At 42.5% G+C, this 115,343-nt stretch carries 87 protein-coding genes and 1 tRNA gene (2 of these 88 cut by a window edge); 52 read left to right on the forward strand and 36 right to left on the reverse strand.

The genetic code is table 11. The annotated features are described in order from the left end of the window. From DD657_RS06630 to DD657_RS06645, 4 genes are all read right to left on the reverse strand, one after another. Nucleotides 1-695: the 5' portion of a CPBP family intramembrane glutamic endopeptidase gene (locus tag DD657_RS06630; protein ID WP_021988324.1), read on the reverse strand. It extends 208 nt beyond the left edge of the window; only the first 695 of its 903 coding nucleotides appear in the window; it begins with the start codon at nucleotides 693-695; its stop codon lies beyond the left edge, outside the window. 14 nt (nucleotides 696-709) lie between these two features. Beyond that, the gene (locus tag DD657_RS06635; RefSeq protein ID WP_068690110.1) at nucleotides 710-3,283 is read right to left on the reverse strand and encodes an FtsK/SpoIIIE family DNA translocase; all 2,574 of its coding nucleotides are present in this window, start codon (nucleotides 3,281-3,283) and stop codon (nucleotides 710-712) included. A 368-nt stretch (nucleotides 3,284-3,651) separates the two neighbouring features. After that, complete coding sequence (locus DD657_RS06640; RefSeq protein ID WP_287049133.1) at nucleotides 3,652-5,298, reverse strand: AMP-binding protein; 1,647 nt, start codon at nucleotides 5,296-5,298, stop codon at nucleotides 3,652-3,654. Nucleotides 5,299-5,438: 140 nt separating this feature from the next. Further along, on the reverse strand, nucleotides 5,439-7,085 hold the full coding sequence (locus DD657_RS06645; protein ID WP_068690106.1) for an AMP-binding protein: 1,647 nt from the start codon (nucleotides 7,083-7,085) through the stop codon (nucleotides 5,439-5,441). A 192-nt stretch (nucleotides 7,086-7,277) separates the two neighbouring features. On the opposite strand from DD657_RS06645, the gene gad reads away from it, so the two are divergent. Together gad and DD657_RS06655 are read left to right on the forward strand one after the other, a co-directional pair. Further along, entirely contained in the window at nucleotides 7,278-8,678 is a 1,401-nt protein-coding gene (gad, locus tag DD657_RS06650) for a glutamate decarboxylase (protein ID WP_021988327.1), read from the forward strand. Between the two features lie 226 nt (nucleotides 8,679-8,904). Beyond that, complete coding sequence (locus tag DD657_RS06655) at nucleotides 8,905-11,157, forward strand: PAS domain-containing hybrid sensor histidine kinase/response regulator (RefSeq protein WP_287049136.1); 2,253 nt, start codon at nucleotides 8,905-8,907, stop codon at nucleotides 11,155-11,157. Nucleotides 11,158-11,397: 240 nt separating this feature from the next. On the opposite strand, the gene DD657_RS06660 is transcribed toward DD657_RS06655, so the two are convergent. Then, nucleotides 11,398-12,627 (reverse strand): LruC domain-containing protein, encoded by a 1,230-nt coding sequence (locus tag DD657_RS06660; protein WP_287049138.1) that lies wholly within the window; start codon nucleotides 12,625-12,627, stop codon nucleotides 11,398-11,400. A gap of 254 nt (nucleotides 12,628-12,881) precedes the next feature. Between DD657_RS06660 and DD657_RS06665 the strand changes: the two genes are divergently transcribed. Further along, complete coding sequence (locus DD657_RS06665; protein WP_021988331.1) at nucleotides 12,882-13,376, forward strand: GNAT family N-acetyltransferase; 495 nt, start codon at nucleotides 12,882-12,884, stop codon at nucleotides 13,374-13,376. Between the two features lie 221 nt (nucleotides 13,377-13,597). Continuing rightward, on the forward strand, nucleotides 13,598-14,998 hold the full coding sequence (fumC, locus tag DD657_RS06670; RefSeq protein WP_287049140.1) for a class II fumarate hydratase: 1,401 nt from the start codon (nucleotides 13,598-13,600) through the stop codon (nucleotides 14,996-14,998). A gap of 99 nt (nucleotides 14,999-15,097) precedes the next feature. Here the strand turns inward: fumC and DD657_RS06675 are convergent, their stop codons facing one another. Further along, on the reverse strand, nucleotides 15,098-15,490 hold the full coding sequence (locus tag DD657_RS06675) for a hypothetical protein (RefSeq protein WP_287049142.1): 393 nt from the start codon (nucleotides 15,488-15,490) through the stop codon (nucleotides 15,098-15,100). Between the two features lie 391 nt (nucleotides 15,491-15,881). Here DD657_RS06675 and DD657_RS06680 point away from each other — a divergent pair, with 391 nt between their 5' ends. The 3 genes from DD657_RS06680 (at nucleotide 15,882) to DD657_RS06690 (ending at nucleotide 20,025) form a co-directional block, all read left to right on the forward strand. Further along, nucleotides 15,882-16,652, forward strand: coding sequence for a hypothetical protein (locus DD657_RS06680; RefSeq protein WP_068690093.1), 771 nt, complete (start codon nucleotides 15,882-15,884; stop codon nucleotides 16,650-16,652). Nucleotides 16,653-16,854: 202 nt separating this feature from the next. Continuing rightward, on the forward strand, nucleotides 16,855-17,226 hold the full coding sequence (locus DD657_RS06685; RefSeq protein ID WP_021988335.1) for a hypothetical protein: 372 nt from the start codon (nucleotides 16,855-16,857) through the stop codon (nucleotides 17,224-17,226). Between the two features lie 6 nt (nucleotides 17,227-17,232). Beyond that, entirely contained in the window at nucleotides 17,233-20,025 is a 2,793-nt protein-coding gene (locus DD657_RS06690) for an FAD-binding and (Fe-S)-binding domain-containing protein (RefSeq protein ID WP_287049145.1), read from the forward strand. Nucleotides 20,026-20,074: 49 nt separating this feature from the next. Here the strand turns inward: DD657_RS06690 and DD657_RS06695 are convergent, their stop codons facing one another. Further along, nucleotides 20,075-21,436: a deoxyribodipyrimidine photo-lyase gene (locus DD657_RS06695; protein WP_287049146.1), complete on the reverse strand. Its 1,362-nt coding sequence runs from the start codon at nucleotides 21,434-21,436 to the stop codon at nucleotides 20,075-20,077. A 719-nt stretch (nucleotides 21,437-22,155) separates the two neighbouring features. Between DD657_RS06695 and DD657_RS06700 the strand changes: the two genes are divergently transcribed. From DD657_RS06700 to DD657_RS06735, 8 genes are all read left to right on the forward strand, one after another. After that, complete coding sequence (locus DD657_RS06700; RefSeq protein ID WP_287049148.1) at nucleotides 22,156-23,406, forward strand: hypothetical protein; 1,251 nt, start codon at nucleotides 22,156-22,158, stop codon at nucleotides 23,404-23,406. A 150-nt stretch (nucleotides 23,407-23,556) separates the two neighbouring features. Next, nucleotides 23,557-24,543 (forward strand): FimB/Mfa2 family fimbrial subunit, encoded by a 987-nt coding sequence (locus DD657_RS06705; protein WP_287049149.1) that lies wholly within the window; start codon nucleotides 23,557-23,559, stop codon nucleotides 24,541-24,543. A gap of 27 nt (nucleotides 24,544-24,570) precedes the next feature. Further along, entirely contained in the window at nucleotides 24,571-26,004 is a 1,434-nt protein-coding gene (locus DD657_RS06710) for a hypothetical protein (RefSeq protein ID WP_287049151.1), read from the forward strand. Nucleotides 26,005-26,011: 7 nt separating this feature from the next. Continuing rightward, complete coding sequence (fimD, locus tag DD657_RS06715) at nucleotides 26,012-27,847, forward strand: fimbrial tip adhesin FimD (RefSeq protein WP_287049153.1); 1,836 nt, start codon at nucleotides 26,012-26,014, stop codon at nucleotides 27,845-27,847. Nucleotides 27,848-27,858: 11 nt separating this feature from the next. After that, the gene (locus DD657_RS06720) at nucleotides 27,859-29,958 is read left to right on the forward strand and encodes a FimE-like fimbrial tip protein (protein ID WP_287049154.1); all 2,100 of its coding nucleotides are present in this window, start codon (nucleotides 27,859-27,861) and stop codon (nucleotides 29,956-29,958) included. A gap of 465 nt (nucleotides 29,959-30,423) precedes the next feature. Further along, entirely contained in the window at nucleotides 30,424-31,212 is a 789-nt protein-coding gene (locus DD657_RS06725; RefSeq protein ID WP_287049155.1) for a M48 family metallopeptidase, read from the forward strand. 284 nt (nucleotides 31,213-31,496) lie between these two features. Continuing rightward, complete coding sequence (locus DD657_RS06730; protein ID WP_068690083.1) at nucleotides 31,497-32,009, forward strand: ferritin-like domain-containing protein; 513 nt, start codon at nucleotides 31,497-31,499, stop codon at nucleotides 32,007-32,009. A 306-nt stretch (nucleotides 32,010-32,315) separates the two neighbouring features. Further along, entirely contained in the window at nucleotides 32,316-33,578 is a 1,263-nt protein-coding gene (locus DD657_RS06735) for a cupin domain-containing carboxymuconolactone decarboxylase family protein (protein WP_437124766.1), read from the forward strand. A gap of 120 nt (nucleotides 33,579-33,698) precedes the next feature. On the opposite strand, the gene DD657_RS06740 is transcribed toward DD657_RS06735, so the two are convergent. From DD657_RS06740 to DD657_RS06755, 4 genes are all read right to left on the reverse strand, one after another. Next, nucleotides 33,699-34,619, reverse strand: a complete 921-nt coding sequence (locus DD657_RS06740) for a FimB/Mfa2 family fimbrial subunit (protein WP_287049156.1) — start codon at nucleotides 34,617-34,619, stop codon at nucleotides 33,699-33,701. Between the two features lie 111 nt (nucleotides 34,620-34,730). Further along, entirely contained in the window at nucleotides 34,731-36,140 is a 1,410-nt protein-coding gene (locus DD657_RS06745; protein WP_287049158.1) for an Mfa1 family fimbria major subunit, read from the reverse strand. Between the two features lie 106 nt (nucleotides 36,141-36,246). Beyond that, the gene (locus tag DD657_RS06750) at nucleotides 36,247-37,311 is read right to left on the reverse strand and encodes a DUF3868 domain-containing protein (protein ID WP_287049160.1); all 1,065 of its coding nucleotides are present in this window, start codon (nucleotides 37,309-37,311) and stop codon (nucleotides 36,247-36,249) included. 43 nt (nucleotides 37,312-37,354) lie between these two features. Beyond that, nucleotides 37,355-37,936 (reverse strand): DUF3575 domain-containing protein, encoded by a 582-nt coding sequence (locus DD657_RS06755; protein ID WP_021988344.1) that lies wholly within the window; start codon nucleotides 37,934-37,936, stop codon nucleotides 37,355-37,357. A gap of 309 nt (nucleotides 37,937-38,245) precedes the next feature. Between DD657_RS06755 and DD657_RS06760 the strand changes: the two genes are divergently transcribed. Together DD657_RS06760 and DD657_RS06765 are read left to right on the forward strand one after the other, a co-directional pair. Further along, nucleotides 38,246-39,214, forward strand: coding sequence for a hypothetical protein (locus tag DD657_RS06760; protein ID WP_068690071.1), 969 nt, complete (start codon nucleotides 38,246-38,248; stop codon nucleotides 39,212-39,214). Nucleotides 39,215-39,461: 247 nt separating this feature from the next. Then, complete coding sequence (locus DD657_RS06765; protein ID WP_287049162.1) at nucleotides 39,462-41,624, forward strand: hypothetical protein; 2,163 nt, start codon at nucleotides 39,462-39,464, stop codon at nucleotides 41,622-41,624. 314 nt (nucleotides 41,625-41,938) lie between these two features. On the opposite strand, the gene DD657_RS06770 is transcribed toward DD657_RS06765, so the two are convergent. Continuing rightward, nucleotides 41,939-43,012, reverse strand: coding sequence for an alpha/beta hydrolase (locus tag DD657_RS06770; protein ID WP_287049237.1), 1,074 nt, complete (start codon nucleotides 43,010-43,012; stop codon nucleotides 41,939-41,941). Nucleotides 43,013-43,124: 112 nt separating this feature from the next. On the opposite strand from DD657_RS06770, the gene DD657_RS06775 reads away from it, so the two are divergent. Together DD657_RS06775 and DD657_RS06780 are read left to right on the forward strand one after the other, a co-directional pair. Continuing rightward, nucleotides 43,125-43,349: a hypothetical protein gene (locus tag DD657_RS06775; protein WP_287049164.1), complete on the forward strand. Its 225-nt coding sequence runs from the start codon at nucleotides 43,125-43,127 to the stop codon at nucleotides 43,347-43,349. A 170-nt stretch (nucleotides 43,350-43,519) separates the two neighbouring features. Further along, entirely contained in the window at nucleotides 43,520-44,533 is a 1,014-nt protein-coding gene (locus tag DD657_RS06780; RefSeq protein WP_287049165.1) for a hypothetical protein, read from the forward strand. A 113-nt stretch (nucleotides 44,534-44,646) separates the two neighbouring features. On the opposite strand, the gene DD657_RS06785 is transcribed toward DD657_RS06780, so the two are convergent. The 5 genes from DD657_RS06785 to DD657_RS06805 all read right to left on the reverse strand — a co-directional run bounded on the left by DD657_RS06785 (nucleotide 44,647) and on the right by DD657_RS06805 (nucleotide 50,125). Beyond that, nucleotides 44,647-45,519: a hypothetical protein gene (locus DD657_RS06785; RefSeq protein ID WP_287049167.1), complete on the reverse strand. Its 873-nt coding sequence runs from the start codon at nucleotides 45,517-45,519 to the stop codon at nucleotides 44,647-44,649. Nucleotides 45,520-45,664: 145 nt separating this feature from the next. Next, nucleotides 45,665-46,120, reverse strand: coding sequence for a hypothetical protein (locus DD657_RS06790; protein WP_287049168.1), 456 nt, complete (start codon nucleotides 46,118-46,120; stop codon nucleotides 45,665-45,667). Nucleotides 46,121-46,186: 66 nt separating this feature from the next. Further along, nucleotides 46,187-48,043, reverse strand: coding sequence for a DUF6714 family protein (locus DD657_RS06795; protein ID WP_287049171.1), 1,857 nt, complete (start codon nucleotides 48,041-48,043; stop codon nucleotides 46,187-46,189). A 276-nt stretch (nucleotides 48,044-48,319) separates the two neighbouring features. Beyond that, the gene (locus tag DD657_RS06800; RefSeq protein ID WP_287049173.1) at nucleotides 48,320-49,354 is read right to left on the reverse strand and encodes a HAMP domain-containing sensor histidine kinase; all 1,035 of its coding nucleotides are present in this window, start codon (nucleotides 49,352-49,354) and stop codon (nucleotides 48,320-48,322) included. Between the two features lie 48 nt (nucleotides 49,355-49,402). After that, on the reverse strand, nucleotides 49,403-50,125 hold the full coding sequence (locus tag DD657_RS06805; RefSeq protein ID WP_287049174.1) for a response regulator transcription factor: 723 nt from the start codon (nucleotides 50,123-50,125) through the stop codon (nucleotides 49,403-49,405). Between the two features lie 138 nt (nucleotides 50,126-50,263). Here DD657_RS06805 and DD657_RS06810 point away from each other — a divergent pair, with 138 nt between their 5' ends. Genes DD657_RS06810 through DD657_RS06820 form a run of 3 tightly spaced genes read left to right on the forward strand, consistent with a single transcriptional unit; the run spans nucleotide 50,264 to nucleotide 55,727 of the window. Then, on the forward strand, nucleotides 50,264-51,556 hold the full coding sequence (locus DD657_RS06810; RefSeq protein ID WP_287049176.1) for a TolC family protein: 1,293 nt from the start codon (nucleotides 50,264-50,266) through the stop codon (nucleotides 51,554-51,556). Further along, a complete protein-coding gene (locus DD657_RS06815; RefSeq protein WP_287049177.1) occupies nucleotides 51,553-52,629 on the forward strand; it encodes an efflux RND transporter periplasmic adaptor subunit in 1,077 nt (358 codons plus the stop codon). Before DD657_RS06810 ends, DD657_RS06815 begins: the two co-directional genes overlap by 4 nt. A gap of 2 nt (nucleotides 52,630-52,631) precedes the next feature. Continuing rightward, a complete protein-coding gene (locus DD657_RS06820; RefSeq protein ID WP_287049178.1) occupies nucleotides 52,632-55,727 on the forward strand; it encodes an efflux RND transporter permease subunit in 3,096 nt (1,031 codons plus the stop codon). Between the two features lie 106 nt (nucleotides 55,728-55,833). Here DD657_RS06820 and rhuM read toward each other — a convergent pair whose 3' ends face one another. The 5 genes from rhuM to DD657_RS06845 all read right to left on the reverse strand — a co-directional run bounded on the left by rhuM (nucleotide 55,834) and on the right by DD657_RS06845 (nucleotide 60,916). Next, complete coding sequence (gene rhuM / locus DD657_RS06825; protein WP_353745287.1) at nucleotides 55,834-56,055, reverse strand: RhuM family protein; 222 nt, start codon at nucleotides 56,053-56,055, stop codon at nucleotides 55,834-55,836. Between the two features lie 274 nt (nucleotides 56,056-56,329). Next, complete coding sequence (locus DD657_RS06830) at nucleotides 56,330-57,004, reverse strand: ion channel (RefSeq protein WP_068690051.1); 675 nt, start codon at nucleotides 57,002-57,004, stop codon at nucleotides 56,330-56,332. Between the two features lie 49 nt (nucleotides 57,005-57,053). After that, nucleotides 57,054-58,016: a glutaminase A gene (glsA, locus tag DD657_RS06835; RefSeq protein ID WP_068690049.1), complete on the reverse strand. Its 963-nt coding sequence runs from the start codon at nucleotides 58,014-58,016 to the stop codon at nucleotides 57,054-57,056. Nucleotides 58,017-58,034: 18 nt separating this feature from the next. Next, entirely contained in the window at nucleotides 58,035-59,606 is a 1,572-nt protein-coding gene (gadC, locus tag DD657_RS06840) for a glutamine/gamma-aminobutyrate antiporter GadC (RefSeq protein WP_021988360.1), read from the reverse strand. 116 nt (nucleotides 59,607-59,722) lie between these two features. Beyond that, a complete protein-coding gene (locus tag DD657_RS06845; RefSeq protein ID WP_021988361.1) occupies nucleotides 59,723-60,916 on the reverse strand; it encodes an MFS transporter in 1,194 nt (397 codons plus the stop codon). A gap of 116 nt (nucleotides 60,917-61,032) precedes the next feature. Here DD657_RS06845 and DD657_RS06850 point away from each other — a divergent pair, with 116 nt between their 5' ends. Beyond that, nucleotides 61,033-62,490 carry a bifunctional metallophosphatase/5'-nucleotidase gene (locus DD657_RS06850; RefSeq protein ID WP_193617553.1) on the forward strand — a complete coding sequence of 486 codons (1,458 nt, stop codon included), beginning with the start codon at nucleotides 61,033-61,035 and terminating at the stop codon, nucleotides 62,488-62,490. Between the two features lie 107 nt (nucleotides 62,491-62,597). Further along, entirely contained in the window at nucleotides 62,598-63,938 is a 1,341-nt protein-coding gene (locus tag DD657_RS06855; protein ID WP_021988363.1) for a radical SAM/SPASM domain-containing protein, read from the forward strand. Here DD657_RS06855 and DD657_RS06860 read toward each other — a convergent pair. Together DD657_RS06860 and nhaD are read right to left on the reverse strand one after the other, a co-directional pair. Continuing rightward, a complete protein-coding gene (locus tag DD657_RS06860; RefSeq protein ID WP_287049181.1) occupies nucleotides 63,935-65,122 on the reverse strand; it encodes a class I SAM-dependent methyltransferase in 1,188 nt (395 codons plus the stop codon). The two genes, DD657_RS06855 and DD657_RS06860, sit on opposite strands and share 4 nt — an antisense overlap. Before the next feature lie 37 nt (nucleotides 65,123-65,159). Further along, a complete protein-coding gene (gene nhaD / locus DD657_RS06865; protein WP_287049183.1) occupies nucleotides 65,160-66,587 on the reverse strand; it encodes a sodium:proton antiporter NhaD in 1,428 nt (475 codons plus the stop codon). Between the two features lie 152 nt (nucleotides 66,588-66,739). Here nhaD and DD657_RS06870 point away from each other — a divergent pair, with 152 nt between their 5' ends. Then, nucleotides 66,740-67,132 carry a hypothetical protein gene (locus DD657_RS06870; RefSeq protein ID WP_287049185.1) on the forward strand — a complete coding sequence of 131 codons (393 nt, stop codon included), beginning with the start codon at nucleotides 66,740-66,742 and terminating at the stop codon, nucleotides 67,130-67,132. Nucleotides 67,133-67,264: 132 nt separating this feature from the next. Further along, nucleotides 67,265-67,795, forward strand: a complete 531-nt coding sequence (locus DD657_RS06875) for a hypothetical protein (protein ID WP_068690036.1) — start codon at nucleotides 67,265-67,267, stop codon at nucleotides 67,793-67,795. A 51-nt stretch (nucleotides 67,796-67,846) separates the two neighbouring features. Here DD657_RS06875 and DD657_RS06880 read toward each other — a convergent pair whose 3' ends face one another. Next, nucleotides 67,847-68,227 carry a helix-turn-helix domain-containing protein gene (locus DD657_RS06880; protein WP_068690034.1) on the reverse strand — a complete coding sequence of 127 codons (381 nt, stop codon included), beginning with the start codon at nucleotides 68,225-68,227 and terminating at the stop codon, nucleotides 67,847-67,849. 567 nt (nucleotides 68,228-68,794) lie between these two features. Between DD657_RS06880 and trxB the strand changes: the two genes are divergently transcribed. The 4 genes from trxB (at nucleotide 68,795) to DD657_RS06900 (ending at nucleotide 72,473) form a co-directional block, all read left to right on the forward strand. Then, nucleotides 68,795-69,751: a thioredoxin-disulfide reductase gene (gene trxB / locus DD657_RS06885; RefSeq protein WP_021988369.1), complete on the forward strand. Its 957-nt coding sequence runs from the start codon at nucleotides 68,795-68,797 to the stop codon at nucleotides 69,749-69,751. Between the two features lie 751 nt (nucleotides 69,752-70,502). Next, the gene (locus tag DD657_RS06890; protein WP_021988370.1) at nucleotides 70,503-70,976 is read left to right on the forward strand and encodes a hypothetical protein; all 474 of its coding nucleotides are present in this window, start codon (nucleotides 70,503-70,505) and stop codon (nucleotides 70,974-70,976) included. A gap of 33 nt (nucleotides 70,977-71,009) precedes the next feature. Then, nucleotides 71,010-71,669, forward strand: coding sequence for a putative outer membrane beta-barrel protein (locus DD657_RS06895; protein WP_287049188.1), 660 nt, complete (start codon nucleotides 71,010-71,012; stop codon nucleotides 71,667-71,669). An 84-nt stretch (nucleotides 71,670-71,753) separates the two neighbouring features. Then, a complete protein-coding gene (locus DD657_RS06900) occupies nucleotides 71,754-72,473 on the forward strand; it encodes a hypothetical protein (RefSeq protein ID WP_287049189.1) in 720 nt (239 codons plus the stop codon). A 231-nt stretch (nucleotides 72,474-72,704) separates the two neighbouring features. Here the strand turns inward: DD657_RS06900 and DD657_RS06905 are convergent, their stop codons facing one another. Next, nucleotides 72,705-73,694, reverse strand: a complete 990-nt coding sequence (locus DD657_RS06905; RefSeq protein WP_118774632.1) for a DUF2027 domain-containing protein — start codon at nucleotides 73,692-73,694, stop codon at nucleotides 72,705-72,707. Nucleotides 73,695-73,877: 183 nt separating this feature from the next. Here DD657_RS06905 and DD657_RS06910 point away from each other — a divergent pair, with 183 nt between their 5' ends. From DD657_RS06910 to DD657_RS06935, 6 genes are all read left to right on the forward strand, one after another. Next, nucleotides 73,878-74,717, forward strand: coding sequence for a phospholipase A (locus tag DD657_RS06910; RefSeq protein WP_068690026.1), 840 nt, complete (start codon nucleotides 73,878-73,880; stop codon nucleotides 74,715-74,717). A gap of 282 nt (nucleotides 74,718-74,999) precedes the next feature. After that, nucleotides 75,000-76,226 carry an RHS repeat domain-containing protein gene (locus tag DD657_RS06915; protein ID WP_287049190.1) on the forward strand — a complete coding sequence of 409 codons (1,227 nt, stop codon included), beginning with the start codon at nucleotides 75,000-75,002 and terminating at the stop codon, nucleotides 76,224-76,226. 27 nt (nucleotides 76,227-76,253) lie between these two features. Further along, the gene (locus DD657_RS06920; RefSeq protein ID WP_148453244.1) at nucleotides 76,254-76,904 is read left to right on the forward strand and encodes a hypothetical protein; all 651 of its coding nucleotides are present in this window, start codon (nucleotides 76,254-76,256) and stop codon (nucleotides 76,902-76,904) included. 151 nt (nucleotides 76,905-77,055) lie between these two features. Beyond that, entirely contained in the window at nucleotides 77,056-77,709 is a 654-nt protein-coding gene (locus DD657_RS06925; RefSeq protein ID WP_287049191.1) for a hypothetical protein, read from the forward strand. Nucleotides 77,710-77,855: 146 nt separating this feature from the next. Beyond that, complete coding sequence (locus tag DD657_RS06930; protein WP_287049193.1) at nucleotides 77,856-78,506, forward strand: hypothetical protein; 651 nt, start codon at nucleotides 77,856-77,858, stop codon at nucleotides 78,504-78,506. A gap of 241 nt (nucleotides 78,507-78,747) precedes the next feature. Further along, nucleotides 78,748-79,227, forward strand: a complete 480-nt coding sequence (locus DD657_RS06935; RefSeq protein WP_287049194.1) for a hypothetical protein — start codon at nucleotides 78,748-78,750, stop codon at nucleotides 79,225-79,227. A 120-nt stretch (nucleotides 79,228-79,347) separates the two neighbouring features. Here DD657_RS06935 and DD657_RS06940 read toward each other — a convergent pair whose 3' ends face one another. Together DD657_RS06940 and DD657_RS06945 are read right to left on the reverse strand one after the other, a co-directional pair. Then, on the reverse strand, nucleotides 79,348-80,790 hold the full coding sequence (locus DD657_RS06940; protein WP_287049195.1) for a TlpA family protein disulfide reductase: 1,443 nt from the start codon (nucleotides 80,788-80,790) through the stop codon (nucleotides 79,348-79,350). Between the two features lie 421 nt (nucleotides 80,791-81,211). Continuing rightward, nucleotides 81,212-83,905 carry a leucine-rich repeat protein gene (locus DD657_RS06945; RefSeq protein ID WP_287049196.1) on the reverse strand — a complete coding sequence of 898 codons (2,694 nt, stop codon included), beginning with the start codon at nucleotides 83,903-83,905 and terminating at the stop codon, nucleotides 81,212-81,214. 214 nt (nucleotides 83,906-84,119) lie between these two features. Here DD657_RS06945 and hutU point away from each other — a divergent pair, with 214 nt between their 5' ends. After that, nucleotides 84,120-86,129 (forward strand): urocanate hydratase, encoded by a 2,010-nt coding sequence (gene hutU / locus DD657_RS06950; RefSeq protein ID WP_021988383.1) that lies wholly within the window; start codon nucleotides 84,120-84,122, stop codon nucleotides 86,127-86,129. 42 nt (nucleotides 86,130-86,171) lie between these two features. On the opposite strand, the gene DD657_RS06955 is transcribed toward hutU, so the two are convergent. From DD657_RS06955 to DD657_RS06965, 3 genes are all read right to left on the reverse strand, one after another. Further along, nucleotides 86,172-86,242 (reverse strand) — tRNA-Gln (locus tag DD657_RS06955). A gap of 86 nt (nucleotides 86,243-86,328) precedes the next feature. After that, entirely contained in the window at nucleotides 86,329-88,263 is a 1,935-nt protein-coding gene (locus tag DD657_RS06960; RefSeq protein ID WP_287049199.1) for a SpoIIE family protein phosphatase, read from the reverse strand. Between the two features lie 312 nt (nucleotides 88,264-88,575). Beyond that, nucleotides 88,576-90,261, reverse strand: a complete 1,686-nt coding sequence (locus DD657_RS06965) for a peptide MFS transporter (protein WP_021988385.1) — start codon at nucleotides 90,259-90,261, stop codon at nucleotides 88,576-88,578. A gap of 94 nt (nucleotides 90,262-90,355) precedes the next feature. On the opposite strand from DD657_RS06965, the gene DD657_RS06970 reads away from it, so the two are divergent. The 5 genes from DD657_RS06970 to DD657_RS06990 all read left to right on the forward strand — a co-directional run bounded on the left by DD657_RS06970 (nucleotide 90,356) and on the right by DD657_RS06990 (nucleotide 96,068). After that, a complete protein-coding gene (locus DD657_RS06970; protein ID WP_287049201.1) occupies nucleotides 90,356-91,900 on the forward strand; it encodes an NAD(P)H-hydrate dehydratase in 1,545 nt (514 codons plus the stop codon). After that, entirely contained in the window at nucleotides 91,897-93,027 is a 1,131-nt protein-coding gene (locus DD657_RS06975) for a DUF4831 family protein (RefSeq protein ID WP_287049202.1), read from the forward strand. The genes DD657_RS06970 and DD657_RS06975 overlap by 4 nt, the downstream gene beginning before the upstream one ends. 52 nt (nucleotides 93,028-93,079) lie before the next feature. After that, nucleotides 93,080-94,858 carry a chloride channel protein gene (locus DD657_RS06980; RefSeq protein WP_021988387.1) on the forward strand — a complete coding sequence of 593 codons (1,779 nt, stop codon included), beginning with the start codon at nucleotides 93,080-93,082 and terminating at the stop codon, nucleotides 94,856-94,858. 14 nt (nucleotides 94,859-94,872) lie between these two features. Continuing rightward, nucleotides 94,873-95,751, forward strand: a complete 879-nt coding sequence (locus tag DD657_RS06985; protein ID WP_287049203.1) for a cation diffusion facilitator family transporter — start codon at nucleotides 94,873-94,875, stop codon at nucleotides 95,749-95,751. A gap of 95 nt (nucleotides 95,752-95,846) precedes the next feature. After that, nucleotides 95,847-96,068, forward strand: a complete 222-nt coding sequence (locus tag DD657_RS06990) for a DUF2795 domain-containing protein (RefSeq protein WP_009135471.1) — start codon at nucleotides 95,847-95,849, stop codon at nucleotides 96,066-96,068. Between the two features lie 229 nt (nucleotides 96,069-96,297). On the opposite strand, the gene DD657_RS06995 is transcribed toward DD657_RS06990, so the two are convergent. Then, complete coding sequence (locus tag DD657_RS06995) at nucleotides 96,298-99,117, reverse strand: PD-(D/E)XK nuclease family protein (RefSeq protein ID WP_287049204.1); 2,820 nt, start codon at nucleotides 99,115-99,117, stop codon at nucleotides 96,298-96,300. A 172-nt stretch (nucleotides 99,118-99,289) separates the two neighbouring features. Between DD657_RS06995 and DD657_RS07000 the strand changes: the two genes are divergently transcribed. Together DD657_RS07000 and DD657_RS07005 are read left to right on the forward strand one after the other, a co-directional pair. Beyond that, entirely contained in the window at nucleotides 99,290-99,853 is a 564-nt protein-coding gene (locus DD657_RS07000; protein WP_021988390.1) for a nitroreductase family protein, read from the forward strand. A 13-nt stretch (nucleotides 99,854-99,866) separates the two neighbouring features. Continuing rightward, on the forward strand, nucleotides 99,867-100,433 hold the full coding sequence (locus DD657_RS07005) for a fumarylacetoacetate hydrolase (protein WP_287049205.1): 567 nt from the start codon (nucleotides 99,867-99,869) through the stop codon (nucleotides 100,431-100,433). Between the two features lie 146 nt (nucleotides 100,434-100,579). Here the strand turns inward: DD657_RS07005 and DD657_RS07010 are convergent, their stop codons facing one another. The 3 genes from DD657_RS07010 to DD657_RS07020 all read right to left on the reverse strand — a co-directional run bounded on the left by DD657_RS07010 (nucleotide 100,580) and on the right by DD657_RS07020 (nucleotide 106,119). After that, a complete protein-coding gene (locus tag DD657_RS07010; RefSeq protein WP_021988392.1) occupies nucleotides 100,580-102,262 on the reverse strand; it encodes an AMP-binding protein in 1,683 nt (560 codons plus the stop codon). 158 nt (nucleotides 102,263-102,420) lie between these two features. Continuing rightward, entirely contained in the window at nucleotides 102,421-103,881 is a 1,461-nt protein-coding gene (locus tag DD657_RS07015) for an aminoacyl-histidine dipeptidase (RefSeq protein ID WP_287049206.1), read from the reverse strand. 111 nt (nucleotides 103,882-103,992) lie between these two features. Then, nucleotides 103,993-106,119 carry a S9 family peptidase gene (locus tag DD657_RS07020; protein WP_287049208.1) on the reverse strand — a complete coding sequence of 709 codons (2,127 nt, stop codon included), beginning with the start codon at nucleotides 106,117-106,119 and terminating at the stop codon, nucleotides 103,993-103,995. Nucleotides 106,120-106,467: 348 nt separating this feature from the next. On the opposite strand from DD657_RS07020, the gene DD657_RS07025 reads away from it, so the two are divergent. The 7 genes from DD657_RS07025 to pfkA all read left to right on the forward strand — a co-directional run bounded on the left by DD657_RS07025 (nucleotide 106,468) and on the right by pfkA (nucleotide 113,393). Continuing rightward, the gene (locus DD657_RS07025; RefSeq protein ID WP_068689992.1) at nucleotides 106,468-107,784 is read left to right on the forward strand and encodes an MATE family efflux transporter; all 1,317 of its coding nucleotides are present in this window, start codon (nucleotides 106,468-106,470) and stop codon (nucleotides 107,782-107,784) included. A 214-nt stretch (nucleotides 107,785-107,998) separates the two neighbouring features. Next, nucleotides 107,999-109,363 carry a FimB/Mfa2 family fimbrial subunit gene (locus DD657_RS07030; RefSeq protein WP_287049210.1) on the forward strand — a complete coding sequence of 455 codons (1,365 nt, stop codon included), beginning with the start codon at nucleotides 107,999-108,001 and terminating at the stop codon, nucleotides 109,361-109,363. Between the two features lie 122 nt (nucleotides 109,364-109,485). Further along, nucleotides 109,486-110,007 (forward strand): O-acetyl-ADP-ribose deacetylase, encoded by a 522-nt coding sequence (locus tag DD657_RS07035; RefSeq protein WP_021988397.1) that lies wholly within the window; start codon nucleotides 109,486-109,488, stop codon nucleotides 110,005-110,007. 19 nt (nucleotides 110,008-110,026) lie between these two features. Next, nucleotides 110,027-110,566, forward strand: coding sequence for an NUDIX domain-containing protein (locus tag DD657_RS07040; RefSeq protein ID WP_021988398.1), 540 nt, complete (start codon nucleotides 110,027-110,029; stop codon nucleotides 110,564-110,566). A 217-nt stretch (nucleotides 110,567-110,783) separates the two neighbouring features. After that, nucleotides 110,784-111,479 carry a (d)CMP kinase gene (gene cmk, locus DD657_RS07045; protein WP_068689986.1) on the forward strand — a complete coding sequence of 232 codons (696 nt, stop codon included), beginning with the start codon at nucleotides 110,784-110,786 and terminating at the stop codon, nucleotides 111,477-111,479. A gap of 27 nt (nucleotides 111,480-111,506) precedes the next feature. Next, complete coding sequence (locus tag DD657_RS07050; protein WP_068692173.1) at nucleotides 111,507-112,358, forward strand: 4-hydroxy-3-methylbut-2-enyl diphosphate reductase; 852 nt, start codon at nucleotides 111,507-111,509, stop codon at nucleotides 112,356-112,358. A gap of 51 nt (nucleotides 112,359-112,409) precedes the next feature. After that, nucleotides 112,410-113,393 carry a 6-phosphofructokinase gene (gene pfkA / locus DD657_RS07055; protein WP_021988402.1) on the forward strand — a complete coding sequence of 328 codons (984 nt, stop codon included), beginning with the start codon at nucleotides 112,410-112,412 and terminating at the stop codon, nucleotides 113,391-113,393. A gap of 134 nt (nucleotides 113,394-113,527) precedes the next feature. On the opposite strand, the gene DD657_RS07060 is transcribed toward pfkA, so the two are convergent. Then, nucleotides 113,528-114,364 (reverse strand): TonB family protein, encoded by an 837-nt coding sequence (locus DD657_RS07060; RefSeq protein WP_287049212.1) that lies wholly within the window; start codon nucleotides 114,362-114,364, stop codon nucleotides 113,528-113,530. Between the two features lie 226 nt (nucleotides 114,365-114,590). On the opposite strand from DD657_RS07060, the gene priA reads away from it, so the two are divergent. Then, a protein-coding gene (priA, locus tag DD657_RS07065) for a replication restart helicase PriA (protein ID WP_287049214.1) crosses the window boundary here: on the forward strand, nucleotides 114,591-115,343 show its 5' end (the start). It continues 1,683 nt past the right edge of the window; 753 of the gene's 2,436 nt are visible here — the first part of the coding sequence; its start codon is at nucleotides 114,591-114,593; its stop codon lies beyond the right edge, outside the window.

The following is a 115,343-nucleotide window of genomic DNA, read 5'->3' on the forward strand; positions in this document are numbered from 1 at the left end:
TGGAGTCCGATAGCCAGTTCCAAACCATCGTCCATGATAGCGATAAACCCTAAAATCAATCCCATGAGGATATATTGGGGAAGGGCAACTTCTACGCCGAATGCTTTTATTTCCGGATTACTGATATGCATCAGGCCGAAAAGAATGGCGATAAAAAGGAAAGATATCCATTTGGATTTAAAGAACAATGCGGCACCCTGCATTAGGTAGCCCCGGAACATGATTTCCTCAAATCCTGTCTGAAAAGGAAGAAACAGGATGGAAATCAATACCAGCATAAAGAAATTCAAAGGATCGAACTGGAAGACGATGTCTGCATCTTCGGAAGATAATATCGTGATTGCAAGAGAAATCAAGGTCAGTATGGCCCATACGGCTGCTCCGAAAAAGAGTCTTCCCCAGTCGAATTTCGGACGGGCGGTAACGATATCCAGGTAATTTTTTTTATGTAAAAACTTTGCACAGAAGAATAAAGCGAAGAATCCGCCGACAAAAGTGAGCAGACTGAGTGCCAAACCTGTATTCGTGGAGGTTATGGTTCCGATATTGCCTTGCATGGCAGCTTCCGGGTTACAAATGAACAGGTAAACGGCTAACGGGATGCCTGACAGTTGAGTGGCAATAAAAACGATGAGTATCGTAACAACGTATAAGAACCAATTGTTTTTTCCGGTGTATGCTTTTTCGATGAACATGATTTTTGTAAATTTTAAAATTTATCACCTAGGTTTTTCAATAATATTTCCAGACTATATTCGTCGGGGATCAGTACTTGCCGGGCTTTACTTCCTTCGAACGGACCGACGACACCGGCTGCTTCGAGTTGGTCGATAATGCGTCCGGCCCGGTTATAGCCGATGGAGAAACGGCGTTGTATGGATGAGGTCGAACCTTGCTGAGAGTTGACAACTAAACGGGCCGCCTCTTCAAAAAGCGGGTCTTTGGTACCTAAATCTGCTTCGGAGATACTGCCTCCTCCTTCATTTTCAGGTATATATTCCGGAAGAGCAAATGCCGAGGGATAAGATTGCTGACCGGCAATAAAGTTGGTAATGGCATCTATTTCCGGAGTATCGACAAAGGCACATTGTACCCGGGTCATTTCGCTGCCGACAGAAATCAGCATATCCCCCCGTCCGATCAACTGATTGGCCCCCGGAGAGTCTAAAATGGTGCGGGAATCGATCATAGAGGCTACTTTAAAAGCTATACGTGCGGGAAAATTGGCTTTTATGACACCGGTAATGATATTGGTCGACGGCCTTTGTGTAGCGATGATCATGTGGATACCTACGGCCCGCGCTAATTGTGCAATACGGGCAATCGGTTGCTCAACATCTTTGCCGGCGGTCATGATCAGGTCGGCGAACTCATCGACTACAACTACAATATAGGGCAGATATTTGTGTCCCTTGTTCGGATTCAGCTGGCGTTTTACGAATTTTTCATTGTATTCTTTAATATTTCTGACCTGTGCTTCCTTTAAAAGGTCGTATCGACTGTCCATTTCTATGCACAGGGAGTTCAGGGTGTTGATTACTTTGGAGGTTTCCGTGATAATGGCTTCGTCTTCATCCGGTAGCTTGGCCAGGAAATGTTTTTCGATAACCGAATAGATGCTCAGTTCTACTTTTTTGGGGTCGACCATGACAAATTTTAATTGGGCCGGATGCTTTTTATACAGCAAAGAGGTAATGATGGCATTCAGTCCTACTGATTTTCCTTGTCCTGTGGCTCCTGCAACCAATAAATGAGGCATTTTGGCCAGATCGAAAGTATACGTTTCGTTTGAAATGGTACGTCCCATCGCAATCGGAAGGGCATATTTGGATTCCTGGAATTTTTTCGATGCGATAATTCCCCGCATGGAAACAACTTCCGGATTCTGATTCGGAACTTCGATACCGATGGTACCGGCTCCGGGTATCGGGGCTATAATACGTATCCCTAAAGCAGCCAGGCTTAAAGCAATATCGTCTTCCAGGTTCTTGATTTTTGAAATCTTTACTCCGGGGGCCGGGATGATTTCATATAAAGTAACGGTCGGTCCGATGGTAGCTTTGATTTTGACAATCTCGATTTTATAGTTTCGAAGGGTTTCGACGATCTTATTTTTATTTTCGTCCAACTCTTCCTGGGTTACTTTGGGATTGCCGCTGGAATGCTCCTCCAATAAATCCAGATTGGGGTAGCGGTAGTTAGAGAGATCCAGTGTCGGATCGTAGTCTCCTTGCGGTTGGAGATTGGTAGACAGGGTTTCTTCCTTATTTTCGTCATTGATCGTTAATTCGACAGCTTCCGAATCCGGCGTGTCCGGCTTATCTTTTTCCGGAATATCGGTACTCTGAATGTCTGAAAGATCGTTTGGAAGTTCGAAATCTTCGATTGAAACCGGAATATTTTCAAAACCGGGTTCCGGCCTCTCTGCCTCCTGTTTTTCAGCCTCTTTTTCTGTTTCAAAGGTAAAGGGTGCATTCAGATATTCATCTTCCGGAAATTTGTCGAATTCTTTGCCCGGATCGAATTCCGGATCTTCGGTTGTATTTGTCAGGAGATCTTCCGGTAAGTCTGCAAGACCGGCGACAGTCTCCTTAATATCTTCCGGGGCTGTTACATTATCCGTGGTTTTGACTACCTTGGCTTTGGGAGAAAACAGATGCTTGATAAAGCCGATGCATTTGTAAAATGTTTTTTCGAATCCGAAAAATAACAGGATTGCAAAAGTCAATAACAGGATAAAGAAAGTCCCGATACCTCCGATAACGGAATTCAGCCATTGGGAAACAAAATAGCCGTGTGCACCTCCCGGGTATAAATAAGAAGAAGAAATATTCAGGAGTGTATAGGATAACTCAGAAACATAACCTAAAAACAAAGATATCCAGATGATACCGAATATACTGAGGATGATTTTTTTCGGAAAATTACGGATGGTTTTTCCGGCAATGCATATGCCGGCCAATATAAAGATATAGCAAAAAATGAAGGATGATAATCCAAACCACCGGTTGATCAGTAAATCAGAAAACCAGGCTCCTATCTTTCCGGCCGGATTTCCGGCTGTAATTTCCGGGTTTGCGATAATTTGACGCAAGCCTCTGTCGATTAAACTTTGGTCGATTCCTCCCGTAAAGAAAAATCCGATCATGGAAAAAAGAAGATAGAGAGAGAATAATATCAGAGTTAGGCCCACAATAAAGCGGGTTCGGGGTTCTTTTAAAAATGACAGATTAAAATCAACCTGTTTTTTTTCAGCAGGTCGCCGACTCGTTGTTTTTTTCATCCTAAATACTTATTACTAAAACAGGATAAGTTTAAATACCTGATTGAAAACCAATTGTAAAGATTGTTTTTAGAAACGCCATTGTCGTGTTTTTCGCATACGAAGATACGAATTAATTGAAAATTGAAAGTTGAAAATTGAAAATTATTTGAAACCGCTTCCGTGCCGGAGCAGGTTATGGAAAAATAGAAGCCTGATGTAACGGAGGTGTTTCGTGTCGTATGGGAATATCAGACAACTAAAAGATTACAGGAAAATAATATTGGAATGAGCGGATTTACTCATTTTTATTTGAAAAGAGCCTGACACTTAGATCGTCTTTATCCGTGGTTACGAAATTACGACCACGAATAAAGACAAGTTTATTTTTACTTGTATAAGAATCTTTTAATACTTCTTTTCGGTGTTTTTTCAAATTCTTCGTTATAGATTTTGATTCTGGAAATCTGACTGTATGCAGGTAGCAGGTGATTGAGTTCCTTCAAATTCGTTTCCAGTATTTTAGGAAGATCGGTATCGCTGATGTGATTTGCATTTACCGCATCAAAATCCGGATATACGAGAGCTACTAATTTGCCTTCCTGTTCTACGACGATAGATTCGGTGACATACAGCATATTGTTCAGCCGGTCTTCGATTTCCTCCGGATAGATGTTTTGTCCGCTGGGCCCCAGGATCATGTTTTTGCATCTGCCTTTGATGAACAGATAACCGTCGGCATCTATTAAGCCGAGGTCACCGGTATGTAACCAGCCTTCTTTGTCTAATGCGGCGGCGGTTGCTTCCGGGTTTTTATAGTATCCGGTCATGACACAATCTCCTTTGGCCAGAATTTCCCCGACGACATGTTGCGGATCGTCTGAGTCGATACGAAGCTCTACCCGGGGAACGGCTTTACCGCAGGACCCTTGTTTGAAGGTTTGCCAATCGTCATAACTTAGCAACGGTCCGCATTCCGTCATACCGTATCCGACAGTATAAGGGAAACGGATCGATCTCAGGAAGCTTTCCACTTCTTTATTTAACGCAGCTCCTCCGACAATGAGTTCTTTGAATTTTCCTCCGAACGCCTGAATTACTTTTTGTCGGATGGTATCTCTTATTTTATCATTGATGATCGGAATGTTCATCAATATTTTCATATGTGGCTTCTCAATGGTAGGGAAGATTCTTTTTTTGATGATTTTTTCGATAACCAACGGTACAGTGATGATTAAATTCGGTTTTACCTCGGCGAATGCGTCGGCGATAATTTTGGGCGAGGGAGTACGTGACAGAAAATGAATGTGCATTCCGCTGGCAAATTCGTATATGAATTCAAAAGCCAGTCCGTACATATGTGCCATAGGCAGCATACTGACGATCTGTTCTCCCGGAGTAAGTCCGAAAACGCCGAGGGCGAATTTGAGATTGGTCCACAAACTACGGTAGGGGAGCATTACTCCCTTAGAGGAACTGGTTGTACCGGAGGTATAGTTGATCATTGCCAGTTCATCGGGCCGGTCGTAATTGTATTTTACATTCTCTGCCATGAAGCGTTCCGGAAATTTTTTTCCGAATAATTCATTCAAACGTTCGCGTGCTTTCGTAAGGGATTTTTTATTGGAATGACGCAAGGAAAAATCTTCAATCCGTATAGCACCGTCGATGTCGGGCATAGCCGATTCGTCCAGATTTTCCCAGACGACATCGCCGACAAAAAGCAACCGGGCTTCCGAATGATTTACAATGTGGTGTATGTTGTCCGGTTTGAATTCGTTCAGGATCGGTACTGCAACAGCTCCGTATGTAAGAGTTGCCAGGAAAGCAATTCCCCACGTCGACATATTTCGGCTGCATAGGGCGATTTTATCTCCTTTGCGAATGTTGCTGTGTTCGAAAAGAATGTGTAGTTTTTCGATTTTCCGGGCTACATCTTTGTAAGAAGAAGTTACTCCTTTAAAATCGGTGAGAGAAGGTTTGTCCCAATTATTTTTTATACTTTGTTCGATATATTGAATAAAGCTTTCTTCCATAATGACTTTTTTTAAGCCTTCAAATATAATTTTTTTAATAATAAATCGGAAAGAAAAATTGAAATTTAAGGATTTGGAAAAAGGTTAAATTGCTGACAGTTATTTGTTTGTCGTTTTATAAATGTATCCCGTGTGTGGACTTATTGGTACAAATAGCGTTTGATGCTTCGTTTAGGCGTTTTCTCAAATTCTTCCTGGCGAATGCGTATGCGACTGATTTGACTGTATCCCGGTAGAATTTCATTCAGTTGTTTCCGGTTTTGTTCCAGTTGTTTGGTCAGGGCCGTGTCTGAAAGTTTAGCGTTTCGGGCTGCTTCGAAATCCGGATAAATAAGAGCAACCAGTTTGCCCTCGTGCTCGATGACTAAAGATTCTGCCACATAAGGCATGACATTCAGCTTGTCTTCTATTTCCTCTGGATAAATGTTTTGCCCGCTCGGACCGAGTATCATATTTTTGCTTCTTCCTTTGATGTAAAGGTAACCGCTTTCGTCTATAATTCCGAGGTCTCCGGTATGTAGCCATCCCTCTTCGTCCAGAGCTGCGGCTGTGGCTTGCGGATTTTTATAATATCCTTTCATGACATTGTCGCCTCTGACTAAGATTTCTCCGACAATGCGGTGGGGATTTGCCGAATCGATTTTTAGTTCGATCCGGTCTATGGCTTTACCGCAAGAACCCAAACGGAATGTCCGCCAATCGTCGAAAGAGATACCCGGACCGCATTCGGTCATTCCGTAACCTACGGTATAGGGGAAACGAATATCTGCCAGGAATGCTTCGACTTCGTGATTCAAAGCTGCACCTCCGACAGCCAATAACTTGAATTGTCCTCCGAAAGCATCCAATACTTTTTGTTTGATGGAGGCTTTTACTTTGTTATTTAGGATCGGGATTCTCATAAACAGGCGTATATGCCTTTTTTGAAGGTGGGGTAAAACACCTTTACGGATAACTTTTTCAATGATCAGAGGAACGGCAACAATCAGGTTGGGGCGTATGTTTTGGAAAACTTCCGCAATGACCCGCGGGGATGGGGTTTTAGCTAGGAAATAAACCTGTGTGCCGCTGGCAAAAGGATAAATAAATTCGAATGCCAGTCCGTACATGTGAGCCATTGTCAGAATGGCGACCAGCTTTTCTCCGGGGTGATATCCCATTTGGTCCAATGCGAAACGGAGATTCGACCACATACTTAGATAAGGCAGAACGACGCCTTTGGAAGCACTGGTCGTACCTGAAGTATAGTTGATCATGGCTATTTCTTCCGGTTGGTCTTTCCGGTAGCTGACGTCGTCGACGGTGAAACGATCCGGAAATTTTTCTCCGAAGAGACGATTGACTTGTTTGCGGGCATCTCTGATAACGGGTTTGCTGATTTCTTTGACAACATAGTCTTCCATGCGTATGACACCGTCCAGGTGTGGCATGTGTTGGTGGTCCAGTTGTTCCCAGTTCGAATCTCCGACGAACAGTAAACGGGCTTCGGAGTGGTTTATAATGTGATGAATATTATCGGCTTTGAATTCGTGTAATATCGGAATGGCAACAGCTCCGTAAGTCAATGTCGCCAGAAAAGCGATTCCCCAATTGGCACTGTTCCGGCTGCAAAGTGCAATTTTTTCTCCTTTTTGGATGCCGCAGGCATTGAAAAATAAATGTAGTTTTTCAATTTTTCGAGCTACATCCCGGTAGGTGTAAGTTACACCTTTATAGTCGCATAAGGCGACTAGGTCCCAATGGCTTTTAATACTGTATTCGATAAGGTATATAAAACTGTTTTCCATACGGATGTTTATTGGTTTTTCTACTTATACTGTTAATTCCGGAAAAAGTTAAAACGGAGAAGGTGAAAACAGTGTTAGGGCTTGTCTTTCTTCGTTAAATAATGTGAGGTGTGAAACTAAAAGGATATCAGCCCGTACTTAGTGAACGAACTTAGAAATGATTCTATTTTAATATTTTAAAGTTATTTGGTTATGAAAAAAACAGAAAATCCAAACACGCCTATTTTTGGAACTTCAGAAGAAGCTCGTGTAGCACCTAAATTTGAAATGCCGGAGAATTCGATGCCGGGAGAGGTGGCTTATCAGATCATACATGATGAAGCTATGCTGGATGGTAATTCTCGCCTTAATCTGGCTACGTTTGTTACTACCTGGATGGACGATTATGCACGCCGGGTAATGACGGAAAATATGGATAAAAATATGATTGATAAAACGGAATATCCTCAAACGGCCGAAATTGAACGTCGTTGTGTAAATATTCTGGCTAAATTATGGAATTCTCCGGAGCCTCCTTATTGCACCGGTACCAGTACCGTAGGTTCTTCTGAAGCTTGTATGCTGGGGGGAATTGCTGCCTTGAAGCGGTGGCAGAAACGTCGTCGGGCAAAAGGACTTCCCACCGATAAACCCAATTTTATTATTTCTACCTGTATGCAGGTTGTATGGGAAAAGTTTGCCATCTATTGGGATGTAGAAATGCGTATGGTGCCGGTTACGGCTGAAAAAATCACACTGGACCCGCAAGATGTTGTCAAAATGTGTGACGAGAATACGATTTGTGTCGTTCCCATTCAGGGGGTAACCATTACCGGATTGGATGATAATGTTAAAGAAATCAACGATGCATTGGATAAACTCAATAAAGAAAAAGGCTGGGAAATTTGTATTCATGTGGATGCGGCTACCGGTGGTTTTATTCATCCCTTTATCGATCCGGAAACACTTTGGGATTTCCGTTTGAAATGGGTGTTATCCATCAGTACTTCCGGTCATAAATTTGGTCTGGTATATCCGGGCGTAGGCTGGGTGGTTTGGAAAGACAAAAAATATCTGCCTGAAGAAATGAACTTTGCCGTGAATTATCTGGGGGCTAATATTCCGAGTATTTCCATTAACTTTTCCCGTCCGGGTAATCAGGTCCTGGCACAGTATTATCAGTTTTTGCGTTTAGGAATGGAAGGCTACCGTCAGATACAGCAAAATTGTCTCGATGTTTGTGCTTATTTGCGGAAACAACTGAAAGAAATGGGTATTTTTGAATTTTTGAGTGAGAAAAACCCGAATCCGTTATTTATCTGGAAGCTGAAAGATGATCCGAACCGGAAATGGACTCTTTATGATTTATCGGATGCTTTGCATGTCGAAGGCTGGCAAGTACCGGCTTATACGATGCCTAAAGCCATGGAGGATGTCGTAATCATGCGGATTGTCGTTCGTCAGGGAACAGGAATCGATTTAGCCGATTTGTTGATGCAGGATATTCGCCGGAGTGTTGAAGTTTTGAATAAATTGGAAGAGCCGACGAACAGTGCTATTCAATGGAAGAATAAGATTCCGCAGAAACCCAGAGGTTTCAATCACGCTCGATAGAGTTGTAGTAAATTGTTAAATATGGCCTTGGAACAATGATTTTATATTGTTCCAAGGTTATTTTTTGCAGACAGGTTATAATAGAAGCGTCTTCTGTCTTGTTTACGGATTGAATATATAGTATCCGTAAGGGGGATATCTTTTTTTCAATATAGTTGAATATCATATTTATTTTCGTTTATTTTTCTTATCTATGCGGCGTAATTGTGCTAATAAAGTCCCGGTTATGAAGATTTCTGATGAATACATAGAGATATTTTTGTCACAGGCGACAGAAGTCGGAAATATCTTATTCTGGAGATATTTTTGCAGATCGGCAAAGTTTGAAATATTGGGGAAAAGGAATTATTTTTTCGAAGAATTACAATTACCTGTAAGGGAAAAAAACGATATTTCTGTTTATTGCTGTTGCATTTTCCCGGAAGATCAGCAGCATTTTCAAGATATTGTATCGGGAAATTTTCCGGAAGAAGGTGGGGATTATACTTATCGATTGTATGCTGCCGGAGAAACGAGATACCATAAATGCCGCTACAGCCGGTTGAAAACAGAGGAGGGCGATATCGTACTCGGCACATTGGCGGACGAGACATATAAAGTCAAATCCCAGGAAAAGGAAACCTTGTTTGAGTATATCGCCAAATATTCGAATATCGGGATTTTTTCTTATGCCCCGGTTACGGGCAAAGGAGAGATGAGCGAAACGTGGTGCGAGAATTTTGGGATTCCTTTCGGACTTCCTTTTAAGGAGTCTATGCAGGAATTTATGAAACATATACATCCCGAAGACCGGGATCGGATTAAGCAGGTCGGATTACAGCTTCGGCGTGGAGAAAAAATATTTATGGATGAAGAGTTCCGTATCAATACCGGTGATTCCGTCAAATGGATGAGATATATTGCTATTGTCCGGAAATATTCCGGGGACAATGATTTGCAGATTATAGGTTTGAATCAGGATATCACTCATATAAAAAAGCAGGAAGAACGGAATCAAAAGATTTTGGAAGCTTTACCGGATTTCATTTTTATTTTCGATACTAATTTCTTTATCTGCGATTTATTGAAATCGGCTGAAATACAACTTTTACACTCCTTGGAAGAATTGGTAGGGGCTGATGGGCGTACTATTTTTTCTGAAGATGTTTCAGCGCTATATATTGAATCGATAAATCAATGTCTGCGGTCGGGCAAGTTAATTGAAATCGAATATTATCTGGATGCCCGAGGGAGTAGACATTATTTTCAGGCCCGAATGGTTCCCTTTGAAAATAATAAAGTGCTGGCATTGATTCATGATATCAGCGACCGGGTAAAGTATATGCAGGAATTGATCGATGCTAAACAGAAAGCAGAAACAGCCGATAAATTGAAATCTGCTTTTTTGGCCAATATGAGTCACGAGATCCGTACTCCTCTGAATGCTATTATCGGTTTTTCAGATTTACTTATGACAGCCGTTGAGCCGGAAGAAAAAGAAGAGTATATACAAATTATCAATGCTAATAATGATTTATTACTGAAACTGATCAATGATATATTGGATCTTTCGCGGATAGAGTCGGGATCGATGGAACTGAAATATGAAGAATTCGATTTGGCCGAATATTTTAATGAAATTGCATCTTCTATGCAGCAAAGGATGAATAATCCGAATGTACGTTTGCTTTCTGTGAATCCTTATACCTGTTGTATCGTGAAGCTGGATAAAAGCCGGTTTGCGCAAATTCTGACGAATTATGTTACCAATGCCATTAAATACACTTCCAAAGGGTTTATTGAAATGGGATATGGGGAGGTGGATGGGGGCATTCGTTTGTATGTTAAGGATACCGGAATAGGCATTGCCGATGATAAAAAAGCAAAGGTATTCAGCCGTTTTGAAAAACTGGATGAGTTTGCGCAAGGCACGGGACTCGGGCTTTCGATATGTAAAGCTATTGCAGATGTGTGCGGAGGCGGTGTGGGGTTTGAGTCGGAATACGGACAAGGTTCCGTATTTTGGGCAATTTTACCCTGTTCCGTAAGTGTGACGGGTGATAAGGGAGAAAAAGATAATAAGCAGGAATCAGTAATTGAGGATTGGACGGAAAGAGAGGTTTTGACCGATGTAAAATCGATGAACCGGAAACTCATACTGGTGGCTGAAGATATTCAAAGTAACTATTTGCTGATTTCTGCATCACTTCAGAAAGATTACGATTTAATTCGGGCGGTAAACGGGAAGGAAGCTGTTGAGATTGTACGAACGGTACCCGGGATCGATTTGGTATTGATGGATATGAAGATGCCTGAAACGGATGGGATGACGGCTACAAGAGAGATCCGGACGTTTAATAAAAAATTACCGATTATAGCTTTGACAGCTTATGCTTTTGATACGGATAAGCAGGCAGCATTAGCTGCCGGATGTAACGATTATCTTGTAAAACCCATCGATAAGGTAAAATTGAGAGCTGTTTTGCAAAAATATGGCTGAATGAATTCTCAGTTTACCGGATTGTGTATCCCTTTGTCCGGTATTCGGAGGGGAATATTCGTGGATAGAGTCGTTTTATGTTGCATTTAAATAATTAAAAACCACCATGAGCCGGGTGGCTGCATGGTGGTGTAAAATTTAAGTTATAATAATTTCGTATAGATTTAAAATTACCCGTCTACCTGATTCGTTATCAGATTCTTTAATTTAAAATCATAACTCAGCAATGAAAACGTTCTCTTAATCGATAACCTTGCCGCTTACCGGATATTTGTACCAATCTTTGTTTTGAGTACCATTGCTGCTTACCCATTTTCCGAACTTGGGATAGGCTTCGATAAAATCGGTTTTTTCAATAGCATGCTTAATATTTACCGGAACTTTAATGCCCCATACAAAACCGTCTTTGTCGCAGTAAGGTGTAGACGACATTAAATCATTGGCATCCGTTTCGTAGTTCTGGTAATAAGCCGTAGGGGAATAACCTCTTAAATGAATTTCCTTGTCTGCTGTCAGAAAGAAATTCTGATTGGTCGTTGCTACAGATGCAACTAAAGCCTGAGTTTTTTCAAGGTTATTAAAACTATTTATTTTTAATTTTATGGTAGCTGTAATGAGTTGGTTTTTATCAACTTCGTGTCCTTTTTCTGTATTGTAGAATTGCGCTCCGTTCTGTCCTTTTAAAGCAGATGTGCCTTCAAATACAAATACTGCCGGTCCTTCTTCATTCGGATTTAAGAATTTTACTTTTACGATTTCCTGATCCTGGCTGATATCGTAAGAGTCGATGTATTTAGCCGGCAGGGCATCCAATTGAAAGCCTAACTGATAATTATATGATCCCCCGATGGCTTTGAACTGGATGTTGATGTCCAATCCTTCGTGATTGTATACCTCCGGTCTGCCGCCTCCGCTTATTCTACCGGTAATGTCGTAATGGATCACGAAATCGTTGAAATCATAGTCTCCTTTGACAGGCCAATAGTCTTCGAACATAATCGTTCCCCGGCTGATATAATGTGTGAGCTCATATTTGTAAATATCATCGTCTTTCATTTCATACTCTGCATCTTCCGGAAGTTTGATTGCCTGTGTAGCCCTTGTTGCCTTGACAACGACAGGCATGACTTCTTTTTTTCCGTTCTGTAACGGAAATTGCAGGTATAAAGTCTGGGTTGAAGCTGGATACTCTAGCATAATTTCGTTCGGCGTTGCAGATACAGGTACCTGTGCAATCAGTTGATCTTCATTGCAGCTTTCATCTGTAAAAATAGAAGCTACGGTCTCGACCGGTGCACTGATAATATAGTTGGCACTTGCCGTCATTTGCCAGTTAAATCCTTTGGGAACAGCTAAATCCGAGGTATGTTTAACTTTATCCGGATCGTACACTCCGTGATCTTTTTCACAGGATATCAATAGAGTGACGATACTTAATGTACTGATAAAAAATAAGTAAATCTTTTTCATGATTCAAATTTATGACACTACAAAGATAATATCTTTAAATATAATTTTTTATATAAAAAAATAATTTTATATAAAAAAGTGTTTTACATGATCGGTTATTTTAAAATAAAGAGATTTTCTTTATAAATTCGGGAAATATTGACGTTCTTCGGTTTTTATTTTGTTATTTTTATTTTTTAATCAATTCGGTTGATCGCATGGTATGACGATATTTTCCGGGACAGGATCTATACCGGATGTAAAAATGATGAATGATGGATATTATTTCAATTCGGAAACAACCGCAGTATTTGGAAAAAGCGATTGCTTATTTTCAGGATAAATGGGCCGGTAATGTTAATAAAATGATATATGATGATTGTCTGAAACATGGCATAGATGCGTCCAATCCTTTGCCTCAGTTTTATCTTTTGGTAAAACAGGACGAGATTATTGGTTGTGCCGGTCTGATTACCAATGATTTCAATTCCCGAATGGAGCTTTATCCGTGGTTGTCAGCTCTATTTATCGAAGAAAAATACAGAGGAAATAATTACGGACGTCTTTTAATCGAAGAGGCTGAAAAAGATGCTTTGAAAGCAGGATTCACCAAGTTGTATTTGTGTACAGATCATACTTCTTATTATGAACGGTTCGGATTTACCTATATAGGAGAATGTTATCATCCCTGGGGAGGACATTCCCGGGTTTATGAGATCGGTTTATGTAATAAAGAGGATCATAGAAAAAGAACATCGATTTCCCGTTGAATGTATAGAGGCCGGACAGATGCTTCTGTTTTGTGATTGACACAGAATTCACGAGGAAGACCGGATACTTTACGCACAAACAAAACGAAAACTTACCCGGCAAACGTGGAAATATGTACGGGGTTGTGCGGATGCGAAAACAGGAGTTGTCCGGGATATTTTAAACGGGCAAACTTAAATAGCCGTTTCTCGTAATTATAAGGTAGATAAAATTGATCGTTATGGATTATCGGGTTGAAAAAGATACACTGGGCGAGGTAAAAGTTCCTGCCCGGGCTTACTATGGGCCCCAGACACAAAGAAGTGTCGATAATTTCAAGATTGCCCGTGATACCGACCGGATGCCGATGGAGGTGATCCGGGCATTTGCTTACCTGAAAAAAGCGGCTGCTTTGACTAATTATGAGGCCGGTATTCTGGAGAAAGAAAAATGTGATCTTATCGGCCGGGTCTGCGATGAAATTCTGAACGGGGAATTGGACGATCAGTTTCCACTGGTCGTATGGCAAACCGGTAGCGGTACACAAACCAATATGAATGTGAACGAAGTGATAGCCAACCGGGCACAGGTATTAAGCGGCGGAAGGCTGACAGACCGATTTAAAATTTTGTCGCCGAATGACGATGTCAATAAATCCCAATCGTCAAATGATACTTTTCCCACGGCTATGCATATTGCCGCTTACCGGATGCTGATGGAAATAACAATCCCCGGGATTGAAAAGTTAAAGGATGCTTTGGGAGAGAAAAGCCAGGAATTTATGTCTGTTGTAAAAATCGGACGCACTCATTTTATGGATGCTACACCGCTGACTTTGGGGCAGGAATTCAGCGGATATCTATCACAATTGGAACATAGGTTGCAGGCGCTTCGAAACAGTTTGTCTCATTTGACAGAATTGGCATTGGGAGGGACTGCTGTCGGAACAGGAATCAATACCCCTCCCGGGTATGCTGAAAATGTTGCGAGGCATATTGCAGAATTAACGGCTTCGCCTTTTGTAAGTGCGCCGAATAAATTTGAGGCTTTAGCGACTCACGATGCTTTGGTTGAAACTCATGGTGTATTGAAAGTTATTGCTGTAAGTTTGATGAAGATAGCCAATGATATCCGGATGCTGGGGTCGGGACCGCGCTGCGGTATCGGCGAATTGCATTTGCCTGAAAATGAACCGGGCTCTTCCATTATGCCGGGTAAAGTCAATCCGACTCAATGTGAAGCTTTGACGATGATTGCCGCCCAGGTGATGGGAAATGATGTAACTGTAGGGATCGGAGGGGCTAACGGGCATTTTGAATTAAATGTGTTTAAACCCGTGATAATTCGTAATTTCCTTCATTCTGCCCGGCTGATTGGTGAAGGCTGTTTCAGTTTTTCCCAACGTTGTGTAAAAGGAATCCGGCCGGTGAAAGAGGTTATCGCTAAGCATCTGGAAAATTCTTTGATGCTGGTTACTGCTTTGAATCCGTATATCGGTTATTACAAAGCGGCGGAAATCGCTCAGCGGGCTTATCGGGAAGGAAAAACATTACGTGAAGTGGCTGTCGGATCCGGGTATGTTTCCGCTGCCGATTTTGACCGTTGGGTTGACCCTGCTAAAATGGTAGGTAAGAGCCTGTGAGTTTAAATATGCGTGATTTTATTATAAAATAAACTGTGCTAATTGTAAATAATTACTTTTAACACAGTTTATAGGTATACTTAAACTCAGATTTTCCGGTCAAATCAGTGTCGTCATTCCGGTAGTCGGTGTTTCTTCCTTTACAAACTCTCCGGCTTCATTGAAATATACGGTTAATTTCGTATCTTCTTTTTTGATGACCAGTTTGTAGCTCTTGTCGGAACCTTTACTGGCTTCTTCGATCGTATAGCCTTCATATTTCGCTTTAACAGCCGTTGTCACGTTTTCCGGAACCTGGGCTACTTCGATCTTCGTGTAAGTAACTTCTTCCTGGGCCAGCAATATAGAAGTATCTTCTTTCACGACAGTGTCTTTTTTTACGACAGTATCCTGTGCACTTATCGGAGCTACTACGTAGTTTTCGGCGGATGCCGGGATTGCAAATACACATACTGTCATTGCTACGAACGCGCTTTTCACTAAATTTTTCATGGCATTTTGATTTTAATGTTAATAATGATATTTGAATACTTATTTTTTATCGTACTCGTAAATGAATAATGAAAAATGTATGCCAAAGAATTTTTTTTAAAATAGTAAAGTAATAAGTGATTGTATATTAGTGATATAATGTGTATTCAATAACCCTATTTTAGTTCCATTTACAAAAATTATGTAGAAAGATGAGGAAATTTATCTTTTTTCCGGGGAACAATTCCTCATTTTCAGAACGAGAACTCTTAAAATGCGGATTTAAAAGAACTGGATTTTTATTCGGGTGTTTTAAAAAACAAAATGGAGTGTATCGATAGGATCGGTTATTTATTTTTTACTTTTGTCACGAATTGTAAATGCTGTTTTAGCGTTTGTTTTTATTTATTGTATGGAAACGAGTCACAAACTTTATTCACAGGCTGCGATAGCCTTAGCTACTTTTTTTGGCGGACCTTTTGCCGCTGCTCTGCTGATCCGTAAAAATTGTATCGTATTGGGACAGGAGCGATGGGGATTCAATGCACTGATATTGGGAATTATCACGACCGTTTTGCTTTTCGGTTGTATTTTTATGATACCCGAGCCGGTGCTTGATAAAATACCGAATGCGTTGATTCCGGCAATATACACTGCTATTATTTGTATGATAGTGGAAAAGGTGCATGGAAGAGAGTTAAGAGCTCATAAGGCGAAAGACGGTTTATTTTATTCCAATTGGCGGGCTGCCGGGATCGGTCTTGTTTCTTGCGTTGTTATTCTGGCCGTGTTGCTCGGCGGAATTTATCTGGGGGAAGATAATTGGAATTCTACAGAGTATGATGCGAAGATAAAACAGTTTGCCCGTAACGAGGAAGTGGCGTTGTCTCTTTATAACATTCTGGAAGAGAAACCGGCGGAAAAGGCAGTCGAATTTATAGAAACGACCGGTATTCCCAAATGGAAAGAAAATATAGAACTGCTTAAAGCGATGGATACTCTGGAAGGTATACCTTCGGAATTTACAGAATATAATGAATTACTGCGTAGTTATTGTCAGGTTCGTATTGATATGTATACGTTAATCGCCAAGATACTAGATGAAGATTCGGAATCCTATCAGGAGGAATTGCAGAAATTAGACAAACGGCTGGAGGATATTATAAGCCGGCTGAGCAAATAAAAAACGGCAGATTCATTATAACTTTTTTATACGGGTAAATACAAGGTTTCCGATTGTTCCGGAAGCCTTGTATATTTTGTTTTGAATGATTCGTATATTAATTTCATGTTATTAAAATATAGTTTTGCCGGAAATTATTACTTTTTCTCGTAACAAATCGATATAGGAACCTGTTTAACCGGTAGGTACTAAAACTATATCGATGAAACCTGTCTTTACTTTTGGCCGGATTATGCTGGGATTGGCATATATTGTTTACGGCTATCTGCATTTTGCTTATACAACTGCTGATGCCGCTCTGGTGCCGCAAGGCGTGGGGCGTCCGGCTGTTTGGGTCATTTTGATCGGAATCTGTTGGTGGGCGGTGGCCTTGAGTTTTTTTACCGATATTCTGACTCGTTTGAGTGGAGTGTTGGCATCTGTATTGCTGTTTTTCATATTATTTTTTGTGATATTACCGGATTTTAACGGAGTAAGCTCGTGGCTTTCGATGGCTTCTGTTTTTGCTTTGATCGGCGGTTCGCTTCAGGTGGCTGTACACGGAAAAATGTGGTATAGACGTAAAAATATATAGAAGGATATGGACAAACGGCTTTTACACAAATTGACTGCTGTATTTGATTCTCACCAGATATTGTCTTCCGGACTTTACCGGGAAATTTATTCCCGGGACGGTTCTTATTTTAATATCAAACCCGAAGTTATTGTACGTCCCGATACATTGCAACAAGTGCAGCGGTTATTGGCTATTGCTTCAGAAACAGGGACAGGCGTTACCTTCCGCACCGGAGGTACCTCGCTGTCGGGACAGAGCGTGAATGCCGGCATCATCTGCGAATTGCGTACAGCCTGGAAAAAAAGCGAGGTGCGTGACAACGGCCGTAAAATATGGTTTGAACCGGGGCTTACAGCTCATCAGGTGAATACGATTTTAAAGAAATATCAAACTAAGATCGGACCTGACCCTGCTTCGGCTATTGCAGCCATGATGGGGGGAATTCTTTCTAACAATAGCAGCGGCATGCAAACCGGAACCCGGTACAATGCTTACCATACGTTGAGTTCTATCGAATTTATGCTGGCTAACGGACATTGTTATAATAGCCGTCTCACAGCCGACCGACGGCGTTTTGAACAGGAAGAAGAACAATTGTGTAAAGGATTGTTACAGATTCGTTCACAGATATTGGGTAACGACGGGATACGTAACCGGATTATAGAAAAATATAAAATTAAGAATGTGACCGGATACAGCATGAATGCTTTTGTCGATTTCGATCATCCGGCGGATATTTTTGCTCATCTGCTGATCGGGGGAGAAGGTACGCTTGGGTTTATCGTATCGGCAGAATTAAATACCCTGCCTTTGCTGCCTGTTTACAGTTCAGCCATGCTTTATTTTAAAGATGCAACGAAGGCGGCGGCTGCGGCCGCTTTTTTGGGAGAAAGCGGGGCATTGTCGGTCGAAATGATGGATTACGCGGCATTGAGTAGTTTGGGCGACCGTCCGGAACTGCCCGGAGGAACGACGGCCATGCTGATCGATTATGGGGCCCGATCTTCAGAGGAGATGCAGGATATGATAAAGCATCTCGGACCTCAATTGAAAAAATTGGATGGCCTTGTGAACCTGGAGGATTTTACCCGTACGGTAAATGAACGTGAGAAGCTATGGAAAGTGCGCGATGGAATTTTTCCGTGCGTTGCCGGTGCCCGTATACCGGGAGATTCTGTCATACTTGAAGATGTTGCGGCTCCGGTCGGAAAATTGGATGCTTTGGTCGGAGGATTACAGGAACTGTTTCATAAACATGGGTATGAAGGCTCTGTTTTCGGCCATGCCCGGGATGGGAATGTACATCCTTTGGTGACTTCCGGAATGAAAACGGTGGACGAAATCAATAATTTTTCCCGTTTTATGGAGGGGATGGTGACCCTGGTACTTTCCCTTGACGGATCGCTGAAAGGAGAACATGGTACGGGACGCGCCGTTGCACCTTTTGTCGAACGGGAATGGGGGACTGAAATTTACAGGATGATGCAGGAGATAAAACGTTTGGCCGATCCACAGGGAATATTGAATAAAGGGGTGATTCTGAATTCCGATCCCGATGCTCATTTGCAGTCGGTAAAAGAGATGACGCTTTTTTCTGAAGATTTACACTACAAAAAAGCAGATACCTGTATCGAATGTGGATTTTGTGAGCATGTTTGTCCGTCCCGCTATGTCACGTTAACACCCCGTCAGCGTTTACAGGCCAGGCGGATTATTGCCCGGACAGGCAATCCGCAGTTGGAAAAGGAATATGATTATATCGGAGAACAGACCTGTGCGGCAGACGGCATGTGTCAGATGCCTTGCCCTATGGGGATCAGTACGGCTGTTGTAACCGATGCTATCCGGAGTAAAAAGGCAACGAAAACAGCATCGGATATCCTGCATTATGCCGCCGGACATTTCGGCGCAGTGGAAACCGATCTGCGGGCCATGCTGAAATTGGCTGTCGGAACAGAACGTGTTGTTTCGCCTTATCCTTTAATTTGGGCGACAGACTTTCTGCACAGAATGTTCCGTCAGATGCCCCATTGGTCGGCTCATTTCCCGATGCCCCGCAAATTACATTACCGGGAAGAGACAGATCCCGATTATATTTATTTTCCGGCTTGTGTGACCCGTATTTTCGGTGCTTCAGCTTTACATAAAGACGACTTGATGACAGTCATATTGAGAATCGCCGGTAAAGCGGGAGTACGTGTAAGTCTGCCTGCTGAAGCGCATGGACTTTGCTGCTCACAGATTTGGGAACACAAGGGAAATGTTGAAGGACAGAAGATTACGGCCAACCGTACCGTTGCCTGTTTTTATGATTGGTCTGAAAGAGGACGTATTCCCATATTTTGTGATACGACATCGTGTACGCATACGCTGTTGTCCGAAACCGGAGGAAATATCCTCACACCTGAAAATCAGGAGAAATATAAGCAATTGAAAATTATAGATATTACACAATGGTTGAATGAGATTATTTTACCTAAAATAAAGGAAATCAAGCCGAAGAACAGGGTTTTATTACATCCGACCTGTTCCTGTCAGATCATGAATCTGACTCCCGTTATGCTCGATATTGCGCGGAAATGTGCCCGGGAAGTGATATTGCCTGATAATTGGGGGTGTTGCGGGGCTTCCGGCGACCGGGGATTTATTTTTCCGGAACTATCCGAATCGGCGACCCGGGATGAACGGTATGCAATTTCTGATCAACAGTTTGACGGTTGCTATTCGCTGGCACGTACTTGTGAAATCGTCATGCAGGATCATATCAAACAACCTTACGAGTCAATTGTTTACCTGGTAGATGAAACGATTGGTTGAAATTGTTCTGCAAGCCGGCGGCTATTTACGATCGTAATATTTTAATCGGTTAAAGTAAAAATTTTTTGCAATAAGTATCCATATCGTATTTGCGTGCCAATCCTTGGGCAGTCATACTTCGTACTGTACCGAAAATGGGTTTTGAGGGCCACGGACGATCGTGCAGACCGAAACACCAACCTACTCCTGCATAGCTGTTGGCGTCCCGTCCGTCTAGAAAATAACGGTTGTTGAGGGTTATAATTGTGGTATAGGCTTCTTCTGGGGAACGGCTCCATTCTATGATTTTCTTTCCCCAATACATACGCATGGTATTTTCCATGAATCCGGTTTTTTGCATTTCGTACATTGCTGCATTCCAATAAGAATCAGTTGTAGTTGCATTTTCGAGTTCTTTCGGTGAATAGAGTTGTGGCCGGAGATCGGACCGGTGTTCTTTCAGTGTTTTACGGCTCCAGGCCGGAAGGATGGTATAATCGTCATAATGAGGCGTAAAATAAACAAAATTGTGAGCCAGCTCCCGGCGTATGAGTAATTCTTCTATGAAAGCACCGGCATAAGGTAAAGTATTGATTTTTTGTAATATTTGTAAAGGAGAAATCTGTCCGAAGTGCAGGTAAGGGCTTAAACGGGAAGATCCGGCTAATGACGGATCTTTACGATTTTGACTATAATCCGTTAGTTTATTCTCAATGAAATCGTTCAGTATTTTCTGTGCTGTTCTTTCTCCGCTGGAAAGATCGGCCGGTGCAAGATATTTGTTTTTTCGTGTTGTTTCGAGAAAACGTTCGGCTGTTTCATTGTTGTGGCTGGCATTGTTCCGAAAAGGGTATTTCAATGGCGGTAACTTGGTTTCGGCATCACCTGCAAAATAAGATATTTTTTTCATCAGTTTGGGACGAATTGTCCGTGCACTCCATTCAGCCTTGTTGGAAGCCGAAGCGATAGGTATGATGAGATTGTCTTCTACTGTTTCCATCAGACAGGAAACATTTGCAGCTATATCGGTCTGCCATTTTTGTTGCGGATAAAGGTAACCCTGGTCACAGATAATGGCTGCTGCCTGATTGAGATAATGCGAGTATAGCTGTTCTTCCGGCAGGTCAGATAATTCGAATCCGATACCGAATCCGATGGCATCAGTCGCACATTGGAGAAGGCCGTCTACCATAAATCTGAAATGACGGTAGTTGGCTTCCGGATAGTCCGGTTTCAGATGAAACACGATAAGCAAGGGTAAACCGGTTTCGTTTGCTAGATGTGCGGCTTGACATAAGGCCAGATTACAATGAAGCCGTTGGGAGGTCTGCATTAGATACAATATATACAGACCTTGCTTGATCGGAGCTCTGTTTAGCCGGTGAATTCGTTCGGATTTCATGTCATTTCCTGTCAATTTATTAAGTTTCACTCTGAAAACTTTTACTGGTTTAAAGAACGAGGCTTAAATCAGGTTTGTTTCCGATTGTCGTCTATTTTTCGGATCGGAAGAAAAATTTATACTGGTTTAAACGGGGGCAAGCATGATTCTTTCAGTTGTAGACCTGCAATTGAATTGATAGCTATGATTTTCAGCGTAAAATGTTTAAAAATATTACGCGATTTGTTTAATTATAATATCTGAAATTTTTTCCCGTACAGTGTTAAAAAAATCTTTTTTACTTTTTAAAATATACCTTGTTTTCTCTTTCCGCAGAATAAAGAGTTTCCGATATTCCTTTCTTAAATTACTACAAACTTTAATAACTACATTTATAAATAATTATGTTATAAAAATGAGGGAGTAATTTTTATTTTTTTTTTACTTAATATTTAGAGTAATGGGATAAAATCTATTATAAAATATAAAATCAAATACTTTGAATGTAAATTATGTATTATGAATGATAAATTGTAATACCATAAAAACTTTTTCTTTCTTTTTGAGAGAGTTATCATGAAATAGAGCCTGTAACTTTTTCTTCAATGGGTCTGTTTAACTATAAAAAGTAGAGTTTTGACTTTATTATGATCAAACACAAGGAATGATGGCAGAACGATAAGCCGGGGCGTGGAAGAGAAAAAAAATGTTGAAATATTGATTAATATCCTATACAGACTAAACTAAAGTAACAATTAAACTCGTTGATTATGAAGAAAATTCTATTTGTGGCAATTATGGCCGGTGCTATGTTTGCCTGTAATAAGCAGGATGAAATAACAGGACCGGAGGAGAACACAGGAGAAAATACGGTTACTCTTACCGTGAAGCAAGCCGCTCAGACTCGGGCAATCTCCGATCAAAAGGGCAGTTCCGAATATGCCGTTATCGGTTCGGGGAAGATTTATTTTATCGATGCTTCGGGAAATAATATTCACCAGCGGGAATTGACGGCAACGGAAATAGCGGCATTGGCAAATACTGCATCAACAGCCGGGGGGAATACGGTTACGGTGACGGGTATTCCGAATACGGCTATTACTTTGTATTTTGTTGCTAACCTGCGGACAACTGCAGGTACTTCCTATCCGGCGGTAATGGGTACCGGTAGAACGGAGGCCCGCTTCCGTATCGACCAATTACAAGCCGATGCTGTACATGTGCCGATGGCGGGGCGGAGTACTGCCTTTACAGCGGCAGCCGGAGCACATCAATATACGGCTTCTGTTGAGTTGACTCCTTTGGTTGCCCGCTTTGAACTGGCACAAATTACATGTCAGAACCAAGACGGTGCCGCTGCACCTGCTGTAAATGCCGATATTACGGGTTATAAACTTTCCGGAGTGTTTATGAATAATATACATCCTTATGTATTGCTGGACGGCACCCCTTATCTGGTGGGCAGTTCTGTTGATATTCGAAACCAGCCGGGATGGGCTACGAACTGGGGGCCTTATTTTAATTCATATAATACGGATTTCCCTTATTATGTAGGAGGTAATCCGGCGGCTCCGTCCGATTGGGTAGATAATGCAATGGCTGATTATTGCACTCCGACGTCAGCCGGACTGACATTCTACCCTGATCCAACCAATGGAGCAACTACTACTAATCCGGCAGTAACTCCTAAAAAAGCTTGGGCTTATCAGGTTTGTCCCAGTCTGACTTTTACGACAGGCACACCTGCGGATGTACCCCATTTGATTTTAAAGTTAACGGAAGTTGCGTATGTAAATAATGATTTGGGAAAACCGATTCAATATGTTACCGTGATGAAGTATAAAGACAGTGGAGGAAATCCTGTTAACGAATTTAAACCCGGAAATGTATATCGTATCGAGAATCTGATTTTTACTCATAATGAAGCAACAGCTCAACCTTATGAAGAAAATATCACCGTTACAGCTACCGTTTCAGTGAAGCCCTGGACAATCAATATCATTAAACCTGGTTGGGAATAAACATAAATGTTATAGGTGTACCGATTTACGCATGAACGATTGAGTCTTGAATTTGTATGTCGGTACACCTGTACTTTGATATCGTAAATTTATCACTTTTACTTACTCTGTGCTGGGCGCATAGGGGGGAGTAGAGTTAACGCCGAACAGATGATGAAACGTATTATTCTCTATGTCCTTCTGGCTTTTCCGTTGTTTATACAAAGTTGCTTACGGGAGCAGACAGCCATGTGTGAAAGCTGGTTGTTGCTTAGGTTCAGATATACACTTAATAATCAATATACGAATCTTTTCGGGAACAATATTCATAAGGTGACGGTTTATGTATTCGATGATGAGGGAAAGTATGTCAATACTTTCAGTGAACAAGGAGAACATTTGACGAACGATTATGTGATGCGTATCCCGCTTTCCGAGGGAAAATACAGTGTCGTCGCCTATGGCGGTGATTTCACGGCCTTTTCAACAGGTGAGTTGAGTGGTCAGGGAAATACGTTGAGTGGAACCTTACGCAAGGGATTAACTGACCTTAACGATTTCCGGACAGAACTCAAAAATACAGGCGGTGAAGGGGATTATCTTTATCCGTCACTCGTTCCGGACGACTTTTATGCCGGATTTGTAACGGATGCCGTTGCAATGGTCGGTAATCAGAAGGTCATGGAGGTGGAATTGATGAAGGATACCAAGCAAGTGATTGTCCGGATAACGAATACAACCCCCGTAACCGTACAATCCGTTTATGCGGCAGCTCAACCTTTTGATGTATCTATTATGGCATTGAACGGCAGATATCTGGCAGATAATAACGTTGATCTGAATCACGGGACTTTTAAGTATACTCCGGTGAATATGATTGCCGGAACGGATTTCGTAGAGGCTGAGTTGAAGATCATGCGTCTGATGCTGGGGCAGGTTTCCAGGCTGGTAATTAAAAATAGCCTGACTTCCGAAGTGATTTACAATGAGAATATGATTGATCAGATTTTATTGAATCCCAAATATAAAACGCAGACAGATTTCGACCGGGAAGACCGGTTTATTTTTGAGATAGGAATACAAACGGACGGTAATCATGTCCGGATTAGCGTTGTCATAAATGGGTGGAAAATAAACCATATTATTCCTGATAATTAATAAAACTGGGTTTTAACAGGTAATGTCATGAATTGCAGATTAATAATCATATTGGCAGGTATTTTTTTGCTGATGTCTTGTTCTAAAGAACCCGGCTTGGAGGAAGTACAGCGTCCTGAGAATATATCTATTAAATTAGCTGTAAATATGCAGGGCGTGAGTGATCCTAATTCGGTGAACCAGGACCAGGCATTTACGAGCCTGGCAATTTATCTGTTCGGTAATGATGTGAATGCTGTGCCGGAACAGGCGGTGTTGGTGCCTTCTTTTCCGGCAGCCATCACACGGGAAATACCTATTGAAACCCAACCTGGACAGAAATGGCTGTATGTTGTTGCCAATTATATCGGAAAAACATTCAGGAAAGCGGACGGTAGCGTTTTTACCCTAAGTACGGCAACGACAAGGCAGCAACTTGAAAGCCTCATTACGGAAAGTAGCGGTGGATTTGATCCGGCGTCGTTGCTGATGGTGGGAATGCAGACTTTTACGGTTGTATCCGGTGATAACGGACGGAAGATTGACTTGATTCTCCGGCGTTTGCAGGCACGGGTGGATGTGCACGTTTATAAAGGGGTAAATTTCGGTTCCAATACAGTGACGCTTGAATACATCAAATTTCGCAATCAGGTGCGTAACAGTGAGGTGAAGTTCGATTATTCAGCTACTACGCCGCAGATGACTTCTTCGCCGATGTTTTACGAACAGAATGTGTCCAATACTTCGGTATTAACGTCCTATGTGGATGGTACGGCTTTGCAGCCGGCAAATGCCAAGGCTGTCTTTTATAGTTACCAGAATCTGGTGACCGCTTTTTCACCTGTGCAGGTGACTGCCCCTGCTTTGGAGATAAGGCTGAATTCCGGTGGAAATGCTTATACTTACAAAGGATATATAACGGATAATAACCAGACTATCAACAAATATTCTTTGTTACAAAACAATGTTTATCAGGTACTGGCTATTCTTGATATCAATTCTAAAATTACGATAAATGTGAACGTTTTGCCCTGGAATCAGCAGAATATCGAATACGAACGGCCCATTACGGCCGGTGATTTTTCGTTTGGTCCATGGGGAAGCAGTTGGGGAGGAACGAATGCCAAGACAATGAATACAAATGTGGGGGGACTGGAAGATGCTGTGTTTCAGTTTGAATTAAAAGCTCCTTACGGAGCAGCGTGGAGCGCTACGCTCACCAACGGGCTTGATTTTGCTTTTACTCCGTCTACGGCGGGATTAGCGTCTCAGGCTGTATCCTACGGATTTGCGAATCCGGGCTCACCCTATGTCATTGCCGTCAGAGCATCGAAGCGATGGACCGGCAATGCACGGGATACGGAGTTTTATATTTCCGTTGAAGGGAATGAAATACCCATTAATCCGATGATTGGTACACAACGCCGTTATCCGGGTACCGATACCCGGATTAAGATTACGCAGGTTGCATCTTATAATTAATAGGGATATGAAAAAAAGTTTATATATGATTCTTCCGGTTCTTTTGCTGTGGGCTTGTGACCGTGAAACAGATAACTTCTTGCCTGATATTGCACAGGGGAAAATTGTCCTGAGAATGCAGCCGGAAGCAGGGAGTGTGGAAGCCCGTGCTACAGAACCCGGAGACGATCTGCTCAATGAAAACAAGATCACGAATATGCATGTTTTCATTTTTCCGCAAAATGCGGCGGATAATCAACCCTGTCTCCGCTATGAAGCTTTTACGGGCCTGTCGTTTCAGGGAACGGGTACCTTCTCAAAGGAATTGCTTACTTCCCAGAGTAGCTTCAGTCCCGGTGTGATTTACGATATTTATACGGTAGTCAACCTCCCGTCAGATATGACAGTACAAAGTAACATTACTTTCGGTGCTTTGAAATCACTGAGGACAATGACTCCCGTTACGAGTCATACGACGCAGAGCAGTTTTGTTATGGATGGAAAGGTATCGGTCATACTGAACCCTACACCTCAGACTGCAATGGTAAATGTGAGTATACCGCTCAAACGGGCTATGTCTAAAATCAGGGTAAAATTCAGCCTTTCGTCAGTTGTGGCCGGTGCTACTATCGTGCAGGTATCTCTCCGTCATTTTGCTAAATACGGTGTTCTACTGGATAATAATCCTTATGTGGCGGCAGGCGGGGATTACGGTGATTCGCCTTATGTAACGGGTACACCTGTTACTACGTTTACTTTCTATTGTTATGAAAATAACTGGGGCACTTCGTCTGTTGACGAGACATATTTGATGGTGAATGTGCCCTACGGGACACGGCTCGGGAATTATTACCGTATTCCGGTGAATAAATATGCCGGTAAAGCTGAAACAGGGCGGGTGGCGCGCAATATGATTTACGATGTGACAGTATATATAGATAGTAATGGATCTGATAGTGAGAGTGGCACGGTATCGATAAACGGCAATTGTACCATTACGGATTGGACGACCCGGCAGATCGTACTCAAGACGATCAATCAGCATTATCTCGGAATAAACGAATATAATATTGTTATGGCTAACATTGCTACCTATACGTTGAATTATGTTTCCGATTTGCCTGTCAGTATTACCAATATTACGGCTTCCTGTACACAATACAATACGAGCGGGGTTCCTTCGAATGTTACCTATACAAGCGGGCAGACACAGTTTCCGGTGTTTGCTGTAAATGCTGCAACGAGTACTATTACGATTAGTAGTACTATCCCGATTAATTACGTACCCAAAAATATTACTTTCACTGTCACCAATAATCAGGGACTGAGCCTGAATGCGACTGTCGTTCAGTATCCTGTCCGGTATGTTACGGCGCGTATTTCTACCGGAAATATCAAACCGGAATGGTTTGAAGGGGGAACCAACCTGAATTTATTTACGGTGAATACCTTGGTTCCAAGCTCTACCGGTGCTTATACATTGGGTGATCCAACCAATGGATATCCCAAAACGGATTCCACTGCTAACGGTAATAAAATGGTTTCACCGCGATTTATCATTGCTTCGCAATATGGTATATATAATCGGGTAACTTATTCTGTGGCTCAGCTTCGTTGCCTGCAGTATGGTGAGGATATTTATCGCAGTGGCTGGCGTATGCCTACAAAGGCGGAAATTGAATTGATTAACTCTATCCAGGACGACCCCAATAGTGCTGTGAAAGGGTTACTTACCGGTGAGGCTTATTGGAGTGCTTTTAAATACGATTATTATGATTTTGTAAATAATGTCTGGACCAGCGGAGGAGCGGCCGGAACCGCTTATATCCGAGCCGTATACGATTTGTACAAAGATGAACAATAAATGATGAAACTATGAGAAGAATATTGAGTATTCTGGTAATTCTCCTTTGTGGTTGTACGCATGAATATCCGGAACACGAACTTCCGGATAAAGACGGTAATGTGAATGTACGCTTTACGATACAGCTTCCAGAGGCTGTGCCTGCCGGAACCCGCGCTATAAATGAAAACCTGCTTACAGGGTTACAGGTATTGGTTTTTGACGAGAATGCCCGGTTTATCGGCCGTTATTCGGCTACCTTCAGTGCGAACAATTACACCGTTACACTTCCGCAGAGTACAAATAAGCGTATCCTGCATTTTATCGCTAACTACGATTGGAGTGCTTTCAGCGATGTCGCCTCTTTGAATAAGGATGAAGGGGAGCTGATTGCACCTTTACAGTCTACCGGACTGATTTTCTGGCAGCGTATTGTACTGAACAGCGGTATTTATTCAGGGGTACTCACCGGACAACCGGTGCCTCTGATCCGGAATATGGCTAAATTTACCCTTGAAAACCAGGCAGGGTGGGGATTGACAAATGTGAAGTTTGCTTTGTTCAATAAAGCTTCTGCCGGAAGTGTAGCACCCTTTAATACCGCTACCCGTACATTCGATCCGGTGATTACCGAGCCGGCGGGAGTGACCTTTACCGATGCCAGTACCATGGATGTGGCTGATATCTATACCTTTGAACGTAAAAATTCTACCGTCACTACTGACCCGACTTATGTGATCGTCCAGGGAACTTATGCAGGAGCTACCTGTTATTATAAAATTGATATTATCGATGATGCTAAAAATATGTATGATATACAACGGAATGTATGGTTTAAAATTATCATACAAAGTGTTGCCATGGCTGGATATTCCACGATGGAAGCAGCCAAAAGTTCACCGGCATCGAACAATATTACGGCCTCGGTGCTGCTGCAGTCATATCCCACGATTTCTGACGGTTCGTATGTCCTTTCTGTAAATAAAACAGTGATTTCATTCACGTCCAACGGACAGACCCTGAATGCTAATGCTACCTATAAAACAGTGGCCGGAGTTTCACAGAATTCTTCGATTGTAGTTACTCTCGTCCAGGACCCGGCCAATCCACTGGTAAACGGTTCGGTTTCTTACGATCCGGCTACAGGAAATCTCTCGGCTGCCATCCACGATGTCCCGGCAAATGGGATAGCCCGTAATGCAACCCTAAAAATAGAGGCCGGAACTTTATCAAGAACTATCCGGTTGCTTCTGCATGCGCCTTTTACGTTTACCAATATCAGTGTGACGCCGGCGACCGTTCCTAATACAATGGAAACTCCGGTGACGCTGAAGTTTACGGTTCCCGCCGAAGCCGAATATATGCTGCCGTTCAATTGTTACGTCACGTCGGCTTATCTGACGCCGGTTTCTCCTAATATTGAAGTTGTACCCGAAAACGGACTGTATCGGTACAAATGGAAAGTTACCGCTACCGGAGGGCAGACTATCAATTTTAAAACTAATACAGCCAATGCGTCCGAAACTGTTTTTATTGATGCCGACCTTTTTCAACGCGGGCAGGTGGCGTATAGTAATACAAATGGCGTATACCGTTTTTCAAATATTGTGCTTACGCCGAATCCTGTTGATTTCGGAACGGGTAAGGCCGTTACTCTGAAATTTACTGTCCCGACTGCCGGAGTTTATCGGATATATACTTCTAATCTAACTCCCGTTACGGGTACAGTGGTGGGAGGAATATACACCTATACGGCGACAACTGCCGGAGAACAGATCATTAATTTTACCACAAACAAACAAAATGTATCCGAAACCATTCGGTTGACCGGTACTAATTACCTTGATTACACAATTGCTTTAAAAAACCAATTGGTAAAAATTTCAGGAACCCTGACTTATGGTACCGGATCCGGAAGTGGATCGGTGATCAATGCCGGAACTGTGACAGTTAGTGTCGGTACCAGAGTCGTGGGAATATTTGTGACAACTTCGACCGGGACTTATCAGGCCTCTTTTGACGCAAATATCGGAGATGTACTGACTTTTTCATATACCAGAAGCAGCCGGACCTATACAACTACCCAGTCTGTTACTGCAGCTATCCAAACCATTACCAAAAAACTTATTTAACATCGGAAACGGGGGATTTGTAAGCACAATTGCCCCGTTTTCCTGATTTAAAACTATTTTGATAAAATTAGAGAATTTCCAATTTAAACTTTAATTTTGTTAATGAGTGTTGCATGGCTCTTACCAGGGTTATGTGTTTGCGGTAGCTATGCAATGGAAGATTGTAATAAATTATTATTAAAATCATTCATGATGAAAAATGAGATGGATTTCAAAGAGAGCCTGCGGCATGCTGATCAGGGAGAGACGAAAATGTGTATGCTGTCGGGGATTGTTATAGTAAGGGAGGGAGCGTGAAAAAGAATCTGGCTGAGGCTTTTAATCTGCGCAGGGAAATGCAGAAGCAGGAAATCCAGATGTGAAAGAGGCATTGAAATTTTTGTAGCGCCAATGCTTTGCCTTCTCGATTGCCGGAGAAATAGAATTTTATATTTTTGTGAGGTTTTAATGAAAAATACAATGAAAATGAAAAAATGGGTATTACTTGTTTTGGTTGTGGCTGGAATAATGTCTGTAGGACAAGCGCAAATAAAGATCGGAAATCGTATGATCAATACAAAAAAAGTATTGAATGCTGCTTCGAATGTGGCATCGGCAATTACTTTGTCGGATGAAGATGTGGCTGCTTTGTGCCGGGAATCGGTGAAATGGATGGACGAACATAATCCGGTTTCAGCTCCTGAGTCTGCTTATTCCAGACGTTTGGATTCACTGATGCAAAACGTGGGAGATGTCGAAGGGCTGAAGCTGAATTATAAAGTTTATGAAGTGGTAGATATTAATGCTTTTGCGTGTGGTGATGGCAGTATCCGGGTATTTTCAGCTTTGATGGATATGATGAACGATGATGAATTGATGGCGATTGTGGGTCATGAAATAGGTCATGTCGTGCATACCGATAGTAAAGATGCCATGAAAAATGCATATCTTGCTTCTGCAGCAAAGAACGCTGCCGGGGCTGCCGGAGGGATGTTGGAGAAATTGACGGATTCTCAGTTGGGAGATATTGCAGAAGCCTTGTCAGGTGCACAGTTTTCACAAAAACAAGAATTGGAAGCAGATGATTATGGGTTTGAATTTTGTGTGAAACATGGTTTTAATCCTTATGGAATGGCCAATGCTTTGGATAAACTCAGTCGGTTATCGGACGGGCAAAAATCGTCTATGTTCCAGAAAATGTTCTCGAGTCATCCGGATAGTGTCAAACGTTCGGCCCGGATGAAAGAAAAAGCAGAGGCTTACGTGAAAAAATGATGGGGAGAGAAGTACGTTAAAGATGCGAATTTATCGGTGGAATCCGGAGATTTCAGTGAAATATACTGAGGTCTCCGGAATTTATTTTGTCAGATAAATCTTCGTAATCGGGTCATCGGGAAAGGCAAACCGATGGGTTTGTCTTTGTCGTTGCTGCGGCTTTCCGGGATTTTGCGTTGGATAAGAAAATAGAAATCCTTGTTAAAATTTCAAGCTACTCAAACAAAAAAAAATCTTGTCCGTTACACGTATAAATAGAACCAAATAAACTAAATCCTAAAATTATGGCTAAAGAAAGTGTAAAAATTCTCCAAGGAAAATTGGACGTAGAAAAATTGATCTCACAGTTGAATGCTGCACTGTCTGAAGAATGGTTGGCTTACTACCAATATTGGGTAGGCGCATTAGTCGTTGAAGGTGCTATGCGTCCCGACGTACAACGTGAGTTTGAAGAACACGCAAATGAAGAACATCAGCATGCCCGGATGATAGCCAAGCGTATCATTGAATTGGAAGGAGTACCCGTTTTAGATCCGCAGAAATGGTCTGAGTTGGCAAGATGCAAATACGATACCCCCCAGGACTTTGGTTCTGTCAGCTTGCTAAAAGACAATATAGCTTCTGAACGTTGTGCTATTCTGAGGTATCAGGAGATTGCCGACTTTACGAATGGAAAAGACTTTACTACTTGTGATATCGTAAAAAAGATATTGGCTGAAGAAGAAGAACATGAACAAGATCTTCAGGACTACCTGACCGATATTGCCAGAATGAAAAAATCATTTCTCGAAAAGTAATTTATTAAAAAATATGAATTGCTGAAAGTCCCGTCTTTTAAGGAAAGACGGGACTTTTTTTATATATCATTGTCTTTTCTGCAGGAAGAACATGAGGTCCGTTTTCTTACTAATTATACCGGTTATTTTGTAGTTTAACCTGTAAACTGTCTGTAAAATTCATTTTTTATAAGGATTGGTATTTGTCGGTTCCGGATAATGAAAAATCTGTAATATGGGTAGGACAATCCGTAATTTGTTTACCTGTAAAATAGGGCAGATTCGGTAGGTTTGTCATATCTAATAGAAACGAAAACGATAACCCTTATGAAAATCAGAAGAATTATAATGGCGGCAGTAACTTTGATGTTACTGTTCCATACAGGAAATCTATTAAATGCCCAGAATATGAAAAAAGAACTCCGTAATTTAAGTGCATTTCCTGTGGGAGATGCGAATGTGCAGTATGCAAAGTTTTTTATCGGCCGGTCTTGGCTGGCTCGTCTTACCCAGAATAAGGATTTGAATTGTCCGGTGAGTAATGTTACCTTTGAGCCGGGGTGCCGGAACAATTGGCACAGTCACACGGGTGGTCAACTCCTGATAGCCGTCGGTGGCAAAGGGTATTACCAGGAGAAAGGAAAGGCCGCACGGGTATTGTTTCCCGGTGAAATCGTTGAAATTGCCCCGGATATAGTCCATTGGCACGGTGCAGCTCCCGACAGTTGGTTTTCGCATCTGGCAATCGAGTGTAATCCGCAGACGAACAAGAATATATGGCTGGAGCCCGTGGATGATGCGGCTTATGCTGAGGCCACTTTGCAAAGCGGGGAACTTTCATCTGATGCTGCCCGTAATTACCGCCAATGGTTTCCGGATCCTGACGGCACGTTGGCTGCTACCGATCCCGAGCTGGCAGAGGTATTTGGTAATTTTGCTTTCGGAGAAACACAGCAATGCGGCGAACTGGATACCCGTATCCGCATTCTTATAACGATGGTCTCGGCTATTGCTATGAATACAGAAACCGAATATTGCAAGACTTTGCAGGCAGCCCTGGCCAATGGGATCAGTCCCGTCGAAATCAAAGAAGTGCTTTATCATGCTGTTCCTTACGCCGGAATGGCAAAGGTGGAGGAACTTTTAGCAGTTACCAACGAATTTCTTATCGGGAAAGGTGTGCCGCTTCCTTTGGAATCCCAAGCCGTGACTACTTCCGAAACCCGTATGGAGAAAGGACTTGCCTTGCAAAAATCTATTTTTGGTAGCGGGCACATCGATAAAATGTACGAAACATCTCCTGCTGACCAGTTGCATTTCCAAAAATATCTTTCTGCCAACTGTTTCGGTGATTACCAGACCCGTCCGGCTCTGGACGTGAAAACGCGTGAATTACTTACGTTCTCTATCCTTGTTTCGTTGGGTGGTTGTGAAGCACAGGTCAAAGGGCATATCCGGGGAAATCTAAATGTAGGCAATGATAAAGCTATCTTGCTGGCTGCTGTTACCCAGCTGCTTCCATACATTGGATATCCCCGTACGCTTAATGCTGTGGCTTGTTTGAATGAAGTTATTCCTGAAAATAAATAAATCACAGATAAATTCATGGACTTATTTGATATTTTCTTGATTACTTTGTTTACAGATTGTTAATGGTATGAATGTATAGTCGTTTCGTACTGTGTTGATTTGTAGGAAGAAGCCCCGGGATTACCCGAGGCCGCTTTCTTCGTCGATGATTTCCCAGCCGTTGATTTTGATGCTGACGGGGACGTAGGCGTCGTTGAAAGTGATTTCGATGATGAAATCATGGGTGTAGTCGAAATCAATGCCGGGGTAGGCGCTGAGTAGTTTACCAATCAGGGCTTCGTCGTATTTTGTAGTCCCTGTCTCGTCTTTGATTTTCAGACGGGCTGCCCGGTCGTTTTGTAAACGCATGACGTTGAAATCGGCAATCAACGAAGAGGCCTGTGCCCGGGTCTGGGCGTATACCGGGATATAAGTCAGGAAGTCGTCGGGGGCGATTTCGGCAGAGTGGTAGTAGGTGCCGTTGTCATCTTCGATGCTGATGGAGTGGTTGACAGTTGCAGGTAAATTATGGGCGATGACACGAATCGTATTGGTGATCCGCAGCAGGCTGATGGTAATGGTTTTCGATTCCAGGGGCTTGAATTCGGTCACTTCTTCGTAGCCGTGATAAAGCAGGGCCGGGTGGCGGGGAATGGAGTTGTCCGTTTCCCGTTCCAGTTGCAGGATAAAATCTTCCATCCGGGTTTCTCCTTTGATGCAGGTGGGGAGGATGTAGTGTTCGTCCAGTCCGGCCCATACTACAAACTGATAACTGCCCGGTTTGAGCGGAAGCGTCATAGAGTAGGCATCCGTAATACGGATGCCGTCGTCGTCTGCCCGGAAAACGAATATGCCGGAACCGTCGAAAACGAATACCGAGAGACGGTCGATTTCCGGAAAACTAGTACCGGCACGACTTTCCGGTGCAGTGCGGTACCGGAATTTCAGTGTCAGGCATTCTTCGCAATTGGAGCGGTCTTCTTTGATACATCCTCCCCACAGGAGGGTGATTCCGCTGATGAACAGGGACAGGATGAAATATTTTATCCGGGATGTTTTCATCGTATAAGGTGTTTATAAAGTTTCGATTTTGGTTGCAAAGCCCGGCGGGCTTGTTTAATGGTTCATAAAGTCCTTTCACAAAACGGGAAGGACTTTATGAACGGATGCGGGTTATAGATCGTGGTTTTCTTCGATCAGTTCCCACTCTCTGACTTCGATCTCTACGCTGAGCCATGCATTCGGCTGGATGGGTTTGCCTTTGTCGAAATTTTCGTCGGGGTTACCCGGAGCCTGGATAGAGTTGAGGTTTACTTTGTAGTATTGGTTACGGTATATGTTGTAAGGCGCTTGCGGGGTGTTGGCTTCACCGTTTACAAACAGGTGGTAGTAGCATCGTCCTTCGTCGTACCTGTTACGGTTGATATCGTAAGGCTCGGAGAGTTCGGGCATACCGTCGGCTCCCTGGTTACAAAGTTGTGCGAATGTCTCAGCTACCGATGCGTCGGCGAAATAGTTGGCTACGCCGTCGTCAGTACGGACGATGTAGAACGTGGTTCTTTCGGGATTCGGATTGTCGATGATTTCGAAGTCCGAACCGCTGGACGGATAGGCGCGGCTGGCCTGCGGTCTGATCCGGATGACCTGATCGGGACGGAAGTAGCCTGAAATGCTCAGGTAGGTAGCCTCGTCGGTTAGAGTCACGTTAGGAACAAAGTCGAAAGCGTTTTCCATGGCATAAGAGAACATGTCGATGGGCGCACCGGATTCGTTTACGGGTAAGTGATCGTCGCCCGGGTTGAAATCCCAGGGGGAATAGCTCGACCAGTTATGGTCTTTGATGATTCCGTTTTCCATTTTTTGTACAAAATAGAATGCCTGGTTGATGTTACGCCAGCCGTAAGTGAGGTCGGTCATGGTGCCTCCGCCGTTTACCACAAATTCGGGACCTTTTGCAACAGAGGCTTTGACGCTGATACGGTCAACGGGAATCGAGAGCTGTGCACCCGGATTCTGCGCTTCTTCTTCTGTCGGGTAAAGTTGGTCTGCCATAGTCCTTGGGGGATATGCGGCATTGAACATCACGAATCCTTCCGGCCCGGTGGCTTGCAGGATGGGTAGTGAAAATTCATGGAAATTGAATGCTCCGAATCCCTGGCTTTTGATTGCATCGATGATCATCGGAGGGAGGTTGACGCCTGCAAAAATGTATTTGTCGGCTTTCTTGGTTTTGATGGCTCTGTTGGTTTCCCAAATGGAAGTGCTTCCCGGCCGGAGGCTCAGGCTACCGTCAGCCACACTAAATTCGGCGAGTGTCGGTGTGTAAGGCGATTCGGCATCATAGATGAACACGTGCAGGGTGTTTACCGCATATTCTTCGGGAGTGCCGGGGTCGGAAGCCCGGGTCATAGCTTTGGCCCTGGGGACATTCGGAATGTTGATGGCAAAGGCCGTGTACGCATCCGGTGCGTTTGCATTCGGGTTTTCCGATTCCCTGCCATCATAAATAGGATCTTCGTTACTACAGGCTGCAAAAGCTAATCCTGCTAATGCTAACATAAAAAAATGTTTGATTATTTTCATTGCGTTTAGTTTTAAGTTAAATAAATAATGAATTAAAATTGTTTAGTTGAAACGATTTATTTCTTTCGATTCTTCCTGGTCCTCCTTTCTTTTATTTAATAGTTTTTTATTCCTCTGTCTGATAATATATTTTATAATCTACCCGTCGTAATTTCGGGAAATAATATTCGTTCATATAGCGATAGGATTTGCCCTGGTCGAGTTCACGGAATTGTCTGATGCGTGTGTCGTTTACACCGGTCTGTTCGATGATGTCGATGATGCGCTGTTTCTCAGGCATATCCGTAGCGGTTACCAGCTCATAAAGTCCAGTCCAGTCTTCACCTCCCCAGGAAATGTGATAAATGGAATAGGGAAGCTGGTATTGTTCCTTCAGGTAGGTTGCCAGAGCTTCAGCCCGTCGTTGCGATAGTTTTTCGTTGAAGGCATGGGGACCTTCCGGGGATGCATAGCCGGTCAGTTCGACGGCTGTGATTCTGGCCTGCTGGTTGTCGAGCAGTTCATCCAGGGTAGCGTGTATTTTAGCGAGTTCGCTACGGTTATCGCGGAAACCGGGTAATATCCGGGATTGGCTGACCGGGAAATTCACGAAAGCTGAGCCTTCTTTGGTGTAAATCACCGGGGCAGGCATCGGAGCGGGCTGGATGATTGTGTCGGGGACTATCGGTTTTTCCAGCTTCAGTGCTGTGGGGAACATATTAATGGCGATGAGTTGCCGTTTTCCGGCACAGCCGCAAAAGTCTTCATAAAGATTCAGTGTAGCCCCGGCCATCCACTCTTCAAAAGGAACGGTCAGGTCGTAAGATATTGTTTCGTTACTACGGCCGTCGATCCGTTTGACCAGATAGGGGGCTATAGCCGGACTTTTTTGTTTGTCCAGTTTCAGGGAACGTTGGTAAACTTTGTCGCGGTTTGTTCCATTCAGGACGACGGAAGGCAAAACGAGGTCCATCGAGTCGGTTTCCAATACCGGGGTTAGTTCTATGGTTTGGCGTGGTTTCACGGCTATCCCTGAGTGGTCGATGTCCATTTGCAGGAAAAGGGTATCGCCTTTTTGTTCGAAACGGTTTTGCACGATCCGGATTTCTCCCTGGTACGACCGTTGGGAAAAGGCCGGGGCTACAGAGATGACTGTCAGAAATAGGGTGCTTATCAGGGCTGTCTTTTTCATATTTATTGGATTATAAGATTTATAAATAGGGGTTGACCGTATGTTATTTCAGGAAGTAGACCAGCGATACGCCGATTTTCGTAGGACCGAAGTAGTTTTTCCTGCCGTCTTTGATGAAACGGCCACACGTTTCTTTATCATATTTGTCGTATTTCAGATGGGCATATCCTAAGCCAAGGGTTGCTTCGAGATTCAGACGATTGGAGAGAATCCATTGGTAACCGTAGGATATTCCGGCACCCCAGAGATTACCCTGATAGCGGTGGTCTTTTAGCCCCAGCATTTTGATGCCTCCTACATTGTATTGGGCATAGTGTCCGTGGATACCGAAGAAATGTCCGTTAAAACGTTCACAGGTCCAATAACGGAGTTCGGGTTGTACCAGCCAGTGTTTCAGTTTTTTGTTGCCGCTGAATTGCCAGGGATTGTAAGTGCCCAGTAGGTCGAGTGTCAGTTGCGGATGAAGTCCGGCTTCTAAGGCAAGGTTGGGAGTGGTTGTTCCCCAATACAAGGCATTTGTTTTCAGGGCCCAGGTCGGTAGGGTATAGCTTTCGTATCCTTGTGCCGGAGTTTTTGTAATTCCAAGTAATATACCCAAAACGGTTAAAAAGTAAAGTTTCATCATCTCGTTTATAGTTTAGTTATGATATCAGATTTGCGGTTTATGATCTTCCCGATTGTTGGGGGATGTTTATTTTTTCGCCTGAATCGTCCATCAAAATTTTTGTGCCTTTGTTCGAATACAAAAATAGAGGCTGTATATCTGTGTTTTGTGACAAAACCTGAACCGGAATGCTTTTTTTCGTGTCTAATACTGGAGGAATTCCTGGCCGATTTTTCGTGTCGTGCAACATTTTTTTAATCCGGTTAAAATTGTTTCATTTTGCGAAACAGAACATTCTCTAAGTTCGTTTAACAGACAAACTATGAAATGATGAATCAATATAATTTGAATGAGAGTCTGATCCAGACTATGCGTAATTGTCTGCCCGAGGGAATAAATCTGGCTAATATCCTGATGGAAACCTTAAATTTAGGAAAAGAAGCAACCTATCGCCGGCTGAGGGGAGAAGTGCCTTTTACACTGGCAGAAGCTGCTTTGATAACCCAGAAGATGAGGCTTTCACTGGATAAGCTGGTGGGGGCACAGGCACATAAAAATGCTCTGATTAACCTGAATATGGTGGAGTATGAATTTCCGGCGGATACTTATTATAATTTGGTGAGTAGCTATATTAAGGTATTTGCCAGCGTAACGGAAGATCCGACTGCAGAATTGTGCACATCGTCGAATATATTGCCGCAAACTTTGTATTTGAAATACGATGCATTGGCAAGGTTCAGAATGTTTAAATGGATGTATCAGCATGAAAAGACTCATTTTTCCAAACGGTTTGAAGATTTGGTGCTGCCCGAAAAATTATTGGATAAACTGAAGGAGTTTGTGGCATATGCCCAGTTGTTTCACCATACTTCACATGTGTGGGACCGGGAGATGATTCCCCATTTGGTGAATGACATCAATTATTTTGCCAGCCTGAACCTGATTTCCGAAGAGACGGTAAGGCTTTTGAAGGAGGAGGTACTTTATTTGCTGGACGATTTAGAGCATATTGCAGCTCAGGGAGCTTATAAAAATGGCAATGAGGTATTAATCTATTTGTCGAATATTAATTTTGAGGCCACTTATAGTTATGTGGAAACTTCTTCTTTTCATCTGAGTATGATCCGGGTGTTTGCTATCAATTCCCTGACTTCTGATGATGATAATTTATTTGTGAGGCTGAAAGCCTGGATACAGTCCCTGAAAAAGTTTTCGACTTTGATTTCACGGAGCGGAGATATTGAAAGGGTACAGTTTTTCAGTAAGCAGCGCGAAATTGTCAGGGGGTTGGGGAGGTAAATACTATCTGAGAATGGCAGGATATTATTTTTGTTTCGGAAAACGACACAATTTTCTGACGGTGTAACGCAAAGCGGGAAAAAAAACGGGGTCGGGCAAGTAAGTTGCAAAATTTATCCCGGAAAACCGGAGAATATGCCGAATTAGAAAAAATGTCTTTCCGGGATACATGCTGAAGGGTACAAAAATCTTCTTTTAATGCTTCAATTTTGTCTTGAAATGAATAACCATTAAAATGAGAAAGACAATGAAGCATTTTATTTTACTGTTAATGATGGGGGTAATGGGGATTGCCTGTTCGGACGATGCTTTCGTTTCCGATGCCACCGGCAGTGGTCAGGGGGATGTATCCATTCGGCTGACGATTACTACTCCCGCAGCAACCGTGTATACCCGGGTTGGGAATCAGTTTCGTACTACCGATCGGGAGTCTGCCATCAGTGAGATTCAGGTATTGGTGTTTGAAAATGGAGAATACCGGTATCGGGTTCCCGGGATTGCTATCAACAGCAACGGGTCGCGGACGACGTTTGATGCCCGTTTAAGCAGCAGCAATCAGCCTTTGAAATTATTTATTGTAGCCAATGCCACGGCTGCTGTGATTGCAAATGAACCTCAACAGGGAGATTCGGAGATGACGGTAAAGAAACGGATTCGTCAGCCTTTCGGAACTTCCGGGCTGAATGCAAAATTTCCTATGTTTGCCGAATATGAGATCAATGGCGGACTGGATGGCGGACAGGTGAACAATATTACCGGCTTGCAGGCCTTGCGTTCAATTGCCCGGGTAGACGTACAAGCCGGGACAGTGAGTAATTTCCGGTTGGCCAGTGTACAGGTGTTCAGGGCAAACTCCCTGATTCAGGTGATGCACGAAGGGACGGGGCTGACGATGACGGCTCCGGTAGTGCCTGCTACGAGTACCGGGACTGTCAATACTGTGCCTGTGGCTGTCGACGGGTATGAATCGGTGGGACAGCTTTATCTGCCTGAATCGGTCGTTGTCCCTGAGGCAGACCGCCGGACAAAGGCGACCTGTATTGTCGTGGGCGGCTATTATGAGGAGGATGAAACTCCTACTTATTACCGGATGGATTTCGATCCCAGGGATGAAAACGGGGTATTCGGACAAATTCTCCGGAATCACAAGTACATTTTTAATATCCGGAGTGTTTCCGGTTCCGGTTGGCGCGATCCGGAAGATGCGGCAGTCAATGTTTCGAGCCATATTGAAGTGGAGATCAAAGCCTGGGACGACAATACCCAGGATATGTATTTTGACGGGGAGCATCACTTCGGTGTATCTGCCCGGGAAGTGATCCTGAACAGTAAGGTCAATTCGGTGAAGCCTTTGTTTGTGAATACGGATATTGCCGATTACACTCTACAATGGTCCGATTCGCAAGGGAATACAAGCGGAAATCCGGCTACTTTGTTAACCAGTGCGGCCTTCAAAGTGGAGAAAAGCGCTGATGGAAAACAGATTGTCGTGACGGCTTTACAGGATAATTCGGAGGCTGTTGCCGATAAGGTGGAATATTTTGTGGTGACAGCCAACCGCTGGCAGGTGCTGATCACCATCCGCCAACGGAATGGCGTGATTGCCGGCCGGATGATAAATATGATGACTTTCAATGCCGGATTGGGTGCGCTGGGGCAGAATATCCTGCCGCCTTTGAACGGGGGAGAAAGCCGGAGCGATGGCTTGCGGGGGATTCTCACCAACAAAAATAATTTCGGACCTTCAGGCGTAGTGGAGTGCGGTGGTTTTAATCTGTTGCTCGCCAATGCTTCCAAAGATAATTTGACGGACGACCTGTTTGCTACGGCAGATATTATTTATGTCAATTATATGGCAAACAGTTCATTTGGCAGCCAGGATGCCGCGAAGGTACACAATTGGCTGAAGGCCAGTCATAACCGGGTGCTGATCGTATCTTATGATGCTTACGATGTCAGTGTTCCCCTGATGACGGAGATTCTAGGTACAACGGACAATCTGATTTGGTTGCGGAAAACGGGCGATCCGTTTACACTCACCGGGAAATCGTCCGGAAATTATTTTACGGATGCCGGACCGTTCACTCAAAAATACGGAGCCATTCCTTTGGATTTCAGCCTGAGAAATTATGATACTTATCATGGAGAGATCGGGGCTGGGAGTGCGGCCGGAATTTTTCCTATTCTCATGGGACCCGGTACGGGTACCGAAAACGGTATTGTTTTAGGGGTTGATTTCGACCGCCGGATTATTTACTGGGGCGATGTGGATCTGGGGAATACAAGTACGGGAAATCTGGGTAATTCCGATAACCGCATTACGAATACAACCGGAGAGATTACCAACAATGCTTCTAAGCTCATTGCCAATGTGATGGCCTGGGCGGTAGGTGTTGTACTCGATGAATAATCCTTCCGTACAAGATGATAATCCACCCCGGAAACTACGATCGGTTTTCGGGGTGGATGGTGATATGTTGTATGGTTCTTCTCCGTTAGCTATCCGGTCCAGAAAACAGCTTCGTTTTCATAGGATTGGCATTTATTTTTTTTACTGGTCATGTGCAACCTCCATTTCATAATCATTTTCTTAGGTGTATTCAAGTATGGGGAGGTTTCACATCCCGATGTTTCTGATGAAATTGTTCTGGCGTAAAGGTAAAAGAAAAGCCCCGCAGCAAAAACGTTGCGGAGCTTAATTTATTTTGTTCGGAAGTTCTGTGTTTATTTTCCTTTCAGGGCTTCCTTGAAGAATCTGTCCAGCTTGTCGAAGGGAATCACGTTCAGGTTATCGTATAGGTCGACGTGATTGGCTCCGGGAATAATCAGCAGTTCCTTATTGTCGCCCGTCAGCCGCTTGTAGGCATCTTCGCTGAAATAACGCGAGTGGGCTTCGGCGCCGTGTATCATCAGGACGGCACTGCGTATTTCACCGATGTAGGAAAGGATCGGCATATTGATGAATGGCAGGGAACTGATCTTGCTGATTCCTTTGTTGGAGTTGGGCGAACGACGGTGATAACCCCTTGCTGTCTTGTAATAATCGTGATACTGGCGGACAAAGAGGGGGGCATCTTCGGGAACGGGATCGACTACACCGCCGTTGAGCTCATAACTGCCGTTGCGGTAATCTTCGGTGCGCTGGGCATTGAGCTGTTTACGCAGTTTGTAGCGGTCGTCCACCGACATGGCATCGAAATACCCATTGGCATTCACGCGGCTCATGTCGTACATGGTGGAGGTTACCGTAGCCTTGATGCGCGGGTCGTTGGCAGCAGCGTTGAGGGCGAATCCTCCCCAGCCGCAAATACCGAGGATACCGATACGTTCCGGATCAACGTCATCACGGGTCGTCAGGTAGTCGACAGCTGCACTGAAATCTTCCGTACTGATTTCGGGCGAGGTCAGGGACCGGGGCATACCGCCGCTCTCTCCGTAGAACGAAGGATCGAAGGCGATGGTCAGGAAGCCGCGTTCGGCAAGGGTCTGGGCATAACGGCCCGATACCTGCTCTTTCACAGCCCCGTAGGGACCACTGACGGCAATGGCTGCCAGCGGTCCTTGCGCTGCGTTTTTCGGTTTATACAGGTCTGCGGCAAGCGTGATGCCGTAGCGGTTGTGAAACGTTATTTTCGAGTGTTCCACTTTGTCACTCTGTGGGAAAGTTTTGTCCCACTCCTGTGTTAATTCTAATGTATCCATGGTTGTTGATTTAATGTTTTTTACCGTTGTTATCCCGGATGCCATGACGTTCGTAAAAGTCAGACATGTCAGGAAGGCGATGGTTTGTATTTTCATCGTGTTCATATCTATTGTTGTTTAATGAATAATGCAGAACAAAGATAGCTCAGCTTGATGGGGTCTGCATTAAACAAATTACGGATTAAATGACCCTTTTTACAGATTTTTGATGTCCTGCCTGCTTTTGCTGATCGGTATTCTAACGATTTCCTGCCACCGGAATGGCACTACCGGGTGTTCCGGTTTTTTCCATTCTTCGGATGAAAGGGAAAATTCAGGTGTACGCAGATTTGCTGCCGGATGTAAAACGGTTTTCTTTTCCTCTTCCCCGATTTCCAACCGGGATTTCCTGCTCCGGCAGAAATCACTGAGAGGAGCGCCTTCGTCCCCGTGATTATTTCAGAATAAAGATTATATTTGTGGGGAAGGGATGATCCGGTATTCCCGGAAGATTGCAGAGGCTGGGCGATGAAAGGGCAGGAGGTGGTGGTAAACAGCTTATTGGGCGTGGGAATGATGAAGGGGGGATAAATTCCGGATGCGCTAAAATCATATACGGATAAAATGAATTCGAAGAATAACAGTGAAAAACGTTGCAGACAGAAGCATATTGCAGCAAGAAGGCGGAGGGAACGTTCTGTGTACCGTGAAAAATACAAAGAACAGAATCGTCAGGAAGAGGAGTTGACCGGGAATAATCTAAAGCTGGAAGCCGGCATAAAAAGAGCCGGGATCTGGTTTGGCGTTACTTTTATATGGGCTTGGGTGATGTTTGTTTTCGTGGTTTTGTTTGTCGGTCTGTGGTCTGAGTCTGTTTTTCTCAATGGGTTGTTTTCTCTGCTGTTCATCGGTTCCGCATTTATGGCAATGTGGTTTTTTGCAAACTTTGTGAACAGGTGTCATTTTTATATATCGCTGGCAGAGTCTCCTGCTGTACCATGCGGGATACGGATACCTGTATATTTTGTTGACTGGGCCAGGCGTCGTTACCTGGATGATGTATTTGAAGAACTGAATAAGGAGGAAGTTTTTACACAATGTAATGCAAAGCAAATGGTGCTGATGAATGGTTCGAAGAATAGTGGGGCATGGCTTCTGCTGTTAGGGGCATCTTTCTTCCTGTTATGGGTTTCGCGGGGGAATGACGGTGATTTTTGGGAATCTGATGCGTATGCGGGAGTACTTCTGTGTCTTGTTTTTTTTATGGCAGCCGTGTTTTTGTATGTTTACAACAGAAAGAAGGTATTTATAATCGACCGGGAGGCAAAAACGATTACAATACCTCCGGTTTCGGGTCTCGGTAAAAGCAAGGTTGTACCCTGGCAGCAGGCTGTCGTCGCGTTTTGTCCGGGTCTCGTAAGTAGTGGCTCGCGTTGGGGAACGATAGTCAAAGATTATCTTTCATTGACGACGAAAGATAATCTGCCTTATGGACCCAGCCTCGGGTTCCGCTGCGATTCGTTCACCCAATACCGCTTTGCGAAGTTGATTTGTGAATATATGACCGTGCCGGATGTGGATGATATACCCGATATACAAGGTTTTGAGGATATCATCGCTAGGATAAAGGCAAAATAACACATTTACCCCGTCCCCCCTGTGTTCGGTGGGTTCATCTTTTCGGTGAAGTGATCAGCAATCCTGAGCTCCGCTTGTTTGGTACGATATGGATTCTCATTTCCAATCCCGGTTTATCTGAATTCTTTACGATAAATAGCTGCGATTTTCTCACTTACCCTGGCATTTGTTACAGCGTATATAATAGGCTGTGAATATGATTTTTTATACTCAAATTCACGTGCAGAAGGAATTTGTGTCGATGTCCCTTTTATATTTTCAATTCCGGATGTATTCCGGCTGTAGGTATATTTCCCGCTTTTCCGATCACCGTAGTTATATTCAATGTGATACGATAAAGTCGGATCAGAAATTTTATTTATCCGCTTTTTCAGGTATCTGTCTTTTTGTATGACTTCATATACATTCATTTTATCGTCATAATAATAGGTTGTTTTGTATTCGTATTTCAGGTCCGAATGAGGACTTTGTATCCGGTTCAGAGTCGTGCCGATGCGATATTTCTCAAAATGAATACCCCAATTCAAATTTAACAGGGCAATCATTTCGTCCGGATAATCCCCGAGACAATCGCTTAACATATCAGCCAGTGATAATATATTCAGATGGTCTCTGAATCGGATATAGCTTTCAGGATACAAATGATAAATATCATCATTAATATATACCAGATTGTCTTTGCAAGCTATCTTTAAGCTGTCAAATACAACCTCATTTTCATAAAAACAGAACAAAAAGCTATCCTTTGAGAGCTTTTTCAGCTCTATTTTGATTTTATCCTTTTCAGTAGTGTATATCAATACCGAATCTTTTATTGAATCGAAAACACCGACGTAGGTTATTGTGTCTCTTGCTGTCTGATTTTCAGAATCATTACTGCTGGTTTGTTCGTATTCACACCGTATCACTGATAATTTTATTTCGTTTGCTGCAGCCCGGTATGAAATAATGGATATGAAAAAAACAAGAGGTAAAAATATTTTCATAATAAACTTATTTTATTTGCCGGAACATACGTAGCACCCGGGGACGGGGGTAGGATGCTATGAGCACGGTATGCCGTTCATTTATTTTATAGCACTTGGGGACGGGGGTAGGATGCTATCATCACATTGTTTCCATGTAATGATATTACTTTGACCGGATGTATGAAGTCAATGCTGTATAGTCTTTTCTGACGATAATAGTGAATTTCAAGGTTTCCGGTTTTATCCCTCTGACTTCAATTGTGGCGAAGTATTTTTCCAACCGTGCGACAGTAACATCTTTTCTGCGGGCAATGATGAGATTCACTTCCTTGTCGCTCTCTATTATTTCATCTCTCAGAGCCATGACGGTATAATCTGCTGTGCAGGCTATCCATAGCCAAAACTCATTCCCGTTTCTGAAATCCGTTGAATAGCTTGCATTCTGTACTGAGGTATATATAATTTTCTGGCCCATCTTTTTTTCAACCTCTTTGATAAATGAGGGTTCCATTGCTTTCCATCTTTTCAGGTTTCTGGCAGCTCGCACGAAGATGAAGTATATGGTAATCAATGTGATTATCGATAAGATGATAAATAATATAAATTTTATTCCAAGCATATTTTTGATTTATACATATTGTATTTTATCCTGTTTTTCCTGAAACTCGTTTCCTCCCTGTTCCCCTCATTCTTCATACCGCAGCCACCAGCTTTCGGTTGCCTGCTGTAATTGCGATGAATGGACGGAAGCGTCGTCATGGTTTGCGGCCATCCATTCGAGGCAATGGTAAACGGCTTTTCCCTGTTCGGAGGAGAAAACGGCGAAATGATTCCATCCATATTCCGTAGACATCCGGATATAAGTAAGGGAACGGAGCAGAGGAGCGAAGAGATTTTTTTCCGGATTGTCATTCCGGATCGTTTCTGAGAGAAAAGCCGGCAGGTAATACCGGAATCCTTGGGGGGTGAAGCACGATAGCGCCTCTGCATTTTGGTAGAGCGTAGCGGCAGGGATTTCCTGCCAGGCGTAACGGCTGAATATTTCTCCGATCTCTGCCCGTTTGCCGATTTCCATCTCATCGAGCAGTATGGTTTCCACTTCAGGACGGGGTGCATCGGCAAAGGCATTTTCCAGTTCTTGTAAGAGTTCTTCCCGGCTATAATTGCTGTTCCGGCGGTTTGCTCGGTAATATTGTTCCGTCTTGGCCATTGTGGCTGTTGTACAGGTCTTGTTGGGCCAGGTTTCCAGTATTTTGTCGAGTATCCGGCGGCAGAGACTGATACATCCGTCATTCCAGCGGCGTGCCCAGAAGGAGTATGCCCAGATCACCTGCATATCATCGCAATCACTGTGCAGGACAGCATACGGCTGTGTGAAATAAGGAAACAAATCGGCCGCCTCCAGGTGAAGAAAATCATCCGAAGCCATTTCGTTGTAAAGGGCTGCCAGTTTTTCATCTTCAGGCGATTGCAGATCCCGGTAGGCATAATCCAGCAGATTGATCAGCGTTTCCAGTTGTGAGCCGGGATAAAGATTGTTGTCATTTAATTCCTGTACGACAACCGGTAATACCTGATCACACAGGGTTTCATAAACTTCGTCTTCGTTCAGGTCTGTCTGGCCGAGGATCGCCGATGTCAACAGGTAGAGAGGATAGCAATCCCCGGCATCGATCCATTTCATTTTGTCTGACCACGGATAACTTTCGGCGGCATAGTTTTCATCGGGTTTTTCCTGTTGGAGGTCGTGATAATCCATCAACAGATTAGCGGTGAAAGTAAGGCCTGCCTTGGGCTTGTTCTGTATGTATTCCTTACAATAGTGGACGAGACTGTTTCCGGCTTCATCCATCAATCCCGGTTCGTCGTCCATCTCTTCCCATTCCTGAACGTTGCCCGTCATATAGTCTGTTTCTGCCACCGGATCATCATTTTCAATGTATTCATCGGGAGAGGAGTTCTCGCAGGGATTGTTTGTGTTGTAGGAAACGTTTAATACAGTAATCAACCCGAACCAATTCAGGGAGATGGTTACGATGAAAAACAAAAAACACAGCAGGATGAGCCCGATCTTCCGGGTATGTGCTCCTGCATAAAGCAAGGCGGAAGCAAATGCGATGGTAATAATATGAAACAGGTAGAAATTGATGAGATCCTGACCGGAAATCTGTATGGCGTCTGTCACCAGACGTTGCATGAAAAAAGAAGAAACGGCCCATATTGCCGCGATAAGTGTTCCTGTGCAAGCGAAAAGCTGCAGGTAGTTCAATCGCCGGAGCAACGGTCGGTTGCGTTCTTCATCGGTTAAAGACTCTAGCGGAACCGTCAGCCTTAGTAATGCCCACACCAGCAGCGTAATGATAGAAGTAACCCACAAGGGAACCAACGGAATGAAGACAGTTGCTGATCCGTACCATCTTTGTGCCTGAAGATCAGTGGGGAGGAACAGGTATAAAAAATCGAATATAATCAGACAGAGAAGATAAAGCAGGCCTATTGTCCTTTTGTAGGTCTTTCTGCTCATTTGTTTCCTGGGTTCCATGGGTGGTTTTATTAGTTAATGAAATTTGCATTTCCCGGGCAAAAATAATATAAAGTTTAAATATTCTTGCGACAAAATATTATACATTCTGAAATGTCTGTTTTATTTTTATTAATACATATTCTTGGCTGTTATATTGGCGGAATATATTGCCGTAAGCAGATGGGATACAGGTTGTATCCGTTTAAAGTAAGGAGTTGAAAGGAAGTGGTGTCCCTGTGCTGCAGGACACGATGTGTATGGGGGGTATCGCACAATAGCTCTGTTCTCCTGTGCTTATATATGTGTCAGTATGGTTGTAAAACAGGTGCCTTTTCCTGGCTCTGACCGTACAGTGATTTCGCCTTGATGGAGGGTAATGATCCGTTCTGCAAGGGCCAGGCCGATTCCGTTGCCGGGAGAATAATACCGGTTGCTGCCCCGGTAAAAAGGGGTGAACAATTGTTGCAGGTCCTCTGCCTTTATTCCAATGCCGTCGTCTGAGAAGGTTATCGTCACCTTGGTGCCGGAAAAGGAAATTTGAATCAGAGAAGTATGATTGTCTGAGAATTTGCAGTTGTTTTCGATCAGGTTGACAAAAGCCGTCCGTAGAAGATATTCGTTTCCTTTGACTGTGATCATGCTGTCATCATCGTCACTTTCGTTGTCAAAACCGAGGTCTACCTTATAATCGGGATTGGCTTTGGTAATGATGTTGCAGGCATCAATTAATAGTTCGTCCAGCCGGACTTCGCTGATGTTGATTTGGTCGATATGATAGCTTGCTTTGGCCAGATCGAGCAAGCCTGCTGCCAGCCTTTCTATTTTATGGGCATCTTCGAGGGCGTTGGCAACGACTTGTTTGTAGGCCTGGTTTGACCGTTCCTTGTGTTGCGACAATTCCAGTTCTGCAATCAGGGCTGCCATCGGTGTCCGCAGCTCGTGGGATACGTGGCTGATGAACATTTTCTGGGATTCAAAGGATTTTTCGAGCCTGTCGAGGGTTTTATTGAAAGTGGTGGCCAATTCTCCGATTTCGTCTTTGATATCTTCGACTTCGACCCGTTTGCTCAGATTGGAAGCCGTTATGTTTTCCACCTGCCGGATGATATGAGAAACGGGTTTCAGTGCGCTTCCGGCCATAAAATAACCAATGATGAAAAGAATGATAAAAGAGATGGTCCAGATGGCGAATAATTTGACATTGAGAATCCGCAGCATATCGTACCCTTTTTGAGGAAAAAGCGTTTCTTCGAGGGCGAAGAACACAAAGATGACCAGCAGGGTAGATACCAGCAGATATCGGAGGGTCAGTTTGGTGCGTATTTTCATGTGAATATTGTTTTTGTTCAGTGACCGGATGGGGTTTTCGATCCATCGTCATTTTTGGGGAAGCCCTTCGGACGTGGGATTTTCATAACCGGTGGTGAGTATAAAACCCATGCCGGGTTTAGTGTGGATTAGTTTTACGTTGAAATTTTTATCGATTTTCTTTCTGAGGTAATTGATGTATACATCGATAAAATTAGTGCCCGTATCGAAATGGGTATCCCATACTTTTTCGGCGATTTCGCTTCTGGATAATACGCGTTCCGGATTTTGCGCAAAAAATAACAGCAGGTTGTATTCTTTGGGGGTCAGGAGGATGGGAATGTTTTGCCTGCTGACCGATCGGGTTTGCAGGTTGATTTTCAGGTCGGCATATTGGATTTCTTTGATCTGACGGATGTGTGCATCGTTCCCTCTGCGTTTTAGCAGGACGTGGATCCGGGCATCCAGTTCCCTGAAATCGAAAGGTTTCACCATATAATCGTCTGCTCCGGAATTAAATCCGGCCAGTTTGTCGTCTGTCGTCCCCAGTGCTGTCAGCATCAGTATGGGAATGTTGGTGTCCCGAGAACGGATTTGCTGACACAACTCAAAACCACTGCCGTCGGGCAGGATGACGTCGGAAATGATCATATCGAACGTTAATTCCCCGAATAATTGCAGGGCTGTAGATGCGTTAAGGGCTAAGGAGACGGTATGACCCGATTCTACCAAACCGCGCTTGAGCAGTTCGGCTACCCTGATTTCGTCTTCAATGATAAGTATTCTCGCCATATTGCAAAAATAAGGATATTCTTACTTTCTGTTTACTTCCTTTCAACTTTCTAATGAAATTCTAATAAAATTCTAAGAATTTTCTAACGGCCCGGAAAAAGGGGGCAGCCTAATTTTGCAGGCAAAACCAAGATGTATATGTGCAGGTATTTATGGATACTCCTTTGGGTGTGTTTTTCTTTCAAAATCAGTGCGCAACAGCAGGTGTTGCAATTAAAACCGGAGCAGATAGAAGCGCTGTTCCTGAAACAAAATCTGGAGTTGGTAGCCCGGCAGCTGGCTATTCCTATGGCCGATGCTGTGATTGAACAGGCCCGGTTGTGGAATAATCCTTCGTTTTCACTGGATGGGGTGAACCTTTGGAGTTCTGCAGGTCAGCGTGAGGGGGAGACGATTCCGCCTCTGGTCGGGAATTTTGCACGTAATACCCAATTTTCGGCGGAATTGAGCCAAATGATCAGTGTGTCCGGGAAACGGGCAAAACTGGTGAAAATGGAACAAATATCCCGTGAAATGGCCGTGGTGCAGTTCGGACTGATCCTGAAAGGGCTGAAAACTGAGTTGCGTAAGACTATTACCGGGCTCGTGTATTTGCAGGATTATCAAAGAGCTTTAATTCGGCAGCAGGAGTCTCTCGAAAAGTTGATCGCTGCTTCGGAAAAATTACATAGCCGGGGCAATTTGTCCGGAAATGAGCTGATTCGTTTGCAGTCAGCCCTGCTGGAAATGGAAAATGAAATGAAAGAGGTCCGGGTGGAACTGAATGCGGCCCGGAAAAATTTGAAAAACCTGCTTTCTATCCGCGAGGATCTGAGGATTGAGGTGGTACCGGATCAGGAACCCCTGCCGGCTCCCGGGGCTATAGACCTTACCGCAATCCAGGGAAAAGCAATGGAGCAACGGGCCGACCTGGGGTTACAGAAGCTTCAGACGGAATATTACAGGCAATCGCTCAGGTATGAAAAGAGTCTGCGGATTCCCGATCTGAATCTGAGTGTGGGTTATGACCGTCGTGGTGGGGTATGGCGTGATTTTGTCGGGTTTGGAATTGGATTGGATATTCCTGTTTTCAACCGGAATCAGGGGGCAATCAAAGCGGCCAGGCTTTCGCAGCAGCAGAGCGAATTGCTGGTCAATCAGCAGGAGGCGGTGATTTTTAACGAAGTGGCGGAGGCATACGCTAATTATACGGATGTATATGCCCTCTATGAACGGACTGTCCGGACACCCGTTCTGTCAAAATTGGACGAGATGCTGGATGTTTATACCAAAAACCTGATGGAAAAAAATATTTCGATGGTGGAATATATGGATTTTATGGAAACATACAAGAATGCGAAACAAGCTGTCCTGGCTGCTAAACGGGATGTACAGCTGGGATTGGAGGAATTAAGCTATACAATAGGAACAGAAATAATCGGCAAACCATGAGAAAAGTATATTTGATGATAGTGGCTGCTTTGGCAGTCGTGGCGTGCGGCAGGAATCCGCAACCGGAAGACGGACAGGAAAACAGCCCTCGCGGGAATTTGGCCGCCCGTGTGAAGACTGTTAAAGCAGTGGAAGGGCAACAAACGAGGGAGCTTACTTTTGCCGGACGTGTCACTGCTAATCCTGATCTGACGGTAAGTTATTCGTCATTAGTCAACGGGATTATAGAGCGTACTTATTTTGCTTTGGGTGACCGGGTTACCAAAGGGCAGGTGATGCTGGATATCCGCTCGGCGGAATTGAGTGCCCTGCAATCGGAGTTAACGGCTCTGGAATCCTCGTTACAGGTGGCTGAACGGCAACTGAAAAGTGCAGAGACGATGTTTGCGGACCAGATGCTGTCTGAAAAAGAGTATCTGGAAGCTCAGGTACAAGTGCGGCAGGCGAAAGCTGCTTATGAAAAAGCAAAAGCGGATATTGCCCTGTATGGAAACAGTAAGGGCGGAGGGGTTTTCTCGGTACTTGCTCCGGCCAGCGGTTATGTAATTACCAAAAAGGGAGCAGCAGGAGGAACCGTTTTTGCCGAGTCAGAGCCTTTGTTTGCGATTGCCGGTTTACGGGAAGTCTGGGTCATGACCAATATCTATGCAGGTAACCTTCAGTTTGTCGGAGAAGGGATGGAGGCCAGCATTACTTCTGTTTCGTATCCGAATGAAGTGTTCCGGGGGAAAATCAGTGCCTTGGCGCAGGTTTTCGATCCGGAAGATAAGGTGCTGAAAGCCAGCATAGTCTTGCCTAACGAAGAGATGAAGCTAAAACCCGGAATGTCAGTGGTGGTTAGGCTGCGTGACCAATCCAAGGAGAAAACAGTGTCGCTGCCTTCGGAAGCGGTTATTTTTGATAATGATGCTTATTTTGTTGTGATCCGGAAAGGGAATGAATTTACCGTCCGGGAGGTGGTTGTTGCCGGAAGTCATGGAGGAACCACTTACTTTACTTCCGGAGTTGAGCCCGGCGAAGAGATAGTTGCGAAAAATCAGTTGTTGATTTATAACGAATTAAAGAGTAAATAATTATGCATAAGTTTATCGGGAATATTATTGGTTTTTCGCTCCGTAATCATGTTTTCATTCTTTTCCTGACCGGGATATTGCTGATTACCGGGATTGTTTGTTACCGGAATACTCCTATCGAAGCTTATCCCGACGTGACGAATACCCGGGTGAAAATTATTGCCCAGTGGAACGGGCGCAGTGCGGAGGAGGTGGAGAAGTTTGTCACTCTGCCTATTATGCAGCAACTTAATACTATTCCGCGCAAGACGGATGTGCGTTCGACTTCTCTTTTCGGACTGGCAGTGGTGAATGTGTTGTTCGAGGACGGGGTGGATGATTTTTATGCCCAGCAATATGCTTCAAACCGGATGCAGGAATTGCAATTACCGGAAGGTGTGGAACTCTCGATTGAACCACCCAGTGGAGCTACGGGAGAAATTTTCAGATATTATCTCCGGAGCGACCTGCCTGTCCGGGAGGTGTCGGCGATGAATGAGTGGGTGGTACAGCGCGAATTGCTGGCAGTACCGGGTATTGCGACGATTGCGACTTTCGGCGGGGAGGAGAAGATTTTTGAAATCAAGGTGAATCCTGTGGAACTGAATAATTACGGAATCTCTCCGCTGGAGGTGTATGAGGCTGTTGCCGGAAGTAATATCAATGTCGGCGGGGATGTGATCCAGAAAGGGAGTCAGGCGTATGTGGTACGGGGAGTCGGGTTGCTGGAAAGTGTCGCGGATATCGAAAATATTTTGATTGAAGTGAAGGGCAGTTCTCCGATACGGGTACGTGACGTGGCTACGGTAAGCGTTTCTTCCAAACCACGGCAGGGACAGGTGGGACTGAACGAGGAGGATGATATTGTTCAGGGGATTGTGATCATGCTGCGCGGACAAAATCCCAGTGAGGTAATTGCGGCTCTGAAAGATAAAATCCGTGAACTGAACGAACAGGTGCTACCGAAAGAAGTACAGATTGTTCCGTTTATGGACCGTACTAAATTGGTGGATGCTACCGTGCATACCGTGTTGAAAAATATGCTGGAAGGGATTTTATTGGTGGCCTTTATTGTGTTTTTGTTTCTTTTCAACTGGCGGACGACGGTTATCGTAGCTTCGGTTATTCCGCTGGCTTTTTTGTTTGCTGTGATTATGCTGCGGATACAGGGATTACCGGCCAATCTGATTTCAATGGGGGCTTTGGATTTCGGCTTGTTGCTCGAAGGTTCTCTGGTGATTGTGGAGGTAATTTTTGTCGCACTTCTGAATAAATCTGAACAGATGGGGCAGCGTTTTGCCTCTTATTCGAAAGGGGGGATCATTAAGAAAAGTGCAGGAGGGGTGGCTTCGCATATCTTTTTTGCACAGGTAATTCTGGTGGTGGCCCTTTTCCCGATTTTCTCTTTTCAGAAAGTGGAGGGGAAAATGTTCTCTCCTCTGGCGTTTACGCTTGGATATGCGCTGCTGGGTTCGTTGATTCTTTCGCTGACTTATGTGCCGGTGATGTGTAAGGTGTTGCTGACGAAACCTTTTAAGGAAAAGACTACACTCGTTACCCGTAAGTTGATTGCGTGGCTTTTCGGTTTGTATGCTTACACTTGTCGTCACCGCCGTTCTACGATCGTCGTTTTTTTATTGGTGCTGACGGTATGCGTGGCCCGGTTTATGTTTTGGGGAACGGAATTTATACCCAGTATGAACGAAGGGGCTATTTATGTGAGGGCAACTTTGCCCAACAGTGTAAATCTGGACGAAGCTGTGCGTATCACCCGGGAAATGAAGGCGCGTCTCCTGCAATTTGAGGAGGTGGATTTCATCCTGACCCAAACGGGGCGTCCCAATGACGGAACGGATGCGACGGGATTTTTCAATATAGAATTTCATACGGAACTGAAACCTGAAAAGGAGTGGAAGCACCGGATCAGCAAGGATGAGCTGGTGGCTCAGATTCAGGATTCCCTGAGTATTTATCCGGGGATTGTGTTTGCTTTCAGCCAGCCGATCCAGGATAATGTGGAAGAATATGTGGCAGGGGTAAAAAGTGCCCTGGTGATTAAGATTTTCGGCGATGATCTGCATCAGCTGGAGGCTCTGGCTGATCAGACTGCCGATGCTATCAAGGGAGTGCAGGGTATTGAGGATGTAAATGTATTCCGGAGTATCGGTTTACCTGAGTTACAGATTAAATTACAGGAAGCGCGGATGGCTGATTATGCCGTGGCGATGGCTGATGCTCAGGCTGTTATTGAGATGGCTATCGGAGGAAAGGCGGCGACTTCGTTTTATGAAAACGAGCGAACCTTTGATGTCGTGGTCCGTTTTCAGCAAGAATTCCGTAATGACGAACAAAAAATCGGGGAAATTCTTATTCCGACCATGGATGGTAAACAGGTGCCGCTGAAAGAGATTGCTGATATCCGGTTTGTCACCGGGCCTGCTTTTATCTACCGGGAGGGAAGCAGCCGTTATGTGGGAATCGGGTTCAGTATCCGCGACCGTGATTTGGGTTCGGCGATTGATGAAGCACAAAATGTCGTCCGTGAAAAAATCCGGTTGGACAAGGGCAACCGGATGATGTGGAGTGGTGAATTCGAGAGCCAGCAACGGGCAACAAGGCGACTGGCCGGGATTGTTCCGGCTGTCATTTGCCTGATCCTGTTCCTGCTCTACATGAATTTCGGAACAGTGAAGGATACGCTGATTGCTGCCAGTACGATTCCTTATGCTTTTATCGGTGGTTTTATATCGTTGTGGGTGGCAGGGATACCCTTCGGCATCTCAGCAGGTATCGGATTTATTATCTTGTTCGGCATTGTGTCGATCAACAGCATCTTATTGACTTCGTTAATGAAATCTCTGTTGCAGCGTAGCCGGGATATCGGATATGCTATGGATGAAGCCGTCCGGACACGCCTGAGGGCGGTGCTGATGATTTCCCTGATGGGGGCTATGGGGCTTTTGCCTGCGGCTTTGTCCACCGGAATGGGGTCGGAAGTGCAGAAACCATTGGCCGTTATGATTGTCGGAGGTATCCTGATTTGTATGGTACTTTCGTTTACCGTTCTGCCCCAGGTGTTCTATTTTGTTTACCGGAAGAATCGTCTGGTTGTAAAATAATTTAACACAGCCATCGCCTTTGCTGCTTACAGGCCTGCCGCCGACCTTACCAAATACCTGTCCCGGTACGGCCACGCCGCTAGTTTGTATAGGCTGACGGCTTCGGTTAAAAACATAAGCATGTTGTTGCTTTATTGGCCCAAATCCGGAATTGTGTATCATGTTCGGATTTAACGCGATAGCCGACCGAGGTGACTATTTCGAAATTATAATACTCCATTTGACAGGTTTTTCTATCATTGGCAGTTGTCGCAAGTTTTGCGACAACCGGGATAACTCTTAATTCTTCTTTGAGTGCGTTATTTATATGCTTACCAATGGTTTTTATGTCACGACCGAATTATCCGGCCATTTGCTGGCGGTTTATCCGAAATGTTTCGTTTTTAAACTTGACCTCAATAGAGGTTCCTTCGTCTTTTGTCTGGTAAATAATGATATTGTCTTCCGATTTCATGGGTTTGACAAATTTAGACTATATAAATTTAAGCAATTTATATAGATGGTCTTTTTACATAGGCAATGTTTTTTAAAAGAATTATTATGGAGTAATATATAGTAGAAATTTGAAAATTGTTTCAATTTTTGCACTACTTTGCTACCAATTAATTATTCTCTGTCCCTTTCCTCTTATTCTGGAATTTTGTGGTCACGTAGGCGGTGAAGATCGGGAAAAATATCATTCCGGAGGCCGCTAATAATACGGCTAAAGATTGACCGATTTTAGTGACACCGAAGATGTTCGATCCGACAGTCGTTACATTCATCATGGCCCAGTTAAAAGCATCCCAGTATGTTTTAACCGGAGGATTGACCGGATGTTCCATAAAGAAGAATACGATGCTGGAAAAATAAATAATGACAAAGAGGATGGCCAGATAGGTGATGAACAGATTGGTGATTTTACTTCTGGTGATCCAACTGACTATTAAAGAAATACCGTAGATACCCCGGGCAAGAGGTATCAGCCGGAGGGTAATCCATAAGTTGTGGGAGATCACCGGAGTGAAGGCTGTAACCAGATTGAGATAGGGAATCGATACAAATAAAAAGAAGAGGTTGCGCCATACGAACGTCCAGCCCTGACTGCTGTAATACCAACGTACGAAAAAATCCAATAAGAAGATTGTACATACGACCAAATGGGAATTTAAAATGAAACGATTGCTCAAAACAGGAGTCGTCGAGAGTAATTCGATGGATAGAATGATGATAATAAATATACTGCCTAATATGACCAGTATATTCAATATGTGTTCCAATGAGCGGTTGTTTTTCATGTCGAGGCGTGTATGAGAGGAGGATGTCCATTAGGACATCCTCCGGATTTTACATTTCAAAGTCGATATTGTTATTACGGAAAATATTGAGACCCAGTTTCTGTGTGATGTATTTGATGGCGGCCTGTGCTTTGACCGAGTTTCCAAATTCATCCAAAGGCGGTGCAAAAGCTGCAATACCGAATGCTCCGGGCATTACGCCGAGAACACCTCCTCCGACTCCGCTTTTTGCAGGAATACCGCTATTGTAAAGCCAGTCTCCGGTATGTTCGTAAAAACCGACGGTTGCGATTAACGATGTGATTTTCGGAGATAACTCTTCCTTGAAAACCTGTTCTTTGGTAACAGGGTTCAAGCCTCCGTTGGCGATAGTACATCCGGCTATGGCTAATTGTTTAGCCGTAACACCCATAGAGCACTGGCGGGTGTACAGGTCTAAGGACATATCCGGATCGTCGTAAATACGGCCATAGTTTTTCAATAACCAGGCGATGGAACGGTTGTTGAAGTTCGTAGCTGTTTCCGATTTGTATAATTCGTCCAGCAGAACTAATGTGCTACCGCTAAGTGCTGTCATATTGTCGGCGATCGCACCCCATTTACCGTTGCTGTCGCCGAGTGGTTTTACCATACTGTCGGCACTGATAGCACCGGCATTTACCAAAGGTGTACTGGGGTGATCTTTTTCCAATAATATGGCCATGATCGAGTTGAAGGGCAGACCGGTGGCATCGGCTCCGATCTTGTTGAGAATCTCATCGGCTCCGTATTGTCTGAGTACAAGTACGGCAGTATATACTTTAGATACCGATTCAATGCCGAAAACATAATTGGTGTCTCCTGCTTCGATCACTTCTCCTGTCGGGAGGCATAAAGCAATACCGAATAATTGGGGATCGATTTTGGCCAGGAAAGGGATATAATCGGCATTCTTTCCGCCTTGCATGGTTTTTACTTTCTCATAAGCTTCCTTAACCACGCTTCGTATATCGTCTATTTTTATTTTTTTCATCTATTTCGTTTTTAATCGTTATTTACCGGCAGGAGGTGTAGTGGGTTTACTACTGCCTTCACTGTTGTTCGTTGTTGTTGTATTATTGACTGCATTGTTGCTGGCTTGTGTTGCTACAGCCGGAGTTTCTTCCCAATGGAAAGGAGCGAATTCTGCGTTCGGGTCTTTCCAGGACGGTTTACGCATAGCGTAGATAAGCAACGGAATAGCTACAAATATGACACATCCGAGAATTAATACGGTAAACCATACGGTGTTGCTTCCGGTGTTGATCTGAGAAGGCGGAATGAAGCTCAAAACGAATGCCAATAAAGCACCCAGGAAGCCGATTCCGGCAACGATCCAGATCAAGCCGTTACTTTTGCGGCCGATAGCAAAAGGCCGTTCGGCTTTAGGCATACGGTAGCGTAGGGCAATGGCAGCGGTGAACATCAACATGTACATGATCAGATATAACAGTACCGTTAACTGGGATAACATCTGATAGAACGATTGTACGGAAGGCATCACGACGAAAAGCAAGGATAGTAGAGTAACGATACAGCCTTGTATAATCAGAATATTTTTCTGAACTCCGATTTTATTCGTTTTTTGGAAGAATGGAGGCAGATATCCGGCTTTTCCGACAGCGAAAATACCTTTTGACGGACCGGCAACCCAGGTCAGTACACCGGCCAGAACGCCGAACATCAAAGCGATGGCGATAATCGGAGAGGCCCAATGCAGATGCAGGTAGCTCAAATAGTTGTCGAATCCGACGAGTAAGCTTTGTGTCAGGCTGATGTCTTTAGCAGGGATAATCAGGCCCAGTGCAAAAGTACCCAGGACGAAAATGATAACAATCATGATAGCCCCCATAAAAATAGCTTTCGGGTAGTTTTTACTGGCAGGAGGCTGTACATCCATTACGTGGATACCCATCATTTCCATACCGGCATAAAACAGGAAAATACTGGATGCCAATACCAGGTTGTTGAAATTGGATAAATCCGGGAAGAAGCCCTGACTCATGTCCATGTTGTTGTGCCCTCCGGTTGCCAGGTAGATAATGCCGAAAAGAATTAATAACCCGGCAGGTATGATCGTTCCGACCATCGCTCCGATTTTGGAAATTTTGCTAACCCAACCCAATCCTTTCAGAGAAATAAAGGTAGCGACCCAATAGATGACCAGCACCGTAATCAGAGTGAATATTTTATTCGAAGCGAGAGCTGCATCGTGTACGTCATTCATACCGATGTATGCAATGGAAACAGCACCGAAAGTCAATACCGTCGGATACCAGATTGTACTTTCGATCCATTGCAGAAAAATAGCCAGAAAACCGTAACGTTTTCCGTAAGCTTCTCCTACCCAGCGGAATACACCACCTTCTTTATTGGAGAACATTGCAGCAAGTTCTGCGGCGACCATTGAGGTCGGGATCAAAAATACAATTGCTGCGAACAAATAGTAAAAGGCGGAGCTAAGACCGTACTCCGCTTCAGCCGGGAGTCCGCGGAGGCTTACTACCGCTGCAACATTCATAATGGCGAGTGTTACTACGCCGATTTTTGCTGCATTCCCGATTTTTTTGGAATTTGTTGCCATAGTTTGAATTACTTTAGTTTGTTGATATTTAAATATAATCGTGTTTTGATTTTTGGATTATTGGGATAGATACGTGTGTAAAGAAATGAATGTTCATAGGCATGCAATATTTAACATTATCCGTTCGGCATACCGACAACCGGTGTGTTTTTGCGGAAATAGGCATATACGGTGAAAACGGATGCCAGAATCAAACTGAAAACGAAGGGGAAATAGGCTGTATCTGTAGTTATCCAGCTTAAGATAAAAGGATAGGTGATGATAGCTATATAATTCATGACCATAACCAGTGAGAGCGCATAGGTTGCATCTTTATTTGCTGCTTGCCTGGCTGTTTTATCATAAATGATGGGTTGCATGGTTCCATAACCCAGACCGGTTAATACCACACCGATGGTAAGGAGGAAAATATTACTTTTAAAAACGAATAAAATAAGTCCGGCAGCTATGGCTGCTAAAGAGATAAAATTTGTGTAGCCTTTAAACCAGGAGATCACCCGGGTAATATCGAATCCCGGTAAGGTGATGGCCAGGAAAAAAACGGAAATAAGGGTACCGGACGTTCCCGGATTCCCGATGTGTAGATTCTGCATATATAGCGAGAGGTTAAAAGGAATGGTCAATACCACAAAAGTGATAAAGTAATAGAAAAACATCAGATTGAAAGGCCATTTGAAGCCTGCTGACGAACCTGCTGTATGTGACTGGGCCGTTTTGCTTTGGGAATCTGTCAGGTAGGGAGGTTTATCGTCTAGGTAGAAGGCAAAAAATAAAGAAATACCTGCAAAGCAATATACTAAGAATGAGTAATGCCAATCTATACCGGCCAGAAAGCCGGACAATAATGTAGCGAGTACCAAAGTGAGGTTATTGATTGCGGAGGCAATACCGAGCTGGCGGGTGCGGTGCGAACCGGTGAAATAATCTGCAATCAATCCGGTGGAAAACGGAACGACCATGCCGGCTCCGATACCTAATAAGGCACTTATGATTAAGAGCAAGGTCAGGGTTTTGGCAAACGGGTATATGATGCTACATGCGAAAAATATGGCTAATCCTGCGATCAGTAATTTCTTTTTGTTGACAATCAGGGACAGGCGGCCTGCGATGAGTATAAAAGGTACAATGATAAGGGAGGGGAGGGATTCCAGCATTTGTAAATCCAATTTGCTGGCGTGTTTAAATACCGTTTCCATTTTTCCTAAGATGGGAGAAATAGCCAAACCCGGAAGTGAAGTAACCATGGAAATGGAATAAATGGCCAGTAAAAGGGTCAGTCCGATGGTTCCCCGTCCTGTTTTTATTTTCATAATATGATGGTTTAAGGATGATTTGTTTTTTATTTAATTGTGGTATATACGCTGAAAAAAAGAGAAAAGTTGATTTTTATTATTATTTTCGGGCGTCAAAACAGAAATCAGATATTATGCGGTTCAGAAAAAATTATTCGTTGATTTTATTGCTTTTTGCAGTAATATTTTCTTCTTGTCGTACAGAGAAAGGAGTTACGACACGTGTCGTCATTATTTCCACGAATGACATCCATGCTCAGATTTCAAATTTCCCGAAATTTGCCACTTTTGTAAAGCAGATACGTGCGGAGAATCCTCATGTGTTACTGGTGGATGGGGGAGACCGTTTTTCCGGTAATGTGTATGTAGATAATGCTAAAGAAAAGGGGAAACCAATGTTTGACTTGATGAATAAAGTCGGTTTTCAGGTGGGAAATTTCGGAAATCATGATTTTGATTACGGACCTGCTGTGTTGAAGCAGAGAATGGCGGAGTCGCAATTTCCGCTTGTTTGTGCTAATGTGCAGGCTGCACATAGCGAATTGGGCCAACCTGAACCTTATGAGATGATCGATGAGGCAGGAATAAAATTTTGTTTTCTCGGCCTGATCGAGACGAATGCAAAATCTCATATTCCGGCTACCAATCCGGATAATTTGGAAAATATTACTTTTCGTTATTATAAAGAAGTTGCAGCAGAGAATAAAGCATTGAAAAATCAGTGTGATGTGTTGATCGGGCTGACACATATCGGTTATACGGCTGACTCTATATTGGCGGTGCTTATGCCTGAATTTGATGTGATTATCGGCGGACATTCCCATACATTGATCGAGAATACCCGTTTGATCAATCATGTGTTGGTCAGTCAAACGGGTTCCAATCTTAAATATGCCGGCCTGACATATCTTGATTTTCATGGGAAGAAATTGGTGGGCAAGACTTATAAAGCAGTCAAACTGGATTCTTTTGCCGAAGATCCCGAGATTGCCGCTATGGTGGAAAATTATATGAATTGTCCGGAATTTCACGAGAAATTGGGAACGACATCAAAGGGAATGAAATACAAAGAAAATGTGGCCTGTATGGTAACGGATGCCATGTGTACGGCTGCTAAATGTGATTTCGCATTTTATAATAGCGGCGGAGTACGTTATAATTCGATACCTGCCGGAGATATTACTCTGGAAACGATATACAGAATAGAGCCTTTTGCCAATCATATCGTTGTTCAGGAATTGACATTACCGGAGATAAAAGAGCTGATATTGAATCGTTTTAACGGAATAAAAGATCCGGACCGCCGGCGGATTGATCTGTTTGTTTCTCAGGGAAGATATACAATTGTAAAGAATAAGGACGGGCAAGGAGTGGATGTTGTGTTGGTGGATGCCGCAGGGAAAAAAGTAACGGATACGACCCGGAAATATAGAATCGGATTGAGTAATTATGTGAATAGTACGTATGATTTTGTGGGAAAAGGCAGGGGAGAGAATACAGGTATATTGCTGGTGGATGCCATGGTGAAATATGTAAAAGCAAAGGGGGATGTCAGCTATGATCAACGGCGGACATTTATAACAAAGCAATAATCCGGCGAACCGGTTTAAAATACCGGTGAAACTTATTTATCGGTTATGCGTTTATAGGAAAAATTGAAAATCTTATAAATACATAACCGATAATAATTTTATAGCCGATGAAGACCTTTAAGACACAGATGCAAGCTTTTGCGATGAAGAAGATACTGAATTATGTGGAGAGAAATCCGGAACAAAATGCACCTAAAGCTTTGAAATGGATGAGGAAATTGGATTCTGACGGAACGTATGGGTCTTCCTGGGAAGCTTTGGAAGGATATTTGAAAGATCCGCAAAATAATTGGACCCGCCTGGTTATGAAAGCTTATAATGACTGGGATCCTTATGTACGGAGAAAACTTTTTGAAGCCCTGATATGTAATGCTGCGATTATTGGAAACAGTGCTATAAAAATTACCAGTAAAAAATACGGTGTCAATGTACCCTGGACAATATTGATGGACCCGACTTCTGCCTGTAATTTGAAATGTACAGGTTGCTGGGCTGCAGAATACGGTCACCGGATGTCGATGGATTTTGAAACCCTGGACCGGGTGATTACGGAAGCGAAAGCCTTGGGGGTTTATATGTTTATTTTTTCGGGAGGAGAGCCTTTGGTAAGAAAAAACGATATTATACGCCTTTGTGAGAAACATCCGGATTGTTATTTTCTGGCTTTTACAAACGGGACGTTGATAGACGAAGCTTTTGCCGATGAAATGTTGAGAGTCGGTAATTTTGCTCCTGCTATCAGTGTAGAAGGCTACGAGGAAGAAACGGATATGAGAAGGGGGAAGGGAACTTATCAGTCGGTGTTGCGGGCCATGGATTTATTAAAAAAGAAACGGCTCATATTTGGTATGTCGACCTGCTATCACCGGAAAAATGTGGATGTTGTGGGTTCTTCGGAATATATTGATTTTATGATTGAGAAGGGAGCGGCATTCGTATGGTATTTTACTTATATGCCGGTTGGAGGGGATGCTATACCGGAGTTAATGGTAACGGCCGAACAGCGTAAATTTATGTATAACCAGGTACGGGAATTCCGCCGGACGAAGCCTATTTTCGCCATGGATTTCTGGAATGACGGAGAGTATGTGAAGGGGTGCATTGCCGGAGGCCGTTATTATTTCCATATTAATGCGAACGGGGATGTGGAACCTTGTGCATTTATCCATTATTCCAATGTAAATATTAAGCATATGTCGTTGCTGGAAGCTTTGCGTTCGCCTTTATTCAAAGCTTATCAGGAAAGACAACCTTTCAATAAAAACCATTTGCGGCCTTGTCCTTTGCTGGACAATCCGGACAGCTTAAAAGAAGTGGTACATGTCTCCGGTGCCCGTTCTACAGACATGCTGAAGCCTGAAGACGTAGACGTTTTGACCGATAAATGCCGTGATACTTCAAAGAAATGGGGAGCTGTCGCCGATAAAATCTGGTATCGGCAATCCTAAATTTTCCGGCATTCGATGATGATTTTCCGGGCATTACCGAGGGTGGTTGCGAATAGATAAACTTCTCCCCCTTCGGTGATGCCCGAACTTTTTCGGATAGCTTCTACCGTCAGAGGAAAATTCCGGGTCGTAATATTTGCCTGTCCGATGCTTTTTCCCAATTGTTTCAGTTTCTTGCCTGAGAATTCATGTACACTCGCTACTTTAAAAATACGTCCCGGAAAATTCCCGATCTTTTGCCCGGAGGTGTATAAATGACTGTTCAAATGCAATTTTGAAATGTTGTATTCGGTGGCGATTAGCTTAAATGCCCCGCTTTTCAGAATAGCGGCATTCGGTTCGTAAAGGTAATCGCCTATTTTTTCTGCTGCTTGAAATGGACTTGTTTTTTCTTTTTGCCACGGGAAAGAAAATACTTGTTGTTGTCCGTCCGATGTATAGTTTATCGTGACGACACGGATTCGTGGCGAGAAAGTTACGGTGTTTTCCAGTACAAAGATAACTTCCTTGCATTCGTTTCTGACGGCGATGATATGTACTTCGGTCGTTTCCGGAAGTTGTCTCAGAGTTTCCGAAATATCGGCCATAGGCGATGTTTTGAGGATGAGTCGCCCGGCTTTCGGAAGAAGGATATTCTTGAATTGTAATACATCCGGTTCGCAGTCGGATAAGGCAAATACCCGCCTGTTGCATTCAGTGCGTCTTGCCGGGTCAATATAAAATGTATCGGCGGTAAGCGTGGAAACGATTTCCCGTACATCGGCCTCTAAGATCTGTATATTGGTAGCGCCGAGTGTCTTGAAATTATGTTCTGCTGCCCGGCAGTATTCCGCGAAGCGTTCGATATATATCAATTCTTCGGCTTGTTGTGACAATTGCCAGCTATCGATGCCCAGACCTCCCGTCAGATCGCATATCCGGGGGCCCCGGACCAAAGACTGTTTGTAATGAGCAGTGATTTCCGACGAGCATTGCTCAGCAGAAAGGCGGGACGGAAAGAGCAGATCGGAGTTGGCAAACCAGGTGGGCAGCTTTTCTTTGATTTGTCGTCGTGCTCTGATTTGATCGACGGCAAAAGGGACATCTACAGGTGAGTAACGTCTGGCATTCAACAATAATTTGTCCGTATCGTCAGTGAAATGTTGCCGGATAAAATCTTTTATTTCTGGAGTCAGAATCGCCATGTATACTTGATTGCTTTTTGCAAAGGTATAAAAGATTCTAGATTCCGAATATTGTTTTTTGCAATATGTAGATTCCGATTCCACTGAAAAATCCGACGAGGGCTAACCAGGATATGTGTTTCAGATACCATATAAAGCTGATTTTTTCCAGTCCCATAACGACGACTCCGGCTGCTGATCCGATGATCAGAAGGCTGCCACCGGTGCCGGTACAATAAGCTATCAATTCCCAGAATGTGCCGTCTTTTACAAAATTAAGCATATAGCCGGGTTCCGGCATTTGCGCTGCTGATTGCGGACTGATAACCGGATACATAGCCATACAGGCTGCCACTAAAGGAACGTTGTCGATAACCGAAGAAAGAAGACCGAAAATAATACTGACAAGGTATACATTGTGTATTTGTTTGTCTGAAAATACGGCCAGTTTGTTTAAAATACCGATCGCATCCAAAGCCGCTACTGCTAGTAGTATTCCTAAAAAGAAGAGAATGGATGAAAAATCTATTTTAGACAGGACGTAAGACATCCGGTATTGATTTTGGGTAGGCAGTCCTTTTTGGTGATTATACATGATTTCCGTATAAACCCAAAGCATGCCTAATGCAAGCAGTATTCCGGCAAACGGAGGCAGTTGAGTGAGTGACTTAAATACAGGGACGGCCAATAAGCTGAGAATACCGAGTATTAAAATATAATTGCGTTCTTTAGGAGTGGGAGAGGCGGAAACGGAGGATGAAAGAGGTGGGGTATCGGAATGTGCAATGTTTCCTTTCAGTTTCAAAGAGACGAGCCATAGCGGGATGATTAATGAAATGAGGGCCGGAAAAAAAAGAGTTTGCATAATGTGTCCGGAGGTGATGTTATCACCTATCCATAACATGATGGTCGTTACATCGCCGATCGGGGTCCAGGCTCCGCCGGCATTGGCTGCGATAATAATTATGCCACCGAAGGTCCATCTGTCTTGCGGTGTATTCAGAATTTTTTGTAAAAGAGTCATCATAACGATGGCTGAAGTCATATTGTCTAAAACAGAAGACATAAAAAACGTAATTCCTCCGGTTAACCATAGTAATTTTTTCTTATTGTTTGTTGTAATACGGTTGGTGATTCCTTGAAAACCTTTATGTATGTCGATTAATTCGACAATTGTCAGGGCACCCAGCAGGTAAAATAAGATTTCAGCTACATTGCCCAGTTGATTGACAATTTGTGAATTTACGATGAACTTGACAACCTGTTCGGCCTTGGTTAAAGAAATATAATCGGGATGTGTTGAAAGAAATTCGTGGAAGGCTGCCGTATTGGCTTGTATAATGGTTTCCGGAGAAGCAAGTGTATATAATGTCCATAATAACGGAGCCATTATCAGGGCAATTGCTGCTTTGTTGATGTGAATTTTACTTTCCATAGCAATAAGCAGATAACCCAGAATAAAAATGAGAAGTATTATCGTTGTCATAACGTTCTGATTTTTAAACTTTATACATACGGTTGTAAAACAGATCGCGTTACAGTTTTAACTGTCAGAATTGAAATATCCATTACTTTTTTTATTTTCCGAATCCGGATTACGTAAAACATTTGTATATTTGGGGTGAAAATTCTGTATTTATGCGATGTAAAATATTTTACATATTACTCTTATTTGCAACGGTGTTACTATATGACACTCTGAGGGAAAAGCATATTACAGAAGAAAATACCGTTTTTGCAGAAATCAAGGAAGATCATGAGAATGTAGAGCATTTACTGGCAATTCTTACGACCAACAGTGTGGCCGATCTTTCTTTGCAACAAAATAATCCGGCCGGCGGGTCTCAGTCTTTTAAGCGTACTTCTTCTTTCCGGACACTGACAGGAAAAGAAGCGCTTGCTTTTTTGAAGAACTCTCCGTTGTTCTGTTTTGAGGCTTTGCAGGTTTTTCAGGCTCATTTCCGTGATTACTATGCACGGCAAAAAATGGAGGGGTATTATCTTTATACCCTTTGTAAACTTCGGATTTAAAAAGTAGATATCCTTATCAATTTTTGTAATCAACCTTATTTTTAACCGTATTACCGGAAATAATTCCTGTGCCCCGGTCGTTACTGAACGAAAGGGAGGAGTACGATATCCGGTAAGTAAATTTATAAAGTCATGTCTAAATATAAAACAATTGTTGAAGATATTGAAAATGTAACCGAACGTAAAGTTATCAAACAAAACAAATTTTCGGTAATCGCTTTGGGAACTTTTGTGATCGGAGGAGTGTGTGCCTGGGCCGGTTTCTCGATAGAAGACCCTAATTCCTCTGTTTCTACTTTTCTTTTTACCGCTTCTGTTTGCCTGATTATCGGAAGTATTGTCAAATTTTGTATGGGGCGTGAATATTATTTGTTTAAGCCCACCGGTAGCCGTTTACAGAAAACGACGGTCTATTTCGATAATAAAGAAAGTCAACCTTTACAATATTGCATTGAGGAAAGAAGATTTGAGGATCTGAAACATATGAAGCGACAGGTAAATACGGGTATAAAACTGGAAGCGATGGTTGCTTCCGACCGGAAGTTTGCAGCTGTACAAATTTCAGAATATGTACCTTATACGTATGAAGCTGTTTCTCCTGTTGTTTGTTATTATGATAGCGATGCCGAAAGCTTTTTGAATAATCTTCAGTTCGGGCGTTAAAAATAAATGCCAGAAAGACCGATAGCGTTTTTCTGGCATTTACACATTCATTTAGTTTTGTGAGGGAACATCCGGTATTTTACGGATCAATTGTGTGATTTGCATATCTTTTTCCCTTATGCATTCATGTTGTTTGTCGAGTAGATTCAATAACCTTTCGATGACCAGTTTTTCATTTAAACCGACTGGCGTTTGCTGATAAGCGACTTCCGGTTCTTCCAATAAATATTTGGGACCTTCTCCTGTTTGCAACCAACTTTTGGATACTCCTAATAATTTACTCAGTACGGACAACTTCGTCGGATCGGGTCTGGTTTTGCCTTTTATATAATTCCCGATAGTACTGGCAGAAATGTCAATGGCTTTGGCAATTTTGTATTTGGATATGCCGCGTTCTTCAATAATCTCTTCTAAACGTTCCGAAAATCCCATAATTATTCAGATTAATTCAAGTAATGCATTTTTGCTGTAAAATAGTTCAATATTTATTTGCATGTAAACAAAAATTGTACTACTTTTGTGCTCCGTATATATACAAATATAATTATAAACTCTTATATTATCAATAAGAATAAAAATTACTATTGAATTTTGCCGCCAAGCACCTTATTTTTAGTATTTTACAATAGATATAATCATTTATCATAATAGAATTTCAGACTTCTGTTCGGATTGTTTTTTATTGATTTGTATATTTTAATTACATGAATCGCTTCATTCCAAATAGTAATAAAATAATGCAAAATTGGATGATTTGTTGGCGTTTTGATTCGCTATTGATATTTTACAATTTTTCTTTTTTTTATCAGAGTTTACTTGAGGAATGTCTCCTGTAATTTGTAAATTTTTGAATTGTAAATTTTAAATTGTTTAATAGACTGATTTGTTATCAATTCATTTCATTTTAAATCTGAAATCAAAAATCTACGATCAAAATGTTGGTTTAAAAGTTGACATGATGAGTTTTAATTGATATTTTTGCATATAAAAATTTAAAATATGGCAGAAGAAAATTCAATTGAACATGTAAAATGTCTGATTATAGGTTCAGGTCCGGCCGGGTATACGGCGGCAATTTATGCTGCGAGAGCCAACCTGAAGCCTGTATTATATACTGGTATGCAAATGGGTGGACAGTTGACGACCACCACTGAAGTAGAAAATTTTCCCGGTTACCCGGAAGGTGTTACGGGACCTGTTATGATGGAGGATATGCGGAAACAGGCCGAGCGTTTTGGTACGGATATTCGTTTCGGAGTGGCGGATGAAGTGGATTTTACGGGACCGTTGCATAAGGTGAGGATCGACGGTGAAAAATGGATAGAGGCCGATGCTGTAATTATTGCGACAGGAGCGACGGCAAAATACCTTGGGATTCCTGCCGAAGAAAAATTCAAAGGAGTGGGAGTGAGTGCGTGTGCTACTTGTGACGGTTTTTTCTACCGGGGGAAAGATGTAGCAGTTGTCGGTGGTGGAGATACGGCTTGTGAGGAGGCGACTTATTTGGCCGGTATATGTAATAAGGTTTATCTTATTGTGAGAAAGCCTTATTTGCGGGCTTCGAAGGCCATGCAGGAGAAGGTTAATAAAACACCGAATATCGAGGTTTTGTTTGAACACAATACAAAGGATTTGTTCGGGACGGATATGGGATTGGAAGGTGCCCGGTTGATTTATAAGATGGGTACTCCGGAGGAGAAAGAACATGATATAAAGATTGACGGATTCTTTTTGGCGATAGGTCATACGCCTAATACGGAAGTTTTTAAGAAATATATTCATACCGACGGGCAGGGGTATATCCTGACAGAGGGGAGATCATCGCGTACGAATGTGCCGGGGGTATTTGCTGCGGGAGATGTTATGGATCCTGATTACCGGCAAGGTATTACTTCCGCCGGAGCCGGTTGCCGTGCAGCAATCGATGCGGAACGCTATTTGACAGAACGGTGTTAAACAGAAGAAAGTAGTTATAAATAAAATCCGATAAATTTATGTAATGAATAAAATTTATCGGATTTTTTATATTGTGTTTGTCGGGAGAAGTATTCTTGCCCTTTGTCTCACGACCTGCTCAGGCCGATAATTTTTTGTCTGTAAAACGATTCATTTATCCTTCCATTTATTTTGAACCTGCCTTAATAAGCCTTGAACGAAGGAGGAAGTTATGTGAGGCCGGTAATCTTTTATTTTACCAGGTTCTTTTCATTTATACTCTTGTTTTTTATAGCCAGAACACTAAATACCCTCTTGGCTTGTGTCTGTTTTTTAACTTATAAACTGTTTGAAAAAATAATTTTCGGAAGGAATTTGCTGTTCAAAGCTATCGTTGGTTTGTCCGTATTGTATACTTTGACTTTACAGATTTTACAAACTTTCAACTAATTTAAACGAACGATTAATTTTGTTTTGTGTTAGTTAATGGATGCAAAAATATAAAAAAGATAACATGTTTCATATTAATCTGTTAATTTTTTTTCCCCTTGCCTGATCTTTTCTTTTGGTTTGCCTGAAAAATCGTTCATTTTATTAGGTTAGTGTGTAATTGGTAGATTGTATGCAGCACTGTCTGCTTCTCAGAAAAAATTGATAATTAATGTATTATCTGTTGATCTGATGATGATAAATAAGCACCGGAAATGGCGATCGATATGCCTGAACCGTATAATCAGGGTGGAAAGAATGTTTAATTTTAAAATAGAGAAAGATGAAAAGTTTTAGATTAGTTGTATTATGTGGAATTGTTGTAACGTTTTGTTCTTGTGCAACATTGAAAACCAGTTTCAGTGATACCCAGGCCCGGGTGCAGGAGGTACACACTGCCGCTTATGCCAAACCACTGACGGTTGAGTTGGTTGTGGATACACTCAAGGGACGTATACACGATGTCTGGGTTTTTACCAAAGAACAGGTTGAAGTTGATATGAGGGGAGATTTGGCGAATATTCGTAGTCGTGCCGTTTACCTGTCTTCGCAGAGGCACGATGCTGATGTGATCGTAGCACCGATGTTTAAAATTGAATCCTCGGAAGACGGAAAGGGATACAGCGTGGTGGTAACCGGATTCCCGGCAAATTTCAAGAACTGGCGTCCGGCCCAGGAAAGTGATTATGAATGGATACGTACGGAGAAGTTCGTTACTCCCCTGACATGGGAAAAAGTTTCAGCTATTGTAAAATAAATAAAGTCAGTTTGATATAAAATTTTTAAGTGTATGAAAAAAGTAGTTTTATTAGCTATTGCCGTATTGTTGTATATCGGCGTTAATGCTCAGATTGTATCTTCAAGAAGTGTCGGCGTTAATACTGCGAAAAGTACTTCCGAAACTTTGAATTACTTTCGTGCAGGTATAAATATGATGAAGTTCGCAGGGGATGCGGACGATTCGGAAAGTAAAACGGGATATTCTGTGACTTACGGTTTTATGAAGCCGATGGGGAGCTTTGGTATGTATTGGGGGATGGAGTTCGGCCTCGGCTCGAGGGGAGGTAAAAGTGGCGATGAATTTACTCAAATTGCTCATAACGTACAGTATTCTCCGTTTCATTTAGGCTATCGTTATGGGTTTACCGATGCTTTGAAAGTAGATGTACATGTCGGTGCTTATGCCAGTTTCGATTATGCCGGAAAAATCAAAATCGACGTTAACGGTGATAAAAGTGAGTTTAATATAGGCGACTGGAATGAAGATTTGGGTGACGGTGGTTTGGGGATGGACTGGCGTCGTTACGACGTAGGGCTGAATGCCGGTATTGGGATTTGGTACAACAATTTTAACTTGGATTTTAATTTTCAGCGGGGATTTATTGAAGCGGAAAAAGACGGTGAGTATTATACATCTAATTTTATGATCCGTTTGGGGATTGCTTTTTGATAGACTGCTGTTGTATTTGCTATGCAAAATTCATATGTCTTTGCCAGGGGCAGGCGTTGTATTTTCTGATATAAATAAAATATTATGACAAAATTACGGATATGGATGTTGTGCTGCCTGTTTGGGTGTACATTACCGTCGGTAGCGCAGACTTTTATAGAAACGGGGAAAAAGTACCCGCTTATTCAGGAGGCCGGTAAATATGTGGTTAGTGGGTTCGTGCCTTTTGCAAATGTGAGGGATGAAGATATTTATGCCAATGTTTTGCTTTGGACGATAGAAAATGTTTGTCCCCAGTTGAAAGAAGGCATTACGGAAATGAATGTCGTGACCCGAAGTTTTACTTGTAATCTTGCTCTCACTTCTCCGGAAGGATCAGGACAAAAAAGTACGTATTATTGCCGTGCTATTTTCCGGGTAGCCGAGGGTAAACTCACGTATTATCTTTCGAATATAACAGTTGAGGCTCCTATTTTGGTGATTAAGAAAATTACCCCGATGGAAAAGCTAAATCCAGAAAAAAAAGAAGCTCACCGGCAGATAATGGACGATTTTGTGGTGTCCGGCTCGCAGTTGCTAAATAATATATTCGATTTTGTCGTTACCAACCGTCCCTCGGCTATTACCCATTGGCAAGAGATCAGTATCGGGAAACCGGTGAAAGGTATGACGGAGGATGAATGCCGTTTAGCTTTCGGTAAACCGCAAACAGTGATGGAAGCTAACGGAGAAGTACAATGGATGTACAACAGTTCCTTTTATCTGTTTTTTAAAGACGGGCATGTACAAACTATCATTAAATAGTGAGGCAGGTATCGTTATATCTTGGATATACATGGTCTTATGGTGGTTGTGGGAATCGGCTGTGCTGTGATCGTGGTATACTTGCGGTGAAGATAAAGGCAATATTGTTTTTTACAGATATTGTTCTCTCCCTGCCGGTGTAAAATGTGCACCGACAGGGAGTTTTTGATTTGCCCTGCTCATGAATAAGGCTGTCCTTATTTTCCTGCCCGAACCGGACAGCCCTTTATATTATTTGATTGTTACCAGTGTCGCTCCATAACCGTATTGTTTGAAAGAAGCATCCTGATGGTGGAAGCGTTTGTATTTTGTCTGTAATTCCCAAAGGATGCGCTGACGTAAGATGCCGTCTCCTTTCCCGTGTATAAATACGATTTTCTGTCCCCGGCGTAGTTTGTATTCGTCCAACGTTTTACGAAAAACGTCCAATTGATATTCCAAAATATCCTTATTACCCATTCCCGCTGTCGTTTCGAGAATCTGATCACAATGCAGATCGATTTCGACGACATTGTTTACAATTTGCTTTTGAGGTCTTTTAACGGATTCGGCTGCTTTTTTGACTTTTTCGGCCTGGATCAGTTCTTCTGGATCGATTTCTATCTCTTCTATCGCTTGTTTTTGATCCAACGGTTTTAGAAAACTCATCGGACCGAACCATTTCGTGTGTTTGTAATTGCCTGTTTTACAAAGCGATGTTAAGTTGAGTTTTACGTGTGTATCTATTACCGGCCGGGGGCTGTAATTTCCTTTTTTATAGTAGATAGCCTGGATATGCAGGGATTTAACAGAATCCAGTTCTTTCAGCGTATACGTGCCTAACAGAATTGTGGCGTCCGGATTACAGTTACCGGCAGACAATGCCGTGTATTTTTCTCCGTTAAAATACCCCGCACTGTATAAACAGGTAGAAGCGGTATCATTTATCAGGTAGATTTCGAACCGGCTTGCTGCAAGATTCTGAAAATTGTCCGGGACGATTCCGATGAACAGGATATCTGTGGGTATTACGGAAACATTTGAAGTGTTCTTCCCTTTCTTTTCCGTTGCAGAGGAAATGAAATCCGATTGGACAACTACCAGGTCATTTGTATTTCCCGGTATTTCAAAGCCGTATTCCTCGCAATAAACATTTACCGTGTTCGTATCGATGATTCCGGTAACTTTCCCTTCTAATTTTTCAGAAATGAATCTGACTGTGTCTCCTATTCTTATATCCATAAAGTATTCGATGTATTTGATCTTATTCTGTATACGGAAGCTGCAGAGCCTCCTGTCTGGCAAAATTAATCTTTCCTCTTGAATTCTGTTCGGAAGAAAGTATAAAAAGCTGTTATTATCGCGAAGTATTGAACTTTCCCGGTGTTTATTGCGTAAATCTTTTGCCTGATAAAAAACGGATGTATGAAAAATGGGATTTTTTTTCTTTGTATAATGCTTTTTTGCGGTATTCGGTCGGTAAGCGGTCAGGAGGTGAATTCGGAAAAAGACGTACGGGCGGATAGCATTGCGGATGATTTAGGGACAATCCCGGCCTTTACTATTTATAAGGATAATTATATTATAACCGGAACCGATTTTTCAGGAGGTAAAATCAATAAATATAATTCCGATGCAAAGTTTCAGATCAGTTTAAGACACCGTCTTTATAAACGGATGTTGCCCTGGAGAGTGTATCTTTTTTTTACATATACCCAGAAATCTTTTTGGGATATTTATCGTAAATCTGCTCCTTTCAAAGAGACGAATTATAACCCGACCCTGGGATTCGGACATAATTTTATCAGAAATAACCGTATTGCGGCTATGGCCTCTTTGCAATATGAACATGAGTCTAACGGCCGGGACAGTATATGGTCGCGGAGCTGGAATAAAATCAGTTTTATGGGATTGTATTCTTTTAACCGGAATTATACCCTGCAAGCTAAATTCTGGATTCCGGTTATGGTGGCGGATGAAAATAAATATATGCCCCGTTATTCGGGTATTGCGCAGGTTGCCGGTACTTATATCAGCGACAACCAACGGTTTGTTTGCAGTGTACTGATGGTGAAATGCGGCGGTTGGAACCTGAATGCCAATTGGCAATTCGAACTTGCCTACCGGATGTTTCGTTTTGACAATCAATATTTCTTTTTGCAATATTACAATGGGTACGGGGAGAGTATGATCGATTATAACCATTTCCACCATTGGCTACGTGTCGGTATCGTTATTAAGCCGAATTCATTCACTATTTTTTAGATCGAATTCTACATTTTGCTTCGCTGTTTTTTTTCAAGTATGTAGGTGAGATACTTGAAGCCATGATATCAGCACCGATTGTGAAGGCCGGTATCCGAATCTTCTTTTTTCCGCCTGTTTCCCCGATAAAATATGACCGTTTTTGAACTGATAAGGTTTTTGTAAAAAACGGTACTCAAAATCAATCATTTACAACCCCGTTGATAAGGTTATTTTTTTGCAGGTCGTTTTTTTGTTAATTAAATTTATTACAAACAATCTTATTGACATCGCTGACTGAAAATGCAGCTACTTTACCGGGCGATGTATATGTACGCGGAGCCCAACCTTGTGGGGAATTATACGTACGACGGAAACGGTAATTTATTGACAGACAGTCGTCGTGCTTTGAATTATCGATATAATTACTTAAATTTGTTGGAGCAGGTGAAATCCGGAGCAACGGAAAAGGTGCGATATAGCTATACGGCCGGAGGAGAAAAACTGGGAGTTCGGGGAAATGACGGTAAGGGATATGATTACCGGGGAAGTTTTATTCTGACGCGTAACGGCAGTTCATTGAGTTTATCGGGAGTTTTGTTCGATGGCGGACAGATTGTAGTAGGAGGTGGTAATCAGGAGGTATACTATTATTTGCGGGATCATTTAGGGAGTGTCCGGGTGATTATCGATAGTTTGGGGCGGGTTAAAGAGCGCAATGATTACTATCCTTTCGGTTTGCGTCAAAAGCGTAGCGGTTATGCTTTGTCTACTGTTAACCGTTTTAAATACAACGGTAAAGAAGAGCAAACCATCGGCGATTTGGGGCATCTGGATTACGGAGCCCGCATGTACGATGCTGTTTTGGGACGGTGGTTTACGGTCGATCCTTTAAGTGAAAAATACTACGGATTGAGTCCGTATAATTATGCCGGCAACAATCCGATACGCTATATTGATTATAAAGGATTCGGGCCAAAGGACAGGATTAAGGCAGCAAAAAGTATGATTGGGATAGGATATAAGCAAGAAACGGGGCTACTCAGAACAGCGAATACTGCCGCTGCAAAAGAATTTATGGATTGCTCGGAGTTTGTATGCAGGGTGTTAGCTGCAGATGAGATTACCGATGGAGTAGTGGCCAAGAATTCATCGGCTTTATATGAATTTTTCAGTAATGAGGAACAGTTTATTCATTCGGAGGATGAGCCCTTGGAGGGGGATATAGCCGTATGGGCCGGACATGTCGGGGTTGTAACGGGAGTGAATGGGGTGGGAGAGATCAAGCTGACACATGCAAGAGGAGGAAGCAGACCATCTATGGAGAATCCTGGTTTTACCACACCCGATAAATATCGAAATTCGAAATTTTACGGTTATTACAGACCCCGACAGGAAACCCGGGATGGGAAGCTGGATGATTATGAAAATCCGCTACCGGAATCTGCTTCGGAGGTAAGGGATGTTGCAGCGGATTGGGCATCCGTTTACGAAAAATTAAAAGAATTTATGCAAAGTCTTATAGATTAGTTTAAAACAAATAATTAAATGCAAAATATGAAAACACTATTTTTTCTATTGCTCTGTTTTTTGATTACTAATATATGTTATTCAAATCCCGGAAATAGCCGAAACGTTGTTTGGGAGATCGATCCTTTATCGGGTAATCATTTGACTGATAGTATTACGATATACGAAGTTTATAGAAAATCGGATACGTTGAGTATTGTGTCGGATGATGATCATCTGTACTATCCTTTCGGACAATATGATACATGGAATGATTTTGAGAAAAATTATATAAGAAAACATTGGATGAATTTACAAATAGATTCTTTATTTAATGATTATGCTATATATCATATAAGAATAGGCTCTAACTATTTAGAGTTATTTAAAGATATAGAAACAACCGGAAAAATGGAAATGTTACGGGGTATGCTTTATGACAATCGTATAGGATTATATAATGATATTAAGATTGGAATGACCAAAAAAGAATTTCTGTTGAATTTTATTAAAAACGATATGAGATATTATAAATCAGCTGCAAAATTTCGGACGGATTTTATTAAAGATGAATCTCAGTATAAAAATATTTCTGTTATAGAAGTAATTTCTGTCGTTGCTGGTATTTGGTATTATTACTTTTTTTCTCCTGATCAAATTTTAAAATCTATTTGTATAAAGACAGATTGTCAAATGTAAATAAATTTTAATAAGCTAATAGATCACAGGGACGGAACTTTCAGTTTATTGCAATTTAAAAGCTCCGTCCTTGTGAACTGAATCTAAAAGATGTCGAATATAATTTAATATAACATTTGGGGATCATTTTAAAACCAATAATTAGTACCGTATGAAAACACTATTTTTTCTATTGCTCTGTTTTTTGATTACCGATACCTGTTATTCGAGTCTGAAAAACAGTCGAGATTCCGGATTGGAAATCAGTCTTTTATCGGGTAATCATTTGACTGACAGTGTTACTATATACGAAGTTTATAGAAAATCGGATACGTTGAGTATTGTGTCGGATGATGATCATCTGTACCATCCTTTTGGTCAATACGATACCTGGAATGATTTTGAGAAAAATTATATAAAGAAACATTGGACGAATTTACAAACGGACTCATTGTTTACCAATGATGTAGATGTATATACTATAAGAATGAGCCCCAACTATATCGAATTTGTTCAAGATATAGATATCACCGGGAAGATAGAAATCGTACGGGGACTGATATATAACGATCGTATTCAACTGTATGATGGCATTCGGGTCGGAATGACCAAAAGAGAATTTCTGCTGAATTTTATTAAAGACGATATGAGATATTATGAATCAGCCGCAAAATTTCGAACGGATTTTATTAAAGATGAATCTCAATACAAAAATATTTCTGTTATAGAAGTAATTTCTGTCGTTGCAGGTATTTGGTATTATTACTTTTTTTCTCCGGATCAAATTTTGACGTTTATTTGTATAAAGACAGATTATACACTGTAAATAATAGTTAATAACTCACAGGGACGGAGCTTTTAAATTGCAATAAACTGAAAGTTCCGTCCCTTTGAACTGAATTAAAAAGAGGTCGAATATAATTTAGATATAACATTTGGGGGGATTTCAAAAACAAATAATTAATATACCGTATGAAAACACTATTTTTTCTATTGCTCTGTTTTTTGATTACCGATACCTGTTATTCGAGTCTGAAAAACAGTCGAGATTCCGGATTGGAAATCAGTCTTTTATCGGGTAATCATTTGTCTGATAGTGTTACGATATGTGAAGCTTACGTAAAGTCGGATACACTGATTATCGTTTCGGATGATGATCATCTGTATCACCCTTTCGGTCAATATGATACCTGGAATGATTTTGAAAAGAATTATATAAAGAAACATTGGACGAATTTACAAACAGACTCATTGTTTGATGAACTATCTATATATATTGTAAGGATGAACCCTAATTATATCGAATTTGTTCAGGATATAAGTATCACCGGGAAGATAGAAATCGTACGGGGACTGATATACAACGATCGTATTCAATTGTATGATGGCATTCGGGTCGGAATGACCAAAAGAGAATTTCTGCTGAATTTTATAAAAGACAATGTCGGATATGATAAATCAGCCGCAAAATTTCGGACGGATTTTATTAAAGATGAGTCTCAATACAAAAATATTTCTGTCATAGAAGTAATATCCGTACTAACAGGTATCTGGTATTATTACTTTTTTTCTCCGGATCAAATTTTGACATTTATTTGTATAAAGACAGATTATACACTGTAAATAATTAGCTAATAACTTACAGGGACGGAGTTTTTAAATTACAATAAACTGAAAGTTCCGTTCCTTTGCACTATACTATTACCGGCAGGGGCATTTAGGGGGACGGGCGATCGTCGATAGTCAGGCGCGGGTTAAAGAGCGCAATGATTACTATCCTTTCGGTTTGCGTCAAAAGTGTAGCGGTTATGCTTTATCTGCCAATAACCGCTTTAAATACAACGGTAAAGAGGAATAAGTGATTATGGAAAGAAGAAATAAAAAAAGAATTTTATGGGGGATATTGCTGTTATTTGTATTCTTTTTATTCTATTATCTATATGTGTTAATGCAAATATTTTCAGTAATAAACAAGACAGAAGAACATTCAACGACAATAGTCTATGAAGAAGTAGATCAATGTATTTTTGTAAAATCAAAAATGTGGGGTTTGCTAGGGAATCATTACAGAATCTTTTTTTCTGATACAGACCATACATATCCGGAAGAACATGATATTATTTTTTATGATTCGGAAATCTTTTATAAATCAAATGGCATAGACTCTTTGTATATTTATAAGCCGTCGAATTTAAGAAAGCCGGAGGAAAACAGGCTATTGGGAAAAGTTAAGGTTAAAACAATTACTGTTGTAAATGGTACACAATGGGATAATTACAAACGGAATTTTAAAAATCTTAGATTATCCCGAATCAGTGTATATGACGGGATAGAATTACCTTAATTGTAATGAATTGATCCATATATCACATTTTACACTAATGTGAGGGGATATCTCGGAAGTCACAGACAAGAATGCATTAACGAAAGCTTGCTGTTACAAAAACTCTCATAAAAAAAGTCATTAAAAGCCTTTATTATATAGTAATTCTTCAATGGCTTTATAGAATTTTCCAGATGAAGGTCTGGGCAACGTGTTTGAAAGCAAATTACCTTCTTCGTCAAACAACAAATATCTCGGTATTGTCATGGTATTTCCCAGGAAATCGGATAGCAGTTTATCGGCTTTAGAAGTTATAAAGTAGTGATAACCGTTTAAATGATATTTAGATACGTCGTTTTCCCACTTTTTGGAATTGTTGGGAAAATCCACGCTTACATATAAAAGTTTTATTTTTTGAGAATCAAGCCATTGATGAACTTCCTTGTTATATAAGAACTCTTTTTTGCAGGGAGCGCAATATGTTGCCCACATATCGACTAAAACCGGTGTCCCCTTAAAATAGTCTTTAATGAGTGCCCGAAGATCCATCGAAGGATATTGGGCAAGTTTGCCCAATCCGCTCATCTCGTTGTATACGAACACTCCATGTGCATTGTTGGAATTGTGGCTGTCTTGGCTATACATCTCCAAAGCCGGCAAATAAATACTTGCGGGAAAGCTTTTCTTCAAGAGCTCAATGTTGGAATAATATTGTGCATCGCTTTCAATACCCATGATGTTTCGTCTGATCTGCAATCCATTGGCAAAGCTTGCTTCCTGACAATCCATCGGCATATATTCTTTGAATTTCTGGTCTTCATTCCATAGTCCGGTCGGATATATGTCGCCTTTCGGAATAACCCCCTCACTCATCAGCCGTGCCACGTTTGACATATTGGATAATCTCATGGAGTTGCCAGCATATTTGCTGTCGAACGGATTATATTTTGTATAAAAATGGCAAAGTACCTCTTTCTTTTCCTGCTCTGTCAAGTTTGAATGGTGAATTTTTCCCCGTATGGCGTGGGAAAACACCATATCGAATTCTTTTTCAAAAAAGTTCAGGAAATCTTTGCTGATTTTTTTATCTTCATATAGCTTATCTATTGGAGCAAATAATATCTGCTTTTTATTTTCAAGCTCTGAAATTATTTTTTCTTTTGATGAGGATGATTTCAGTTCTTTCCCGATGTCGATGGTACCGCTGGTGAGCAGATTTTGTTCCTTGAGCAAATTATTTCCTTCTGCATTCGTACCTTCGAATACTAAATTTCCATCTGATTTAATCTGTATGAAGATGCTGTCTCCCGGACAAAGTATGATTCTTTGTTTCGGACAGTATTTGTTTCCTGTAATCATGATGAATACGGGTTTGTCCCAATGGAAGTTTCTGGTGGTTTTGCCATTGTTGAAAATAAAAAAATCTGCTGCTTGCATGAAGTGTGCCGGATCGTTATCAACAGGGCGTCCGAAAGATAAGTATGTATTGTCTGGGCATTCCGCATTTGCAATTGTGATGGAAGATTGTTGTGCTTCCACAGATATAGCCAATAGAAAAAATACAATAAGAATATTTACTTTCATTTTGGTTGATAATTTATTCTGATACTATATTCATACTGACAAAGATAGAAAAATGTGCTGCTCATTGTAAGTAATGGACGGTATTTTTTGTTGTTTACCAGTGGAATAAACTGTTCGCGGCCTTTATTTTTTGCTTTGTTGTTGCTGTCGTGGAGGCTGGCGTGCCGTTTACCGGAGTTTGTTGAATTTTTATTACCTTTTATGCTGACCTTGATTATTTGCAGGTTGATTTTGTTAGTATAAAAATACGATGAAATAAAGCTTTTAAGTTGTATAGATTAAATTATGGAATTATATATTAAATTTCCGGTAAAGATTCTACCGGAAATTTTAAGTTGTTTTGTCTGTTGTTTTTTTAAGAAAGTCTTACAAACCTGTATGAATATATTGCAAGATTCTGAGTTCTTCGGACTGAAATACTTTAATGACTGTTTTCAAACATTCCGACGTGATTTTCATATCCTTTGAATAAACCCCAATCGTTTTCCTCCAACTGGTTGTATACATCCGGCAGGAAGTATATTTTAAATGCTGCGTTTACATTTCCGAAAATCTCGGGAAAGCTGCGCATGTCCAATCCTGTAGGACTATATACATATAGAGCAGTCAGCGAAGTACAGCCCTTAAATGCGTCCGGAAACAGATAGTTTAAAGTACTTGGTAAAGATAAGGCTTCCAAAGCCGAAGCTCCTTCAAAACCTGATGTTGAAATGTATTCGATTCCTTCGGCTAGAGTAACGGATTTTAATGACGTACAATTATAGAACATACTTTGGCCTATTTCATTCAGTTTACCGTACACATTCACCAAAGAAGTACAGGTCGAAAAAGCGCCGTCACCGATGTCATGTAAAAAAGTTCCTTCCTGAAAATAAACTGCAGTAAGGGCAGATCCTGCAAAAGCGTGAGTACCGATTTTACCGACTGAAACAGGTATACGTATGGTTTCCAGTCCGGAATTATAAAATGCTCTTGTGCCTATCTCCTGTAATCCTTCCGGTAGAGTGATATTCTTTAGGTTTGTACATCCGTAAAATGTATTCAGTCCCAATATTTGAAGACCGGCCGGCAGTTGAACAGCCTTCAGGTTGGGAAGCATCCAACCACTCAGTTCGAGCCGGGTGAGGTTTGTTCCTGAAAGATCAAGTTTTTCGAGTTTTTCCATGGCATTGATATAACTCAGATCGTTTTCACTGAGTGAACCGCTGATTTGAAGTTCTTTTACCTGACCGGCTTCACACTCCCGTATCACGGAATGGAGCTGATCCGCTTCTACAGTAATATTCCATTTTTCCGGGTACCCTTCCGGGGCAGATGCCTGGCGGATCGTTATCGTCTTTTTTACGGTGTTGTCGATGGTGTAGAGTCTGATTTGCATTTCTCGTTCGGCACTGAGAATATTTTTGTTGACGGTAACGTGAAACACCCAGTCTGCCTCATTGCTATTTCCTCTTTCATCGGCATTGACATCTCCCCATCTTTCTCCCTTAAAGTTTACCTCATATTCGAAAAACTCGTCGTTTGTGCTGAAAGGTATATCAAATCTTTGCTGTCCGTCCAAAAGACAGTCGCTGTCTGCTATATCTCCTCTCCAAGGGATATCGTATGTCGTTTTAGGGATATGGATATAATAGTCGACATTGGGGAGAAGTCCTATCAGAATCGTATCTTTGAGTTGATAATGTTGATTTTCTACAAAAATATGTCCCAGAATCATTTGCTGAGAAAGATTCTTGGCAATATAAAATTCGTATTTGTCTCCTGTTTTTGATTTTTCTTTTATCCAGGTACTGTCTTTAGGGTTCATCGAAAGTTTATAATCCACATTGGCATCTATTTCAAAATTGATGATACCGCCGTCTTTTTGGACGATGAAACCGTCGAAGTCTTCATACGGGTATTTTATTTTAATGTATGGGTTTGCGATGTCTGATCCGTTTTGTGTGATGAAAAGGGTGTCCGTCATAGACTTTGCTTTGTCCCGGAACAGCACGAATGCGGAGCGCTTGGACTGACCTTCGTATGCTGCGATGTTGAATTTATGATTATAGGTTTCCAAGCCTTTTGTTTTTAATTCTGTAATCCACCCTGCGTTTTCCGGCATTACTACATTATAGTCGGTATTCGATAGTAATTCCACATTGATAATGCTGCCTTCCGGTCCTACGGTGTATCTTTTTTCAGAAAGTATCAATGCATTTTTCTGTGCCTGGGTAACCGTTAACGTATCTGCCAATGCCGAATTTTTATCTTTAAAAATAACGTTTAATGTACGGTTGTCGTACCCGGTATTTTCATCTGTTGAAAAGCTTACCCTGTCTACCCGCATGGCTCTTGTCTCTACCCTGCGCAGCCAATCGCCTCCCCTCATGATGACTTCGTACTCGATGTTCGATCTTAATTCTACATCAAAAGATTGTGCCGATGCGTCTATATTTTTTGTCCGTTGAGTCAATATTAGCCCGTCTTTGCGGGCTTGATACACATATACCGTATCACTTAAGTTTTCACTATTGAAAATAATGGTTCCCTGCCTGTTTCCGTCAAATGATCCGGAAGAGACGCTGAAATGTACATTCGATGTCTGAAGGGCTCTGCTTTCGATGACTTGGGACAGCCAATCCTTACCATTTTCATCTATCGTAACCTGATAACTGACATTACTTTTTACTTCTACGCTGAAACGTCCTCCTTCGGGAGATATTTCATAGCGATCTTTCGATAACAATAAAGCTTCCTTTTTCTTTTGTGTAACCGTGATGATTTTTGTTACGGAGCCTGCTTTTATTTTCATATATGCATTGCGGTCGTCGTAGTCTTCGTTGGCTTCGGTTGTTGTGACCGTCAATGTAACGTCTCCTGCTTTTCCGCTTGTGGGAGAGACGGTTAACCAATCCGGTGAAGATCTGGTATTACTCACTTCCAGCGTCCAGGGAGCGGATGCGGTGAAATTAGCTGTTGTACTGCCGTCGGAGATTTCCGGTAATGTAATATCAGGAACTTTAATTTCTATGACAGGGGAATCTTTATCTGGATTTGTTTCATTTTTGCTGCATGAAAATAAAGATATTATGAGTGCAGCGGATAGAATTGACCGTCTGTTTAAAGTGTGCATATCTCTTGTTTTTTGATTCAATATCAAAATAATTAAAAATTATCGAAATAATTGATGTTCAGATTGGTTCAAGTTGGTTCAAATCGGTTTTTGTTCCGCAAACAGGTCTTGGAGTTTAAAATTTGTAATACAAGATAATAGAAAATTATTTTTCGGAATCGTTTTAAAGTCGTAAATTAGCCTGTTCGTAAAAAGTAATTAATTAAGATATACTATGACATTAAAGGAATTTCAACAATCTATCCGGGAAGGTATACCGTCAGAATTGCCTGCACAGAAACCTTATGATCCGGAGGTAAATCATGCGCCGAAGCGGAAAGACATTTTAACCCGGGAGGAAAAGAAATTGGCAATCCGGAATGCATTGCGGTATTTTGAACCGCGTCATCATGCTGTATTGGCTCGTGAGTTTGCAGAGGAATTGGAAAAATACGGACGTATTTATATGTATCGTTTCCGTCCCGATTATGAGATGTATGCACGTAATATATACGATTATCCCCACAATAGTTTGCAGGCGGCAGCTATTATGCTGATGATCAACAATAATCTGGATAAAGCTGTGGCTCAGCATCCGCATGAGTTGATCACATACGGTGGGAATGGGGCTGTTTTTCAGAATTGGGCGCAGTATCGTTTGACGATGAAATATTTGTCGGAAATGACGGATGAACAGACGTTGGTCATGTATTCCGGACATCCGATGGGCTTATTTCCTTCGCACAAGGAGGCTCCACGGGTGGTGGTGACGAATGGAATGGTGATTCCGAATTATTCCAAGCCCGATGACTGGGAACGTTTTAATGCTTTGGGAGTATCTCAATACGGTCAGATGACAGCCGGTTCGTATATGTATATCGGTCCGCAAGGGATTGTTCACGGAACAACGATTACGGTGTTGAATGCCGGACGTAAAATTTCGAAGCATGGGGAAGGATTAGCCGGTAAATTGTTTGTGACGGCCGGTTTAGGGGGGATGTCCGGAGCGCAGCCTAAGGCGGGAAATATTGCCGGTTGCGTAAGTATTACGGCAGAAATCAATCCGAAAGCGACGCATACCCGTCATTCCCAGGGATGGGTGGATGAGGTGATCGATGATCTGGATGTTTTGATGACACGCGTCCGGAAAGCAAAAGCCGGTAAAGAAGTCGTTTCCATTGCTTATCAGGGCAATGTGGTGGATTTATGGGAGCGTTTGGCAGAGGAAGATGTGGTTGTCGAACTTGGGTCAGATCAGACTTCTTTGCATAATCCGTGGGCCGGCGGTTATTATCCGGTAGGAATAAGTTTTGAGGAGAGTAAGCGGATGATGGCTGAAGAGCCGGAAAAATTCAAAGAAAAGGTACAGGAGTCATTACGTCGTCATGTTGCGGCAATCAATAAATGTGTGGCGCGTTTCGATACGTATTTTTTCGATTACGGAAATGCATTTCTGCTAGAGTCTTCCCGTGCGGGAGCCGATGTGTTGAAACCGGACGGAGATTTCAAGTATCCTTCTTATGTGCAGGACATTATGGGACCGATGTGTTTCGATTATGGTTTCGGGCCGTTCCGTTGGGTGTGCAGTAGCGGTGATCCGAAGGATTTAGCTAAAACGGATGAGTTGGCTTGTAAGGTATTAAATGAATTGGCTGCCGGTTCGCCCCGGGAGATCCAACAGCAGATGCATGATAATATCCGTTGGATAAAAGCTGCGGGAGAAAACCATCTGGTGGTCGGTTCACAGGCCCGTATTCTGTATGCAGATGCCGAAGGACGTATCCGTATAGCCGAGGCTTTTAATAAGGCGATTGCTGCCGGAGAATTATCTGCACCGGTTGTGCTGGGGCGTGATCATCATGATGTTTCCGGAACGGATTCTCCTTACCGGGAAACGTCCAATATATATGACGGGTCTCGTTTTACGGCCGATATGGCTATTCAGAATGTAATCGGAGATTCTTTCCGGGGAGCGACCTGGGTGTCTATCCATAACGGCGGAGGTGTAGGTTGGGGAGAAGTGATTAACGGTGGTTTCGGTATGGTTCTCGACGGTTCGGCTGAAGCCGACCGACGCTTGAAATGTATGTTATTCTGGGATGTGAATAACGGTATTTCACGCCGGAGTTGGGCCCGTAATGAAGGGGCCGTTTTTGCGATAAAACGGGCTATGGAAGAGAATCCGGATCTGAAAGTGACGTTGCCGAATATGGCCGATGACAAGCTGATCGAAAGTCTTCTTTAAGAGATGGTTATAAAAGAAAAACCCGGCGAAAGCCGGGTTTTGTTGTTCAACAAGGATTCGAACCTTGACTAACAGGACCAGAATCTGTTGTGCTGCCATTACACCATTGAACAGTGGTGTTGATTTCAACGGCACAAAAGTAAGCTTTTTTTTTATTTATACAAAAAATGAAAATATTTTTTTTGGAGGATTTCTTGCCCTATTTTTTATCCTTCATCCACTCTTCACCATATATGATGGTCAATAGGGTAAGGTCGTCGCTTTGTTCGTAATCCTGAACATGGGCTTGAATATCAGCCATGATTTTTTTGATGAATTCCCGGGGATGTAATTCCCGGTTGGTATGTACGATACTGATGAGGCGCTCCTTGGTATAAAATTCATTTTTTGCATTTTCGGCTTCAGTTACCCCATCTGTATAGAGTAATATTCCGGACCCCGGAGAGAACATATAGCTGTATTCTTCGTATGTGTAGTCCTTTATGATGCCTAAGGGAAGTTCTGCATGAATGTCGAAAAACGATATACTGCGATCCGGATAGGTCATTACCGGGGGCATATGACCCGCATTGCTGTATTTCAGAAGACCTGTTTTCAGATTCAGGGTACCGATAAAGAAAGTAACGAACATGTCGGCTTCGTTTCGTTCTGTTATCCGGTTATTCAGATAACGGGCAATATCCGAAGGGGATGTCGGATTGGTAGAGAAAGACCGTAAAAGACTGAGTGTATATGACATCAGCAGGGAGGCTGGAATACCTTTTCCCGAAACATCTCCGATGGCAAAATACAGTTCGTCTCCGATCATGAAGAAGTCGTAAAAATCACCTCCGACGGCTTTGGCAGGGTATAATATAGCAAAGAGATCCAGATTCTCTTTTTCGGAAAAGGTAGAAAAATTTTTCGGTAGCATGCCCATTTGAATTTGGTGGGCAATACGTAACTCACTTTCCATTTTTTCTTTCAATGTGGTTGCTTCTTTTAAGTTGGCAATATACTGAGTCAATTGATTCTGCATGTATTGAAAAGAGTCGTGCAGTTCTTTCATCTCATCACACGATCGGATTTTGGGCAGAGGTGCATTGAAGTTACCGGAGGCAATACAGCGGGCTGATAAGGCAAATTTATTCAATGGAGCCGTTATTTTCTTGATGGACAAGGAACTTATCAGATAGATCGCTATCATAAAAAGAATGAATGAGAAGAGTACAATGAAGTGGAAATAGCGTAAGTTGACGAATATTTCATCATAAGGACAGATGATGGCCATATACCATTCTGTGCCTATAATCGGACTGTAGAAGGCATAGGATTTGATCCCTTTGTCGTAAAATATCCCTTTGCCGGTTTCTCCACTGACAATGCGATGGGCTACATCCATTGCAGACGGGTCTTTCATGCCGGCAGCGACATCGAATGCGGTTACGTTTTTTATGAGTTGGCAATCCAGTGTACTGATGACATAATTACCGTTTTTATCAACTACGATCGTATACCCGCCGGGATAATCGATGTTAGCTTCAATGAATTTACCGATGTATTGTAAAGACAAGTCTACAGAAAATACACCGATGATATTTTCATTCTGATCTTTTAGGGGGACCGAATAGGTGGTTGTCATTACACTTCTGTTCCCGAAATCGTGGTAAGGTCTGCTCCAACGGGAGGTATTCTTTTCTTTGGCGATACGATACCAATTTTTTTGGTAGTAATCGTAAGCGTCGTCAAGCTCGGTTGTTATAACAGAATCACCTTCCATGTATGAATAAGGGGCAAAGTATTTGCCTTTTTCCGTAAAATAGTATGGTTCGAAAGCGATGGCACATCCGAATATTTCATCGTTGCTTTCGACAATCTGGCGTGTTATATTGTAAATGGTGTTCGGATCCTGGATATATTCCGTGATCACCCACCCCATGTTATTGGGGATTTTTTCTACCATACGTAACAGACGGGTCATACGAAGATTGGTTTTCTCTGCTATATGGTTAAAATTTTCATAGGCATTGGTCTCTATAAAACGATTGGCATAATGATAGAATATGGCAGAGCTCATGGCAAAGAGTAGTGTAAGGAAAAAAAGTATATGGATTTGAAGTCGTGCTGCGAAAGAAGATTGTATTCGTTTTAACATGTTCCTGGTTGTTTATTAAAGCGAATATAGTGAAAAAAGCAACTCCTTGAACTGCTTTAGAGTTATTTGATTAAAATTTGGTGTTTGAAGATTTTAGGGTTATTTAAAAATAGCATAGAGTGGAGATAGGAGCAAACCCGTTATTATCGCAGGAGTGGAAATGTTTTTGTCGTCGAATGAAAGCTGAAAATATTTAAAGACCGGTAGTTTATTGATGCTTGTGAATTATTGTGGGAAGGAATAGAAAAGTAAAAATAAAAATAGGAGGAAAACTGTTTTGTTTTCCTCCTATTTGGTTTATAGAATTCCTATTTATTTCGTTGCATTCTCCAAGCGTTTCATCATCATAAAAATGAATAATGCAGAGAGTAGACAAAGCGTAATGAGGATTGACCACAATGCCCATAGTTCCATATGTCCCCAAAGCATACCGATAATGGATACCAGGTAGTTACCGACAGCGGTAGCTCCGAACCAGAGACCCATCATAAGACCTTTGTATTTGGGAGGAGCTACTTTCGACACGAATGAGATACCCATGGGTGAAAGGAATAGCTCTGCAAATGTCAATACAAGGTAGGTGTTGATAAGAACAGAAGGAGATACAAGCAGGTCGTTAGCTATTACAGTTGCTCCATCCGGATTGGGGGTAGGAAGTCCCATTGAAAAGAATGCCATCACTGCAAAACCTAATGCTGCGATAAGCATACCGATACCGATTTTACGGGGAGCTGAAGGTTCGTTGCCTCTCTTGGCTAAAGCTCCGAATACTGCAAGAGATACAGGAGTAAGAGCTACAACGAAGAATGGGTTGAACTGTTGGAACATTTGAGGAAGAACTTCAATAAAACTACCCGGCTGTAAACCCATATATTTGTATACTAAAATACCTATGGAAAGGCAAGCTACTGCAGCCGATATCAGTTTTGATTTCATCTCTTTCGATTGGAACAAAGAGAATAAACTGTATATTAATGTGATAACGAATACCAGGTTAAACACGTTGAAGCTCATGCCTAAAGCACCGTCTGCGGTTCTGGCCGTATAGTCACGGGCAAAGAAGGTAAGGGTAAGTCCGTTTTGGTGGAATGCCATCCAGAAGAAGATAACAACAGCAAATACTAAAACAAGAGCTGTGATACGGGATTTTGTTTGCTCCGGTGTTAATTCCACAATATTTTCTTGTTTTCCGTTTGCAGCAGCTTGTTTTGTGTTGACATCTGCATGTTTGAAGGTTCTCTTGAATACCTGGTAGATAAGCATTGATGCGATAAGTGAAATACATGCCACGGCAAATCCATAGTGGTATGAAAGAGATAGCTCATCGATGTATTTATGAGAGAATGCAGCCAGGTCTCCGTTGAATCCGGATACTTGGTGAGCAAATTGAGTCAATGTATTGAGTGATTCGGTTGCCATTTCTTGTCCTTTATCCAAAAATTCGTGACAAAGGGCAGGAATATCGCCTTGGTATTTGAAACCGGCTTTTCCCATGAAATGTTCCGTAATTTTTGAGGCAGCTGTAGGAGCAAAAAGAGCACCGATATTGATAGCCATATAAAATAGACTGAATGCGGTGTCGCGTTTGTCTGAATATTTCGGGTCGTCGTAAAGATTACCGACCATTACCTGAAGATTGCCTTTGAATAAGCCTGTACCCAATGCTATTAGGAAAAGTGCCCCGAACATGGCAGCAATACCGAAAGCATCACCCCCGGTAGGGATTGCAAGGCAGGTATAACCGGCAAACATGACAACGATACCGGCCGTTACCATTTTTCCGTAACCAAATTTATCGGCAAGAATACCTCCTAAAATTGGTAAAAAATAAACTAAGGCCAAGAAACCAGCAAAAATGTTAGATGTAGCTGTTGAACTAAAGCCAAATTTTGCCTGCAGGAAAAGTGTAAAAATAGCAAGCATCGTGTAATACCCGAAACGTTCTCCTGTGTTGGCAAGAGCCAGGGCATACAGTCCTTTAGGTTGGTTTTTAAACATAGACTTAATTATTTAGATTTAATTATTATTTTCAGCGGGGGCAAATATAAGAATTTTTCTTTATTTTTCGATTTTAAAACGTTTGAGTAGACAGATGAGAATGTTAAATAAAATCTTTAAAACCTTGCAGATCGCAGAACTGGATCGCTATACGATTGAACATGAGCCTATAAAATCGATAGACCTCATGGAGAGGGCTGCTATAAAATGGACTGAAAAATTTTTAGAAATTTATGGCAATTATGTCCGGTTTACGGTAATTGCAGGCAGAGGTAACAATGGGGGTGACGGTTTTGTCATTGCCCGGTTACTGGCAGAAAAAGGATATGCGGTTACTGTATTTCAGTTGGCCGGGACAAAAATGAGTCCGGATTGTGAGAAGAATAGTGAACGCTGGAAAGGGAAAATCGTCGTGGTATCGGGGGAGAATGATTTTGTATTGGAAGAGAATGCTGTAATTATAGACGCCATGTTCGGTTCCGGCCTCAATCGTCCTGTTACCGGACCGGCAGCAGACGTGATTCGTAAAATCAATGCGGTTCCTAACCGGGTAGTGGCTGTGGATATTCCTTCCGGTCTGATGGGAGAGGATAATTCAGGCAATGACAGGGATTGTATTGTACGGGCTGACTATACATTGACGTTTCAATTTCCCAAACTGGCTTTTATGTTTCCGGAGAATGCTGCTTTTGTCGGTAAGTGGAGTATAGTCGATATCGGACTTCATCCGGAGGGAATTTCACTTACATCTACCCCTTATTATTATTTAACAGAGCGTCTTGTTGCAGATGAATTACCGGTAGCGGAAACTTTTGCCCACAAAGGAACGAATGGGCACGGTTTGCTGATTGCCGGTTCACAGGGTATGATGGGAGCGGCGATTCTGGCGGCCAAAGCCGCGGTGCGTTCGGGACTCGGTTTGCTTAGTTGTCATATCCCGTGCGGGGAACGGCAATTGATACAGATGGCCGTTCCGGAAGCTTTGGTGGATACGGATCTTTCTGAATGTTGTTTTTCGGTGTTGAAGAATGCGGAAAAATACGATGCGATAGCCGTTGGTCCGGGATTGGGACAAAAGCCGGAAACGGTACGGGCGTTAAAAATGCTACTGGAAGAGTGGAAGAGGCCTCTTATACTGGATGCAGATGCTTTGAATATATTGGCAGCTCATCCTGCTCTGTTGGATAGGTTGCCCGAGGGGTCTATACTTACTCCTCATCCTAAAGAATTTGAAAGATTGGCCGGAAAAAGCGGAAATGATTTTGAGAGATTAAATAAATTAAGCATTTTTGCAAGTCGTTATAACGTATGTATTTTACTGAAAGGTGCTCATACGGTTATCGTATCGCCTGCCGGAAAATACTGGTTTAATATGACCGGTAATCCCGGAATGGCTAAAGGAGGGATGGGAGATGTGTTGACAGGGGTTATACTGGCTTTATCGGCGAACGGAATGCCTTCTGAAGAAGCTGTCAAATGTGCCGTTTATGCCCATGGACTGGTGGGGGATTATGTGGCTGAAGAGGTTGGAGAAAGAGGGGTATATGCGGGTTTGGTTGCTGAAAATATGGGGAAGGCCTGGCATACTTTGGAATTAGTAAAAAACGAAGTAATAAGGAATAAATCACAACGTTTATGAGAAAGATTGCTTTTGTATTGTTATTGACTGCCGGAATCTTTTTTTCCGTGACGGCACAGAAAAAGAAAGAAATAACAACGCCTCTTACGGTAAATTACTGTTTGCCTAAAGTTGCTTATCAAGTGAAGGTTCAATTGGAATGTACGCATCAGGTTCCCGGACCTTTCTGGAAAAATGCCGAACGGGAGTTGGGGGTGAAACCCGACATTACCGTAGCCGGAAATTATTGGAGGATCGTTGATATTGAAATGAAGCCTTATTATATCCCGGATGAAAATGCAATGTACGCTATGACGAGCAGCGGCGATTATAATCCTGTCATGTTGAGTTTGAGTCCGGAGGGGTTTATTGCAGGTGTTGCAGCCCGTTCTTCGGCATCGCCGGTGCCGGATGCTGTTTGGAGTTATGTGCCTTTTCAGGAGGAGACGGAAGAGGTCGTGGATATAACATCGCTGAACACCTATAATCCGTTGAAAGAAGTGCTTGATACCAATTACACATATCAGGAGATTGACGGAGTGATGAAAAAAATATGGGATCCTATTGTCAGATATACGACGAAGAGTGCGGAAGATAATATGAGTGAAGCCGTAAAAGAAATTTTTAGGATACGTTCAGAGCGTACCCGGTTGTTGGCAGCGGAGAACAGTGTGCCGGACGGAGAATCCTTGCGTATTATTCTGAAAGAATTCGATCGCATGGAAAAAGATTACCTGATGTTATTTATGGGGAAAGAGTCTGTACAGCGTTTTGAGCAAACATTTACCGTTGTTCCGGAAAAGGCCGGAGAGACCGTTGTGGCATTCCGCTTTACAGAAGCTGCCGGTATTGTGCCGAAAAGAAATGTCTCGGCAATGGCTTATGGAATTAGAGTAGACAATGTCATTGTTCCGTCAGCCCCTTCCGATAATACAACGGTGCCTGCTTCCAGTGCGATTTATTATCGTGTTCCGGCAACAGCAACCGTGAGTTTAATGAAAGTCAACGAGGTTTTGCAGAGTTTCCCTACAGTTGTTCCACAACTCGGCGTAATTAAAACAATTCCAACGGATGTCATCAGTAATGAGGGGTTGTCACTGGAGTTTTATCCGCAGTACGGTTCATTGAAAAGTATTAATAAAAAATAGACAAGACAAATGATGTTGCATACAGTGACAGGACTGTCTTAATATTGAAATCATGTCGTGGTGGAGTAATTGGTTCGGACGTTTTTTGATTTGGCGGGTACGCTATGTAAAAGAAAAGAATTTTATTCTGGTTTTGAGCCTGTTGGTGGGCGTCGTGACCGGACTGGCTGCTGTTATGTTGAAGAATATGGTGCATTATACCCATTTGTTTTTTACAGAACGGCTTCAGGTGGACGGGGGAAGTTTGCTTTTTTTTATTTATCCTTTTATAGGTATATGGTTGACGTCTCTTTTTGTCCGTTATTTTGTGCGTGAAGATATCAGTCATGGGGTAACGAAAGTGTTGTATGCGATTTCACGCCGGAACAGTATGATAAAGCCTCATAACAATTATTCATCGATGATTGCCAGTACGATTACGATCGGTTTCGGAGGGTCTGTCGGTACGGAGGCTACCATTGTGTTGACGGGGGCTTCTATCGGTTCGAATCTGGCCCGCTTTTTCCGGATGAATTATAAGGTCATGACACTAATGATCGGATGCGGTGCCGCCGGTGCCATTGCCGGTATATTTAAGGCTCCTATTGCCGGAATTGTCTTTACGCTCGAAGTGCTGATGCTGGATTTGACAATGGCTTCTTTGATACCGTTGATGATTTCGGCTATTTCTTCCTATGTTTTGGTGTACTTCCTGATGGGGGACGGGATGGTTCTCGATTTTACCGTGCACGATCATTTTTCGTTGGCTAATGTACCGTATTATATTATTTTAGGCATATTCTGCGGTTTTTTATCGGTTTATTTTATCCGGATGAATATCCGTATCGAGCATTTTGTGGCTTCTATCAAGAATCCTTTTAAAAAGGTGTTGGTGGGGGGGGCATTGCTCGGTTTGTTGATTTATATTTTTCCTCCGTTATACGGGGAGGGGTATACCTCATTACAGGACTTACTGACAGATAATGCAGACAATATATTGAACAATACCTATTTTTTCAGTCTGAAAGGGAGTATGTTCATGGTTGTATTGTATGTTATCGGCCTGGTATTCGTGAAAGTGATTGCTACTGCGCTTACCAATGGTAGCGGCGGTGTAGGCGGTGTTTTTGCTCCCAGTTTATTTACCGGCGGTGTAGGTGGCTTTTTGATAGCTACATTGATCAATATGTCCGGAATCGTTACGGTGCCTGTGAGTTATTTCGTTTTGGCCGGAATGGCGGGAGTCATGTCCGGAGTTATGAATTCCCCGCTTACAGCTATGTTTTTGATTGCGGAGATTACCGGGGGATACGCTATGCTGGTGCCGCTTATGCTTACATCTGTTGTGGCGCATCTGACGGGGAGGGGGATGGAGCCTCATTCTATTTATGCCCGCCGTTTGGCTATGAAAGGGGATCTGATCACTCATAATAAGGATAAGGCTGTGCTTACATTGATGAAGCTGGATAAAGTAATTGAGACCGATCTCAAAACCATATCGGTGGATGCTACGTTAGGAGATATGGTGAAGGTTGTATCCAAATCTTCGCGGAATATTTTTCCGGTAATCGACGTAAACGGGGAGTTGTTGGGAATCGTATTGCTGGATAATATCCGGAAAATCATGTTTAATCAGGATTTGTACACGACGACTTATGTACGGGATTATATGGTGACGCCGCCTGCTGTTGTAAATGTTGAAGATCCGATGGATGTCGTGATGAAAAAATTTGAGGAGACAGATGCCTGGAATCTTCCGGTTATTCAGAATGATAAATACATCGGTTTCGTTTCCAAGGCTAAAATTTTTAATACCTACCGAAGAGTATTGCAACACTTCTCCGATGAGTAAAATATTTGATAATTATGGGGAATTCTAATTCGAAGCTGGGGTATCAGGAAGGAGTTGTCTCCGTCATATTGAATTTGCTGCTTTTCGTGTTGAAATATTATGCAGGGATCGTATCGGCTTCTGTAGCTTTGATTGCAGATGCCTGGCATACCCTTTCGGATTCTCTTACTTCGCTGATGGTCATTGTCGGAATTCGTTTGTCAACCCGTAAACCGGATAAAGAACATCCTTTCGGTCATGGACGCTGGGAACAGATTTCAGCTATTATTATTGCTTTGTTGTTAGTGATGGTCGGTATCGAATTTATCAAGGATTCCATTGCTAAGTTTACGGCACATGAATTTGCCCGTTTCGGAGCATGGGCGTATGTTGCTACGATCCTTTCTATTGCCGTGAAAGAAGGATTGGCCCAATATGCGTTCCGGATTGCCCGGATAACCGGGAATTCTTCGGTAAAGGCAGACGGATGGCATCACCGGAGCGATGCGCTTTCTTCCGTAGTCGTTTTGGCGGGTATATTTTTGAGTCCCTATATCTGGTGGATGGACAGTGCTTTGGGAATTGTGGTTTCTTTGATGCTTTTTTATGCCGCTTATGGAATTATCCGGGAAGCCGTCAATAAAATTTTGGGGGAAGAGCCTTCTGCCGCTACGGTCAGTGAAGTAAAAAAGATCGTTGCCGAAGAAATGGGAGAAAGTGCGTTTCCGCATCATTTTCATATCCATAATTACGGGGATCATATTGAATTTACTTTTCATGTAAAAATCCCCGGAGAAACAACCGTGGCAGAAGCACATGCCCTGGCTACCAGAGTAGAGGTTCGCATAAAAAAAGAATTGAATATGGATGCGACAATACATATTGAGCCTTTGCTTTTTCAAGCGTGTTTTTAGAATTATTAACAATAATTTGACCTCTCACTATTGTTTTTTCCCGTAAAAACTTTACTTTTGCGAAAATTTTGGAAAACGGTTAAAACGAATATACTATGTACTGGACCCTTGAACTTGCGTCGAAATTGGAAGATGCACCTTGGCCTGCATCTAAAGATGAATTGATAGATTATGCTATCCGTTCCGGTGCACCAATGGAAGTAATTGAAAATCTTCAGGATATTGAAGATGATGAGGAAATTTTTGAAAGTATCGAAGACATTTGGCCGGATTATCCGAGTAAAGATGATTTCTTTTTTAACGAGGACGAATATTGATATAAAATATGCGCTAAAATGTGCTGATACAATGTATTACGTAGAGGGCTGTCGTTTATACGATGGCCTTTCTCGTTTTATATAGAGGAAAACTCTTTGATTAAAATAGACATGGCATTGGAGACGATGTCATTTTTTGTGTCAAGCTTGTTGGTATCTATTTATTCGATTTTTCTCCCGGGGCTGTCGGAAATTTATCGGTGGTGGCTCTGGGGAATCTTTTGTATTTTTATTTTCTGCAAATGCCGGAATAGGGACAAGTCCGGCATTTTTTTTCATTAAGAGTTTGCGTAAAAGAGTTGTCTGAAGAAAAAAGACGACTCAATAATTCTGTAAGTAACTGATAAAAATCCTCTCTGTAAGCACTGAAATCGGAGATATAGGAATTGTTGCATTTTAATTTGTAGTTGTAATCTTTTCCGAAAAGCAGTTTTGTACTGTATATGCCCGGAGTAAGTACCGGATATTGCGGATGATTGTAGCCGAACATCAGGCAATAAAGAAGGGTTTGAAATGCAGCTTTGTTCCGGTTGTTGTCCGTCGGATCGAAGATCGACGGTATATCCCGGAAAACAGTTGTATCTGCTCCTGTTTTATAGTCAATGATCCGGACAGCATGATCAATTTGGTCTATCCGGTCGATAATGCCGCCTATGTATACGGATTTTAAACCGTTTGGCGTATTTATCGGGATGGGAACGGTGTATCTTTTTTCCATGGAGATAATGCGGAACGGACATATGGTTTTGTCATACTGAAACATTTGCCGGAGGTATTTTTTTATAACTTCCAGTATAAGTTCGTTGCTACCGCTGTCGATCAGGCGGATGACCTGTGAATCGTAAAAATTCAGGTACGATTTCCGGATGTGTTTATCGAGCTGTTCCCGGTTATGAAGTATCCGGTTAATTACGTCCGCAGTTATTTCCTGTTCAGCGACTGTTGCATATAACGATTGGGAACATTCGTGGAAGATATTTCCCAATAAGCGTTGATCCAATTCTTCGGCCATTTCTTCTTTTTCCTTGATTCCGGCAATGTATTTGAAATAGAATCTCAAAGGGCAGTCGATGTATATGTTTAAGGCCGAGGGAGACAGGGATATCTCCGGAGATTGTGTATATGCGTATAAGGTATCAAGAATTTCCTTGTTGTATACGATTTCTATTTTCCGGGCTTCTTCTACGGAGATATGGTTCTGGAAATTGTGTTCCGTGATCGGTAAGCCCGATTCGTATTTCATCTGGAGCAAAAAACGGCTTTTTTCTCCACCGGATAAGCCTTGTGTTACTGAATTATAAAGGATTTTTATTTGTCTGGCACGTTGTAGTACCCGGTAAAAGTAATAAGCAAACAGAGCATCCTGGTGTTCCGGAGTCGGGAGCTGAAAGCCGACTCTTAAATTGTAAGGGATAAAAGAGGAAATATGCCCTGTGTGTGGAATAATACCTTCGTTGGCGGAAAAAAGAATCAGGTTGTCGAAGTCCAGCATACGGGTTTCTTGCAGTCCCATGATTTGTAATCCTTCGAGAGGTTCTCCGCTAAAGGGGATTGTCGTTGTGTTGACGATTTTATTGATGATCTGTAAGTACAGTTTGTTCTCGGGCACGATTTTTTCTTCTTCGAACGTGTTTTTTAGGCACTGTATCTGTGTATAAAAAGTAAAGATAAATTCCTTTTCCAGCGGATAAAGTGTTCTTTCCGTGTCCGGAGAAGAGGCCGAAAGTAATTTTAAGATGCGGAGCAGATAATCGGGAATATTTTGTTCCTCTTCGGAAAAGATTACACGGGTTAGGGCGTTGAAGTGTAGATTTTTCCCGGCAATATATACAATATTTTTTTTTCGGATGTAATCCGTGATCTTGTCAATGTCTTCGGGGCAGCTGTCTTTGATCAATTTGTGGTTGAGTAAAGCAATGACCGGTTTATAATAGTAATAGGTGTTACCGTTTTCGGTTTTGCTGTAATTTTTCAATTCCCCCAGCATATACAGTAATGCCGCGACGGAGGTGTTTTGGGCCGGATAGCCCATGGTAATGTTTATTTTGGAGATATCTTCCGGGATAGAATGCATGACCGGAATTAACAGCCGTTCATCGCATAGTACCAGAGCCGTTTTCCGTGGATTTTTGCGGGAGTCATCATTCAGTAGGGTCGGGATAAGTTTGGCTTGCCCGATATTGGAAGGTACTGAGATGTATTCGATATTTTTACCGTTGTATTTGAAATTGTTGAAATGTTCGGGACCTAATTCATTGGGGAATAAGGTCAGGTTTTCCCGGATAAAGTTTCCGGCCTCGTGGAATTCATTTGAGGTGTAATATATGTCGTAATCCCAGTAGAATGTAGCTTGTTTATTGTTTTTGTAAAAGGTGAATATTTGTTTTTCGCATTTGTTCAATGCATTGAAACCGGCAAAGATAACCGGTGTTTTTTGAGCATAGTTTTCGATATGCTCATAAAAGAAACGCTGTCCCATTCCTTCGTAACAGAGATTTTCTTTAAAAAGCCGTTCTTTGAATTTCAGGTAGGTCGGATAGAGGTTGTTCCATACTTTGAGAAACTCCTGCTGCTCCAGACTGTATTTTTCAGGGTTGAAACTGCTCCAGAAGCTTTTTACGGCATCGATCTGTTCCGGAGAAAGGTAAGGAAAATTGATTTCGACTTCTTTCAGAGAGATTATATTGGAAAATAAAGCCTGAGGATCTGCCAGGTATTTGTCGATGTCGTCGAAATCTCCTAAAAGCATGTTTCCCCAGAAGTAGAAATCTTCAAATTTCTCCGTAGAACCGGATACCTGGGTATATGCTTTGTATAATTTAATAATTAGAGGGAGGTTGTCGGCTGTTTTCAGTCCGGTTTGCCGTTCGATAAACTCCGGAAGCGTGAGAATAGCAGGCATCCATATCGGTTGACCAATCCGCTTGGATAATGCTTCGGCCAAAAATAATCCGGCTCTTTTATTCGGAAACAACACCGTCAGGTCTTTCAGATTGTACTGATATTTACGAATCAGATCTTCGGCTAACAGTTGCAGGAATGAATTCATATACCCTTTTTTATAAATCCTGTGCCCGACGATTTTACTTTCAGGCTTTCTTTTTTTTTGTTATTTTTGACAACCTTGACAAAGATAAATTTATTTTGTCACCCGAAGGGATAAAATCGTCGAAAAAGTCGATGGATTACAAATATTGAGATTGGTATAATAAAATTGAATTATGTTACAGGATCTGTTACAGAAGAACCGGAGTTACCGTCGTTTTGACGAGCAGGTAAGGCTATCGGAGGATGAATTAAAAGAATTGGTGGCATTGACTCGCTGGTGTGCTTCCGGGCGTAATGCACAGCCGTTGAAATACCGTATCGTTTCTACAAGGGAAAAATGTGCCGAAATATTTCCGGCATTGGCCTGGGCCGGATATCTGACTGATTGGGCCGGTCCTGCCGAGGGAGAACGGCCGGCTGCTTACCTGGTTCAATTACTGGATACCCGGATTGTGGAGAATTGTTTGTGTGATGACGGAATACAGGCTCAGACGATACTTTTGGGGGCGGTAGAAAAAGGTTACGGCGGATGTATAATCAAGGCTTTTAAGAACGACCGGTTGGTTAAAGTGTTGCAGTTGCCGGAATATATGCGGATTATGTATGTGATTGCATTGGGAAAACCAGTGGAGAAGGTGGTTGTGGATGATATGGAGGAAGAAGATTACAGGTATTGGCGGGAAGCTGACGGTACTCATCATGTACCGAAGCGTCCGTTAACGGAACTTCTTTTTTGACCGGGTATAGGATATGAAGCTTCTATGTGCAGAATATAACGAACAAGGTGGTTTTACGGTGGGGGTCATCGGGGATAATGCTTTGTTGCGTAATAACAATGATTTTTATTTTCCGGCATTTACCCGGGAATTGAGTTGTGTACCGCAATTGGTGTTTCGTGCCTGTAAGCTGGGGAAAGGTGTATCCGAGCGGTTTGCCGGCAGGTATTACAATGAGGTGGGTGTCGGTTTGCGTTTCTATGCGGACACATTGGAGAGCGAATTGAAAATGAAAGGGTTGCCGTGTGGTGTTGCTGCAGCCTTCGACGATTCCGCAGCGCAAAGTGAGTTGCGGGACTATCAGGGGGAGAATATAAAGTATTCTTTGCAAGTGAACGAAACGACCGTTTTTACCGGAACGATGCGGGAATTACCCTTGCATGCCGATGAGTTCGTTGCTTTGGCATCCGGATTTTATATGATTAAAATCGGTGATTTCTTTTACTGTGGAAACCCTTACCGTTACCGGGGACTTCAAATCGGGGACCGGCTGCGGATGTATATGGGAGAAGAGTGTATGATGGATTTTCACATCAGATAGTCAATCGTTATTTTATGGTCCGATAAACGAAAACAGCCCGGTAAAATACCGAGCTTTATTCAATTCTAAAAGCGCCTCTTAAATAATATTAACCGTCCAACTTTTGGGGTTCAGTTCAATTTTTCCGGCTGTTTTTTATGTGGTTCTTAAAGTTGAACGTTGTTGTATAAGAAACGTTTGATTTTATGTGTCGGCGTTTTTTCGAAAGGTTCGCTTTGGACCATAACCAATTGTAGTTTGGAAAAATTATTGACCCGGCTGTTGACGTATTCGAAAAGTTCTTTTTTCTGTTCTTCGATGTAATCGTTGATATACGCTTTGTAGTTTCCGGCCTGGGTTTTTAGCTTCTGATATTGTTTTTCCAACTCTTCCATGTTGAAATGAACCATTGCAACTAATTTCCCTTTGGACTCGACAACGAGGGACTCGTTTACAAACCGGAAATTGTTGATGATCGATTCGATTTCTTCCGGATAGATGTTTTCGCCGGAAGCCCCTAAAATCATGGTTTTTATCCGTCCCCGGATCGATAACCTTCCTTTCTTGTCGAAAGAGCCGAGATCGCCGGTTTTAAACCAGCCGTCCTGAGTGATCGATTCCCGGGTTAATTCCGGTTTTTTATAGTATCCTTTCATGACGTTCGGACCTTTGATCCAGATTTCACCTTCTCCTTTGTTGTCCGGTTCGTTGATTTTCACCTGTACACCTTCCATAACGGGACCGACTCCCTGTAAAAAGGTTTGCGACGGGTTGCTGCCGGCTGTCATCGGGGCTGTTTCGGTCAAGCCGTAACCGATGGCGTATGGGAAACGGGCTTCACGTAAGAAACTTTCGACTGTCGGGTCTAATTTAGAACCTCCGACTCCGAAGAATACCAGTTCTCCGCCGAATGTCTGCATAAGCTTTTTACCGGCGAGGCGGTTTAGTGTTTTACGTATGGGAGTGAATTTATATAAACAACTCATCAACCGGGAAGAATTGAATTTCGGTAATATCTGAGTTTTGTATATCTTCTCGATAACCAGGGGAACTGATAGCATGACTGTCGGCCGAATCTTTTGCATAGCCGGCACCAGTAGCTTCGGTGTCGGAACCCGGTCGAGATAAAATATCTGTGCTCCGAACATCAGCGGCAGCAGTAACCCCAGCGTGTTTTCATATGTATGAGCCAGTGGTAAAATACTTAAAAACCGGTCGTTTGTACTGACGGGTTGTATGGTGCTGCATTGTTGGGCGTCCCACACCAGGTTTTTGTGACTTAGCTCCACGCCTTTTGAGAATCCGGTTGTTCCGGAGGTATAGATGATGGAAGCGGTGTCTTCTTCTTCGATGCAAATTTCCGGAAGCGGTTTGAGGTTATTTAACGGAATATCCTGTTCCAGTTTTTCGATGTCTTCCACCGGGTATCCTGCCGGGATATGGGCGAAAGTATTCATCAGGATTTTATGTTCCAGAAAGTTTGTTTTTATATCGGCTACCAGCTTATAAAGTAGTTTGGACACAAATATGATTTTAGCTTCCGAATGTTCGAGTATATTTTGGATTTCAGTGGTACTGAAACCGGGAAGTACAGGCACGGCAATGGCTCCGATTTGTGCAATGGCAAACTGGGTGATTCCCCAGTTGGGCATGTTGGCACTTAGGATGGCCACTTTATCTCCTTTTCGGATTCCTAATTCTAAAAGATGATTGGATATAGAAAGAACTTCATTGTAAAAATCCCGATAAGTCCTGTTTCCTGATTGAACAAAATTTAAAGATAAGTTGTCTTTAAATTTGGAACAGCTATTTTTGAGCAATTCCGGTAGTGTCAATTTATTTAAGATCATATTTTAATTTTCGCATATACATTGCAAAGATACGACGTTTTTTTGAGGAAAGGGTTAAAGAAAAATAAAAAATAACCGGAAGGTAGTTAATTTACACTACGATTTTGAAAAAACAGAAAATAGTAACGCCGGGTAAAACCCGGCGTTATCTTGTGTATTTATTTTTTAGGAGCTTCCTTGAGAGTTTCTTTTAAGAATTCCCAGAATTTGCCGACAGACGGAATGTTTACTTTCTCGTCCGGGGAATGTGGGTGGCAGATCGTCGGTCCAAAGGAAATCATGTCCCAACCCGGGTATTTTGCACCTAAAATACCGCATTCCAGGCCGGCATGTACGGCCATAATACGTGCCTCTTTGTTGAACATTTTCCGATATGTATCCTGCATCGATTTCAGGATAGCCGATTGCGGGTTGGGTTTCCAACCCGGATAAGCACCGTCGAATTGGATGTTATCGGCTTTTGCCAGTTCAAAAACGGATTGCAGGCATTCTGCCAGATAATCTTTTGCCGTTTCAACGGATGAACGCATGAGGGTGTTGATGACAATTTTATCGTCGCGGGTTTGTACGATAGCCAGATTGTTGGATGTTTCGACTGTGTCCGGCATAGAATCGATCATACGTACCGTGCCGTTGGGACATCCCAGGATCGCGTCGGTCAATCTCCATTGTAAATCGGCATCCATGACATGTGCCGGCATTTCGGTTTCTTCTGCCAATAGTTTTACATCGGGATCTTTTTCAATCAGTTCGGCTTTATATATGGCTTCTGCTTCTTTTATTTTAGCCAGAAATTTATCTGCATTTGCTGCCGGTAGAGTGATAACGGCAAATGTTTCACGCGGAATGGCGTTGCGTAGGCTACCTCCGTTGATGGTGGCTATTTGCAGATTCAGTTCCTGGGCGTGAGTTTTCAAAAAGCGGAATAATAATTTGTTAGAGTTACCCCGGCCGAGGTTGATATCCATACCGGAATGTCCTCCTTTAAGTCCTTTCAGAGCTAATTTATAGGCTTTGCTTCCTGCCGGTACGGCAGCTTTTTTATAATTGAATTCTACGGTTGCATCAAGTCCTCCGGCACAACCGACATATAATTCGCCTTCGGTTTCCGAGTCCAGATTCAATAAGATATCTCCTTTCAATACACCCGGTTTCAGACCGTTCGCACCGTCCATACCGGTTTCTTCCGTCGCCGTGATCAGTACTTCGATCGGACCGTGCTGAATGTCGGTGGCCGTCAGTACTGCCATTGCCGCAGCAACGCCCATTCCGTTGTCGGCACCCAAAGTTGTTCCTTTGGCACGTACCCATTCTCCGTCGATATATGCGTCGATCGGGTCTTTGGTAAAATCATGCCGGGTATCTTCATTTTTTTGCGGAACCATATCCAGGTGACCTTGCAGAATGATGCCTTTGCGGTTTTCCATACCCGGGGTAGCCGGTTTGGTCATAATAATATTTCCAGCCTCGTCCATCCGGGCATCGATGTGGTGTTCTTTAGCCCAATTCATCATAAATTCCCGGGCTTTTTCCTCATGGTTGGAAGGCCGCGGTACTTGTGTTAACTTGTAAAAGTTTTCCCATATCGCTTTGGGTTGAAGGTCTTTGATTGTATCCATATATTTTGTTGATTAGTGTTTGCCTTGCTGCTGACTAATAGGCCTGAAAACATTCGTCTGCGGTAGTTCCCATCACCTGATTGACCGGAGCAAGGTTCACGGTTATAGATTTTATTTTTTCATGTGCTCATTCAGATATTTTACGAACTTTTCATAGAGTTGGCGACTGGTATTTCCGCCATATATGCTGTGGTTACGGTTGGTGTAAATACCCATATCGAATTGTTTATTGGCCTGTACCAGGCGTTCTGCCAATTCATACGTATTTTGAACATGTACGTTATCGTCAGCAGTACCGTGACAAAGCAATAAATTTCCTTTTAATTTGTCAGCCCAGTTCAACGGAGCATTTTCCTCATATCCTTTTTCGTTTTCTTTGGGTGTACGCATATACCGTTCCGTGTAGATGGAATCGTAGAATTTGTAATGAGTTACCGGAGCGATGGCGATGGCTGTTGTGAAAATATCATTTCCTTTCATGATACAGAGGGACGACATAAAACCACCGTAACTCCATCCCCAAATACCGATGTTTTGCTTGTCGATGAAAGGTTTTTCTGCCAGCCATTTAGCGGCAGCAATCATATCGTCACTTTCCAGTTTACCCAATTGCATATAGGTGCATTTGCGGAATTCTTCGCCGCGTGCTGCTGTCCCTCTGGGATCGATACAAGCTACTGCGTATCCTTCCTGTGCCAGATAATTCAACCAGTTGACGCCTCCCCAGCTATTTTTTACCTGTTGGGAGTTCGGGCCGCTGTATTGGGTGATAAGTAAAGGATATTTTTTGTTCGGGTCGAAATCCAGCGGTTTCATGATCCAGGCGTTCAGCATGGTTTTACCGTCGGCTGCCGGAATTTGTATGAATTCTTTCGGTGCAATGGCATAACCTTTGATGGTTTCCTGGGCCTGTTGGTTGTCTTCCAATACGCGTACCAGCTTATTCTTCGCATTATATAAACTGATTACCGGCGGTGTGTCTATGTTGGAGAATGTATTGATATAATACTGGTATGTTTTACTGAAAGTAGCGTTGTTCCAACCTTTGTTGGGGGTTAATTTCTTTTTTTGTCCTTTGCTGTCTACGGAATAAACATATTTTTCCAGAGGTGATTCCTCATAAGATGAGAAGTAGAACGTTTTTGTCGCGGGGTTATAGCCGTAGAAGTCTGCAATGTCATAGTTTCCGGAAGTGATGGCCTTCTTTTCATGTCCGGCCATATCGTAAAGGTATATGTGCATATACCCGTTTTTCTCACTGGTAATGATAAAGTGTTGGCCGTCTTCCGGAAATACCAGGTTGTCAAAATTGCTTTCGGCAATGTAATATTTATTTTCTTCCCGGTAAAGGATGTTGGATTTTCCGGTACGGGCATTGGCCAATAGGATTTCCATCTTGTTTTGCAGACGATTCAGGCGAATGATAGCCAGTTTTTTAGGATCCTGTGTCCAACGGATACGGGGAATATAGATATCTTGTTCCTCACCGATATCCATTGTCATCGTCGTTTTATCCTGTATGTCATATACATGTACCGAAACCAGTGAGTTGGCTTCACCGGCTTTGGGGTATTTGTAGCTGTATACCGAAGGATATAGTTCGTTTTCTTTCAATGCCGGGGCTTGTCCTTCGAACATATTCATCGGGAATTCTTTGACGGCAGATTCGTCAAAACGGATGAAAGCCAGTGCCGAGCCGTCGGGAGCCCATTCAAAAGCCTTATTGAAAGAAAATTCTTCTTCGTATACCCAGTCGGGGGCTCCGTTGATGATGTGATTGTATTTGCCATCGAATGTGATTTGCCGTTCAGTGCCGAAACGCAGGTCGTGAATGAAGAGGTTGTTATCACGCATAAAAGCGATACGTAAACCGTCAGGAGAGAAAGTCGCCAGACGTTGACTGCCGTTTTCCGAAAGAGGTTTCAGTTCTTTATTTTTAAAATCATAGATATAATAATCGGCAGTATAGGAGTGGCGGTATATGGGATTGACATTCGTACTGATGAGAATCCGGCTTTCGTCGTTGTTGAATGTGTAGTTCGAAATGTATTTTACCGGACTGTTCTCAATCGTTTTCAGGTCTACTAATGTTTCGACCGGTTGGCCTGTCTTATAACTGTATTTTACAATTTGGGTTCCATTATTGGCTAATACAGTATAATGTGCCCCGTCATTCATGGAGCGAATGCCATAGACTCCTTTGGTTCGGAAAGTTCCGTTCACAAAAAAATCGTCCATGCTTAATTTTTTTTGCTGGGCGTAGGAAGATACCCCTAAACTAGTTAAAATCAGTAAAATAAAGATGTAGTATATACGTTTCATCATTAAAAATTATTTGTGTTTTATCAATCGAGCCTCAAAGGTTTAAAAAAAAAAGATGTTTTCAAAGATTTTCTTTCGATAAAGTTTCTCATTTTCCCGGAAATCTCTGCCGGACGAAGCGGATTTTTTGGGACGTGGGAACACAAAAATCCTACGATTTTGATTTACGATTTTTCTTCGGCAGGCGAAGGTTGTGGAGCCAATCTGAAATCTAAAATCATAAATCTACAATAAATAGCTTTATCTTTGCAAAAAATTCAGTATATGAACCGCAGGATTCTTCGTTTGGCCATACCTTCTATTGTATCCAATATCACTGTTCCTTTGTTGGGACTGGTCGATGTGGCTATTGTGGGGCATTTGGGGACGGCTGCCTATATCGGAGCAATTGCTGTCGGAGGTTTGTTGTTCAATATTCTGTATTGGAATTTCGGTTTTTTACGGATGGGCACCAGTGGCCTGACTTCCCAGGCCTATGGCAGAAAAGATGCAAATGCTCAGATTCGGGTGTTGGCACAGGCGATTGCTGTGGGATTGATTTCAGCAATTGTCATACTGATTTTACAATATCCGATAGAACGTTTGGCTTTTTATTTTCTCGATACGAGTAGGGAGGTTGAACAATATGCGGTAACTTATTTCCGGGTTTGTGTATGGGGGGCACCGGCAGTATTGTCGATGTACGGATTTAAGGGGTGGTTTATCGGTATGCAGAATTCCCGTTACCCGATGTATATTGCAATTGCAGTTAATGTAATTAATATTGCCTGCAGTCTCTTTTTTGTTTTCGGATTGGGTATGAAGGTTGAAGGGGTTGCTTTGGGGACTGTCGTTGCCGAGTATTCGGGATTGTGTATGGCAATATGGCTGTGGAGAAAAGAATACGGTTTTCTTCGTTCGCGGTTTGTTTGGCAGGAAAGTATACGATTCGGTGCGATGCGTCGTTTTTTTGCCGTAAACCGGGATATTTTTTTGCGTACGCTTTGTTTGATTGCTGTAACGACTTTTTTTACTTCCAGTGGTGCCCGTCAGGGAAATGTGATTTTAGCCGTGAATACGCTGTTGATGCAATTATTTACTCTTTTTTCATATGTTATGGATGGATTCGCCTATGCGGCAGAAGCTTTAGCCGGTCGTTATATCGGTGCCTGTAATTTAAAGCATTTGCGTCATGCTGTGCGGAATTTATTCGGTTGGGGAATAGGCTTGTCCTTGTTGTTTACATTATTATACGGAATAGGAGGGAAACACTTTTTGGAAGTATTGACCAATGAAAAGGAGGTGATTGTTGTTGCCGGGGATTATTATTATTGGGTATTGGCTGTTCCTTTGGCCGGTTTTGCAGCTTTTTTGTGGGATGGAATCTTGATCGGTGCGACTGCTACCCGCCAGATGTTGTGGTCTATGGCTGCTGCTGCCGCAGTATTTTTTCTGATATACTACGGATTTTCAGGAGATGTTGATAATCATGTGTTATGGTTAGCTTTCCTCGCTTATTTATTCATACGTGGTTTGATGCAAACTATTTTGGGGCGAATTATATTTACACCTGCCTATTTGAAAAAAATGTCTTGTAAATGAGACAAGAGATGTTGTAAAGTAAGATATGCAAAATAAAATTTTATTATAAAAACAAAAATCTTATCTTAATTTTTTATTATCTATTGTTTATTTCCCAAAAAGTTATATTTTTATAAAGTACAATGCGCGTCTTGTAACTCTTCTATTCCTGTTCGGCAGGTTACTTGATTAAGATATCTTTGTATATCGGTGTTTTTATATTAATTTTTAGCTTATGAAGTGGTTAATTATCATTGTTATAATGGTAGTTCTCGGGGCGTGTCGTCGCGATTCGGAGCCTTGGTCTGAAGATGATCCGAAGCAAGAAGTTGCCGTTGTCGTGAGAACGGGTAGCAGTGTCGGTGCATTTTCACCGGTGAATTATCAGTTGTTTGTTTATGATGAGCAGAAACAGGAAACCGACTTTTGTGAAGTCCCTCCGGAAGCCGGAGATGCCCGTCGGTTCAGATGGAAATTGTCTCCCGGCACATACACCGGTTTTTGTATGGTGAATGTTGTCAATCAGACGGTTTTGGAATACAGTAAATCGAAGACTCCGGAACAAATATTCGTGAAATTAGAAAAAAATGCCGGGAATTATACGGAAGCTGCAGATTATTTATTGGGGCAGGCGGATTTTACAGTGACTGAGGGAGAGCCGGTGCCGGTGGTTTTCGATATGCAACGCAAAGTGGCACAGTTGCGGGTTATTGTTGAAAATGTGCCGGAAAATTTGACAGATCTGACAATTCATGTATTTTCAATTCCTTTGAAAATGAATTTACTGGGAGATTATACAAGTGAGACGGGTACTTTGATTAAAACAGCCGGAATTTCGGTTGCGGGTATTTCCACAACCGGGATTTTACTGTTTCCGCCTGTAGGAGAGAGTGGGTTGATGTTGTCTTATAGGGTCGGGAATACACCTTATCAGACTCCTGTACGTTCGATACAGACATTGACGGCGAACCGGATAACGGAGATAAAAGCTGTATTCGGGAGTATACCGGGTTCGGAATGGGTTGGATTTGAAACGGAAATATACGATTGGGAAGAAACGATTGTCCGGGAAAGAGATTGGTATATTGATATGCCGCCCGATGTGTGCAAAGGGGTAGGAAATGGGGTTAACTTGATACAAAACGGTGATTTTGAAGGAGGAGTAACGGAAGGGATACCGGAACACTGGAAATTGGATGCCAACGGAACGGATAAGAAAAGTGTGGTTGTCGATGCTCCGGTTTATCAGGGGAATAAAGCTGTCCGGTTGGAAGGGAAGACCTATTTATACCAGGATGTACCGGTTTCTGAAGGACGATGTTACCAATTGCGGATGTATGTGAGAGCCGATGTTGCGGAGGTGAAGTGGCGGGTGTGGTGTACCTGGATGGCCGGAAACCGGAGTCTGGCTTCGGAGGAAATACGTTCTTCGGCCTATGGCTATCAGACCGAGGGGTATGTTGATGTATTCAGAAACGGGATTTTCAGGGCTCCGGCCGGAACAACTAAATTGCGAATGGAGGTCCGGACATATATGTCGTCATGGACAGGGGGAACCGGACTGTATGTGGATACCGTGGCGGCGGAATTGGTAGAATAGTTTTTATTGTGGTGTGATCAGAGCCTGTGGTCGTAAAAGACCACAGGTTTTTTATTTTTTCTGTCTTATTTATGGATAACATTCTTATCTTTGTTAATATTGAAAAAACAGTTGATTTTTATATGAAACGTATAGAAATTATCCTGGGAGATATTACGAAATTGCAAGTAGATGCGATTGTCAATGCTGCGAATACGACTTTATTGGGCGGTGGCGGAGTTGATGGGGCGATACATCGGGCTGCCGGTCCCGGGCTTTTGGAAGAATGCCGGAAATTACAGGGATGCCCGACCGGAGAAGCAAAAATTACCGGAGGATATTGCTTGCCGGCTCGTTACGTCATTCACACGGTAGGCCCGGTATATCGGGACGGTAAACAGGGAGAGCCTGAGTTACTTGCCTCTTGTTATCGCAACAGTTTGCGATTGGCTGTAGCTCATCATTTGAAAACCCTGGCATTTCCTTGTATCAGTACGGGAGTATATCGTTTTCCGAAAGGTAAAGCAGCCGGTATTGCACTACGGGAAATAGGTGATTTTTTGGTACATCATACGGATTTTGAAAAAATAACGGCCGTTTGTTTTGAAGAGGAGGATTACCGGTTGTATCGGCAGCTCGTAAAGAAAATGGGGTTAGAAAGCTAAATCTAAAAATATAGGGATTATGGAAAAGCAGTATTGTTACAAATATCCGCGTCCTGCTTTGACAACGGATTGTGTTGTTTTCGGTTTCGATGGAGCGGATTTGAGTGTTTTACTGATCCGGCGGGCAAATGAACCTTTTCAGTATGCGTGGGCATTTCCCGGTGGTTTTCTGGAAATGAACGAGACGGTGGAGGAAGGAGTATTGCGGGAATTACGGGAGGAAACCGGTATTATACCGGCTTTTACCGAACAGGTAAAAGTCTTTTCGGCAGTAGACAGAGATCCGCGGGGACGTATTATTACCGTGGCTTTTTATACTTTGGTAAAAATGCAGGATTATGTACCTGAGGCCGGAGATGATGCTTCCCGGTGTAAATGGTGTCGTGTTGACGAGTTGCCGCCTTTGGCGTTCGATCATGAAGAAATATTGCAGGCGGCATTGGTGAAATTACAGGAGCGTCTGCATTTGACAGCCGATGACAGGGGAGCTGTAGAGACTTCATTTTCTGCTCCGGTATTACAACGTTTGTATGACGCAATCGCCAATAGCCGGGAATAGTCCGGAATTGTAAATGATCCGGATTTTTGATCCTGAATTTTCGGGAAAAATCATGTTGGTCTTTTATTTGGGGTTTACAATCGGTTGAGGCTTGTTCTTCGATTTGGATTGTGAATCTGTATTTTGTGTACGTTCAGTAACGTTTGCATAGATTTTAATTGTATTCCGGAAATCTATCATATAACTTTTTTAAAAATATTGTACCTTTGCGAAGATTATGGAAAAATGTAAAGCATTGATTATCGCGGTAGATGGACATTCGTCCACGGGAAAAAGCACTGTAGCAAAATTATTGGCCACCCGTCTCGGGTATGTATATATCGACACCGGTGCCATGTACCGGGCGGTTACATTGGCCGCTATGCGCAACGGATTGATCAACGGTGAATATGTGGATGAAGAAAAGCTGCGTATTTGCCTGAAAAATTTGGTTATTGATTTCAGATATAATGAGGGACATGCCCGGAATGAAATTTATTTGAACGGAGAAAATGTAGAGGAGAGAATCAGAGGGATGGAAGTGTCCGGAAATGTGAGTTTGGTTGCCAGAATAGGTTTTGTAAGGACTTATCTGGTGGAGCAGCAACGGGAAATGGGGAAGACCGGAGGCATTGTCATGGACGGCAGGGATATCGGGAGTGTGGTGTTTCCGAACGCAGATGTTAAATTCTTTATGACGGCTTCACCTCAGGTGAGAGCAATGCGTAGATATAAGGAATTGACGGCAAAGGGAGAGGCGGTTGATTATGCCGAGGTGGAGGAAAATGTGAGAAAGCGGGATTATATCGATGAACACCGGGAAGAGAGCCCTTTGAAGAGAACAGAAGATGCTGTTTTAATTGATAACAGCAATATGACGATAGAAGAGGAAGTTCAGGTTATGATGGCTGTTATCGAAAAAAAGAAATGTTGATCCGTTGTATTTTTTCGGATTATGGATATGCGGGTTGAGATAGATGAAAATTCGGGTTTTTGTACAGGTGTCGTAAATGCGATCTGTAAAGCAGAGGACGAACTGAAAAAAGGAACTCTTTACTGTATCGGGGATATTGTGCATAATAACCTGGAAATGGAGAGACTGGAGAAGAAAGGCTTGAAGACGATCGGACACGAGGAATTTGCAGGGTTGAAAAATTGCAGGGTATTGTTCCGGGCGCATGGAGAACCGCCTTCTTCTTACCAACGGGCCTTGGCCAATGGGGTTGAAGTGATCGACGCTTCCTGTCCGGTCGTATTGAATTTGCAGAAACGTATCCGTGAAGCTTATGAAAAGATAAAACCTGCGGGCGGACAGGTGGTGATTTACGGTAAGCGGGGACATGCGGAGGTGAGCGGATTGGTCGGACAGACAAACGGGGAGGCGATTGTTGTGGAGACGGAAGCAGATCTGGTACAGGTTGATTTCAGTAAGCCGGTGGTGTTGTTTTCCCAGACGACGAAGAGTCTGGACGGGTTCCGGAATATAGCCGGAATTATACAGGAGAAGGGACAGGATGAGGTGGTTGTTTATGATACGATTTGCCGAAAGGTGGCGAACCGAATTCCGCAGTTGATAAATTTTGCAAAAATGCATGATGTTATTATTTTTGTGAGCGGAAAAAAAAGCTCCAACGGCAGGCAATTATTTGCTGTGTGTAAAGAGGTTAATGAAAGGACATATTTTGTGCAGGATGTGCGGGATTTGAAAAAAGAGATGTTCTTGGGGGCTGAAAGCGTTGGGATCAGTGGGGCGACATCGACGCCATTGTGGGTAATGGAAGAAATTCAAAATGTGATAAAAAAGCAAGAATAAAAATATTCTTCAAGATAGAGTTAACATAGAAAGTAAAATTTTATATCTATTATGGGAAAAATTAAAAGAATCGGAGTTCTTACATCGGGTGGGGATGCACCGGGGATGAATGCTGCTATTCGTGCAGTGGTGAGATCTGCCATATACTATGGTTGTGAAGCTTACGGTATATATGGGGGATATCAGGGGTTGATCAATGGGGATATCAAACGGATGAAATCCTATGACGTAAGCAATATTATCCAGCGGGGGGGAACGATTTTGAAGTCTGCCCGTAGTACTGAATTCCGTACGCCGGAAGGAAGAACAAAGGCTGCAGCGGTGTTGGCAGAACACAAGATCGATGCTTTGGTGGTTATCGGTGGTGACGGTTCGTTTACCGGAGCCCGTTTATTGATTCAGGAGCACGATATTCCGGTAGTCGGTATTCCGGGTACGATCGATAATGACTTATACGGAACCGATTCGACGATCGGGTATGATACGGCTGTTAATACGGCTGTAGAAGCTGTGGACAAAATTAAGGATACCGCCAGTGCACACAACCGTTTGTTTTTTGTGGAGGTAATGGGACGTGATGCCGGTTTTATTGCTTTGCGGACGGCTATCGCTACGGGAGCAGAAGCCGTATTGGTGCCGGAGATAGATACTGATATTGCAGACCTTGAATCCTTCCTTGCCAAAGACTACGATCCGACGAAATCCAGCGGTATTGTTATCGTAGCGGAAGGAGAAAAAGAAGGGGGTGCCTACAGTGTAGCGGATAAGGTTTCCAAAGCTCATCCGGAATATGATATCCGGGTGTCTGTACTCGGACATATGCAACGCGGCGGATCGCCTTCGGCTTTTGACCGTGTATTGGCCAGCCAATTGGGGGTTGCTGCGGTAGATGCTCTTATGGATGATCAGAAGAGTATTATGGTCGGTATCATGAATAAAGAAATTGTTCATGTGCCTTTCAATAAGACGATTAAAAATTCCAAAGGGTTAAATCCGGAATTATTGAATCTGGTGAGGGTTTTATCGAACCGATAAAAATACATTGTAATATTGATAAAGCCGGGAATGTTTCAGTCCCGGCTTTATTGTTTTATGCTGCTTCAATTATACATTCATTTCCGATTTATACTCCTTTTTTATCGTTCGGGTTGGGTTGAGTGTATTGAAATTTAGTTGTGTTGATTGGCAGGCTGTGGCAGAAAAACCCGTGTCCAGTATTCTTTTCCCTGCAAAAGAGGATCAACCGATTGAAAACTGATCATCAACAGATTTGCATTGAGGAATTTAAAGTGAATTGTAATATCTTTTCCGGATAATTTAGGGTTCATAATTGATTCTGAAACGCTTTCTACATAGGTACTGTCTGATGTTTGGGTATAGGTCCCGTTCGAGGTGATGACAGATACATGACCGGATGTATTCAGGGCCAGATTTGTGAAACGATTGTCCGTTGAAAGGATTTTCATATAAGGTCCGGCTGTAATACTGTATTTTTCGTTATCGGATGTGTTATTGAGTTTGCATATTTGCCATATACCTTGTAATGTTGTTCCGGTATCGTTGCTGTTTTTAATATCGGAAATAGATGACATAGAAGGTGTTATTTTGAAGGTAATCGGAAGCGTGTATATGACCGGTACTTTTTTCCCTTTATTTTTTCCCGGAATCCATTTCGGCATGTTGGAGACAACCCGAATGGCTTCCTTGTCTAATAGAGGATGAGAACCCCGGCTGATTTCAGCCTGACTGACTTTTCCGTTTTTATTGACGACGAATTGTACGTATACCCGACTTTGGACTTTTTGTGTCAATGCTTCCCGGGGATATTGGATGTTGCTTTCTATATATTTGAGCATGGCCTCAATTCCTCCCGGATATTCCGGTATCTGGTCGGCAATATAATAGGCTCCGTCTTCACGTATCATACCGTTTTGTTGTTGGGCAGATAATTCCGGGCAAAAACATGTCCAGGATAGTAAAAGTAAACAGGAGATAATGATTTTCATACGATGAATTTTAATTTGGTAATTAATAACTTGAAACTGTTTGTGTTGTAAAAATAAATAAAATATGGAGAAATGAAAGAATTATTTTAGTGTGAAGATGATTTCAGGATTTTTTATTATTATGAAAACGGTTATTTTTCTTCTTTTCTGTTGTCAGAAAAAAGCGGTTCTTATTTTTTCAGATGTCTGAAAAAGGCGTAATTTTGAGCAGGAAAAGAGAATAACGGTGAAATTTGCAGATATAATTATACCATTGGCTGTAGAAGGGGTTTTTACCTATGCTGTACCTGTTGCTTTGGAGGAAAAAGTGGGGGAAGGCAAACTTGTCATTGTATCTTTTGCCGGAAATAAAAAATATACGGGTGTCGTATGGCGGATTCATGAGAAACAACCGGTCGGCTATAAGGTTAAAAATATCGAGGCTGTAACGGATGATCGTCTGCAATTGTCCGGGGTGCATTTACAATTTTTATTTTGGATGGCCGAATATTATATGGCTTATCCGGGAGAGGTGCTTCGGGCTGCTTTACCGGTTGTGTTCCGTTTGGAAAGTTTTACGGCGGTTACATTGGGGGATACGGAGATTGATTTCGATGATCTGACTGATAATGGACAGGCATTGTTGCGTTTTTTACGACCGGGGCAATATGTCGCTATGCGGGAAATAGAGAAATATCTCGGTATCAAAAACGGGATGGGGCTTGTCAAATCCTTGCTGGATAAAGGATATATACAAATCAAAGAAACAATAGACGAGATTTTCCGGGAAAAGACCGAAAAATGGATACTCTGGGCGCGTCCTTATGCGGAAGAGGAACTTTCCGGTATTCTCGATGCTTTGAGGCGGGCTTCGGGGCAGTATAAAATGTTGTGCCGGTGGATAGAAGCAGGGAAAGAACAAATGGAAAAACAGCATTTTTTGAAGCAGTCGGGTGGTTCTGCTGCAATTCTGAAATCACTTTGTGAAAAGAATATCCTG

The organism is Culturomica sp., assembly GCF_003524185.1.
GTDB classification, from domain to species: Bacteria; Bacteroidota; Bacteroidia; order Bacteroidales; family Marinifilaceae; genus Culturomica; species Culturomica massiliensis.

Bases quoted from the DNA above. Each gene is read 5' to 3' on its own strand.
- gadC (WP_021988360.1), bottom strand. From the start codon at position 59,606: ATGGCAACAAATTCCAAAAAAATCGGGAATGCAGCAAAAATCGGCGTA.
- DD657_RS06740 (WP_287049156.1), bottom strand. From the start codon at position 34,619: ATGAAAACATCCCGGATAAAATATTTCATCCTGTCCCTGTTCATCAGC.
- DD657_RS06880 (WP_068690034.1), bottom strand. From the start codon at position 68,227: ATGGGATTTTCGGAACGTTTAGAAGAGATTATTGAAGAACGCGGCATA.
- DD657_RS07025 (WP_068689992.1), top strand. From the start codon at position 106,468: ATGAACCGCAGGATTCTTCGTTTGGCCATACCTTCTATTGTATCCAAT.
- DD657_RS06915 (WP_287049190.1), top strand. From the start codon at position 75,000: ATGCAGCTACTTTACCGGGCGATGTATATGTACGCGGAGCCCAACCTT.
- DD657_RS06895 (WP_287049188.1), top strand. From the start codon at position 71,010: ATGAAAAAAGTAGTTTTATTAGCTATTGCCGTATTGTTGTATATCGGC.
- DD657_RS06725 (WP_287049155.1), top strand. From the start codon at position 30,424: ATGAAAAAATGGGTATTACTTGTTTTGGTTGTGGCTGGAATAATGTCT.
- DD657_RS06640 (WP_287049133.1), bottom strand. From the start codon at position 5,298: ATGGAAGAAAGCTTTATTCAATATATCGAACAAAGTATAAAAAATAAT.
- DD657_RS06945 (WP_287049196.1), bottom strand. From the start codon at position 83,905: ATGCACACTTTAAACAGACGGTCAATTCTATCCGCTGCACTCATAATA.
- DD657_RS06975 (WP_287049202.1), top strand. From the start codon at position 91,897: ATGAGAAAGATTGCTTTTGTATTGTTATTGACTGCCGGAATCTTTTTT.
- DD657_RS06800 (WP_287049173.1), bottom strand. From the start codon at position 49,354: ATGAAAATACGCACCAAACTGACCCTCCGATATCTGCTGGTATCTACC.
- DD657_RS06815 (WP_287049177.1), top strand. From the start codon at position 51,553: ATGAGAAAAGTATATTTGATGATAGTGGCTGCTTTGGCAGTCGTGGCG.
- DD657_RS06855 (WP_021988363.1), top strand. From the start codon at position 62,598: ATGAAGACCTTTAAGACACAGATGCAAGCTTTTGCGATGAAGAAGATA.
- DD657_RS06870 (WP_287049185.1), top strand. From the start codon at position 66,740: ATGCGATGTAAAATATTTTACATATTACTCTTATTTGCAACGGTGTTA.
- pfkA (WP_021988402.1), top strand. From the start codon at position 112,410: ATGGGAAAAATTAAAAGAATCGGAGTTCTTACATCGGGTGGGGATGCA.
- DD657_RS06690 (WP_287049145.1), top strand. From the start codon at position 17,233: ATGGACAAACGGCTTTTACACAAATTGACTGCTGTATTTGATTCTCAC.
- DD657_RS06810 (WP_287049176.1), top strand. From the start codon at position 50,264: ATGTGCAGGTATTTATGGATACTCCTTTGGGTGTGTTTTTCTTTCAAA.
- DD657_RS06750 (WP_287049160.1), bottom strand. From the start codon at position 37,311: ATGAAAAAGACAGCCCTGATAAGCACCCTATTTCTGACAGTCATCTCT.
- DD657_RS06890 (WP_021988370.1), top strand. From the start codon at position 70,503: ATGAAAAGTTTTAGATTAGTTGTATTATGTGGAATTGTTGTAACGTTT.
- DD657_RS07030 (WP_287049210.1), top strand. From the start codon at position 107,999: ATGAAGTGGTTAATTATCATTGTTATAATGGTAGTTCTCGGGGCGTGT.
- DD657_RS06850 (WP_193617553.1), top strand. From the start codon at position 61,033: ATGCGGTTCAGAAAAAATTATTCGTTGATTTTATTGCTTTTTGCAGTA.
- DD657_RS06720 (WP_287049154.1), top strand. From the start codon at position 27,859: ATGAGAAGAATATTGAGTATTCTGGTAATTCTCCTTTGTGGTTGTACG.
- DD657_RS06760 (WP_068690071.1), top strand. From the start codon at position 38,246: ATGAATCAATATAATTTGAATGAGAGTCTGATCCAGACTATGCGTAAT.
- gad (WP_021988327.1), top strand. From the start codon at position 7,278: ATGAAAAAAACAGAAAATCCAAACACGCCTATTTTTGGAACTTCAGAA.
- DD657_RS06655 (WP_287049136.1), top strand. From the start codon at position 8,905: ATGAAGATTTCTGATGAATACATAGAGATATTTTTGTCACAGGCGACA.
- DD657_RS06685 (WP_021988335.1), top strand. From the start codon at position 16,855: ATGAAACCTGTCTTTACTTTTGGCCGGATTATGCTGGGATTGGCATAT.
- DD657_RS07000 (WP_021988390.1), top strand. From the start codon at position 99,290: ATGTTACAGGATCTGTTACAGAAGAACCGGAGTTACCGTCGTTTTGAC.
- DD657_RS06745 (WP_287049158.1), bottom strand. From the start codon at position 36,140: ATGAAAATAATCAAACATTTTTTTATGTTAGCATTAGCAGGATTAGCT.
- DD657_RS06770 (WP_287049237.1), bottom strand. From the start codon at position 43,012: ATGAAAATACAAACCATCGCCTTCCTGACATGTCTGACTTTTACGAAC.
- nhaD (WP_287049183.1), bottom strand. From the start codon at position 66,587: ATGACAACGATAATACTTCTCATTTTTATTCTGGGTTATCTGCTTATT.
- DD657_RS07040 (WP_021988398.1), top strand. From the start codon at position 110,027: ATGGAAAAGCAGTATTGTTACAAATATCCGCGTCCTGCTTTGACAACG.
- DD657_RS06995 (WP_287049204.1), bottom strand. From the start codon at position 99,117: ATGAATTCATTCCTGCAACTGTTAGCCGAAGATCTGATTCGTAAATAT.
- DD657_RS06665 (WP_021988331.1), top strand. From the start codon at position 12,882: ATGGATATTATTTCAATTCGGAAACAACCGCAGTATTTGGAAAAAGCG.
- DD657_RS06780 (WP_287049165.1), top strand. From the start codon at position 43,520: ATGAATTCGAAGAATAACAGTGAAAAACGTTGCAGACAGAAGCATATT.
- DD657_RS06960 (WP_287049199.1), bottom strand. From the start codon at position 88,263: ATGTTAAAACGAATACAATCTTCTTTCGCAGCACGACTTCAAATCCAT.
- fimD (WP_287049153.1), top strand. From the start codon at position 26,012: ATGAAAAAAAGTTTATATATGATTCTTCCGGTTCTTTTGCTGTGGGCT.
- DD657_RS07020 (WP_287049208.1), bottom strand. From the start codon at position 106,119: ATGGACGATTTTTTTGTGAACGGAACTTTCCGAACCAAAGGAGTCTAT.
- DD657_RS06935 (WP_287049194.1), top strand. From the start codon at position 78,748: ATGGAAAGAAGAAATAAAAAAAGAATTTTATGGGGGATATTGCTGTTA.
- DD657_RS06765 (WP_287049162.1), top strand. From the start codon at position 39,462: ATGAAGCATTTTATTTTACTGTTAATGATGGGGGTAATGGGGATTGCC.
- DD657_RS07010 (WP_021988392.1), bottom strand. From the start codon at position 102,262: ATGATCTTAAATAAATTGACACTACCGGAATTGCTCAAAAATAGCTGT.
- trxB (WP_021988369.1), top strand. From the start codon at position 68,795: ATGGCAGAAGAAAATTCAATTGAACATGTAAAATGTCTGATTATAGGT.
- DD657_RS06660 (WP_287049138.1), bottom strand. From the start codon at position 12,627: ATGAAAAAGATTTACTTATTTTTTATCAGTACATTAAGTATCGTCACT.
- DD657_RS06710 (WP_287049151.1), top strand. From the start codon at position 24,571: ATGAATTGCAGATTAATAATCATATTGGCAGGTATTTTTTTGCTGATG.
- DD657_RS06675 (WP_287049142.1), bottom strand. From the start codon at position 15,490: ATGAAAAATTTAGTGAAAAGCGCGTTCGTAGCAATGACAGTATGTGTA.
- DD657_RS06900 (WP_287049189.1), top strand. From the start codon at position 71,754: ATGACAAAATTACGGATATGGATGTTGTGCTGCCTGTTTGGGTGTACA.
- fumC (WP_287049140.1), top strand. From the start codon at position 13,598: ATGGATTATCGGGTTGAAAAAGATACACTGGGCGAGGTAAAAGTTCCT.
- DD657_RS07060 (WP_287049212.1), bottom strand. From the start codon at position 114,364: ATGAAAATCATTATCTCCTGTTTACTTTTACTATCCTGGACATGTTTT.
- DD657_RS06990 (WP_009135471.1), top strand. From the start codon at position 95,847: ATGTACTGGACCCTTGAACTTGCGTCGAAATTGGAAGATGCACCTTGG.
- DD657_RS06930 (WP_287049193.1), top strand. From the start codon at position 77,856: ATGAAAACACTATTTTTTCTATTGCTCTGTTTTTTGATTACCGATACC.
- DD657_RS06985 (WP_287049203.1), top strand. From the start codon at position 94,873: ATGGGGAATTCTAATTCGAAGCTGGGGTATCAGGAAGGAGTTGTCTCC.
- DD657_RS06940 (WP_287049195.1), bottom strand. From the start codon at position 80,790: ATGAAAGTAAATATTCTTATTGTATTTTTTCTATTGGCTATATCTGTG.
- DD657_RS07015 (WP_287049206.1), bottom strand. From the start codon at position 103,881: ATGGATACAATCAAAGACCTTCAACCCAAAGCGATATGGGAAAACTTT.
- DD657_RS06820 (WP_287049178.1), top strand. From the start codon at position 52,632: ATGCATAAGTTTATCGGGAATATTATTGGTTTTTCGCTCCGTAATCAT.
- DD657_RS06845 (WP_021988361.1), bottom strand. From the start codon at position 60,916: ATGAAAATAAAAACAGGACGGGGAACCATCGGACTGACCCTTTTACTG.
- DD657_RS06645 (WP_068690106.1), bottom strand. From the start codon at position 7,085: ATGGAAAACAGTTTTATATACCTTATCGAATACAGTATTAAAAGCCAT.
- DD657_RS06775 (WP_287049164.1), top strand. From the start codon at position 43,125: ATGTCCTGCCTGCTTTTGCTGATCGGTATTCTAACGATTTCCTGCCAC.
- glsA (WP_068690049.1), bottom strand. From the start codon at position 58,016: ATGAAAAAAATAAAAATAGACGATATACGAAGCGTGGTTAAGGAAGCT.
- DD657_RS06920 (WP_148453244.1), top strand. From the start codon at position 76,254: ATGAAAACACTATTTTTTCTATTGCTCTGTTTTTTGATTACTAATATA.
- DD657_RS06795 (WP_287049171.1), bottom strand. From the start codon at position 48,043: ATGGAACCCAGGAAACAAATGAGCAGAAAGACCTACAAAAGGACAATA.
- DD657_RS06805 (WP_287049174.1), bottom strand. From the start codon at position 50,125: ATGGCGAGAATACTTATCATTGAAGACGAAATCAGGGTAGCCGAACTG.
- DD657_RS06785 (WP_287049167.1), bottom strand. From the start codon at position 45,519: ATGAAAATATTTTTACCTCTTGTTTTTTTCATATCCATTATTTCATAC.
- DD657_RS06970 (WP_287049201.1), top strand. From the start codon at position 90,356: ATGAGAATGTTAAATAAAATCTTTAAAACCTTGCAGATCGCAGAACTG.
- DD657_RS06830 (WP_068690051.1), bottom strand. From the start codon at position 57,004: ATGAAAAACAACCGCTCATTGGAACACATATTGAATATACTGGTCATA.
- DD657_RS06680 (WP_068690093.1), top strand. From the start codon at position 15,882: ATGGAAACGAGTCACAAACTTTATTCACAGGCTGCGATAGCCTTAGCT.
- DD657_RS06705 (WP_287049149.1), top strand. From the start codon at position 23,557: ATGATGAAACGTATTATTCTCTATGTCCTTCTGGCTTTTCCGTTGTTT.
- DD657_RS06790 (WP_287049168.1), bottom strand. From the start codon at position 46,120: ATGCTTGGAATAAAATTTATATTATTTATCATCTTATCGATAATCACA.
- hutU (WP_021988383.1), top strand. From the start codon at position 84,120: ATGACATTAAAGGAATTTCAACAATCTATCCGGGAAGGTATACCGTCA.
- DD657_RS06905 (WP_118774632.1), bottom strand. From the start codon at position 73,694: ATGGATATAAGAATAGGAGACACAGTCAGATTCATTTCTGAAAAATTA.
- DD657_RS06875 (WP_068690036.1), top strand. From the start codon at position 67,265: ATGTCTAAATATAAAACAATTGTTGAAGATATTGAAAATGTAACCGAA.
- DD657_RS06700 (WP_287049148.1), top strand. From the start codon at position 22,156: ATGAAGAAAATTCTATTTGTGGCAATTATGGCCGGTGCTATGTTTGCC.
- DD657_RS07035 (WP_021988397.1), top strand. From the start codon at position 109,486: ATGAAACGTATAGAAATTATCCTGGGAGATATTACGAAATTGCAAGTA.
- DD657_RS07050 (WP_068692173.1), top strand. From the start codon at position 111,507: ATGCGGGTTGAGATAGATGAAAATTCGGGTTTTTGTACAGGTGTCGTA.
- DD657_RS06980 (WP_021988387.1), top strand. From the start codon at position 93,080: ATGTCGTGGTGGAGTAATTGGTTCGGACGTTTTTTGATTTGGCGGGTA.
- DD657_RS06730 (WP_068690083.1), top strand. From the start codon at position 31,497: ATGGCTAAAGAAAGTGTAAAAATTCTCCAAGGAAAATTGGACGTAGAA.
- DD657_RS06755 (WP_021988344.1), bottom strand. From the start codon at position 37,936: ATGATGAAACTTTACTTTTTAACCGTTTTGGGTATATTACTTGGAATT.
- DD657_RS06925 (WP_287049191.1), top strand. From the start codon at position 77,056: ATGAAAACACTATTTTTTCTATTGCTCTGTTTTTTGATTACCGATACC.
- DD657_RS06860 (WP_287049181.1), bottom strand. From the start codon at position 65,122: ATGGCGATTCTGACTCCAGAAATAAAAGATTTTATCCGGCAACATTTC.
- DD657_RS06635 (WP_068690110.1), bottom strand. From the start codon at position 3,283: ATGAAAAAAACAACGAGTCGGCGACCTGCTGAAAAAAAACAGGTTGAT.
- DD657_RS06965 (WP_021988385.1), bottom strand. From the start codon at position 90,261: ATGTTTAAAAACCAACCTAAAGGACTGTATGCCCTGGCTCTTGCCAAC.
- DD657_RS06910 (WP_068690026.1), top strand. From the start codon at position 73,878: ATGAAAAATGGGATTTTTTTTCTTTGTATAATGCTTTTTTGCGGTATT.
- DD657_RS06735 (WP_437124766.1), top strand. From the start codon at position 32,316: ATGAAAATCAGAAGAATTATAATGGCGGCAGTAACTTTGATGTTACTG.
- DD657_RS07005 (WP_287049205.1), top strand. From the start codon at position 99,867: ATGAAGCTTCTATGTGCAGAATATAACGAACAAGGTGGTTTTACGGTG.
- cmk (WP_068689986.1), top strand. From the start codon at position 110,784: ATGGAAAAATGTAAAGCATTGATTATCGCGGTAGATGGACATTCGTCC.